Origin of the sequence: Chromatocurvus halotolerans, from assembly GCF_004340525.1 — a bacterium.
Taxonomy (GTDB): Bacteria; Pseudomonadota; Gammaproteobacteria; order Pseudomonadales; family Halieaceae; genus Chromatocurvus; species Chromatocurvus halotolerans.
Genome location: NZ_SLWX01000004.1, coordinates 169,585 through 284,927, shown reverse-complemented (window position 1 = coordinate 284,927; position 115,343 = coordinate 169,585). Strand labels below are relative to the sequence as shown.

Sequence of the window (115,343 nt, the reverse complement as noted above, 5' to 3'; positions counted from 1 at the left end):
CCTGCTGCAGCCGCTCATCCACGACCCGGCTGCGCTGACCATAGCCGCTGCCGTTGAGACACTGGATCAGCTCCCGTCGCTGGCGTCACAGCTGGTTGAGCTGCAGCAGGCGGAGGAGGTCGATGATGATAACCATGACAATGCCGAAAGGATCTACTGGGCGCGGGCCTTTGCGCGCCAGGCCTCCACCCTGGCGGAGGAATTTGCGCAGCTGTTGCCCGACTCCCGTGAGTGGGACGGCATTCCATGCCTTGGTGAGCTGGCCCGCGTCGGTGTGGGCGACACACTCGCCCTGCAGCAGCTTCAGTACATCGATGAGCTTACCCAACGCTGTCGTGAGCTGGCGGTCATGGATTTTTCCTTTCTCTACGTCAGCGCACGCGGGCTGCTGGCCATCGGTTTCGACGTCGACGAGCGGCGTCTCGATCCGGGCTGCTACGACCTGCTGGCATCCGAGGCACGACTGGCCAGTTTTCTGCTGATTGCCCAGGGCCAGGTGCCACAGAAGCACTGGTTCTCGCTGGGTCGTCTGCTGACACGGCATGAAGGGGTTGTCAGCCTGATTTCCTGGAGCGGCTCGATGTTCGAGTACCTGATGCCGCAGCTGATCATGCCGGGCTATCCATCCACACTGCTCGACCAGACCTGCAGAGCGGCGGTGGCACGCCAGATTGAATATGGCCGTCAGCGCGCGGTGCCCTGGGGAATTTCGGAGTCCTGCTATAACGCCACTGACATCAATCAGGTCTACCAGTACCGGGCGTTCGGCGTTCCCGGTCTCGGGTTCAAGCGCGGCCTCGGCGATGACCTGGTGATCGCACCCTACGCCAGCGCGCTGGCGCTGACGGTAATGCCGCGGGAGGCCTGCCGCAACCTGCAGGTCCTGGCTGGCGAGGGGTTCCTGGGTACTTACGGCTTTTACGAGGCCATTGACTACACCCCGTCGCGCCTGCCGCCCGGCAAGCCCCACGCTATCGTGCGTGCCTTCATGGCGCACCACCAGGGCATGAGCCTGCTCGCGCTTGCGCACGTGCTCCTGGATCAGCCCATGCAGCGCCGTTTCCTGTCCGATCCCGTTCTCCGGGCCACCGAATCACTGCTGCAGGAGCGGGTGCCCAGAAAAGGCGCCACCCTGCATCCGCATGCGGCGGAAGTGACGGCGGCGGCGCGCCCGCCGGGTGTCGACGCCGGTTCGATCATGCGCGTGTTCAGCACGCCGCACACGCGGATTCCCGAGGTGCACCTGCTCTCCAACGGTCGCTACCATGTCATGGTGACCCAGGCTGGCGGTGGCTACAGTCGCTGGCGCGACCTCGCTGTCGCCCGCTGGCGCGAGGATGCCGCCAGCGACAACTGGGGGACCTTCATCTACCTGCGGGATCGCGAGAGCGGGCGCTACTGGTCTTCCACCCATCAGCCGACACTGAGTCCCGCCGACGACTACAAGGCCATATTCGTCCAGGGGCGTGCCGAGTACCGGCGCTGTGATCAGGCGATAGAAACCTACACTGAAGTCAGCGTGTCGCCGGAGGATGATGTGGAAATTCGACGGGTCAAGCTGACCAACCAGTCGTCCAGCCGTCGCCGCATTGAAGTGACCAGTTATTCCGAAGTGGTGCTGGCGCCGCTGCAGGCGGACCTCGCGCACCGCGCCTTCAGCAATCTCTTCGTGCAGACGGAAATTCTGTTTGATCGACAGGCGATTCTCTGCACGCGGCGGCCGCGCTCCGCCGATGAAGACACCTGCTGGATGTTTCACCTGCTGGCCGCGCCCGGCACTGCTGTGGGTGAAGCGTCTTACGAGACGGACCGCGCGCGTTTTCTCGGGCGCGGCCGCACGGTGGCCAACCCGGTGGTGCTCGAGAACGATCCGCGCCGGTCGGCCCTGTCAAATACCCAGGGGTCCGTGCTCGACCCCATTGTGGCGATTCGCCGCACACTGACCCTGGGTCCCGACGAGTCAGGCACGCTGCAGATTATCTCGGGTGCCGCGGCGTCGCGGGAGGCGGCGCTGGCGTTGATCGAGAAATACTGTGACCGGCATTTTGTCGAACGCGCTTTCGAGATGGCCTGGTTCCAGAGCCAGGAAGTCCTGCGCCACCTCAATGCCACCGAAGCCGATGCCCAGACTTTCGGGCGCCTGGCCAGCTCGGTGATCTACAGCAGTCCTGCGCGCCGGGCGGCGCCGGCCATTGTCGCGCGCAACCAGCTGGGGCAGTCCGGGCTCTGGCGCTTCGGCATTTCGGGCGATCTGCCGATGGTTCTGATCCACATCGGCGATATCAGCCGTCTTGATCGGGTCCGTCAGGCGCTGCAGGCACATGCCTACTGGCGCATGAAGGGTCTGGCATCGGATCTTGTGATTCTCAACGAGGATTTCTCCGGTTACCGGGCGGTGCTCCAGGATCTGATCATGGGGCTGATCAACGCCGGACCCGAAGCACACATGATCGATCAGCCGGGGGGAGTGTTCCTGCGCCGGGCGGAAGAGCTGTCCGAGGAGGACCGCGTTCTCTTTCAGGCAGTCGCGCGTGTCGTCATCAGTGATACCGCGGGCCCCCTGGTCGAGCAGCTGGAGCGGCGTATCTCGACGGAGCGGCGCTCGGACCAGCTGCAGCCGCTGCGACAGGCGGTGCCGGAACCCATTGTGGCGCTGTCGCCGCGCGAGCGAATTTTCGATAACGGTATCGGCGGTTTCACGCCCGACGGTCACGAGTACGTCATCATGCTTGAGCCGGGTCAGACCACTCCAGCGCCATGGGTCAACGTGATTGCCAGCCCGCATATCGGTACGGTGGTGAGCGACAGCGGCAGTGCCTACAGCTGGGTGGAAAACGCACACGAGTTCCGCCTGAGCACCTGGCACAACGATCCGGTCAGCGACAGCAGTGGCGAGACGCTGTACCTGCGCGATGAGGAAACCGCAGCATTCTGGTCGCCGACACCGCTGCCTGCCCCCGGCCGCTCGGGCTACGTGTGTCGACACGGTTTCGGTTACAGCGTGTTCGAGCACACCAGCGCCGGTATTGCCTCGGAACTGCACACCTACGTTGCCATGGACGCGCCGGTGAAGTTGGTGGTGGTCAAACTGCGCAACCAGTCGAAACGCACGCGCAAGCTGTCACTGACGGGCTACTGGGAGCTGGTGATGGGCGAATGGCGACATTCGAACCTGATGCACATCGTTACCGAGACGGATGCGGACACCGGCGCCCTGCTGGCGCGCAACGCCTATGGGCGCGAATCTGCCGGCCGGGTGGTATTTGCCCATGTCAGTGAGCGCGAGCGATCGGTGAGTGGCAGCAGGACCGAATTCATTGGCCGCAATGGTTCGCTGGCGAGGCCGGCTGCGATGTCCCGCAAGCGCCTGTCCGGGAGAACCGGCGCTGGCCCTGATCCCTGTGCCGCCCTGCAGGCCCGCATTGAGCTGGCCCCGGGGCAGGAACGGGAGATCGTGTTTGTGTTTGGCGCTGCACGCGATGCGGGAGAAGCACGGCACTTTATCCAGCGTTTTGGCGGGCGCGCGGGCGCCAGGCAGGCGCTGGAAGCGGTTTGGGAGCACTGGAATCGCACCCTGGGGGCGGTGAACGTGGAGACGCCCGATGCCGCATTGAATGTGCTCGCCAATGGTTGGCTGGTTTACCAGACGCTTTCCTGCAGACTCTGGGGTCGCAGCGGTTATTACCAGTCCGGCGGTGCCTACGGTTTCCGCGATCAGCTCCAGGACACCATGGCGCTGGTGCATGCCACCCCCTGGCTCGCGCGCGAGCAGCTGATCCGCTGTGCCGGGCGACAGTTCAGCAAAGGTGATGTGCAGCACTGGTGGCACCCACCGGGTGGCCAGGGTGTACGCACACAGTTTTCCGACGATTACCTGTGGCTGCCCTACGCCACCTGCCGTTACGTGCGTGCGACGGGCGATACCGGGGTGCTCGATGAGACGGTGCACTTCCTGTCGGGCCGCGAACTTCACGACGATGAAGAGGCCTACTACGATCAGCCGCAGGAGTCCTCCGAGTCTGCGAGCCTTTACGAGCACTGTGCACGCGCCATCAGGCACGGTCTGCGCTTCGGTGCCCACCAGCTGCCGCTGATGGGCTGCGGCGACTGGAACGACGGCATGAACAACGTCGGTAGGGAAGGCCGCGGTGAAAGCGTCTGGCTGGCATGGTTCCTGTACGAGAACCTTGTCCTGTTCGCCGCACTGGCACGCGCCAGGGGGGATGTCGACTTCGCAGAGCTGTGCTCCGCCCAGGCGGTTCTGCTGCGCAGCAACATCGAGGCCCAGGCCTGGGATGGTGAGTGGTATCGCCGCGCGTATTTCGATGACGGCACGCCCCTCGGATCCTCCGATAACGCCGAGTGCCAGATCGATTCCATCAGCCAGAGCTGGGCCGTCATTTCCGGGGGCGGCGATCCGCAGCGCGCCAGTCAGGCGATGATGGCGGTAGATACGCATCTCGTGCGTCGCGATTCGCAGATCATCCAGCTCCTGGACCCGCCCTTCGATACGTCCGACCTGGAGCCCGGCTACATCAAGGCCTACATTCCCGGGGTGCGCGAGAACGGTGGTCAGTACACCCATGCCGCTATCTGGACCAGCATGGCCTTCGCGATGATGGACGATACCGAGCGCGCCTGGGAACTCTTCGCCATGCTCAACCCGGTCAATAAAGGCAGCACACCCGCGGCGATGGCGCGTTACCGGGTCGAGCCCTATGTGATGTGTGCGGACGTCTATGGCGTCGCGCCGCACGTTGGCCGTGGCGGCTGGACCTGGTACACCGGCGCGGCGGGCTGGATGTACCGCCTGACGATCGAGACCCTGCTGGGGCTCGACCGGGACGGTGACCGCCTGCGCGTGACACCGCGCGTTCCGGCAGACTGGGACGCCTACCGGGTTCACTACCGTTTTCACGATACCCTCTACCACCTGTGCTTCCAGCGCGTGGCCGACACCGCGTTCCCCGGCAGCGGTGTGCGGGTGGACGGTGCCGAGTGCCCCGACCGCTGCATACCGCTGGTGAATGATCACGCGGAGCACCATGTGGAGATTGACCTGTCCCGGTAGCGCGTCCTGGCTGCTCCTGTCAGGGCTGTCTGTGGGGCATCGTCCACTATGTGCGGTAACGTACATGGTATTGAATCAGCTGTGGTCTACACTCTTAGTCAACGTCGAAAGCAGAGCGCGCACGGATGAAGACAGCACACCCGCCAACGGTCAGTGCCATTCGTCCCGAAGACAATCATCTGTTGGCCGCACTCGCGCCGTGCACCCTCGCCCGGCTGCTTCCCCGCCTGAAGTTCGCGCACCTGTCCCTCGGGCAGGTGCTGTACGAGCCCGACGTCGAGATGCGGCAGGTGTATTTCCCGACAGACTGCATCGTCTCGCTGCTGTATGTCATGCAGGATGGCGCCTCGGCAGAGATCGCCGTTGTCGGCAATGAGGGCGTGCTGGGTGTATCCCTGTTCATGGGGGGAGAAAGTACGCCGAGTCGAGCCGTTGTGCAGAGCGCAGGCGGTGCTTTCAGCCTGCCGCGCCTTGCCGTGAAGGAAGAGTTCAATCGCCACGGCGAACTGATGCACCTCATGCTGCGCTACACACAGTCATTGATTACCCAGATGGCGCAAACGGCGGTCTGCAACCGGCACCATACAGTAGACCAGCAGCTGTGCCGCTGGCTGTTGATGTCGATTGACCGACTGTCGTGCAATCGGCTGTTGATGACCCAGGAGCTGATTGCCAATATGCTGGGCGTCAGGCGCGAGGGCGTGACAGAGGCGGCGGGAAAGCTGCAGAAACTCGGAGTTATCACCTACAAGCGCGGCAAGATCGAGGTGCTCGATCGCGGCCGGCTGGAAGTGCTGAGCTGCGAGTGCTATGCCGTTGTAAAACGGGAAACCGACCGGCTGTTGAACAGGAAACCACGACAGCATTAAATTCACCGTCTACTGACAGTTTGTACCCCGGAGGCTGAATGTACCCCGATTCGTCTTTATCCGATCAGAAAGCGCGGTTCCTGCGACAGCATGCCGAAAACCATCTGCGTTCGGGATCCGCGCCGACCAGTGGCGGCCCGCTGGACGGGGACGCCCTGGCGCTGCTTTACGACATGGCCCGTGATCCCGCCCGCAGCAGTGACGCCCTCCGGCTGCTGCAGGAGCTGCAGGTGTACCAGGTGGAGCTCGACCTGCAGTGGGCGCAGCTCGAGGCCAACGAGCGCGAGATGAGCCGCGACCTGGATCACTACCGTGCGCTGTTCGCCCTGACGCCTTCGGTCTGTCTGCTGGTGAGTGCGGATGGCTATGTCCAGGATGCCAACGCAGCGGCGGCGAGTCTGCTGGGCGTCCGGCAGCACGAGCTCCCGGGGCGCCGGCTGCTCGATTTTCTCACGCCGGAGAGTCACCCGGCCTTTGACAGGCTGCTCGGGCAGCTCCAGGCCGAAGAGCCGGTGGAGGGCTGCGAGGTGTGGCTCACAGGCAGTCGCGATGATCCTGCGATGGCGCAGCTGTCCGTGAGCGTCTCCCCTGGCGACAATGCCGTGCTGCTGCTGGTCCCGGGTGGTGAATCCGGCAAGGCCCGCGATCATTCCCGCCAGTCAGACTGAGGGCGCCGGGCCGGTCACCCGGATCGTCGGCCTCGGGGCTTCGGCGGGCGGGCTGGCGGCGCTGGAAAGCTTCCTTGCGGCGGTGCAGCCACACAGCGGTCTGGCCTATGTCGTGGTGCAGCACCTCGACCCCACGCAGAAGACCCTGCTGGCGGAATTGCTGCAGCGCGTGACGTCCATGCGGGTGCGCGAGGCCGAGCAGGGAATGCGTATCGAACCGGACTCGGTGTTCGTCATACCGCCGGGCACCGAGCTGCGCGTGGCCGACGGTCGCCTGAACCTGTCAACGCCGGATGAGCCCCGAGGGATGCGGCTGCCGATCAATGTCCTGTTCTCGTCGCTGGCGAGTGTCCAGGGCGAGCGTGCCATCGCCGTGCTGCTGTCCGGTATGGGGTCGGACGGGACGCCCGGCCTGCAGGCGATCAAGGCGGTGGGCGGCCTGACCCTCGTACAGGACCCGGAAACGGCGCAGTTTGACGCGATGCCGCGCAGCGCTATCGATGCCGGCTGCGCCGATATCGTCGCTGCACCGGAGGCACTGCCGGCTCGACTCATGGACTGTGTCAGTGAAGAATCGGACCCTTCATCCGAAGCCCCGCCAGCGGCGCCGCCGACGGCGCCCATGCAGCAGATCGTGAGCCTGCTGCAGCAGCAGACGCGACACGATTTCTCGCTCTACAAGCCGAGCACCCTGCATCGCCGGGTCGGACGGCGCATGGCCATTCACGGTTTTGCCTCCATGCAGCGCTATGCCGCCTACCTGGCGAAAAACCGGTCCGAGATCGATCTGCTGTTCAGGGAGCTGCTGATTGGCGTAACGGAGTTCTTCCGTGACCCCGAGGCCTGGAAGTCCCTGGGTCAGAGTGTCCTGCCCGCGCTGCTGTCCGCGCGTGCCAGCGAGGGCAGCCTGCGGGTGTGGTGCATCGGTTGTTCGACCGGCGAGGAGCCCTATTCCCTGGCCATGCTGTTTCAGGAAACCCTGCAGCATCTGCCCCGGGCGCAGGACGTCAGCCTTCAGGTCTTTGCCTCCGACCTCAACCCGGAGGCGATTGCCACGGCGCGGCGCGGTTATTTTCCGAAGACCATCCGCGACCAGGTCTCCCCGGGCAGGCTGGCGCGCTTTTTCACCGAGACTGAAAACGGCTACCGGGTTCATGAAAGCCTGCGCGACCGGGTGCTGTTCGCCCGGCACGATGTGATCCTGGATCCACCTTTCACCCGTCTCGACCTGATTATCTGCCGGAACCTGCTGATTTATTTCGATCAGGCGCTGCAGCGCAAGCTCCTGCCCCTGTTTCACTACTGCCTGCGCGACGCCGGCGTGCTCATGCTGGGCAGTTCTGAGACAATCGGTCGCGCCGGCCACCTGTTTGCGGCCATTGATTCCAGGCAGCGCCTGTACCGGCGCTACGGCAGGCGCTCGCTGTCGGGTCCTGAAATGCTGCTGCACTCGCTGCCACCCCTATCCCGGCAGCGCAAGGACAATGATGTGACTCCCAGAACGGTTTCCAGTCCAGGCGACGACACGCTGCAGGCAGCGGCAGACCATGTGCTGCTGCAGGTTTACGCGCCGGCGGCGGTCGTGCTCAACGCTGGCGGCGATATCGTCTATATCAGCGGGCGCACGGGCAAGTACCTGGAGCCCGCTGCCGGCAAGGCCAACTGGAACATCCACGCCATGGCACGGGAACACCTGCGTGCGCCTATAGCGGCTGCGCTCGGGGTGGCGGCAAGTCGCAATGAGCCGGTGCAGCTGCGAGGCCTGCAGGTGGAAACGCCGACGGGCCTGCAGCCGGTGGATGTTACCGTGCAGGCGCTGCAGACCCCCGCCGCCCTGGCGGGCATGACGATGGTGGTGTTCCGCGAGGGCGCCCGCGAGTCCGGCGGGCCCGGGGAAGACCACGCTGTGCCGGAAACGGCACATGAGGCAGAAGTACAGCAGTATCGGGATGAAATACTCGCGCTGCGCGATGACGCGCGCGCCACGCGGGAACAGCTGCAGTCATCCAACGAAGAACTGCAGTCCACCAATGAAGAGCTGCAGTCCGCGAACGAAGAGCTGACCACGTCCAAGGAAGAAATGCAGTCGATGAACGAGGAGCTGCAGACCATAAACAGTGAGCTGCAGTCCAAGCTGGACGATCTAGCGCTGGCGCAGAGTGACATGAAGAATGTCCTCAACAGCATTGAAATTGCGGTGCTGTTCCTCGACCGTCAGCTGCATGTCAGGCGCTATACCGACCGTGCGGCGAAGCTCATCAGCCTGCGGGAAGGTGATATCGGCAGGCCGCTCGGTGAGCTGTCGTCGATCCTCGATTACCCGGGGCTGGACGAGGATGCCCTGGCGACCCTGCGGACCCTGCAGGTGTCGGAAAAGCAGGTGCTGACGAGTGACGAGCGCTGGTTCACGGTGCGCATCATGCCCTATCACAGACTCGACGACGTGATCGATGGCGTCGTGATCATCATGCTCGACATCACTGATACCAAACGGCTGGAAAAGTCCCTGCGCGGGGGAGCGGACCCCTCAGCCTGAGCGGTCAGGCATCGAGCAGCATGTGGACGTGCTCGATGCCATCCTCGAGGTACAGATCTCCCGCCACCCGAAAGCCAAGCGCAGCATAGAAGTGCTGCAGATGCGCCTGGGCGCCGATGCGTATCGGACTGTCGGGCCAGCGCTCGCGGTTGTGTTCGATGCCCCGCTGCACCAGCCGCGAGCCGAGTCTTTCCCGGCGCGCCGCCGGCGCTACGATGATGCGGCCGATCGAGCTCTCAGCGAAGGCGCTACCTGGCGGCAGGCAGCGCTGGTAGGCGATGGGCTCACCATCGCGCAGGAGAAACAGGTGGTCCCCGCACTGGTCGAGATTGTCCAGGTCCTGGTAGACGCAGTTCTGCTCGACCACGAAGACCGCCTGGCGCAGCCGCAGGATGGCGTACAGCAGTGCGGGCGACAGGGACATGAAATCACAAGTCATCCAGGTGTCGGTTGTGTCCTGCATATCCCGCTTCCTGAGGGCTGATGCGCCGGCATCCTAGCGGGATACGTCGCGGAAAACCAGCGGTAGGCTGCCCGGAGGCGGCGCGGTTTCAGTTCTCGCGCTCTGCAGAACTTGTTATGATCCGGCTCCAGCCATGCGCGGCGCCGGGTCCGGATGCATCAGACAGATTCACCTCCGGCAAGGACTGGCGATGACAGGATTCAACCCTTATGTTGGCAAGCGTAGAGTTACCTGCGGACTTCAAGCTGCTGAACCGTCAGTTCAGGGATCTTGTGCAGGCGCTGCTCGACGAAATGGAACTCTATCCCGATCGGGTGGAGGTCACGCCGACCCGTGCCGGGAACTTCCGCCACTTTGACGGCGGCAGGTTCTTCCGCGTGGACAGCGGCACTATCACCGTGCGCTACCGCCACCGCAATGTCTGTCTGCTCGAGGAGGGCGACATGCTGCTTCCCGATATCGCGGGTTCCGCGGATCCGGACGCCGCGGTGTCCTACGGCAGCGAGGCGGGCGCCAGCCTGGCAAGTTACCCGGCGCTGGAGTTCATGCAGCAGGTGTTTGCCAACTCCGCGACCACCAAGCTCTGGACGCGGCTTCTGGTAACCTATTCCGGCATGATGCTGCGCCTGGCGGCCGCCGCCACGGCGGTGGACGTGGTGACCACGCCGGGGTTCGAGGTTTTCGAGCCGGGCGATATCATCATCGCCCAGGGCGACCGGGCCCACTTCGTCTTCAACATGACGTCCGGGGTTGCCGATGTTCTGGTGGACGGTGTGCAGGTCGGGCGCATCAGCGCCGGCGAGATCTTCGGCGCCATGGCCGCCCTGACCCACGCCGATCGCAGCGCTACGGTGCGTGCGCGCACCGCCTGCTCGGTGGTCAAGGTGCCCACCAACCAGTTTGCGGAACTGATCCGCAGCAATCCCGGTACTATCCAGAGTCTGCTCTCGGACATGGCCAACTCCATTGTCAGCCTGAATGAGCAGATTGTCAGATTGCAGGGCGGCGATGCCCGAAAGTAGCGCGTGATCATCTGCAGCGTCACTTCACCAAGAGAGTCCTGAATGTCTGAAACACCAGCCACAGATGCCGACGGCGTCGAACAGATCGCCCTGCGGGACTATGCAGAGAAGGCCTACCTGGATTATTCCATGTACGTCATTCTGGATAGGGCCCTGCCGCACATCGGCGATGGCCTGAAGCCGGTCCAGCGCCGCATTGTCTACGCCATGAGCGAACTGGGCCTGAAGGCCGGCGCCAAATTCAAGAAGTCGGCGCGCACCGTGGGCGACGTGATCGGCAAGTTCCATCCCCACGGCGACAGCGCTGCCTACGAGGCCATGGTGCTGATGGCCCAGAGCTTCAGCTACCGCTACCCGCTGGTGGACGGCCAGGGCAACTGGGGCTCCGCGGATGACCCGAAGTCCTTCGCGGCGATGCGCTATACCGAGTCCCGTCTCGCGGCCTATGCGGAGGCCCTGCTGGGTGAGCTCGGGCAGGGCACGGTGGACTGGGTGCCGAACTTCGACGGCACGCTGGACGAGCCGGCGCTGCTGCCGGCGCAGGTGCCCAACGTGCTGCTCAATGGCACCACCGGTATCGCCGTCGGCATGGCGACCGACATTCCGCCGCACAACCTGCGCGAAGTGATTGCCGCGGCGGTGCACCTGCTGGATTCACCCAGGGCCACGGTGGACGCGCTCTGTGAGCACATGCTGGCGCCGGACTACCCGACCGAGGCGGAAATTATCACGCCGCTGGCGGATATCCGCGCAATCTATGCCACCGGCCGCGGCAGCCTGCGCATGCGCGCCCTGTGGGAGCGCGAAAACGGCGATATCGTGGTCACCGCCCTGCCTTACCAGACCTCCGGCGCCCGGGTGCTGGAGCAGATTGCCCAGCAGATGCAGGCGCGCAAGCTGCCCATGGTGGCTGATCTGCGCGACGAATCCGATCATGAGAGTCCGACGCGGCTGGTCATTGTGCCGCGCTCGAACCGGGTGGATGGCGATGCGCTGATGAGCCATCTGTTCGCCTCTACCGACCTCGAGCGCAGCTACCGCGTCAATCTGAACATGATCGGCACCGACGGCCGCCCCGCGGTCAAGCCTCTGGACGTGATTCTGCGCGAGTGGCTCGCGTTCCGTACCGAGACGGTGCGCCGGCGTCTGCAGCATCGCCTGGAACGGGTGCTCAGCCGGCTGCATCTGCTGGAAGGCTACCTCGTTGCCTACCTGAATATCGATGAGGTCATTCACATCATCCGCACCGAGGACAAGCCGAAGCCCGCCCTGGTGCAGCGTTTCGGCATCACCGAAGTGCAGGCCGAGGCGATTCTCGAACTGAAGCTGCGCAATCTGGCGAAGCTCGAGGAAATGAAGATCCGCACCGAGCAGAATGAGCTTGAGGCAGAGCGCGAGAAGCTCGACAAGCTGCTCGGCAGTGAAGCCCGGCTGAAAACGCTGATCCGCAAGGAACTGCTCGCCGTCGCCGAGCAGTACGGCGATGATCGCCGCTCGCCGGTGGTGCAGCGCGAGGAGGCGCGCGCGTTCAGCGAGGTTGAGCTGATGAGCGCCGACCCGATCACCGTGGTAGTGTCGGAGAAAGGCTGGATCCGGGCTGCCAAGGGCCACGACATTGACCCTGCTGGTCTCAGCTACAAGTCCGGCGATGGCTTCAAGCTGGAGGCCCGCGGGCGCAGCAACCAGCCCGCCGTGCTTCTGGATTCCACCGGGCGCGCCTACACCATTGCCACTCACAACCTGCCGTCTGCCCGCGGTCAGGGTGAACCCCTGACCGGGCGAATCAGCCCGCCGTCCGGGGCCGTATTCAACGGACTGCTCATGGGCGACACCGACCGGCGTTACCTCCTTGCCAGCGATGGCGGCTACGGTTTTGTCACCACGCTGGGCGACCTGCAGGCGAAGAACCGGGCCGGCAAGGCCGCGCTAACCCTGCCACGGGGGGCTCACGTACTGCCGCCGGCGGTCATTGAGAGCGATGCGACCTGGGTGGCGGCTGCCTCTAACGAGGGGCGTCTGCTGGTGTTCCCGCTGCAGGAGCTGCCGGTGCTCGCCCGCGGCAAGGGCAACAAGATCATGAGTATTCCCGGCGCGCGTGTGGAGAAGCGCGAGGAGTACCTGGTGGGCGTGGTCGCGCTGCGCGATGACGATGCCCTGGTCATTCACGCCGGCAAACGCCATCTGACACTGAAAGGCACTGAGCTGGCGCACTACCGTGGCGAGCGCGGTCGCCGCGGCAACAAGCTGCCGCGGGGCTTCCAGCGCACCGATCGTATCGCGCTGGCGACCCGGGGCTAGTGGCCTACTGATCCTGACGGGCGGGCCGGCGGCGCAGGCGGTTCAGCAGCAGCTCGCGCTGGCGTTCCAGCAATGCGGCGTGCGGGCTGGCGAAGGACACCAGCGTGCCGAAGTGGTCGCCATCACCCTTTCTCACCCGCACATTGCCGGTCAATTCCGGGGCGTCGGCGAGCGATGGCGCCAGCAGAATGTGTTCGACATCGTCAAGGCAGGCACTGCGCAGCTCATCCATGATTGACTGCATGTAAAGGCCGGGATAGATATCCGAGCTGTCACCGGGTCCCAGTTCGCTGTTGCCGATCGCCATGCCGATGGAGAACGACAGCGACCCGCTCTTTTCCAGTTCCCGCGACACGCTGCGTATCAGCCAGGCGCAGGAGGCTGCGCGCACCAGTGCACTGCCGCGGCCTTCCTCGTCGCCAAAACAGAGGATCAGTCCGAACGGACGCGCCACCTGAAGCGTGCCGGCGTAGCAGGCGGCAGCCGCGTACACAATGCGGTGAAGGCGATCGGTGTAGCGGTGCAGGTTGCGCTCGTTCAGCGTGTCGATATAGCCCGCGAGACTCCCCAGGTGCAGATACAGCACTGCGGTATTGCGGTAGTGATCCTCGCGTGAGGGGGCCGCGGCGGTATGTGCGCGCAGCAATTCCATGGGCAGCGCCGCGGCGCGCTCCTCCAGCAGGGCAATCTCGCCCTGAGGTGGCGGGGCGGTCGCCGCTGAAGCATCCAGAGCCAGCCGCCCGCTGACGCCCATCAGGCGCTGGACCAGACGCTGTGCCGGGTAGCGCGCGAGCAGAAACACCAGAAGGCTAAGCATGACCGCCAGTGCGCTAAGGCTGAGCAGATAGCGCTGTCGGCTCTCGCTGGCACGCGCACCATCCAGTGTGACCACCGCCTGGCCGGCGACGTCGCTGCCCACCCGGATCGGGCTGCGGTACTCCTGCGGTTCCAGTACCGCGCTGCCGGCCTGTCCCAGCACGCCACCCTCGACATCGAACACGCCCACCTTCCCCGCACGCGAGCTGCCCTGGAAGTTCTGCAGCGTCGCCGCGAGGCTCAGCAGGTCGCCGGTTTCCAGTGCGCCGCTGACCTGCTGCGCCAGATGTCCCGCCAGGGCGTTGCCGAAAACATCCTGCTGGGCCTCCTGCAGATGTCGGCTGGAGAGCGCGGCGAGCGTCACCAGGGCGAGGCCCACGGCGAGGCTGCAGAGGGCGGCGATCAGCGGCAGGTTCACGCCGAGACTCGATTGCTGGAGGCGGTATTTCACGGTTGAAACCAGGGCCGGATGTGACAGCGCGCAGTATACCCCGCATGGCGCTTCAGGTAAGCGGCTGTGCCGCACACCCCGTCCGGTTCCCTGCACTGCCGCCGCGCGCTACCATGCACCGCGTCACGCCCGGCCACAGGACAACCCCGTGTCATCGCCAGCCAGCCGCTCGAGGGATCTGCGAAGCGCAGATAGCCTCGTCATTACACTGATCGGTACAGGCCTGCAGGCCGATGCCCTGCGCGCGGTGGCTGAAGCGGTGGCAGACGGGGGCTGGTGTCAGCAGGAAGAGCGCTGGCTGTCCCTGCCCGGTGCGGCCCGCGGCTGCGTGGAATGGCGCGTCTGCCCTGATGACACCGCTGATGCGGACCCTGCTGCCGCCGATCTGCGCGACCGCCTGCGCGGGCAGTCATCCGCGCTCGGTGTGGATATTGCCCTGCAGGTGGATGACCTGCTGCGCTGCCACCGGCGCCTTATCGTGTTCGATATGGATTCGACCCTGGTCGAGGCGGAGGTCATTGACGAGCTGGCCCGCGCGGCGGGCAGCTGGGAACAGGTGAGCGGCATCACCGAGCGCGCCATGCGCGGTGAGCTCGAGTTTGCCGACAGCTTCCGCGAACGCCTTGCGACGCTGCGCGGTCTGTCCGAGCACCATCTACCGACCATTGCCGACGGTCTCGTGATCTCGCCCGGCGCCGCGACGCTGGTGGCAACCCTGAAGGCGGCGGGCTATCGCAGCGCGATTGTCTCCGGCGGTTTCGAGTTCTTTGCCCGGCGTCTGGCGACGGCGCTGGGTATCGATGACGTCTTCGCGAACACGCTGGCCATTGTCGATGGCAGGGTCACCGGTGAGGCACAGGGGCGAATCATCGACGGCCAGCGCAAGGCGGAGCTGCTGCGGACGATAGCGGGGTCCCTTCAGCTGTCGAACGAACAGGTGATTGCGGTGGGTGACGGCGCCAATGACCTGCCGATGCTCGGAATTGCGGGGCTGGGCGTTGCCTACCGGGCGAAACCCGTGGTGCGTGCTGCGGCGGACCAGGCGATCACCCACTCGGGTCTCGACAGCATTCTCTTTCTGCTCGGGATTCCCGAGCGACACTGGTGCACAGCCGCGTCCGCTTCAGATATCTGACCAGATCGACTCGAAGCTGGAGGCGCTCAGCGCGTCCCGGCCGCTGGAGTCGACGTCTTCATCGAGCTGTCGCAGGTAGTCAAAATCAAACTGGCTGAACGCCGCTGTGGACCCCACCTGCCGCTTCAGCTTGATGAGATAGGACTCGTCCTTGCGCGCAAGAATGATTTTCTGGTTTTCCCGGAACACCAGGCGCGGTACCAGCAGAGTGTGCGGCTGGCCGACCAGTGCAATTTCCGGCAGCAGAATGACCCGCAGGGGCCTGGAGTATTCCCCGTCGGGCATCCGCACCTGCGCCGCATAGGCGGTACCGCGGGGGCTCAGCAGCTCAAGGCCAAGCAGGGTTGGCGATTCCCTGACCTGGCTGATCCAGCGAATCACCGCGATCGACCATTCCGTGCCGCCGTGCTCGCGCTCGTGCAGGCAGACGACGTCGCCGATCTGGATCCCCGCGGGCAGGTCGTTCCACTCAATGCAGTAGCCACCGGGGCTGACGTTCGCCGATTCCACCGTGTAGACAATGTGCTTGCGCGGCTCGTAGGTGGCCTCCTCGTCGTTGAGCTGGGCGAGCGTGTGTGCGTCCACATCTATCGCCTGTTCGGCCTCGCTGTCAGCGATGTCGGCGTCTGCCACTGCATCTTCCTCGGGGTTCACGCGTTGCCAGGCATCGGCTTTTGACAGACGGCGGAGGAAGGGGTTATCCGCCTGTCGGGTTTCCTCACTCTCAAGGTGATCGTCGCCGTGGAGTACCTGGTCGAGGGTTCTTTCGCCGGCCACATAGAAGTGCACGCCGGTCAGGCCGGTAGCGATCCACAGTCGGTGCCGCGAGCGCTGCCGGGCGAAGTTGCGCTGGCTCACCTCGCCCAGGGCGCGTCGCAGGTGGTTCAGGAGATTCGCGTCGAGGCGGGTTTCCCGGTTCAGCGCGATACTGGTGATGCCTTCTTTCTTGTGCCGCTGCTTCAGGCGCTGCAGCTGCTCAACCAGAGCGTCGGTATTGATATGCCGCAGAGCCGTACTCGGGCGCTCGACAATCAGCTTGCTGTATACCGGCGGTCGGTCGCTATCGAGATCCACGGTGAACAGGCCGCTGCCAACGCCGGGATCCTCGATGCGAATGAGATCGCGCCACTGCTGCAGCGCGCTGAAGACCGCCATGATGTCGCGCTGCCGAAGCTGGTTGGTCTTGCAGCAGCCGAGCAGAAGGGCCGGCAGGTATTCGCCAACAATCGAGGTGTCGGTGTCCCGCAGCGGGTCGTGAACCGGCAGCCGTACCAGCTGCTGGCGCTCACCCATGGCATAGAGCTGGTGCAGTGTCGACCAGCTGTGCACGGGAGGCGGCTGGTAAAGCAGGTGGCCGCGCAGGAGTTCACGGCCCTGCAGCGTGATGGCTCTCTGTAGCGACTCGCAGGCCAGTTTTGCCGGATTGGTTTCGGTGACGATGCTCTGCCTGGCGATGGTATGCACGGCGCACAGGGCATAGCCGGCGGCGCCCAGCTCGTACAGGTCCCTGACCAGCTCGGCGCGCTGCTGGCCCTCTTCGGATAAGGTCAGGGGCTGCCCGAGGAAGGCGTGGGTCAGTGTGGTCGCCGTCTGGTTGAGCACCGGTCGCAGGGCTTCGAGGATGAGAAAGCGCTGTGCGGGTGGCACCACGGATCGATTCAGCGCGGACAGCGCCGCTCGCAGGTCCGAGCCGCTTTTCAGTGCATTGCCCGCGGGCAGCGTCTGCGCCCAGCTGTCTGCCGCCTCCGCCTTCAGCGCGAAATGGGGGAAGGTATCCAGATCCTGGAGTGGCAGCTTCAGGGTGTTGTTGGAGTAGTCGGCCATGCGTGCCAGTCTCCTGCCAGGGTAGACATCAATTTTGCTCGAGAGTATCCCATTCTTGCCCCCAGGGGTAATGTCGATAACTGACTTTTGCGAACCAGTTACGCTATGATGCGGCCGCGTCAAACCCAGGGGACATACCATGGCCAATTACTCAACCAACGAATTCCGCTCCGGCCTCAAGGTCATGCTCGACGGCGATCCGTGCAGCATCCTCGACAACGAGTTCGTCAAGCCGGGCAAAGGCCAGGCCTTCAACCGCGTACGCCTGCGCAATCTGAAGACCGGCCGCGTATGGGAGCGAACCTTCAAGTCCGGCGAGAGTCTGGAGGGGGCCGACGTTATGGACGTGACGATGGAGTACCTGTACACCGACGGGGAGTTCTGGTTTTTCATGGAGCCGAATACCTTCGAGCAGCACCAGGCCGACGAAGCCGCGGTCGGCGAGGCGCGACAGTGGCTGAAAGAGCAGGAGCCGGTGGAGGTGACGCTGTATAACGGCACGCCTTTGTCGGTATCGGCGCCTAACTTCGTTGAACTGGAGATAATCGAGACGGACCCCGGTCTCAAGGGCGATACTGCACAGGGCGGCAGCAAGCCGGCCAAGCTGACCACGGGAGCCGTGGTGAAGGTCCCGCTGTTCATTTCCCAGGGCGAGGTGATCCGCGTCGATACCCGTAGCGGCGAGTACGTGGCGCGCGCCTCCAAATCCTGATCGGTGAATGACTGGCGCCCGTCGGCCGACCTCGATGTTCTCAGGCAGCGCGCGTCGCTGCTGGCGGCGGTCAGGGCCTTCTTCGATCGGCGCGGCGTCTGGGAAGTGGATACGCCGCTGCTGGCGGCACACACGGTCACCGATCCCGCTCTGGAACCCCTGATCGTCCAGCACTGCGGCGGATCTGAACGTCCGCGCTACCTGCAGACCTCACCGGAATACGCGATGAAGCGACTGCTGGCGGCCGGCAGTGGCGCCATCTACCAGATTGCTCATGCGTTTCGCGATGACGAGCAGGGACGCTGGCATAACCCCGAGTTCACCCTGCTGGAATGGTATCGCCCGGGCCTTGATCTCGATGGCCTGATGACGGAGGTTGCCGATCTGGTGCTGCCGCTGCTGGGGCGGCAGCGCTCACAGCGCTTTCGATACCGGGACCTCTTCCGCGAGACGCTGTCGCTCGATCCCTTTACGGCCACGGACGCCGATCTGGCAGCGGCGGCGCGGCGCTGTGTCGACACCGGCGGCATGACCGGCGGACGTGACCTGTGGCTTGATCTGCTGATGACCCACGCGATTGAGCCGGTGCTGGCAGAGCAGGGCGTGGTGTTCATTCACGACTACCCCGCCAGCCAGGCGGCGCTGGCGCGCTGCCGGTGGCTTGACGGCGTTGAGGTGGCGGCGCGTTTCGAGCTCTACATTGACGGTGTGGAGCTGGCCAACGGTTTTCATGAGCTGGCCGATGCCGGCGAGCAGTCGCGCCGCTTTGCCGCAGACAACCGTGTGCGCCGGGAGCGGGGACTGCCTGAGCGTGAAACCGATGGCTACCTCCTGGCGGCGCTGGAAGCGGGCCTGCCGGACTGCAGTGGCGTCGCCCTGGGGCTGGACCGCCTGCTGATGGTGATGTGCGGGGCGCCGCAGCTGTCCGCGGTGATGCCCTTCGACTGGCAGCGCAGCTGACGGGTCAGTCCCCCACCAGGTCGAGTACGGCCGGGGCATAGCCGTCAACGAACGCCGCGGGCATGCGCCGGGGGCGGCCACTGCTGATTTCAATACAGACGAAGGTCATCCGCGCCCGCAGCAGCGTGGCCTTGTCGGCGCGGCGGATCACCTGAAAGCGGCGGTGCATGGTCAGCCGCCCGTCCCACCCGGTGATCCACGTGGCGATACTCAGATCGTCACCGAGGCGCGAGGCCTGCAGGTAATCGAATTCACTGCGGGTGATTGCCATGGCGCGATCCAGGCGCCGATAGGCCGACATATCCAGTCCCATGGATGACGAGTGAGCCCAGGCTGCCGCTTCACACCATTTCACGTACACCGTGTTGTTGGTGTGCTCGAGTTCGTCGATATCCGCCGCCGCGACCCGGCGCTGCAGGATGAAGGGTGATGGAAAGTCCCAGTGCGGCGACAGCGGCATTTCAGGCCTCAACGGGGGTACTGCTGCTCGTGGTGCCGCTCTGGTACTGCGCTTCCAGAGGCCGCTGGGCGAAGTTCAGGTAGCCATAGAGCATCGCCAGCAGCGGGCAGGCCAGATTGAAAAAGGCGAACGGGGCATAGCTGAAGGTCGCGACACCGAGGGTGGCCGCCATGTACGCGCCGCAGGAGTTCCACGGTATCAGTGCCGAGGTGAGGGTGGCGGAATCCTCCAGCGTGCGCGACAGGTTCAGCGGCGACAGGCCGCGCGCGATGTAGGCATCCCGGTACATGCGCCCGGGCAGTGCCACCGAGAGAAACTGGTCTGCCGTGAGGATGTTGGCGCTGAAGCAGGTCACAACGGTACGCATGACCAGTGAGCCCGTGGAGCGCACGCCGCGCAGCGCCAGCGCCAGGCCAAGGCGGATGATGCCGGTGCGCTCGAGGATTCCGCCGAAGCCGAGGCCGCAGATGATCAGCCAGACCGTGTTCAGCATGCTGCTCATGCCGCCCTTGCTGAGCAGCTTGTCGAGATCTTCGTTGCCGCTGTTCGAGATGTAGCCGTCGGTAAGGCTGATCCAGATACCCTTGGTGAGCGCAAAGCCGGTGGCCAGGTCGGCGTCGCCGGCCAGTGCAATGGCGCGCCCGGGCTGGAACAGTAGCGCAAAGATGCCCCCGGCAACCGCGCTGATGATAATGGCAGGATAAGCGGGAAAGCGGCGGTAGATGAGATAGAGCATGAGCAGCATGGGCAGCAGCAGGTGCAGGCCGATGTTGAATTCCCGGGCAAGGCCCTGCTGCAGGCTGAGAATCTTGTCTGGCGTGGCGCCGCCGGCGCTGCCCATCATGGCGAAAATCAGCAGCGCAATCGCGAATCCCGGTACCGTGGTCCACAGCATGTGACGGATATGCTCAAACAGATCCACATTGGTTGATGCCGCGGCGAGATTGGTAGTATCGGACATCGGCGACAGCTTGTCGCCGAAATAGGCCCCGGACACGATAGCGCCGCCGGTGATCGCCGGCGACAGTTCGAAGGTGGCGGCAATGCCCATGAGTCCGATGCCCAGCGTGCCGGCGACGGTCCAGGAGCTGCCGGTGGAAAGCGCGACAATGGCGCAGATCACGGCACTGGCCGCGTAGAAAAGCGAGGGGTTGAGTATCTGGACACCGTAGTAGATCAGCGTCGGCACGGTGCCGGCCAGGATCCAGGTGCCGATCAGCATGCCCACCGCAAGCAGGATCAGCGTCGGGCCGAGACCGAGGCCAATGCCGTCGATAATGCCTTCCTGCAGTTCGCTCCAGCGCAGCCCCGTGTAACTGCCCACGATTGCTGCCACACCGGTGCACAGGACCAGGGCGATCTGGTTGGGGCCGTAGGAGGCATCCGCACCGAAGAGATAGGCCGAACAGCCCAGCATGATCACCAGGACCAGGACGGGGGTCAGGGCAAGCCAGGGTGTCAGGCGCGGATTATCGTGTGAGTGCTCAGTCAACGTCTCAGCCTGGAAAGAAGTTGGTAGGACCTGCGAGAGTGCAGAATGCCGTAAAATGCACGCGCGGTACAGCGGTCAGGATCGGCCGGGCGGGTCCTCGGGTCTGACACCCGCTAGCACCTCGCGTAAAATCATGCGATTTACGTTTAACCGGGGTAACTTCATCGCAACACCACCGCCCCGTCAGGAGGTCCTCGCTGAACGCTGATCGCAGGGCATTGCTGCTCGGACTTGCCGCCGTGACGCTCTGGTCCACGGCGGCCACCGCGTTCAAGCTGGCGCTGGCGCACCTGCACGTGCTGCAGCTGCTGGCGATCAGCGTGACTGTGTCCCTGGCCTGCCTGCTCGGCGTGGTGGCGCGCCAGGGCCGTTTGCAATGGCTGGTCGAGTACCTGCGGCAGGCGCCGCTGTACTTTCTGTGCATGGGCCTGTTGAGCCCTCTGGTCTACTACCTGATACTGCTGCATGCCTATACGCTGTTGCCCGCCCAGCAGGCGCAGACCATCAATTACACCTGGGCCATCACGCTGGCTCTGCTGGCGGTGCCCGTGCTCGGCCATCGCCTCACCCCCAGGGACTGGGCCGCCGTTGCCCTCGGCTATGCGGGCGTGGTCATTATCGCGACCGAGGGCCAGCTGCTTGCCCTGCGGTTCAGCAGCCTCGAGGGTGTGCTTTACGCGCTGGCGAGCACACTGGTATGGGCGGTCTTCTGGCTCGCGGGGACGCGCAGCCGGCGCGATCCGGTGGTATCCCTGGCGCTGTATTTCCTCGTCGCACTGGTGCCCGTGTGGGTCGCCTGTGTCACGTTGGCGGGTCTGCCGCGCAGTCTTTCAGGGCTGGCACCGGCGGTTTATGTCGGCATGTTCGAGATGGGTTTCACCTATGTTCTGTGGTCCACCGCCCTGCGCCTGTCCAGCAGCGTGTCGCGGGTCGGCAACCTGATTTTCCTATCCCCCATGCTGTCCCTGGTTTTCATTGCCAGTATTCTGAAAGAGCCGATTCACCCGGCCACGCTGGTCGGTCTCGCGTTCATACTGCCGGGGATCATGCTGCAGCAGGGATCTGCCGCAGCAGGCGAAGACCTGCATAATGCCTGAGGCGGCGATAGCAGGCGCAGGCCCGGCGCTGCCGCCGCTGTATTACCTGCACAATTTCGAGGCGCTGTGGCGCGTCGTGGATGCCCGTTATGCGGATCTCCTGTTGCCGGAGGAGCTGGCGCAAATGCGCCGTTTTGAGGCATTGCCCAGGGCCGCCCGCTGCCTGTTCGTGCGCCTCGTGCTGCGTGTCGGCCCGGTTTTTCGCGTCGGCAGGCTGCATTACCCGGAAATCGGCGACATCGACAGCGCACTGGCGCCACTTATCGACAGTGATCTTGCGAGTGACTGCGCCGCGCTGGATATCGACACGCTGGGTAGCCTCTTCACCCGCGCCGAGATACAGCGCTGCCATGCCGTGGAACTGGGCGAAGGGCAGCGACCGAACAAGCCCACGCTGCTGATGGCGGTGGCCGGACTGGAGGAGAGCGATGCCGCCCGCGCGCAGCGCCTGTGCGCCGCGCTGGACGAGCGTCTGATCCGGATCGAGGGCGGCGATACCGTCAGGCTGCTGCAGCTGCTGTTTTTCGGCAACTCCCGCCAGAGTCTGGTGGATTTCGTACTGAGTGACCTCGGTGTGGCCAGCTACTGGCCCTATGCGCTGTCAAAAGCGCAGCGGGTTTTTTCCAGCCGGGGCGCGGTAGACGTCTATCGACAGGCCGATGCCCTGGCCGAGCGACATGCACTGTGGCAGGACGGTCGCGACCGCGACACCCTGCGCACGCTGGCTGCGGATGCGCTGGGGCTGGCGAGCGACTCCGACAGCGTTGTCCGGCGAATTCACCGGCTGCGCAACCGGATTGCCCGCGACTGCGAGCGCGCGGGGCTGCCGGACACCGCCCTGGAGCTCTATGTCCACAGCGAGCAGCACCCCGCCAGAGAGCGGCGCCTGCGAGTGCTCGAGGCGCAGGGGGCGACAGATGAGGCGCTGGCGTTTGCCGGCCGCGTTCTGGTCCAGCCCTGGTGCGAGGATGAGCAGGCGGCGGTCACCACCATTCGCCAGCGGCTGCTGCGGCGGATCCATGGAACCCGCGCCCTGCGGCGCCGTGACCGCTTCAGCACGCGAGAAATGCGCCTGCCGCCGGGGACAGGACGGGTCGAGCGCCGGGCGGCGGAGGCGCTGCAGGCCGAGGGCTGGCTCTCGGTCCGGCACGTCGAGAACGCCCTGTTCAATGGCCTGTTCGGCCTGGCGTTCTGGGATGAGGTGTTTGCTGCAGTGCCGGGCGCGTTCCACCATCCTTTCCAGGCCGGTCCCGCCGACATGTTCCGGAGTGACTTCCAGTTGCGCCGCCGTCCCGCGCTGGAGCGCCGCCTGCAGCAGCTTGCGGCCTGTGACCTTGAGGCGGAGCTGCTGCGGATGGTCTCACGCTGCGCCGGCTATCAATGCCGCTGGATCGACTGGCGCGTGATAACGCCGGCGCTGGTGCAGGACGCCGTGCGCTGTATTCCCTTCCGCCATCTGGTGGCTGTCTGGCGCCGACTGCTGTTTGATCCGCGGGAGAACCGCCGTGGCCAGCCGGACCTTGTGCTGCTGGGTGGCCGCGCCGGGGAATACCAGCTGTGGGAGGTCAAGGGTCCGGGTGATGCGCTGCAGCCCCACCAGCGCCGCTGGCTCAATTACCTGTGTGACATCGGCGCGCCCGCCGGTGTGTTGAAGGTGGTGTGGGGCGATGCCTGAGATTCGCGTCAGCGTGCGTGAGCTGGCCGCGTTCTGCCACCGCGCGGGTGATCTCGATGCCCGTTTCGGGCCGGGTCCGACGGCGGCAGAGGGCATCCGCGGCCACCGCGAACTGGCCGCGGCCCGCGGCGACGGCTACCTGGCGGAGTACGCGCTGGAGACCACCTATCACCGCGGCGACCTGACCCTGCATCTGCGCGGTCGCGCCGATGGTTATCTGCCCTCGCTGCCAATGATCGAGGAGATCAAGACCTGCCGTATCGATCCGGCCCGCCTGCCCGCTGAGCTGTCGCGTCTGCACCTTGCCCAGGCCCGGCTGTATGCGGCCATGCTGGCCGCCGCCGAAGGACTGGATGAGGTGCAGGTGCGTCTCACCTGGTATGACCTGACCCGGCGCGAGGAGCACCCGCTGGACCAGACCTACAGCGCCGCCGAGCTGGCGGAATTTCTGCAGCGCTCCTGTGAGCGCTACGCCTGCTGGATGGCGGCCCGTCTGCAGCATGCCGCCGCGCGCGATGCTTCGATCCGCGTGCTGGCCTTTCCCTTCCGCGAGTACCGGCAGGGCCAGCGCGACGTGGCCGAACTGGTTTACAAGTGCGTTCACGGCGGTGGCCAGCTCATGCTGGAAGCGCCCACCGGGCTTGGCAAGACAGCAGCGGTGCTGTACCCGGCGATCAAGGGGCTGGCCCACGACTGCCACGATGTTGTGGTGTTCTGCACTGCCAAGCACAGCGGGCGCGATGCCGCACAGGACACCCTCGGGCGCTTCGCCGCGGATGGTCTGATTGCCACGACGCTGACCCTGACGGCGAAAGAACGCATCTGCTTTTCCCCGGGGCACGCCTGCCGGGCGGATGATTGTTCCTACGCCCGCGGCTATTACGACAAGCTGCCCGCCGCGCGCGAGGATGCGCTGCAAAGACGCACCCTGACACAGGCCGATGTTGAGGCGCTTGCCCGTGAGCACGCGCTATGTCCCTACCAGCTTGGGCTTGATCTGTTGCCCTGGGTGGATATCGCGATTGCCGATCAGCATCACGTCTTCAGTCTGCATGCGGCAGTGGCGGCGCTGGCCATGCACTGTGCATCCCGTTGGACGGTGCTTGTGGATGAAGCGCACAACCTGCCGGCGCGGGCCCGCGGCATGTACAGCGCATCGCTGTCCGGCGATGTTGCTGCTGCGCACCGGGTCCTGCGCGGTGCGCCCCGGCGGGCGGTAGCTGCCCTTGACACGGCACTGCAGACGCTGTTTCTGGCGCATGTCAGGCCGCACGAGGACTACGCGGTGCTGCCACAGCCTCCGGCAGCGGTGCTGGCCAGCATGCAGACCGTCATCGCGGCAATTGCGGAGCAGCTGGCCCGGCCGGGGGCGCCGCCGCGGCCGCATCCCGACGTTCAGGCGCTGTACTTCGCTCTGCTGCACTTTGTGCGACTGTCGGATCTCGCTGCGGATGACTTCTGCTGCGAGCTGCTTGCGCAGGACGGAAATCGTCTGCGCCTCAATTGTATCGACCCGGCGCGCATGCTGGCCCAGCGCCACGCGGCGCTGCATGCGGTGGTCGTCTTTTCCGCCACGCTGTCTCCGGACGGCTGGATGCGGGCCGTGCTGGGTCTTGATGAGCGCGCGGTATTTCGCCGCTGTGCCTCGCCCTTCCAGCCACACCAGCTGCGAGTGACCATCGAGCCGCAGATCGATACGCGCCTGCCGCAGCGGGAGCGCTCGCGACCGCGGCTGCTGGCCAGGCTGGTGCAGTGGCTGGAGACACAGCCGGGGAACTGCCTGGTTTTCTTTCCGTCGCACCGCTATCTGCAGGACTGCGTTGAGGCATTGCGGCCTCTGCTGCAGGGCCGCCAGCTCTGGGTGCAGCCGGTGCCGGGCGCTGCGGCTCCGCCCGGGGAACTGCGCGAGCTTCTGCGCACACAGCGCAATGTCTGTGCGCTGTGTCTGCTCGGCGGCAGCTACAGTGAGGGCATTGATCTGCCGGGTGACCAGCTGCGCTCAGTGGTGCTGGTCGGGCCGGGTCTGCCGCAGCCGGATCGTGACAACCGGCTGCAGCGGGATTACTTCCAGCGGCGGCACGGTGACGGCTTTCGCTACGCCTCGCTGTACCCGGCCATGCAGCGGGTGAACCAGTCCCTGGGTCGTGTCGTCAGGGGCGATGCCGATTGCGGTGCGGCGCTGCTGATCGACGGGCGCTATGCGCGGCCGGAATACCGTGCCCTGCTGTCAGGGCACTGGGAGTATCGGGCGCCGGGGGACTGACGCGGGATCAGCCCGCGACGGGGGGACGATAGCCGGGTTTGGCGAAGGACAGCTGAACAGTGCCGATAATGCGCTCCCGGAACCCGCCCTCGCAGTAGCACAGGTAGAATTCCCACATGCGAATGAAGCGGTCGTCAAAGCCCATCTCGCGTACCGTTTCCAGTTCCCGCAGGAAACGCTGTCGCCAGTGCGCGAGGGTGATGGCGTAGTCGCGGGTGATGTCGCGCAGGTGCACCATCTGCATGTCCGTGTCCCGGGCAAGATGGTCGGCAATTACCGCTAGCGATGGCAGGCAGCCACCGGGGAAAATGTAGCGCTTGATGTAGTCGACGCTGCGACGAGCGCGGTCGTAGCGCTGGTCGCTGATGGTAATGGCCTGAATGACCATCTTGCCGGTGTCCTTGAGCAGGCGGCTGCAGCAGTTGAAGTAGCTGCTGTAGAAATCGTGTCCCACGGCTTCGATCATTTCGATCGATACCAGTTTGTCGAAGCGGCCCTGCAGGTTGCGATAGTCCTCGCACAGAACCGTGATGCGGTCTTCGAGTCCCAGCTCGCGGACGCGCTGTGAGGCGTGCTCGAACTGCTCACGGGAAATGGTGGTAGTGGTGACGCGACAGCCATAGCGCTGCGCGGCGTGGATGGCCATGCCACCCCAGCCGGTGCCGATTTCCATCAGATGATCGTCCGGCGTTAGCTCCAGCTGCTGGCAGATGGCGTCCAGCTTGTCGGTTGCCGCCTGCTCCAGGCTGGCATCCTCGCGCTCGAATACCGCCGCCGAATACATCATTGTGGGATCGAGGAAGAGCTGGAAAAAGTCGTTGCCGAGATCGTAATGCGCTGAAATGTTGCGCCTGGAGCCTTCGTGGGTGTTGCGGTTGAACTTGTGGGCAAGCCGCAGTCCGAGGCGCGTGTACCAGTGCTGGCGGGCTTCCATGGCTTCCATCATGCCCAGGTTGGCGCTGAACAGCCGGGTGACCTCGGTCAGGTCCGTGGCAGACCAGTCCCCTTCGATGTAGGCCTCGCCGGAGGCAATGGTGCCGCCTGTCAGAACCTTGCGGTAGACGTCCCGGTTGTGAACAACGACTTCGGCATGTGGCTCCCCCTCCCGGGCCGGGTCCCCGAACTGCCAGGTGTCACCGCTGTCGTGCAGGGTCAGACTGCCGGTGCCGATATTGTCGAGGACGCGAAACAGCATGCGTCTTGCCAGATCGCCGCTGAACAGGCTGCGAGCCTGCGGCAGCAGGCGGATTCTGCTGACACTGATATCGTTCATCTTATACTCCAGAAGATCCTGTTTTCGGATGTGGGTAGAGGGGCATGCGCTTGATAAAAAGCTTGAGTGCCTGCCAGTAAATGGCGGCCGCCACCTTTGCGGTCATCAGCGGGTAGCGCAGTAGCATGCGGTTGAGATTGCCCGCCGTCAGGGGTTCCGCGCGCAGTGAAAGGGTAGCGTCGAACACGGTGCCCTCTTCCGTGCTGTTGGCGAGATGAATGGCCAGCCGCTCGCCGGGGGTGTTGCTGCGCCACTGATAGCGCATGTTCATGGGGTTGAAAGGCGACACGTGGAAGTTCTTGTCGAAGTCGCTGCGCAGCGTGGCGCTGTCGTTGCTGGCCTGCATGACATAGCTGTGGCGTTCGTTCCAGGGAGTATTCGTGACTTCCGCCACCAGGTACTCCAGCGTGATCCCGTCATCGGCATAGCAGTAATAGCAGCATAGCGGGTTCATCTGCAGGCCGAAGTAGCGCAGATTGGCCAGCAGGTAGATGGGCCCCGTGTGCTGTCTGCCGGTCTCCTCCAGAATGCGTCGCCGCACTTCCGTCTGCAGGTCGATGGTCGGGTCTCCCAGAAAGTCGGCACGCCGGAAGCGGCCCAGCGCAGGACGCCGGGCGGACCAGAGCAGCATGTCATCGAACAGTTCCGGCAGCTCGTCGAGTCGCAGAAAGGGCATGAACACCCGATAGCTGAAGCGGTGTGGCCGCGGCAGGTGCCGCCGATGGCGCAGCAGTCCGGTATACAGGCGGGAGGTCATGGTGTCAGTGCGCCCCCGCATCCGCCAGGGTCCTGGCAACCCGCAGCGCACTGACCACGCCGTCCTCGTGGAAGCCGTTGCCCCAGTAGGCGCCGCAGTACCAGGTGCGCCTTGTACCGTTGATATCCTGCCAGCGTTGCTGCGCGGCGATACCTTCCCGGGAGAACACGGGGTGATCGTAGCGGAAGCGTCCAAGGATCTTGTTCGGGTTGATGGCGCTGCTGTGGTTGAGAGTCACGCAGAAGGTTTCCGGCGCTGTCAGGCCCTGCAGTATGTTCATGTTGTAGGTGACGATCGCGCGGCCCTCGTCGACGCCGAGGCGATAATTCCAGCTTGACCAGGTGATTTTTCGGGTCGGCAGCAGGCGTGTGTCCGTGTGCAGGACCACATCGTTGGACTGGTAAGGCAGCGCCCCAAGGATGTCGCGCTCATCCTGTGACGCATCGCCAAGCATGGCCAGCGCCTGATCCGAGTGTGTGGCGATAACCACCTGATCGAAGGTTCTGGGCTCGCCATTCGCAAAGTGCAGCGTCACGGCGTCCTCGCCGCGCTGGATGGCGGTGACCGCGCATCCGGTATGGATGCGTTTTTCGAAACGCTGGCACAGCGGTCGCAGGTATTCCCGCGATCCGCCCTCGATCACGCGCCACTGCGGCCGGTTGGTGATCGACAGCAGACCGTGGTTGCGGAAAAAACGCAGGAAGAACGCCAGCGGAAACGCCTCGATGGCCTGCCAGTCCGATGACCAGATTGCCGAGGCCATGGGCACCAGATAGTCGTGGCGGAAACTGCTGCTGTAACCGTTCTCGTTCAGGTAGTCGCCGAGGGTGGCGTCGTCGGCGACGGCGCCGGATTCGAGGTCGCGAACGGCGGCGCGGTTGAACTTCAGGATATCCCTGACCATGGCCAGGAAGCGGGGCGAGACGAGGTTGCGCTTCTGGGCGAACAGTGCCGGCAGTCCGCTGCCCGCGTATTCCAGCCCGCGCTCACGATCGTGCACACTGAACCCCATGGTGGTGGGCTTGCTGCTGACGCCCAGCTCTTCCATGAGGGCAATGAACTCCGGATAGGTCCAGTCGTTGAAAACGATGAAGCCAGTGTCGATGGCATAGCGGCGCGTGCCGAGCTCAACGTCGACTGTTGCGGTATGGCCGCCGACCTGTCGGTTCGCTTCGAAGACGTGTACCCGGTGCCCCTGGCTCAGGTAGTGAGCGCATGCTAACCCCGAAATGCCAGAGCCAATGACGGCAATATCCAATGCTGATGCTCTCCCGGGTTGCTGTTGGCAGTGTGTCATGCAAGTGAGCAAACACAGTCTGGGTTACGTTCACGGCGATCTGCTGGATCAGACCGCGCGCCCGTCTGATCCGGTCTGGCCTGTGCGGCGTAAGGATAACGTGTCAATATGCAGGAGTGCACCAATAATGCAGGTCGTGGGGGAGAAACAGAACGTGTGGACGGCACCGACCGGACGACGCACTGACGAGTGGAGCGAGTGCCTGACGCAGATTGCGGAGCACGAGGATCGCGCTGCCTTCACCCGGCTGTTCCGGCATTTCGCCCCCCTGATCAAGGCGTTTGCGCTGTCGGGATCGACCATGTCGGCAACCCATGCCGATGAGCTCGTCCAGGAAGTCATGCTCAAGGTGTGGCAGAAGGCCGGTGCGTTCAACCCCGAAAAAGCCGCCGCGAGCACCTGGGTGTACACCATTGCCCGGAACTGTCGCACCGACATGTTCCGGCGTCTGCAGAAATTTGACACGCCGCTGGCGGCTGAGGACTTCACGCCGGAGCAGGATGGCGAAGAGCCGTTTGCCCAGCTGCAGTCCAAACGCAGTGGCGAGCGTATAAGAGAAATGATGGCAGATTTGCCGGCTGACCAGACGCAGATACTGGCCAAGGTGTACATGGAGGGGAAATCCCACGCCGAGGCTGCAGCCGAGCTTGACCTGCCACTTGGAACCGTCAAGTCGCGCGTGCGACTGGCTATCCAGAAGCTGCAGGTTCAATTCGAGAGGGTATAGGCAAATGGCGACTTTTCACCCCCAGCTGGAGCTGCTCACCGAGCACGCGGCGGGATCACTCTCGGTAGCGCAGTCCGCCTGCGTTGCTGCTCACCTCAACTACTGCGCCGAATGCCGGCACAGCGTTGTTCAGCTGCAGAATATCGGCACGGCGCTGTTTGAATCGGCCGATCCCGTGCCGGTCGGCGACGTCCTGCTCAATCGTGTGCTGGCGCGGCTCGATGAAGAGGCGCCGCTGCATCACAGCAGTCCGGCCGATCAGGCGGGCAGTAACGCCACGCCGGCACTCCTTCAGCGATTGATGCAGGGCGACTTTTCCGACCTGCCCTGGCGCAAGGTGACAGATGCTCTGCGCATTACCCGACTGCAGACCGGCGACCCCAACTACGAGTTCGCGCTCTACCACATCAAGGCCGGCGGGGTGATTCCCGATCATGGTCACCGCGGCAGCGAAATGACGTTGATCCTCGAGGGCGGGTTCAGCGATGATCGCGGCACCTACCATCCCGGTGATTTCACGTATCGTCGGCAGGAAGACGAGCACGCGCCACAGGCCCTGGCGGATCAGGACTGTATCTGTCTGGCGGTACTCGATGCCCCCCTGCGCTTCACCGGCTGGAAATACCGCTGGATGAACCCCTTCCTGCGCCTGCACGCGGGCTGAAGCCGCCCTCGCCGCGAGCCCGTTGTCCGGTCAGGCGGCGGGCAGGCAGGACACGTCGGCGGCAGGTCCGCTTATACCGTTCACTCTCCCTGTGATAAAGTCGCGTCAGCCAGCGGTTGGCTCTGTATCAGCCGGCCTGGCATTGCAGGCGTTATCAGTGGGAGCCGGCGACCTCTTCCAGAGGGCGCAGCAAACAATACCAGAAGAGACGGGGTAACAACTCACATGCTTTTAGGAATTCCGAAGGAGACACATCCGGGCGAGAATCGCACTGCAGTCACCCCCGAAACAGCCAAGAAGCTGTGCCGGCTCGGCGCTGACCTGCAGATTGAAGCCGGTGCCGGAGAAGGGGCCGGATTCCAGGATGCCGAGTACAGCGACGCCGGCGCCACTGTCGTCAGCGACCGCGAGGCACTGATTTCCTCCGCCGATATGCTGCTGCGCATCCGCAAGCCGGCGCTGGAGGAAATTGCCAGCATGAAGAAAGGCTGTATCCACATCAGCTATCTCGACCCGTTCAACGAGCACGAGCTGATCGCACGCTTCAGGGAGCAGGGTGTCACGGCGATAAGCATGGAAATGATTCCACGGACGACGCGCAGTCAGAAAATGGATGCGCTGAGTTCCCAGGCAAACCTGTCGGGTTATGTCATGGTGGTGCTGGCCGCCATGAACCTGCCGCGAATCTTTCCGATGATGATGACCCCGGCAGGTACGCTGAAGCCGGCCAAGATCTTCGTTATCGGTGCCGGGGTGGCGGGTCTGCAGGCCATTGCCACGGCGAAGCGACTGGGAGGCCGGGTGACGGCCTTCGACACGCGCCCGGTGGTTGCAGAGCAGGTACGATCACTGGGCGGGACCTTTCTCGAGATCGACCTCGGCGAAACCGGTGAGGCCGCGGGCGGTTACGCGAAGGAGCTGACCCCGGAGCAGATTGACAAGCAGCGCGAGGCACAGAAAGCCGTGATCGCGGAATCGGATGTGGTGATCACCACGGCCCAGGTCTTCGGGCGCAAGCCGCCGGTCATCGTCACCCGCGATATGGTGGAGGGCATGCAGCCCGGATCGGTCGTGGTGGACATGGCCGCCGAGACGGGGGGTAACGTCGAAGGTTCGGTGCCGAACGAGATCGTCCAGGTGAACGGCGTAACGGTGATCGGCTACGGCAATCTGCCGAATTTTGTCTGTCGCGATGCCAGCCATATGTACGCCAGCAATCTGTTCAACCTGGTCGATGACTGCTGGGACGAGGAAGCCAAGGCTTTCAGCATAGATCTGGAGCACGACATCCAGTCCGGCTGCGTCATTACCCACGCCGGAGAGGTGGTGAACGAAACCATAGCGAAACTGCAGGCGGGAGGGGACTGACATGGAAGCTGTATTTCTCACATTTATCCTGATGTTATCGATTTTTGTCGGCTTTGAGCTGATCAACAAGGTGCCTGCCACGCTGCATACGCCGCTGATGTCCGGCGCCAACGCCATCTCCGGTATCACGGTCGTGGGCGCTATCAGCCTCGCCGGCACCGGGCAGCAGGATCTCGCCAACTGGATGGGCGCGGGGGCCGTGGCGCTTGCCTCCATCAACGTTATCGGAGGCTACATGGTGACTGACCGCATGCTGGCCATGTTCAAGAAGAGGGGAGGCTGAACATGGAATCTTCGCAACTCGGTATTCAGATTGCCTACGTCGTTGCGGCGGCGCTGTTCATTTTTGGCCTGAAGCTACTAGGCTCTGCGGGCACGGCGCGCCGCGGTAACACCCTGTCCGCGATCGGCATGCTGATCGCCATTGTCGCTGCCCTAACCGATCAGGGCATTGTCGACTACCGCTTTATCCTCGGCGGCTTCGTGATCGGTGGCCTGATTGGCGCCACGGCCTCCCGCCTGGTGCAGATGACCGCCATGCCCGAAATGGTGGCGCTGTTCAATGGCTTCGGCGGTATGGCCAGTCTCCTCGTGGGCGCGGCGGCGATCAGCGGTGCGGTGGGCACCTTCACCCTGATAACGGTTGTGCTGTCCATCCTGATCGGCGGCGTGACCTTCACCGGCTCGCTCATTGCCTACGGCAAACTCAGCGAGACGATCGGCAGCGGTGCCGTCACTTTCAAGGGGCAGCAGATCGTCAACTCCCTGATTGTTATCGGCATTGTCGCCAGCGCCATCATGTTCTGCCTGACACCCTCCGATCCGGTGTGGCTGTATACGGTCATTGGCCTGTCGCTGCTGTTCGGCATCATGCTGGTCATTCCGATCGGCGGTGCGGACATGCCCGTGGTCATCTCCCTGCTGAACTCCTACTCGGGTCTTGCGGCCTGTGCGGCGGGTTTTGCGGTGAACAACAATATCCTGATCGTCGCCGGCTCGCTGGTGGGTGCCTCGGGCATTATTCTCACGCAGATCATGTGCAAGGCGATGAACCGCTCCCTCAGCAATGTCCTGTTCAGTGGCTTCACCGCTGTCAGTGACGAGACGGTGGAGATCGAGGGCGAGGTCAAACCCATCTCGGTGGAGGATGCCTTCTACGTTCTTGAAGCGGCAACCAATGTCGCCATCATCCCGGGATACGGCATGGCGGTCGCCCAGGCCCAGCACGTGGTCAAGGAACTGTGTGAGCTGCTCGAGGAAAATGGCTGCGAGGTCAACTTCGGTATCCATCCTGTGGCAGGGCGCATGCCCGGGCACATGAACGTGCTGCTGGCCGAGGCAGATGTGCCGTATGACCAGCTGCTGGAGATGGACGAGATCAATCCGCGCATGGAAACCGTGGATGTTGCGATCGTCATCGGCGCCAATGACGTGGTAAATCCGGCGGCACGTGAGGTGGCGTCGTCCCCGATCTATGGCATGCCGGTGATCAACGTCGATTCCGCACGCACGGTATTCGTGCTCAAGCGCTCCATGGCATCCGGCTTTGCCGGTATCGAGAATCCGCTGTTCTTCAAGGAGAATACCCGGATGCTGTTCGGTGACGCCAAGGAAACCATCGGCGGCCTGATCCGCGAGTTCAGCTGACAGGCGTCGCCCGGGCATGACGGCACACGATTCAGCGTCCGCCGCTGGCGACGCGCCCCTGCTGAAGGCGCTGCGCGCAGAGCACCGCCATATTGGCGCAATCATGGGCCTGCTCACGCAACAGCTCAACGCAGTCGAGCGCGGCGATCTGGTCGATCCCCACGTGCTTTACGAGATCATGGATTACATGGTCATGTGGCCTGATCGCTTCCACCATCCCCGGGAAGATCTGATCTACGATCACGTAGCCGATCTTGACCCCGATGCCGCGATCGACATGCGCGAGCTGCAGCGTGAGCACGAACAGATGGCCCGCCTCGGGCGCAAGCTGCTGCTCGCCATCGAGGGCTGGCGCTCCGGTGAGACGGCCGGCAGCGACATGGTGGCTCTCGGGCGCGAGTATATCCGACGCTCCCATGAACACATGAACCTGGAAGAGGAAGAGGTTTTTCCGCTGCTGAATGCCGTGCTTGGCCCCGGTGACTGGCGCGAGCTGGCGGCGGATGACAGCCTGCATCCGGCGTCGGATCCGGTGTTCGGTCGCCGCGTCCAGCGCGAGTTCCGCCAGCTGGCGAGAAAGCTGCGCCGGCGCCTTCGGCGCGGCGTGGAGCGCGGGGCCGTCACTGAATGGGTGGGTGTCGAGGCAGCGCTGGAGTCCTTCGAGGTGCTGTCAATGGCGTGGCAGAACGGCCGCGTCTCAACGCTGGACCACCTCTCCTCGGCGACCCGCGAATCTCTCTACTTCGTGCTTGACCAGCCCCTGCGCGCACCGCTGCTCTGTGCCGTCAACAACACCCGGCTGGGTCTGGGCTGGCTGCAGGACATGAGTGAAATCTACCGCGACACTTTCCGCGACCTGGGGCGCGTGGAGCAGGAGCGTCGAGACCGGCTGCGTCTGCTCAGGCGGTCCGCGCCGGTGGGCTGGCGACGTCCATCTCCCTGAACTGCAGGCTCGCGAGTCTGGCGTAAAGCGGATTCGACGCCAGCAGTTCCGCATGTGTCCCGGTGGCAATGACCTTGCCGCCGTCCACCACGGCAATGGTATCGGCGTGCAGTATGGTCGACAGCCGATGCGCAATGATGATGGATGTCCTGCCCCGCATGAGCTCCCGCAGTGCCTGCTGCACCTGGTGTTCGCTTTCCGCATCGAGAGCGCTGGTCGCCTCGTCCAGTAGCAGTAGCCGGGGGTCGCGCAGGATTGCACGGGCCAGGGCGATGCGCTGGCGCTGCCCTCCCGACAGACGCACTCCGCGGTCGCCCAGATCGCTGTCGTAGCCGTTCGGAAGCTGCGTGATGAAGTCGTGGGCCTGGGCGCGCCGCGCCGCTGCCTCTATCTCGTTATCGCTGGCCGCCGGTTTGCCGTAGGCAATGTTGTAGCGCACGCTGCCGGTGAACAGGGCCGGCTGCTGTGGCACCAGGGCAATCTGTGAGCGCAACGCCTGCAGGCTGAGTTCGCGAATATCCCTGCCATCCAGCATGATGCTGCCGCTGTCCGGATCGTAGAAACGCTGCAGCAGCTCGAAAACCGTGCTCTTGCCCGCGCCAGAGGGGCCCACCAGCGCCAGGCTGCGGCCGGCCGCCGCTTCCAGCGTAAAGCCGTCAAGCGCCGGGTTATCGGGCCTCGAGGGATAGTGGAATACCAGGTCTTTCAGGGTCATGCTGGCGGGTTCCCCGGCTTTCGCCTGCACCTGGCCGCTGCCGTCCGTTACGGCGCTCTGCTCTCCTGACAGCTCCAGCAGGCGTTCCGCGGCACCCGCTGCGCGCTGCACTTCGCTCCAGACCTCCGACAGGGTGGCGAAGCCACTGCCGACCATGATGGCGTAAAAGCCGAATGCGGCCAGTTCACCGCCGCTCATGTTGCCCGCAATGACATCGCTGCCGCCCGCCCACAGCATCACCGCCATGCCGCTGAACAGCAGGATGATGGCACCGCCGATCAGCAGGGAGCGCTGGCGGATGCGGCGCCGGGCGATGGCAAAGGCCTGCTCCACTTCGCCGGTGAAGGCCTCGCTTTCGAAATTCTCGCGGTTGTAGCTCTGCACTACCTTGATGTTCTGGATGATTTCGCCGGCATAGCTGCCGACGTTGGCAATGCTGTCCTGGCTGGCCGTGGACAGGCGACGTACGCGGCGACCGAAGATGATGATCGGCAGCAGGACCAGCGGTACGCTGGCGACAATGATCAGGCTGAGCTTGAGGTTGGTGAGAAACATGAGCACCAGGGCCCCGGTCAGTGTGAGGCCGCTGCGCAGGGCCATGCTCAGGGATGAGCCAATGATCGTCTGCAGCAGCGTGGTGTCGGTGGTCAGCCGGGACATGATCTCGCCGGCGCGATTGGCTTCAAAGAAGCCCGGATGCAGGTGCACCACATTGTCGAACACCGCCTTGCGCAGATCGGCGCTGACCCGCTCGCCAAGCCAGGAAACCAGGTAGAAGCGCGTGAACGTGCCAACTGCGATGACCGCGCTGATGGCGAGCATGACGAGTACGGCAAAGCGCAGATCCTCAACCGTGCCACCGGTCAGGCCGCGATCAATCAGTATCTGGATGCCGCGGCCGAGAGACAGCGTGGCGCCCGCGGTGAGCAGCAGCGCCGCGGAGGCGCCGGCCACCCGCCAGCCATAGGGGCGCAGATAGCCCGCAACGGTAAGCAGTGGAGCGAGTTTGCGGGTTTTGGGCCGGGTTGCCATGGCTCAGTCCACGCTGTCGTCGGCGGCTTTCTCGTCCCGGCGCCGGATCAGCATGCGGCCGCAGACGATGCCGATTTCGAACAGCAGCCACATGGGCAGCGCCAGCAGAGACTGCGAGATGATGTCCGGCGGCGTGAGCAGCATGCCGAGGACAAAACAGCCGACAATGATGTAAGGCCGTTTTTTCGCCAGGTCCTCCGGCGTGGTGATGCCGGCCCAGATCATGATCACCGCGGCAATCGGAATCTCGAAGGCCAGACCGAAGGCAAAAAAGAGCTTCAGCACAAAGTCGAGGTAGCGGTTGATGTCGGTCATGATGGCGACATCTTCTGGTCCTACGCTGGTAAAAAACGCGAAAATCAGCGGAAAAACCACGAAATAGGCGAAAGCCGCGCCGGCATAGAAAAGTGCGATGCTGGACACCAGCAACGGGATTGCCAGGCGCTTCTCGTGCCGGTACATGCCGGGGGCGATGAAGCTCCAGGCCTGGTAGAGCACATAGGGCACGGCGATGAAAATTGCCGCAAACAGGGTCAGCTTGAATGGCGTCAGGAAGGGTGAGGCTACCTCGGTGGCGATCATGCTCGCGCCGGGCGGCAGAATGGAGCGCAGCGGTTCCGAGACAAAGGCGTAGATGTCATTGGCAAACGGGAACAGGACAATGAAGACTATCAGTACCGCCAGAATGGCGCGCAGCAGACGATCCCGCAGTTCCTTCAGGTGTGCGACCAGCGGCAGCGCCGGATCGCTGGATGAGTCGCTCATGGTGTGGTCTTGTCCGCCTTTTCCCGGTCGTCGCTGTCTGTGGGCGTGGCGGCTGGCCCACTCGTGTCGTCGGTCGGTGCTTTCTCGTCTGCCTCTCCGGAAAGCCCCCTACGCAGATCCTCTGTCTGCTGCTTAACCTGTTCCCCGGTCCGTCGCAGTTCCTGCATGACCTCGTCGTTGTGCAGTTCCTGCTGGACCTCGCGCTTGATGTCGTTGAAGCCCCGCCGCAGCCGGCCGAGCCAGACGCTGGCAGTACGTATGGCCCCGGGCAGGCGTTCGGGGCCAATCACCAGCAGGCCGACCACGCTGATGATCACCAGTTCGGCAAAGCCGATGTCAAACATGGCCGCTAGGGTTTCCGCTCGCCGTCATCGCTGTCGACGGTGGCATTGTCACTGCGCGTGCCATCGTGACTGTGCTCGCGTTTCAGCGGCGCCGACTCATCCCGCTGCAGGGAAGCCGAGCTTCGGCTGCTGTCCTCCGCGGCGTCCTCATCGGAGTCGGCCTTGTCGTCATCGTCCTGCATGCTCTTCTTGAAGCCCTTGATGGCGCTGCCAAGATCGCCGCCGAGGGTGCGCAGTCGTTTGGTGCCGAAAAGCATGATCACGATCGCCAGAACAATCAACAACTGCCATACGCTGATACCGCCAATACCCATGGTGTCTTCCTCTGTCAGTGTGCGTCTGAGCGCGACGCTTTTTCGGCGTGGCCGGACAGCCCTAGCCGCTGTTGCAAGCATTCCATCACCGCTCCGGCGTCGGTGTCCAGATGCGAAAGCATGACCATGCAGTGGAACCACAGGTCCGCCACCTCAGCAACCAGTGCAGAGCGATCCGCGTCCGCCGCCGTGTCCTTGGCGGCGATGATGACTTCTGTCGCCTCTTCGCCGACTTTTTCAAGAATGCGATTGAGACCCGCCGCGTGCAGGCTGGCGACGTAGCTGTCGTCAGGTTCTGCCTGTCTGCGTGCCGCGATGAGGCGGGTCAGTTCGTCGAGTATGCTGTCGGTGGTCATCGCCTGTCCTTCCCGTGGTGCTGCTGTCATCTGGCCAGTCACTCCTGCGGGCCGCCGTTACCGCCATGGCCCTGAGACTCGCCGTACATGTCCTTCGGGTCGCGCAGCACGGCATCTGTCTCGACCCAGCGATTACCGTCAAGGCGACGATAGAAGCAGTGCCGGCGACCGGTGTGGCAGGCGATGCCGCCGATCTGCTCGACCTTCAGCAACAGCGCGTCGCCGTCGCAGTCGATCCGCAGTTCCTTCAGGCGCTGCACGTTGCCCGAGTTCTCGCCCTTGCGCCAGAGTGCGCCCCGCGATCGCGACCAGTACACCGCGCGCTGCTCCGCCGTTGTGCACTGCAGCGCCTCGCGATTCATCCAGGCCAGCATGAGTACCTCGCCGCTCTGCCAGTCCTGCGCGATAGCGGCCACCAGCCCCTGCTCGTTCCACTGAATACTGTCTGTCTCGATGTCTGTTGCTGACGGCATTCGCACTACCTGCTGGCCATCCCTGCGGGGTGGCGGATTATGGCACACGCGGTGCGTAACTTCAGTCTTCCTGCGCGCGTGGCCAGAGCAGCACGACGGCGAGCGCAATCAGGAACCAGCCCGCCGGTGTCAGCGTCGACAGCAGGGGCTGAACTGACGGCACGGTGAGTAAAGCGCCGCCGGCACAGGCCACGCCGGCGACCTGCCGCCGCTGGCGACGGGCTGCCAGACGCTGTTGCTGTCGTCGCATCGCGCCATCACTGGAACGCCGGTTCGCGGCCGGGACCTGCCTGTTGCCCAGCAGCTGCTCAAACACGGCGTCCGGCACCTGAGGCAGCCTCTCGAGCCATGACGGCACATGATACTGCAGTCGCTTCACCATCTGCTGCGGCGAGTAGCGCTCGCGCAGCCAGTTTTCCAGAAAGGGCTGGGCGGTGTCCCAGAGGTTCAGCTGTGGGTACAGCTGCCTGCCCAGGCCTTCGATGTTGAGCAGGGTTTTCTGCAGCAGAATCAGGGACGGCTGCACCTCCATGTCGAAACGGCGCGCCGTGCTGAACAGGTAGACCAGCAGCTGTCCGAAGGAGATCTCGCTGATCGGTTTCTCGAAAATCGGTTCGCACACCGCGCGCATCGCGGCTTCGAAGTCCTCGACGCGGGTTTCCGGCGGCACCCAGCCGCACTCCACGTGCAGGCGTGCAACCTCGTGGTAATCGCGCTGGAAAATGCCCAGCAGGTTGCGGGCAAGGTAGTACTGATCTGCCTCGCTGAGACTGCCGATAATGGCGCAGTCAATCGCAATATAGCGTGGATCCGCCGGGTCGTCGGCATTGATGAAGATGTTGCCCGGGTGCATGTCCGCATGAAAAAAGCTGTCGCGGAACACCTGGGTAAAGAAGATCTCGACGCCGCGCTCGGCAAGCAGCTTCAGGTTGGTGCCGCGCTGCCGCAGGGTATCGAGGTCGGTGACAGGGATGCCATGGATGCGCTCCATGACGTAGACGTTGCGGCGCGTGTAGGCCCAGTGCACCTCCGGCACGTAGACCAGCCTGCCGTCGGCAAAGTTCCGCCGCAGCTGCGACGCGTTGGCCGCCTCGCGACCGAGGTCGAGCTCGTCCAGAATGACCTGCTCGTAGTCTGCCACCAGGGCGACGGGGCGCAGGCGCCAGCCGTCGCGCAGGAAGCGTTCCGCAAGACGTGCCAGCAGAAACAGCAGGGCGATATCCTGGCGGATGACCGGCTCGATATCCGGGCGAAGTACCTTGATCACGACTTCGCGCCCGTCCTGCAGCTGTGCTGCGTGCACCTGTGCCACCGAGGCCGACGCCATGGGAGTGGCGTCGAAGCGCGCGAACAGCCGGTCCACGGGCTCACCGAGGGCCTTTTCAATGATGTCCCGGGACTGGGGCGCCGGAAATGCCGGCACCTGGTCCTGCAGCCGGGCCAGTTCGTCGGCGATATCCTCGGGCATCAGGTCGCGGCGTGTCGACAGCATCTGCCCGAACTTGATGAATACCGGGCCGAGCTCTTCGAGGGCCTGCCGCAAGCGCCGGGCGCGTTGCGCCTCCGCGCGGGCGCCGAGCCGGAACGGATTCAGGTGCAGGGCGAGGCGGACCCCCCGGGGGACCCGGTCAGCGTCAATAATGTCGTCAAGGCGGTGGCGGCCGACGACCTTGAGGATGCGGCCGAGTCTGAGCAGGCGCGACATCAGCCGGGTTCGCTGTTGCGCGATGCCGGGCCGTTGGCTGCAGTGGTGGGCTGCGCCGCCAGCAGGCGGTCCGCGCGGGCGCGGGCGCGCTGCAGCCGACTCTGCAGGCGGTCTGCCTGCTGAGTCAGCTTCTGAATGTCGGAGTAGAAATCCTCGACTTCGGCGCGCGGCGGCGTCAGCCGCGCTTCTTCGTGGATGAATTCATCCAGCTGCCGGGTGAGACTGCTGCCGGCGTACCGGCCCCAGCGGAACAGGCCGCGCAGTATCTCTGCCAGCTGATGCCCGGCGACGTCGCCAAGGGTGTCCACCAGCGGGGCTTCCCAGTCGACATCCAGCCCGGCGACGACGCCCTGCAGGGCGATCAGCGGTGCGCTGCTGCCCTTGAGCTCAAGCCCACCGTTGATCAAGGTCGCCGTGGGGTCTGCGGCATTGGCCAGCTCGGCAAAATCGCTACTGCTGCCGCGCACCCGGGTTGCCAGCGGGCCCTCGTGGTAACCCAGCAGGCGGATGGCCCCGGTACGGGTTGGCTGGACATAGACGGAAAAGGCCGGCGCCGTGCACTCGATACCGATGACCACCTCATCGAGCGCCGCCAGCTCGCGACGGCTGTGCGGCGACAGGTCGAGCGCGGTGTTGGCAGCGCGCTCCAGGGCGGCGAGGACGGCGCTGTGCAGGGCAGGGTCGAGCGCCATGTCAGGCCTTGATGCCACGATGCACGGCAACCACGCCGCCGGTCATGTTGTGGTACTCACAGCGGCTGAATCCCGCCTCCTCCATCATGCCGCGCAGGGTTTCCTGGTCCGGGTGCATACGGATGGACTCCGCAAGGTACTTGTAGCTGTCGGCATCCCGCGCAATGAGGCGGCCCATCAGTGGCAGTATGCTGAAGGAATAGGCGTCGTAGGCCTTGCCCAGCAGCGGGTTGGTCGGCTTGGAGAATTCCAGCACCAGCAGGCGCCCGCCGGGCTTGAGCACGCGCAGCATGGCCCGCAGCGCCAGGTCCTTGTCGGTGACGTTGCGCAGGCCGAAGGCGATGGTAATGCAGTCGAAGCTGTCATCGGGAAATGGCAGGTACTGTGCGTCGGCCTGCACGAACTCCAGATTGGCCTGCACGCCCGTATCGAGCAGCCGGTCGCGTCCGACCCGCAGCATCGAGGCATTGATGTCCGCGAGTACCACGCGGCCACCGTCGCCGACCAGCTGGCTGAACTTTTCCGCCAGATCGCCGGTGCCGCCGGCGATGTCGAGCACCGAATTGCCGCTGCGCACGCCGCTGAGCTCTATTGTGAAGCGCTTCCACAGGCGATGGATGCCTGCCGACATCAGGTCGTTCATGAGATCGTAGCGTGTCGCGACCGAGTCGAAGACATCGCCAACCATGCCCGCCTTGGCGTCTTTATCGACTTCACGGTAACCGAAATGTGTTGTTTCCCTGTCACTCATTGCGCTGTCTGCCATGCCTGCTGGAGCGATATTGTAGCGCGATGCCGCGCAGGGGTCAGTGTCACAGGCGCGGTGGCCGGCGTTTCAGGGCTGAAACTGTATGACCTGGGTATCCGGGTCGCGGCTGGCGCCGGCGGCCTGCAGGCGATCGAGGTAGTCCTGCCACCAGCGCTCGCGGTTGAGGCAGAGCTCGCGCAGGTAGCCCCAGGGGTAGATCCCGGTGTCGTGACCGTCGTCAAACACCAGCTGCAGTGCGTAGTGGCCCACCGGGATGACGGATTCCAGAACCACACTCTTCTTGCCGGTCTGCAGGGTTTCCTGGCCCCGGCCGTGGCCGCGCACCTCGGCGGAGGGGGAATGGACCCGCAGGTATTCCCAGTCCAGCTGGCAGGGCGCCTCCCCCGGGTAGGTCAGCTCCAGTACCCGGGACTGTTTGCGGAGTTTCACGCCCGTGGGGCGGATGGTGTCGTTGGCCATGGCCTGCTCCGGTTGGGTCTATAGAATGAAGCGCGACAGATCGTCGTCGAGGCTGAGTTCCCCGAGCTGGCTGTCGACATAGGCGGCATCCACCACGAGCTTCGGTGTCTCCGTAGTGCTGTCCGCTGCCGCGTAGGAGGCTTCCTCCAGCAGCCGCTCCATGACGGTGTGCAGGCGCCGCGCGCCGATATTCTCCGTGTTCTCGTTCAGCTGCCAGGCGATTTCCGCCAGTCGCGTCAGTCCGTCGTCGGTGAACTCCACCGTCAGGCCCTCGGTCGCGAGCAGCGCCTGGTACTGTCGTGTCAGGGAGGCATCCGGCTCGGAGAGAATGCGCTTGAAGTCCTCCGGCGTCAGCGCGGAAAGCTCCACGCGGATGGGCAGGCGGCCCTGCAGTTCGGGAATGAGGTCCGAGGGCTTGGACAGGTGGAAGGCGCCGGAGGCAATGAACAGGATGTGATCGGTCTTGATCATGCCGTACTTCGTGCTCACGGTGGAGCCCTCGATCAGCGGCAGCAGGTCGCGCTGCACGCCCTCGCGGGACACATCGGCACCGGCCGTCTCGCCGCGCTTGGCCACCTTGTCCAGCTCGTCGAGAAAAACGATGCCATTCTGCTCCGCCGCTTCTATCGCCGTCTGCTTGAGTTCCTCTTCGTTCACCATGCGCGCCGCCTGCTCCTCGCAGAGCGCTTCAAAGGCGGCTTTTACCGGCAGCTTGCGTGTTTTCGACTGCTGCCGGGACAGGTTGGAGAACATGCTTTGCAGCTGGTTGGTCATCTCCTCCATGCCTGGGGGCGCCACGATATCCATCGAACCCGCGGGGTTGCTGAGTTCCACCTCGATTTCCTTGTCGTCCAGCTGGCCCTCGCGAAGTTTCTTGCGCAGCAGCTGGCGCGTGCCGGCGCCCTGCTCGCCGTCGCCGTTGCGGGCCGGGGGCAGCAGAATGTCCAGAATGCGCTCCTCCGCCGCTTCCTCTGCCCGGGCGCGCACCCGCTGCACCTCCTGCTCGCGATACATTTTCACCGACGTCTCTACCAGGTCGCGGATAATGGACTCGACATCGCGGCCGACATAGCCCACTTCCGTGAACTTGGTGGCTTCCACCTTGATAAAGGGCGCGTTTGCCAGTCGCGCAAGGCGGCGGGCGATTTCGGTCTTGCCGACGCCGGTGGGTCCGATCATGAGAATGTTCTTGGGCGTGATCTCGGCGCGCAGGTCTTCCGCCACCTGCATGCGCCGCCAGCGGTTGCGCAGGGCGATGGCGACGGCCCGCTTGGCCTCGGACTGGCCGATGATGTGCTTGTCCAGGGCATGGACAATCTCGCGTGGGGTCATGTTTGACATATCAGTCCTGATAATCCAGTTGTTCGATGGTCTGGTTGTGATTGGTATAGATGCAGATGTCACCGGCGATATTCAGGCCTTTCTCCACGACATCCCGGGCGCTCAGCTCGGTATTGTCGAGCAGTGCGCGGGCGGCGGCCTGAGCAAAGGAGCCACCGGAACCGATGGCGATGAGGTTGTCCTCGGGCTCGATGACATCGCCATTGCCGCTGATCACCAGCGAGGTGGTCCGGTCGGCCACCGCCAGCAGGGCTTCCAGCTGGCGCAGCGAGCGCTCGGTGCGCCAGGCCTTGGCCAGCTCCACCGCGGCGCGCACCAGCTGTCCCTGATGCTTTTCCAGGTGATTTTCGAACAGCTCGAACAGGGTGAAGGCGTCCGCCGTCCCGCCGGCGAAGCCGGCGATGACCTGCTCCTTGTAGAGACGGCGGACCTTGCGCGCATTGCCCTTCATGATGGTGTTGCCCATGGATACCTGGCCGTCGCCGCCGATAACAACGCTGTTTCCCCGGCGAACGCATAGGATGGTAGTGCCTCGAAACTGTTCCACGTGCTGCCTCCTTCAGGTCAAGGTAAGGGTTATGGGTCCTCGACCCGGTGAATTCAAGCGCCAACTGCCGCTCTGCCGGCGGCATGGTCCATTCGCCCGGCGGGCCTTTAATGAGGTGGCTGCGAGGTGCGCGAGTCCGGCGCGCTCAGGGTGCGCTGCGTTTCAGCAGCAGGGTGTCGATGCTCTGCTGCGCGGTGAGGCTGCGCGCCGCAGCCATCTTTGAGCGCGAGTCGAAGGGTCCCATGATGACGCGGAACCAGCGGCCGTTGCTGCCGCTCGTTTCCTCCACGCGGGGCTCCAGGCCCAGCAGCAGCAGCTCGGCGCGGCGACGGTCCGCATCCTCCGCATGCCGGAACGAGCCGGCCTGCAGCAGGTAGGTGGACCCATCGGGTTGATCACGGCTGCCGGGCAGGTCGCCGGGAGCCACCTCAACCTCAATACGCTGCTGCGGCAGCATCTCGAAAAAATCGAAGCGCGGCTGCTGTTCAGCGCTGCCGGAGGGAACGGCATTGACCAGGTCATTGCCGTCGGCCGCAGGCTCCGACGGTGGCAGCGTCACCAGATAGAACATGAAGCTGAGAAACATGCCACTGGCGACACCGCCGGCATACCAGCGCAGGACCCGGGACATGCTGTCCGTGGTATCGCCATTGCCGCGGCTGGCGCCCTGACGGCGCTGCCCGCTGCGTGACTTTGCGGTGCCGCTCGCAGCCATGCTACATCGACTCCGGTGCGGAAACGCCAAGCAGATTCAGGCCGTTGCTGATCACCTGGCGCACGGATTCACTCAGTGCGACCCGGGCCGAGCGCAGTTCGGCGTCCTCGACGAGCACCTTGTGTGCATTATAGAAAGTGTGGAAGTGGCCGGCGAGGTCGCGCAGGTAATTTGCCACGGCGTGGGGCTCTGCTGCCTGTGCTGCCTTCTCCACGACCTCCGGGTATTCAGCGAGACTTTTCAGCAGCGCCTTTTCCTCGGCGCTCTGCAGCCGTGCGAGGTGCGACCGGCAGGATGCTGCGTCCCAGGAGATGCCCTGCTCGGCCAGTCTGCGGTGTACGCTGCACACCCGGGCGTGGGCGTACTGCAGGTAGTACACGGGGTTGTCGTTGCTGCGCGACAGTGCCAGGTCGATATCAAAGGTCAGCTGTGAGCTGGGCGCCCTGGCGACCAGGAAGTAGCGCGTGGCGTCACGGCCCACCTCCTCTATCAGGTCGCGCAGCGTGAGGTAGCTGCCCGCGCGTTTCGACAGCTTGACCTCCTCGCCGTCGCGCATGACGGTCACCATCTGATGCAGCACGTAGTCGGGCCAGCCCTTGGGGATGCCCTGCTCCAGCGCCTGCAGACCCGCGCGCACGCGGGTAACGGTGCTGTGGTGGTCGGCGCCCTGCTCGTTGATGACGCGCACGAAACCGCGGCGCCACTTGTTCAGGTGGTAGGCGACATCCGGCAGAAAGTAGGTGTAGCCGCCATCGCGCTTGCGCATGACGCGGTCCTTGTCATCGCCGAAATCGGTAGTGCGCAGCCACAGCGCACCGTCTTCCTCGTAAGTCTTGCCGCCCTGCACCAGCATGTCGACCGTGGCCTCCACTTCACCCGAGCTGTACAGTGATGACTCAAGGAAGTAGTGGTCAAAATCCACGGCAAACTCGCGCAGGTCCAGGTCCTGTTCGTGGCGCAGGTAGGCCACGGCGAAGCGACGGATGGCGTCGAGGTCATCGGGGTTGCCGCTGGCCTCTACCTGCTGGTCCTTGGCGCTCACGCTGTCGCCGCGCAGGTAGGCCTTCGCGAGCTCGGCGATATAGTCGCCGCGGTAGCCGTCGGCGGGCCAGTCTTCATTGCCGGGCTCGATGCCCCGGCAGCGTGCCTGCACCGACAGCGCCAGATTGTTGATCTGCTGGCCGGCGTCGTTATAGTAGAATTCGCGCGATACCTCCCAGCCAGTGGCCGCGAGCAGACGGCACAGGCTGTCGCCGATGGCGGCACCGCGACCGTGGCCCACGTGCAGCGGGCCCGTGGGGTTGGCGGAGACAAACTCCACCTGCACCTTGCGGCCCTGGCCGCTGTCGCTCTCACCAAAGCGGGCCCCCCGGGAGAGAATGTCTCCAATCACGGCAACGCTGCTGTCCGTCGACAGGAAAAAATTGATGAAGCCTGGACCGGCAATCTCGGTGCGGGCAATCAGTTCGCTTTTCGGGAGGTGCTCGCAGAGCAGCTCGGCCAGCTGCCGTGGCGGCATCTTTGCCTGCTTTGCCAGTGCCAGCGCGACGTTGGTGGCGAGATCGCCGTGGGCCGGGTCGCGGGTGCGCTCGACCTGCACGGCCGCGGACGTCCCGGCCTCCAGCTGGCCCTGTTGAATAAGGCGGTCCAGCCCCTGTTGAATCAGCAGGGACACGTGTTCTTTCATAGCGGGTTGACCTGATCTGCAAGGCGAATGAGAACTGCGGCCATTATCCCTGTTCGTCGCGGTGATGGCCAGATAGCGCGTGGTGTGGCGGCTGACTAGAGCGTGTCCAGCGGGTCGATATCAATAAACCAGTGCAGCCCCGCGGGCGCTTTCAATGCCTCTGTGGCGGCCACCAGGGTCGCGGCAGAGGCCGCCGCGCTGGCACGGTCCGTGCTCAGGCAGATGAGCTGGCTGCGGTGCTTGCCGGCGCGGCGCGGCATCGCGGACGGCAGGGGGCCGATCAACTGCGAGGCGGCGTCAATCCGCGGCGCCGCGTGTCTGCGCACGTCCTGAAGGAAGGTTTCGCCCTCTCCCTCGGCGCGTGCGTCGGTGCGCAGAAGCGCGATATGTCCCGCGGGCGGCAGGCCGCGTTCCTGGCGCTGCAGGAGCAGATCTGCGGCGATCTCGGCATAGGGCCGGGTGAGCAGCGCCTGCATCAGCGGGTGATCGGGGTAGTGTGTCTGCAGAAGCATCTCGCCGGGCAGGTCACCGCGTCCGGCACGGCCGGCGACCTGGGTCAGCAGCTGGGCCAGGCGTTCCTCGCCGCGAAAATCCGCACTGAACAGAAGGGCGTCGCTGTCGATCACGCCCACCAGACCGACGCCGGGAAAGTGGTGTCCCTTGGTCAGCATCTGGGTGCCCAGAAGTATGCAGGGATCGCCGCGGTGGATATCGCTGACCAGCGTCGCCATATCCGCATGCCCCGTGACGCTGTCGCTGTCCACGCGATATACCGGCCAGCGGTCGAAATGCTGCTGCAGAAAGTCCTCTGCCTGCTCTGTGCCGAGGCCATTGGCGATCAGTGAGGTGCTGCCACATTGCGGGCAGGCCTCCGGGAGACGACGCCGTGCGCTGCAGTGGTGACAGCGCAGCTGGCGCCGGCGGCGATGCACCGTCATGCGCGCATCGCAGTGCTCACAGTCGGCAATCCAGCCGCAGTCGTGGCACTGCAGCGAGGCGGCGAAACCTCGGCGGTTGAGGAATAGCAGCACCTGGCGTCCCTCTGCAAGCGCCTGACCCGTGTGCTCGAGCAGGACCGGCGACAGACCAGCGGTGAGTGGCTGACGGCGGACATCAATAGCGCTCAATCGAGGCATTGCCCGACCGCCGGCACGCTGCTCAAGACGGTGGTGCCGGTAGCGGTCACGCAGCGCGTTGAACGTGCTTTCCAGCGAGGGCGTGGCGCTGCCCAGCACAACGGGGCAGGCCTCCAGCTGTGCGCGCTTGACGGCGACGTCCCGGGCGGAATAGCGAAACCCGTCCTGCTGTTTATAGGAGGCATCGTGCTCTTCATCGACAATGATGATGCCGAGGCGCGGGCAGGAGGCAAACACGGCGGAGCGTGTGCCCAGAATGATGGCCGCATCGCCGCGTCGCGCCCGATCCCAGGACTGGCTGCGCTCGGCATCGGTCAGGCCCGAGTGCAGCAGGGCGATGGGCGTATCGAAACGTTCGCGAAAACGCGCCACGGTCTGTGGCGTGAGCCCGATTTCCGGAACCAGCACCAGTGCCTGGCGGCCCTGTTGCAGGCAGTGGCTGATGGCGCGCAGATACACCTCGGTCTTGCCGCTCCCGGTGACACCCTCGAGCAGGTGGCAGTGGAAGCTGCCCGCGTCGGCGATGATCTGCCTGACCGCGCTTGCCTGCGCGTCGCCCAGTCGCGGCCCGTCTGCGCCCGCGGCCGGCGGCAGTTGGAGCGCCGACTCACAGCGTTCCACCAGGCCTTTCTTTTCCAGTTCACGCAGTACGGGGCTTGTCATGCCCTGCGATTTGAGTGCGCTGGCCTCGACCGCATGTCCGCCCGACAGAGCGCGCAGCGCTGCCTGCTGGCGCGGTGCCCGGGCCAGCGCTTCCTCACCCAGGCCCTGGCCGCGCGCGGTGAGCCGCCAGGCATCCTGCAGCGGTGCCCGGCCCTCGCGAAGGCGCTTGCTGAGCGCGGCGGTAAAGACCTCGCCCGGCGGGTGCAGGTAATACCCGGACGCCCATCGACACAGGTCGAAAACGGCGGGCGAGAGCAGTGGTACGGTGTCCAGGATCGCGTCTGCAGATTTCAGCCGGGAAAGTGGCACCTCGCTCCGGGTTGCCGTGGCGATCAGCACGCCGACCACGGATCGCCGTCCGAAGGGGACCCTGACGCGGATTCCCGACGGTAGCGACAGCGCGGTGTCAGGATCCTCGTCTGCCGGGGGCAGATAGTCGAACAGGCGGCGCAGGGGGGAGGGAACGGCAATGCGCAGGTAGGTCGGCATCAGACATGATCACACGGCATGGCTGGCCAGTCTAACAAATGCCTGGCCCCGGGCCTTGCGCAGTACGGCACTTCTGGTACTATGCGCGCCTATTTTTGCCAAGCACAGCGCTGCTGTGCCTGTCATCCCTGGATACGGTGCCCGGCAGGGATCGGGTTGCGGTGTCCCTCAGCAGGAGCAGGACCATCATGAAGAACGAGATTCACCCCAAGTACGAGGCGGTCACCGCGACATGCAGCTGCGGTAACGTGATCAAGACCCGCTCGACCTTTACCGAGGATTTCACGATCGACGTGTGCTCGGAATGTCACCCTTTCTTTACCGGCAAGCAGAAGATCGTTGACAGCGGCGGCCGCGTGGATCGCTTCAACAAGCGTTTCGGCAACCGTGGCAGCAAGCGCTAGGGTTTTCGCACGACGCTGGCGGGTCCGGTAGATCCGGCCTGCCACTCAGAAAATATCGTTGATCAGGTCGTCGGTGCCGGTCTTGCCCGGTGTCAGCGTTCCATCAGCGTAATCCGTTGGCACATTCTCGGCACGAAAATATTCAAACAGCGCATTTTCCTGCGCGGACCCTGCCAGCAGTCCCGTCTCGGGATCAATTCTCACACTGGTAATACCGTTGGGTATCGGCAGGCTTTGCTCCGGCCGGTCCCGCAGCGCCTCGCGCATGAAGGAAATCCAGATCGGTAGTGCCGCCGTGCCACCGAACTCCCGGCGACCCAGCGGGGTGTAGCCGTCAAAGCCTACCCAGCTGGTGGCAACCACGTCCCGGTTGTAACCCGAGAACCAGGCATCCATCGGTCCGTTGGTGGTGCCGGTTTTCCCGGCAATATCGCCACGCTTCAGCACCAGGGCCCGGCGTCCCGTACCCGCTTTGATCACGTCCTGCAGGATGTCATTGATCAGAAAATTTACCCGTTCCTCCATGACTCTGGGCGCCGGCGGCAGTGGCTGCGCCCCGACGCCGCTGTCCGCGATCCCGCGCGCTGAGGTTGGCAGCGCCGCCGCGTCGCCGCGCCGCTGCAAGCCATTCCCGGCCGTATCGTCACCGGAGTCAGCGGCGCAATCGCGGCATACAGTGGCAGGTCGGGCCTCGAACAGCAGGTTGCCGTCACTGTCCTCGATCCTGCTGATGATGTGGGGTTCCACAGCATAGCCGCCGTTGGCCAGAATGGCGTAGCCGCGCGCGACGTTCAGCGGTGACATGGACTGGGTGCCCAGCGCCAGCGAGAGGTTGCGGGGAAAATCCGCAGTATCGAAGCCGAGTTGTTGCGCATAGTCGATGACCGTTCCCACTCCCATCTGCTGCAGCAGACGAATGGACACCAGGTTCCGCGACTGTGTCAGCGCCCAGCGCAGCCGGGTGGGTCCGTAGAATTTGCCGCCGTCGTTTTCGGGCCGCCAGATGCCTTCCAGCGAGGTATCTTCAAGCACGATCGGGGCGTCATTGATGATGCTGGCCGGCGTGTAGCCCGCGGCGAGCGCTGCGCTGTAGATGAAGGGCTTGAAGTTCGAGCCGGGCTGACGCTGGGCCTGGGTCGCACGATTGAACTTGCTCTGTTCGAAGCCGAAGCCTCCCACCAGACTGAGAATGGCGCCATTGTCCGGTTTCAGTGCGATCAGCGCGGCCTGCGCCGCCGGGATCTGGGCCAGATGCCATGCTTCGCCCTGCGGACGGTTGACGCGCACGACATCACCGCGGGTCACCACGTCCGCAGGACTGCCGGGCGCGCGACCGCGGGCGTTTTCGTTAAGATAGGGGTTTGCCTGGCGCAGGCCGTTTTCCCAGAGCAGCTCATGTTCGCTGCCATCGGCAATGACAAAGCGCGCGCCTGCATCATCCACGCGGGTGATCACGGCGGGCGTGAGGCCTCCGACCACGGGGATTTCCGCGAGGGTTGCCAGCCAGGCTGGGGGTGCCACGCTGGCAGTGGCTTCGGAAGGTTGCGTCAGTGGGCGTGGATCCGCCAGCCGCTGTTCCGGCCCACGGTAGCCGTGCCGCTGATCGTAGGTGATCAGGCCGGTCTCCAGGGACGACTGCGCGGCGCTCTGCAGGCGCGAGTCGAGGGTGGTGTATACCTGGTAACCGTCGTTGTAGATGCCAATACCGTAGCGCTCGAGCATCTCGCGGCGCACCATTTCCGCGGCATGCTGGGCGTCCAGTGTGATCCTGGCGCCGTGGTGACGTACCTCCACCGGCTCAACCAGCGCCGCCTGGTAGGCCATCTCGTCGACATAACCGAGCAGATGCATGCGCCCGAGTATCCAGTCGCGTCTTTCCCGGGCGTTGTCCGGCGAGCTTAGTGGGTTGTTGCGAGATGGGGCTTTCGGGATACCGGCGAGCATCGCATGCTGTGCCAGACTGAGTTCCTGCAGGCTTTTGCCGTAGTAGGTCTGGGCCGCCGCCTCGAAGCCGTAGGCGCGGTGCCCGAGAAACACCCGGTTCACATAAAGTTCGAAGATCTCCTGCTTGCTGAGCCGGCGCTCTATCTCTATCGCCAGCAGTATCTCGTTGAATTTGCGCGTAAAAGTGCGGTCCAGGCTGAGAAAGTAGTTGCGCGCCACCTGCATGGTCAGCGTGCTTCCGCCGGAGCCCTTGGCGCCGGTCAGCATGAGTTCTGACACGGCCCGCCCGAGGCCCATCAGGTCGATGCCACTGTGCCGGAAGAAGCCGTCGTCCTCCGCGGCCAGCAGCGCCTTGACAAAGGTATCGGGTATCTCGCTGTAATCCAGTGGGTTGCGCTTCTGTTCGCCGAACTGGCCGATCAGATCACCGCTCGCGGTATATACCCGCATGGGCGTCTGTAGCTGGACATCGCGCAGCGTTTCCACATCCGGCAATTTCGGACTCAGGTACAGGTAGACGCCGGCCAGTAACCAGACGGCGGCGAGACTGCCAAGCAATGTGAGGCGCAGTAGCCAGCGCAGGAATTTCAAGAGACCTCCGGAGATGTGTATCGGGCGGGACAGGTCGCGCGGGAAGCTCGCTGTCGGGGTTTGGTAATTATAGGCTTTTTTTGCCTTTTCGTTGCATTGCGGGCTATCTTATAGCTTAATATTGAAGTATAAGAAGATAAAGTAAAGCTAAGTCTGTGAATCATATAGGAAAACGACTTGCTTGGATTGCTAGGAAAGAGAAAGCAGACTCAGCTTCTGGGGATGGATATCAGCTCCACCACGGTCAAGCTGCTCGAGCTTAGCCGAACGGGGGACAAGTATCGCGTGGAAAGTTACGCGGTCAGCTCGCTCCCGCAGGATGCTGTGGTGGAAAAAGCCATCAACGATGTCGATGGTGTGGCCAATGCCATCCGCAGTGTTGTCGCGCAGTCACGCAGCAAAGTCAAGACCGTTGCCGCCGCCGTGGCGGGTTCTGCCGTGATCACGAAGCTGGTGGACATGCCGGCCGGGCTGAGCGATGACGAGATGGAAACCCAGCTCACGCTGGAGGCCGATCAGTACATTCCCTATCCGCTGGAGGAAGTGGCTCTCGACTTCGAAATTCAGGGCGCCTCGCGTGATCGCGACGGCATGGTCGAGGTTCTTCTCGCCGCCTGTCGTCGGGAAACCATTGATGCGCGCGTGGAGGCCATCGAGGGCGCGGGGCTGGAGGCAAAGGTCATGGACGTCGAGGCCTATGCGGTCGAGCGCGCGTACGGCCTGATTCGGGAGCATCTCGACCTCGAGGAGAGTGCGGTGGTTGCCATGGTCGACATCGGCGCCACGATGACGACGCTCAGCGTATTGAGCAACGGCCAGACCATTTACACCCGCGAGCAGCTGTTCGGTGGCAAGCAGCTGACCGACGAGATCATGCGCCGATACGGTCTGCCGCTGGAAGAGGCCGGTCTCGCCAAAAAGCAGGGCGGTCTTCCGGATGACTACGAGGAAGAGCTGCTGAACCCTTTCAGGGATGCGGTCGTGCAGCAGGTCACACGCTCGCTGCAGCTGTTTTTCTCCTCAAGCCAATACAACGATGTCGACTACATCATCATGGCGGGTGGCGTGGCCTACATGGAGGGACTTTCCGACCTGGTACAGGATCGCCTGGGTACACCCACCGTGGTTGCCAATCCCTTTGCCCAGATGAGCCTGTCACCGCGGGTCAACGCGGTGGCGCTGGGCAGTGATGCGCCGGCCATGATGATTGCCTGCGGCCTTGCGCTGCGGAGTTTTGACTGATGGCGCACATCAACCTGCTGCCCTGGCGCGAGGCGCGCCGTGAAGAGCTCAAGCGACAGTTTCTGAGTATTCTGGGGCTGGTAGTGGTGGCGGCCATCATGCTGGTGGTGCTGGCCGATCGCGTGGTGAACGGTCAGATTGACGACCAGAGGGCGCGCAACGATTATCTGTCGCAGAACATCAGGGTGCTGGATGCCCAGGTGGCGGAAATCAAGGATCTGCAGCGCAAGCGCAATCAGCTCATTGACCGGATGCGCGTGATCCAGGAGCTGCAGGGCAATCGCCCGGTCATTGTCCGCGTGCTCGATCAGCTGGTGCGTACGGTTCCCGACGGCGTCTTCTACACGAAAGTAGAGGCGAAGGAGAAAACCCTGTCCATCACGGGCGTCGCCGAGTCTAATAACCGGGTGTCCAGCCTCATGCGCCGGCTGGACGCTTCCGACTGGCTGCAGGACCCCAACCTGGATTCCGTGCGCGCCGCGACCATGTACGGCGACCAGGCCGCTACCTTCGACCTGAAGGTGATGGTGAGCCTGCCGCAGGACAGTGAGGGCGAGGAATAGCGCATGGCAATGGAAGACTCGCTGCGGGCACTCCGGGAATTCGATCTCAACGATCTCAGTGTCGACAACCTCGGCACCCTGCCGATGGTGCTCAAGGTCATTATCGGTGTGCTGCTGTTTGCTGCGGTGCTGGCGGGCGGCTACTACTTCCATGTGGAAGACCTGCGCCTGCAGTTTGACCGCGAGGTTGCCAGAGAGAGCACGCTGAAGCAGGAATATGAAAAGAAGGCCTTTCAGGTCGCCAACCTCGAGGCCTACCGGCGGCAGATGGTCGAGATGGAGGAGTCGTTCGGTGCCCTCATCAGCCAGTTGCCCAGCGACACGGAAGTCCCCGGCCTGCTCGAGGATATCACCAACAAGGGCCTTCTCAATGGCCTGAATATCGCGTCGATCAACCTGCAGCCCGAGGTCAGCCGCGAGTTTTACGTGGAACTGCCCATCGCCATCGAGGCCGCGGGGTCCTATCACGATCTGGGGGCATTCATCAGCGGCATGGCAGGCTTGCCGCGGATCGTCACGCTGCACGACTTTACCATCAGCGGCAGCGGGGACAACGCCAGCGATCTCAAGCTGTCGATCACCGCCAAGACCTATCGCTACAAGGATGGAGACAGTTGAGCATGGGCCGCTGTGCAAGGACAGTGACACTGGTCTGCCTGATGGCGGCGCTGTCTGCCTGCAGCGACAGCGATATGTCTGACCTCGACCGTTTCATGGACGAAAAGAATGCCCGGCCCGGCGGAGTGATTGCCCCGATTCCGACCTTCAAGGCCTACGAGGCTTTCGCCTACAGCGCCACGCGCATGCGCAGCCCCTTTGATCGGCCGATCGAGGTGCGGGAAATCGCACAGCTGCAGTCAGTCAGCACAATCAGGCCGGACGATAACCGGGCCAAGGAGTTTCTTGAGCAGTATACTTTTGACTCGCTGGCCATGGTCGGCACGCTGGCGCGTGACGGGCGCGAGTGGGCGCTGGTGCGCGATCCCGACGGGGGGATTCATCGCGTGACCCAGGGCAACTACCTGGGGCGCAACCACGGCAAAATTGTGGAGCTCGAGGACACCTACATTGCCGTGGTGGAGATCGTCACGGATGGCACGGCCGACGGCTGGGTAGAACGCCCGAGAACCATAGAACTGAGCGGCCTCTAGGCCGTGCTCGGGTATGGCGGGACCATGGGCAACAGCGATAATACACGGGGAGCAGGCAACATGACGTCCGCAAGGCAACAACGAAGATTCGGTCGCCTGCTGTTGGGGATGGCAGCCGCTTTCTGCTCTCTGGCGGCCCAGGCGGTTACCAGTGTCACGGATATCGAGTTCAGCTCGCGGCCCGGTGGCAAATTCGAGCTGCGCCTGGGGTTTGATCAGGCGCCACCCACGGACCTGAAATCCTACACCATCGAAAAACCGGCCCGCATTGCCATCGATTTTCCCGACACCGCAAGCCGGCTGGATCGCAAGCGCTACAGCCTCTCCTACGGCAACGCCACCGGTGCCATGGTGCTTGAGGCGGGTGACCGCACGCGCCTGGTAATCAACCTGGTGAAGCTGGCTCCCTACGAAACGCGTGTGGAGGGCAACAGCCTGTTCGTCACTGTGGGCGAGGATTCCCAGGGCAATTATTTCAAGCCCGGCAGCGATCCGAATCGTGTGCAGACCCGTGTGGAGGAGGTCCTGTCCGTCAAATCCACCATCCGCGATCTGCAGTTTCAGCGGGGAACCGAAGGCGAGGGTCGGCTGGTCCTGGAGCTGTCCGATCCCTCGGTGGATGTGAACGTCTTCAGCGAACGCGGCGACGTGAAGATCGAGTTCATTGATACCGATATCCCGGAGCGCCTGCTGCGCAACTACAACGTGGTCGATTTTGCGACGCCGGTGCAGTCGGTCTCGGTGAACTCGACCGAACGCGGCACCACCATGACGCTGAAAACGTCGGGTGAGTTCGACTACCTCGCCTATCAGGCCGACAATGAGTACGTGGTCAGCGTCAAGCCGCTGAGCAAGGAAGAGCAGGATGCGAGGCGCAACGAATTCGACTTTGTCGGCGAGCGGATATCGCTCAACTTCCAGGACATCGAAGTGCGCGCCGTGCTCCAGCTCATTGCCGATTTCACCGAGCTTAATCTCGTCGCCAGTGATACGGTTTCCGGGCGCATTACCCTGCGCCTGAAGAACGTGCCCTGGGATCAGGCGCTGGAGCTGGTGCTCAAGACCAAGGGCCTGGACAAGCGCCAGGTGGGCAACGTGTTGATGGTGGCCCCGGCCGCGGAAATCGCCGAGCGGGAGCGGCAGGAGATCGAGGCCAACAAGCAGATCGCGGAGCTGGCGCCGCTGCGCTCCGAGTTCATCCGCATCCGCTACGCCAAGGCGAGCGAGGTGGTCAATCTGTTCAACGCCGGATCGGAGGACGGCGGCACGCTGATCTCCTCCCGCGGCTCGGTGATCGTCGATCAACGCACCAACTCCCTTATCCTGACGGAAACCTCCGACAAGCTTGAGGAAATACGCCTGCTTATCGACCAGGTGGATATTCCCATCCGCCAGGTAATGATCGAGGCGCGCATTGTCATCGCCCAGTCCGATCTCGAGAAAGAACTGGGCATCAACTGGGGTGGTGGGTATCTGAATCCCGATGCCGACGGCAACATTCTGTCTGTGTCCGGCAACACCGCCAACGTAGTCGGGCTCAATAACTCGGTGATCAACGGCACGCAGCCCGACCTGAGCTATCCCGGCGCCCTGCTGGTCGACCTGGGAGTCAGTGACGCCGCAAGCGGCTTCGCGGTGGGCTTTACCTCCAACGACCTCTTTCTGACCGCCGAGCTGTCGGCGCTCGAATCCGCCGGCAAGAGTGAGGTGGTGTCCCAGCCCAAGGTGATTACCGGCGACAAGCAGAAAGCGAATATCAAGTCGGGCACCGAGATTCCCTTCCAGCAGGCAGCGGCCAGCGGCGCCACCGCGGTGCAGTTCAAGGAGGCGGTGCTGTCTCTGGATGTCACCCCGAATATCACCCCGGACGATCGCATCCTGCTGGACCTTGTGATCAACCAGGATTCCGTCGGCGACCTCGTGCCGAGCGGCCAGGGCGGCCTGATTCCCGCCATTGATACCACGGAACTGACCACGCAGGTGCTGGTCGGCAATGGTGAAACGGTGGTGCTGGGCGGCGTGTTCCGCACAGAGCTGCTCGAGACTCGCCGCAAGGTGCCGTTCTTCGGCGACATCCCCTACGTGGGCGCGCTCTTTCGCAACGAGTCCACCCAGCGCACCAAGACCGAGACGCTGATCTTCATCACGCCGCGCATCCTTGCCGACGCCCTGCTGGATTAGGGCGTGGCAGTGCGGCGCGTTTTTCTGGTCGGCCCCATGGGTGCTGGCAAGACCACGATCGGCAAGTTCCTGGCACAGGGGCTGGGTCTCGGTTTCGCGGATACCGACGCCGAGGTGGAGCGACGCACCGGTGCCGATATTCCGTGGATCTTCGATGTTGAGGGCGAGGAAGGATTCCGCGACCGCGAAGCGCAGGTGGTGCAGGAGATGACTACCTGGGAGGACACGGTACTGGCGACCGGCGGTGGCGTCGTTGTCCGGGAGGCAAACCGGCAGTTTCTGGCGGAGCGCGGCTTCGTGGTCTATCTGCATGCCACGCTGGAGGAACAGGTTCGACGCACGCGCAAGACCAGCAACCGGCCCCTGCTGCACGGCAATGATCCCGAGGGCACCCTTCGGGATCTGATGGCCGTGCGCGATCCGCTGTACCGGGAAATCGCCGATCATGTGATTGACACGGACGACAGCAGCCCCAAGACTGTTGCCCAACGACTGTTGAAGGAACTGCGTGACGCATAAAGGCCGGCCGTAACCGCAGGCCGGACGCATCGCCCACACCATGCCCGCCACACTCATGCACACGCTGCGCGTCGATCTCGGTGATCGCAGCTATCCCATTTTCATCGGACGCGATCTGCTCGCTGATGCCGCCTGCCTGCGTCCCTGCATTGCCGGTCGCCAGGTTGTCATTATCAGCAACACGACGGTGGCGCCGCTGTACATGGACCGCCTCCGGCAGTCACTTGGCAGCGATCTGGCCGTGACCGAGGTCATTCTTCCCGATGGCGAGGCTTACAAGACGCTGGCAACCGTGCAGCAGATCTTCGACCGCGTACTGGCGGCCGGCCACGATCGCACGACCACCTTCATTGCGCTGGGTGGTGGCGTGGTAGGTGACATGGCCGGCTTTGCGGCGGCCTGTTACCAGCGCGGCGTGGTCTTCATACAGGTGCCGACCACCCTGCTGTCCCAGGTCGATTCCTCGGTGGGCGGCAAGACGGGCGTCAATCACCCGCTGGGGAAGAACATGATCGGCGCGTTCCACCAGCCGCGGGCGGTGCTAATCGATACCCAGGTGCTGCAGTCCCTGCCGGCGCGCGAGTTCGCCGCCGGCCTGGCAGAGGTGATCAAGTACGGGCTGATCCGCGACATCGGCTTTTACGCCTGGCTACAGGAAGAACTGCCCCGGCTGCTGGCGCGGGAAGAGGCGGTTCTCGCCGAGGCGATCGAACGCAGCTGTGCGATCAAAGCGGATGTCGTGGCCGCCGATGAGCGGGAGGGCGGTGTGCGCGCCATACTCAATCTGGGCCATACCTTCGGCCATGCGATAGAGGCGGCCCAGGGCTATGGCAACTGGCTGCACGGCGAAGCCGTGGCCGTTGGCATGCTGCTCGCCATGCGCCTGTCGGCGCGGCGCGGCTGGGTGGCCGACGACGAGGTGGAGACACTGGCTGCCTGGCTGGCAAGGGCCGGGCTGCCGCTGCGGCCACCAGCCGACATGTCGGCGGCCACCTTTGTACAGCATATGGCCCGGGACAAGAAAGCGGTGGATGGTCGCATGCGTCTAGTTCTGCTGCGGCCACTCGGACAGGCGCTTGTCGTTGACGACGCCGACGCCCGGGAAATCACCGACCTGCTCGGGGCGGTCGCCCGGGGCGCCTGAGCTGGGAGCCTGCGCGGTTTGTTCCGGCATCGGCAACTGTGTAAAATTACCGGCCCCCCGACGTCATGGCCATCTGCCCTAACAGTGGGTGTGCCGCGGTAACCCGCTGAATCAATTATCACTTTTGGACTTTCTATGAGCGCAGGCCTGTACAGCCCTGACGAGTTTCGCGACAACTGCGGATTTGGCCTGATTGCCCATACGGCGGGCGACGCCAGTCACCGCCTGTTGCAGGTGGCCATTGAATCGCTCACCTGCATGACGCATCGGGGCGGCATTGCCGCGGACGGGAAAACTGGCGACGGTTGTGGGCTGTTACTGCAGATGCCCCAGAGTTTCCTGCGCGCCGTGGCGCAGGAAAGCCTCGGTACGCCACTGCCGAACGCCTTCGCCGTGGGCCAGGTCTTCCTCAGCGCCGAGACGCCGCGCGCGGAGTCACAGCGCGCCAGAACGCAGAAGGCGATCGAGGATCAGGGTCTGCGCGTCGTGGGCTGGCGCGTGGTGCCGACCGACAGCAGTGTGTGCGGCGAGATCGCGCTTGCCTCCCTGCCACGCATCGAGCAGGTCTTTGTGGACACCGCCGATCTCAGCGATGCGCAGGTGGCGACGGCGCTTTTCATTGCCCGCCGCAAGGCGGAGATCGCCAACGAAGGCGACCGCGATTTCTACCTGTGCAGCCTGTCGGCCCGGGTCATCGCCTACAAGGGGCTGGTGATGCCGGTCGACCTGCCGCGCTTCTACCGGGATCTCGGCGACGAGCGCCTGACCACGGCGATCTGCGTCTTTCACCAGCGCTTCTCCACCAATACCATGCCGCGCTGGCCACTGGCGCAGCCATTCCGGCTGCTGGCCCACAACGGTGAGATCAATACCATCGAGGGCAATCGCAACTGGGCACAGGCGCGTGCCGCCCTGTTCGAAACTGAATCCCTGCCCAACATCAGCGAGATAACGCCGCTGGTCAATCGCACCGGCTCCGACTCCTCCAGTCTGGACAACATGCTGGATGTGCTGCTGACCGGGGGGGTGGACATGGCGCGGGCGCTGCGCATGCTCATACCCCCGGCGTGGCAGAACAAGGAGGATATCGATCCGGACCTGAAGGCCTTTTTTGAGTACCACTCCATGCACATGGAGCCCTGGGATGGGCCAGCCGGCATCGTTCTCACCGACGGGCGCTACGCCGCCTGTCTTCTGGATCGCAATGGGCTGCGACCGGCGCGCTGGGTGCGAACCAAGGATGGTTTTATCACGCTCGCCTCCGAAGTGGGTACCCATGATTATCGCAGCGAGGACGTGATCGCCAAGGGTCGCGTGGGTCCCGGCGAGATCCTCATGGTCGACACCCAGACCGGCGAAGTGCTGCAGAGTGATGAAATCGACAACCGCCTCAAGAGCAGCAAGCCTTACAAGCGCTGGCTGAAGGAGAACGCAGAGCGGGTGGTTGGCAGTTTCGATGGTGAAGTGGCGCCCGGCATCGACGCGGCGCGCCTCGATCCGTACATGAAAATGTTCCAGGTCAGCTACGAGGAGCGCGACCAGGTGCTGCGGCCCCTGGCCGAGTCCGGCAACGAGGCGGTGGGTTCCATGGGCGACGACACCCCCATGGCCGTGCTGTCGCGCCAGGCGCGGTCGCTGTACGACTATTTCCGCCAGAAGTTCGCCCAGGTCACCAACCCGGCTATCGACCCCCTGCGCGAGGCGATTGTCATGTCGCTGGAAACCGTGCTCGGCGTGGAGAAGAACATTTTCGAGCAGGGCCCGGAGCACGCCGACCGCGTCATTCTGTCCTCGCCGGTACTGTCCCAGGGCAAGTTCAATACCCTCATCAACCTGCAGCGACCGGGCTTTCTCGCCTGCGACATCGACTGCAGCTATGCACCCTCCGAGCAGTCCCTGCGTGAGGCGATTGCCGCACTGGTGGCGGAGGCCGAGTCTCAGATACGCGCGGGCTTCACCATACTGGTGCTGACGGACCGCAATATCGAGGGCGGCCGCCTGCCGATACACAGCCTGCTGGCGACAGGCGCCGTGCACCATCACCTGATCGGTTGTGGCCTGCGCTGCAACGCCAATATCGTCGTCGAATCTGCCAGCGCGAGGGATTCACACCAGATCGCCTGTCTGCTGGGGTTTGGCGCCACTGCGGTATATCCCTACCTGGCCTACAGCGTGCTCGAAGATCTGCTGCGCGTCGGCGAATTGCTGGGCGAGCCGGGTGCCTGCTACAAGAATTACCGTCGCGGCGTGAACAAGGGCCTGCTGAAAATCATGTCCAAGATGGGCATATCCGCGGTCAGCTCCTATCGTGGCGCACAGCTGTTCGAGGCGGTGGGGCTGGGCAGCGAGGTGGTGAACACGGCTTTTTGCGGCGTGACCTCCCGCATCGAGGGTGCCGGCTTTGACGAACTTGAGGCGGACCAGAAGCGCCTGGCGCGGGATGCCTGGAGCCAGCGCAAGTTCATCCAGCAGGGGGGGCTGCTGAAATACGTTCACGGGCAGGAGTACCACGCCTTCAATCCCGATGTCGTGACAACGCTGCAGCAGGCGGTCGCCACCGGCGATTACGCCGTCTATCAGCGCTACGCGACCCTGGTCAATGAGCGCCCGGTGGCGACGCTGCGCGATCTGCTGCGTCCGCGCCTGGCCGGGACGGCGCTGCCTCTGGACGCGGTAGAGCCGATCGAGAAGATCTTTCAGCGCTTTGATTCCGCCGGCATGTCACTGGGGGCCCTGAGCCCCGAGGCCCATGAATCGCTGGCGGCGGCGATGAACCGCATCGGCGCGCGCTCCAACTCCGGTGAGGGTGGTGAGGATCCCGAGCGATTCGGGACTGAGCGTGTTTCCAAGATCAAGCAGATCGCCTCTGGCCGCTTCGGTGTCACGCCGCACTATCTGGTCAACGCCGAGGTGCTGCAGATCAAGGTGGCCCAGGGAGCAAAACCCGGTGAGGGCGGTCAGCTCCCGGGCGGCAAGGTGAATGAGCTGATCGCCCGCCTGCGCTATTCGGTGCCCGGCGTCACCCTGATTTCACCGCCGCCGCACCACGATATCTACTCCATTGAGGATCTGGCGCAGCTGATTTTCGACCTCAAGCAGGTCAATCCCGAGGCACTGGTGTCGGTGAAGCTGGTGTCCGAGCCCGGGGTTGGTACGGTAGCCGCCGGCGTTGCCAAGGCCTACGCCGACCTGATCACCATCAGCGGCTACGATGGCGGCACGGCTGCCAGCCCGCTGACGTCCATCCGCTACGCGGGGTCGCCCTGGGAGCTGGGGCTGGCCGAGGTACAGCAGACCCTGCGCGGCAACCGCCTGCGCGGCAATATCCGTCTGCAGACCGACGGCGGTATGAAAACCGGTCTCGACGTCATCAAGGCGGCGATACTCGGCGCCGAAAGCTTCGGCTTCGGCACTGCCCCCATGGTGGCCCTGGGCTGCAAGTACCTGCGCATCTGCCACCTCAACAACTGCGCCACCGGCGTCGCTACCCAGAACGAGCGCCTGCGCGACGACCACTTCAACGGCACAGTGGAGATGGTGGTGAATTTCTTCACCTTTGTCGCCACCGAAACCCGGGAGTGGCTGTCGCGGCTGGGGGTTGCGTCGCTGGAAGAGCTGATCGGGCGCACCGACCTGCTGGAGCGGCTGCCGGGTGAAACGGACAAGCAGGCGCGGCTTGATCTCAGTCCCCTGCTGCACAAGGATGCCGACAGCGAGGGCCAGCCGCAGTTCTGCGAGGTGGCCAGGAACGTGCCCTTCGATCGCGGTGACAAGGCCGAGGCCATGGTCGCGGCCACCCTGCCGGCCATCGAGGCCCTCAGCGGCGGCGAGTTCACCTTCCACCTGACCAACTGCGATCGCTCGATAGGTGCGCGACTCTCGGGCGAAATCGCCCGCCGGCATGGCAATACCGGCATGGAGAACGCGCCAATCACGCTGCGCCTGACGGGCACTGCCGGTCAGAGTTTCGGCGTCTGGAACGCCGGCGGTCTGCACATGTATCTCGAGGGCGACTGCAACGATTATGTCGGCAAGGGCATGGCCGGCGGCAAGCTGGTGGTCTATCCACCCCGCGACAGCGAGTTCCGCTCGCAGGAAGCGTCCATTGTCGGCAATACCTGCCTCTACGGCGCGACTGGCGGTAAACTGTTCGCGGCCGGTACGGCCGGCGAGCGCTTCGGCGTGCGCAACTCCGGCGCCCATGCGGTGGTCGAGGGTGCCGGTGATCACTGCTGTGAATACATGACCGGTGGCTGTATCACGGTGCTCGGTGAAACCGGCGTAAATTTCGGCGCCGGCATGACCGGTGGTTTCGCCTACGTGCTCGACCAGGACCGACGCTTTATCGATCGTTACAACAGCGAGCTGGTGGAGATACACCGCGTGAGTTCCGAGAACATGGAGGCGCATCGCACCCACCTGCGGGGCATCCTTGCGGAATACGTCGACGAGACCGATTCAGCCTGGGGCGCCGAGGTGAGCGACAACTTCGAGGATTACGTGGGCAAGTTCTGGCTGGTCAAGCCCAAGGCCGCCGATCTCAATCAGCTCCTGACCCGTCTGCGCGATACCGACTGAGCGCGGCGGCAGCGGGAGCGAATCAATGAGGACAGCGCTATGAGTGGACGCGTCAGCAACAACTTCCAGTTTATCGACGTTGGCCGGAACGACCCGAAAAAGAAGAACATGCGTGCTCGCAAGAGCCAGTACGTCGAGATCTACGATCCCTTTACCAAGGCCCAGGTGGAGGAGCAGTCGGAGCGCTGCATCGAGTGCGGTAATCCCTACTGCGAGTGGAAATGCCCGGTGCACAACTTCATCCCCAACTGGCTGAAGCTGGTCGCCGAAGGCAATCTGTTCGAGGCTGCCGAGCTCAGCCACCAGACCAATACCCTGCCCGAGGTCTGTGGTCGGGTGTGTCCGCAGGATCGCCTCTGCGAGGGTGCCTGCACCCTGAACGACGGCTTCGGCGCGGTCACGATCGGTTCCAGCGAGAAGTACATCACCGATACCGCGCTGGCCATGGGCTGGCGCCCGGATCTTTCCGGTGTGGTCGCCACGGGGAAGAAGGTGGCCATCATCGGCGCGGGCCCGGCAGGGCTTGGCTGTGCCGACGTCCTGACCCGCGCCGGGGTCAAGGCGGTGGTGTTCGATCGCTACCCGGAAATCGGCGGCCTGCTGACCTTCGGCATTCCCGAGTTCAAGCTGGAAAAGCTGGTGATGCAGCGGCGCCGTGAGATTTTTGAGGAGATGGGTATCGAGTTCCACCTGAATACCGAGGTCGGCCGCGACATCGCCATTGACGACATTATGGAGGACTATGACGCCGTGTTCCTGGGCATGGGCACCTACAAGGCGATGCAGGGCAATCTGCCGGGCGAGGACCTGCCCGGTGTGCACAAGGCCCTGTCCTTCCTTATCGGCAACGTCAATCACAATATGGGCTTCAACCAGCCGGACGGCGACTACGTGAACCTGCGCGACAAGCGCGTGATCGTGCTCGGCGGTGGTGATACGGCGATGGATTGTGTGCGCACCGCCGTCCGTCAGCGCGCCCGACAGGTGGTGTGCGCCTATCGCCGCGACGAGGAGAACATGCCCGGATCCCGGCGCGAGGTGAAAAATGCCCGCGAAGAGGGCGTCGAGTTCCTGTTCAATCGCCAGCCGACCGAGATCGTCAATTATTTTGGCGAAGCCGGCGGCGTGAAGCTGGTCAGGACGGAGCTGGGCGAGCCGGATGCGGACGGTCGGCGTCGACCCCAGGCGGTACCCGGCAGTGAAGAAGTGATTGACGCCGATGCCGTTATTGTTGCATTTGGTTTTCAGCCCAGTCCGGCGGCGTGGTTCAGCGACATCAATGTCAGCACCAACGACTGGGACGGCGTGGTCGCCGAGGAGCACCAGGAGTTCCGGTTCCAGACCAGCAATCCGAAAGTGTTCGCCGGCGGTGATATGGTGAGGGGCTCTGACCTGGTGGTCACCGCCATCTGGGAGGGTCGCCAGGCGGCCGAGGGCATTCTCGATTTTCTTGAGGTATAGGGATTTACATGACTGAACTGAAAAACGACCGTTTCCTGCGCGCGCTCCTGCGCCAGAGCGTTGACCGTACGCCCATCTGGATGATGCGGCAGGCGGGGCGCTACCTGCCCGAGTACCGGGCGACTCGCGAACAGGCGGGTTCCTTCCTGGATCTGTGCAAGAACGCCGAGCTCGCCTGCGAGGTCACGCTGCAGCCGTTGCGCCGCTATCCCATGGATGCCGCGATCCTGTTTTCTGACATTCTCACCATACCCGACGCCCTGGGTCTGGGGCTGTATTTCGAAACCGGCGAAGGCCCGCGCTTTCGCAAGACGGTGCGCAGCGAAGAAGACCTCGCCGCACTGAACACGATCAAGGCCGAGGATGACCTCGATTACGTCATGAATGCGGTGCGCACGATACGGCGCGAACTCAACGGTTCCGTGCCGCTGATCGGCTTTTCCGGCAGCCCCTGGACGCTGGCCACCTACATGGTAGAGGGCGGCGGCTCGAAGGACCATGCGCGGGTCAAGGCCATGGCCTACGACCAGCCTGAGCTCATGCACAACCTGCTGTCACTGCTGGCGGATGCGGTCGCGGATTACCTGTGTGCGCAGATCGATGCCGGCGCCCAGGCCGTGCAGATCTTCGATACCTGGGGGGGCGCGCTGAGTGCTGCGGCCTACAAGGAGTTCTCGCTCAAGTACATGCAGCGCATTATTTCGCGCCTGCCCAGTGAGGTCGATGGTCGCCGGGTGCCGGCTGTGGTGTTTACCAAAGGCGGCGGACAGTGGCTGCCCGCCATCGCCGACTGTGGCGCCCAGGCCGTCGGCATCGACTGGACCACCGATATCGCCAGTGCCCGTGCCGCGGTGGGTGACCGGGTTGCCCTGCAGGGCAATATGGATCCGTCCATGCTGTTTGCCTCGCCGGCGCGCATACGCGAGGAGGTAGCGAGCATTCTGGAGGGTTACGGTCACGGCCCCGGCCACGTGTTCAACCTCGGTCACGGTATCACGCCGGGCGTCAACCCGGATCACGTGACGGCGTTTGTCGACGCGGTTCAGGAGCTGTCGCCGCAGTATCACGTCGACGACTGAGGCGGGGCTCTGCACTGACCGGCAGCCCCGGGCTGCCGGTATTCTTCCTATTCGCAGATAAACCCGTGGTCCATCATCAGGGCCGGCTGGTCACACTCGGGCCGGCCGACGATTTTCGCCGGCACACCCGCCGCGGTGGTATGCGGCGGCACCGGCTGCAGCACGACGCTGCCGGCGCCGATCTTGGCGCCCTCGCCAATACAGATGTTCCCCAGAATCTTCGCGCCGGCGCTGATCAGGACGCCGTCGCTGATTTTCGGGTGCCGGTCGCCCTCTTCCTTGCCGGTACCGCCGAGGGTTACCGACTGCAGGATGGATACGTTGTTGCCCACTACCGTGGTCTCGCCGATCACCAGTCCCGTGGCGTGATCCAGCATGATGCCGCGACCGAGGCGTGCGGCGGGATGGATATCCACGGCAAACTTCGAACTCATGCGGTTCTGGAAGAACAGCGCCAGCGACCGGCGTCCCTGCTTCCACAGCCAGTGCGATACCCGGTGAACCTCCAGCGCATGGAAGCCCTTGTAGTAGAGAAAGGGCACATAGAGTTCACTGCAGGCCGAGTCGCGGTCGAGGACGGCGAGAAGGTCGGCGCGCACGGCCTGGAGAATGTCCGGGTCGCTGCGAAAGGCGTCGAGCATGACGTCGCGCAGCAGCAGGGAAGATAGCGTGGGGCTGTCCAGCTGATTGGCAAGGTGGAAGCTGAGCGCCTGCTCCAGGTGCCGATGATTGAGTATGGTGGCGTGCAGGTAGCTCGCGAGGATGGGCTCCTCCGCCGCATGGGAGGCGGTTTCTTCAAGAATACGCTGCCAGACGGGATCGTTGTTCTGTTCGGGCATGGGCCGACCTCCTGCTAGGCCGCGACTGTAACCCATTAGCCGTGACAGGTCACTTGAGCCGTGCAGCGCCACAGCGTGTGGCCGCTGTCGCGGTACTTGCGCTCGAACAGGCTCAGCGGCTCACCGTCGTCGACCACGGCGACCACGGCGACCGCCGGCCGCTGGCCGGCGATGGCGAGTGCCACGCCGAACTCCTCGGCATAGACCCGCCAGTTGCAGCGCAGCTCCAGTCGGCCGCCGAGCTTCAACAGCAGGGGAAATCCGGGGTGGCCCTGCACACGCCGTTTGAGCTGCGCCGGCTTTGGCCAGGGGTTGGGGTAAAGCAGGTAGTGGGCCTGCAGCTGCACGCCCTGATCTGCCAGCCAGGCCCACACCTCTTCGCACTGCGCCCGCAGCAGCCGGTAATTGTCGCCGTCGCGCTCGCCGTGACGGGACAGGCGGGCAGCGGACTTGTCGACGCCGATCACCGTGCAGTCCGGGTGGTCCCGCGCCAGCAGCCGGGTGCTGTGACCGGTGCCGCAGAACGAGTCCAGCACCAGGGGGCTGTCCTGCGCCAGTGCGTTGGCCAGGGAGTCGCGCACCTCTGATGTCAGGCTGTGCGGCGGACGCTGCCAGCGGCTTTCAAGATGGCGCCTCACCAGCCGCGGCAGGTCCTGGTGCACCTGCTGCTGACGACTGCTGACCGGACGCGAGTTGGCCTGCATGGGGTGGGCTTCCTGCGCTGCGACATGGAGACGCGCGGCGTCGGGCTTGTTGCCGCGCTCGCGACGGGGGATCATAGCGGCATGCGAGACGACCTGCGACCTTACTGGGTCAAGAAAACCCACCTGCGCCTGCGAAAGGCCTACAGTGACTACTTCCTGCGACCGGAGTGCGCCTCGCTGGGGGCCCATGCCACCTTCATGAAGCCCTGGTACGTCACGATTTCCGGGCCCAACATTCATATCGGAGAGTGCTTTACCGCGATTGCCGAGCCGATGCATCGGGTGGAAATCGGGGTCTGGGGGCGCGAACCCGGAGCGGGTCGCGTGCAGATCGGCGACTGTGTGCTGATGAGCCCCGGGAGTCGTATCAGCGCCAGCGACGAGATCGAGATCGGTGATGGCAGCATGCTGGCCAACGGCAGCTATATCACCGACTCCGACTGGCACGGCATTTACGATCGCACCGCGCGCGACGACCGGGTGACGCCGGTCCGACTCGGCCGCAATGTCTGGCTTGGCGACCACGCAACAGTGCTCAAGGGCGTCACCATTGGCGACAACGCGGTAATCGGCGCGCGTTCCGTGGTCGCCCGCGATGTCCCGGCCAACGTTATCGTTGCCGGCAACCCGGCACGGGTGGTCCGGGAGCTGGATCCGGAGCGGGCCCTGCGAACGCGTATGGACTACTTTGCCGACCCCCAGGGCATGGCGGCATTTTTTGATGCGGTGGACCGCGAGGTGCTGGCCCAGAACTCCCTGCTGCGCTGGCTTGTCTCGGTGGTCTATCCGCGATCGCGGATGCGCTGACCTGCGCCGTCAGAGCAGCTGCAGCGGCGGCTCGTCCAGTGCGCCAAGCTGTTCGCGCAGCTCCAGCACGTGATCGGCCCAGTAGCGCTCGGTATTGAACCAGGGAAAACTCCGCGGAAACGCCGGATCGTCCCAGCGCCGCGCCAGCCACGCCGCGTAGCGAACAATGCGCATGGTGCGCAGGGCCTCGAGCCAGCGCAGCTGCCTAGGCTCGAAATTGCCGAACTCGTCGTAGCCGGCAACAATCTCCGCCAGCTGCAGCTGGCGTTCGTGGCGCTCGCCGCTGAGCATCATCCACAGGTCCTGGATGGCGGGTGCCATGCAGCAGTCGTCCAGGTCGACAATGTGCGCACAGTCATCCCGCCAGAGAATATTGCCCACGTGGCAGTCGCCGTGGGTCCGAATGAGATCTTCGGGCCTGACGTCCTCCCACAGCGGCAGAATGCGATCGATCAGGTCGCGGGTCAGGGTGGCATAGGCATCGCGAAGATAGTCCGGGATGAAGCGCTCCAGCAGGTAGTCGCGGTTTTCGACCAGCATGTCCTGGGGGTGCATGACCGGTCGGTGCTGGAAGGCGGTGGCAGCGCCGACCCGGTGAATGCGGCCGATGGTGCGCCCCAGCACCAGCAGGTTGTCGAGGTTATCCAGCTCGGGGGGATAGCCACCGCGCCTGGGAAACAGCGCAAACAGAAAGCCCTCGAATTCATGCAGGGTTTCGCCGTCGTCGTTGGCAATCGGCGCGACCACCGAGATATCGGCGTCCGCGAGTTCCCGGGAGAAGCGGTGCTCTTCCTCGATCTGTTCACGTCGCCAGCGCTCGGGGCGGTAGAACTTGGCGATGACCGGCGTGGCGTCCTCGATGCCGACCTGGTAGACGCGGTTTTCGTAGCTGTTAAGGGCCAGCAGGCGGGCATCGCTGTAGAAGCCTGCGGATTCCACGGCCTGGATAATCGCATCCGGCGTCAATGCGTCATAGGGATGGCTGTTCATGCGAAAACCTGCGTTGTCGAGAGAGTTACCCGATGCCCGGGATGGGCCCCGGGGTGCGCGCCAGGCACCAGACATCAACTGCGCGGGCTCCGCCGGCGCGCAGCAATCTGGACGCCGCATCGGCAGTCGCCCCGGTTGTGCATACATCATCAACTAACGCGACGTGGAGATTGTCACAGCTCCCATTGAGAGTAAAGGCGCCGCTGGCATTCTCGCCGCGTCCGCTGGCGCCGAGGCCCGCCTGAACCCGCGCCGCGCGCTGACGCGTCAACAGCCCCGGCCGCAGCTGCCTGGCCTGCAGTCGGGGGTGACGCGTGACCAGGTGGCGCGCCAGAAGCTCCGCCTGGTTGAATCCGCGCAGCAGCTGGCGGCGCCAGTGCAGCGGCACCGGCACCAGCAGGTCGGGCAGCGGGCCGGGGCAGGCCCGGGACAGCCACAGGTCGCCAAGCAGCGGCGTCAGCCGATGGTCACCGGCATATTTCCAGCGGCCGATCATCTGCGCCAGCGCGGTGTCATACAGAAACGGTGCTACCACGCGGTCGAAGTCGAAACTGGCTTCCTGGCAGGCAATGCACAGGCCCTCGCCCGAGTGCGGGTCACGCAGGGGCAGAGCGCAGCAGGCACAGGGGTGGTGATTGTGTGTCAGCGACCGCTCGCAGTAGCGGCAGAGGGCAATGTCGCGTTCCACCACCTGCAGGCAGAGCTGACAGGTTGGCGGAAACAGGCCGTTGAGAAGGGCGCGGCCCAGCATGTCAACCATTCTCTGTATCAAAGGTTGACATGGTCGCCGCCGCGGTTAGTATCCCGCGTGCTTTCATCGGAGGATCACACATGACCGTCGCCACGAACACTGACCCTGCCACCGGCATCGCTGCCAGCGCTCCGCCGTCGACGCGACATGACTGGACCCGCCACGAGATTCAGGCCTTGTTCGAGCATCCTTTTATGGACCTGCTGTTTGCGGCGCAATCGGTACATCGCACCTATTTTGACCCCAATGCCGTGCAGGTGAGCACGCTGCTTTCCATCAAAACCGGAGCCTGCCCCGAGGATTGCGCCTACTGCCCGCAGAGCAAGCGCTTTGACACGGGGCTGGAGATCGAGCCACTGATGGATGTTGATGCCGTGCTCGCGGAGGCGGCAGCCGCAAAGGCGGCCGGTGCGAGCCGCTTCTGCATGGGTGCCGCCTGGCGCTCACCCAAGGATCGGGACCTGCCGCAGCTGGTGGCCATGATCGAGGGCGTGAAGGCGCTGGGGCTGGAGAGCTGCATGACGCTGGGCATGCTCACGCAGCCCCAGGCAGAGCGTCTCGCACAGGCGGGTCTGGACTACTACAACCACAACCTCGACACCTCGCCCGAGCACTACGGCGAGGTCATCACCACACGCACTTATCAGGATCGCCTGGACACCCTGGCCAGCGTGCGTGAAGCCGGCATGAAGGTCTGCTGCGGCGGCATTGTCGGCATGGGCGAGACGCAGCGCGATCGTGTCGGTCTGCTGCAGGAGCTGGCGAATCTCCCGGTGCATCCGGAAAGCGTGCCTATCAACCTGCTGGTGCGCGTGGCGGGGACGCCGCTTGGCGATGAGGACGATCTCGATCCGCTTGCGTTTGTGCGCACGGTGGCTGTGGCCCGCATTCTCATGCCGGCGTCCTGTGTGCGCCTGTCGGCAGGCCGCGAGGGCATGAGCGACGAGCTGCAGGCGCTGGCTTTCCTGGCGGGCGCCAACTCCATCTTCTATGGGGAGCGCCTGCTGACCACGCCCAACCCCGCCTCGAACGCAGACATGGCGCTCCTCGAGCGCCTTGGCATGCGCGCGGCGTCGCCGGACAGCCTGCCGGCCTCTGCACGGGGCGCCCGGTTCTACGAAGCCTAGCGCGTCAGCCAGCGCTTACTCTGCACGCTCTCCCGCTGGCATCAGCCGGGATGACCCGCCATGCCTTGCCGTGTACGGTTTTTGCGCTATACTTTGCGCCAATGTAAACGCTGAACACATGCCGTCGCATCCAGCGACCGCAGGAGACAACCATGCCCCAGTACAAAGCCCCCCAGCGCGATATGCAGTTCGTGCTCAATGACGTTCTCGACAGCGATGCGGTGTACGCCGGTCTGCGCGGTTACGAGGAGGCGACCTCCGACCTGATGACGGCAATCATCGAGGAGGGTGCGAAATTTGCCGAAAACGTCCTGTCTCCGCTCAATCAGTCGGGCGATGAGGAGGGCTGTCGCTGGTCCGAGGCCGGCGTGAAAACCCCGGCCGGATTCCCCGAGGCCTATCGCCAGTTTGTCGACAATGGCTGGCCGGCCCTGTCGGCAGAGCCCGAGTTCGGCGGCCAGGGCATGCCGAACCTGCTCGGCATCGCCGTCAACGAGATGATCGGCACCGCCAACTGGTCCTGGCTGATGTATCCCGGGCTTTCGCACGGCTGCATCAAGACCCTGGAGGCTCACGGCAGCGATGAACAGAAGGCACGCTATCTGCCGAAGCTGGTCGCCGGTGAGTGGACGGGCACCATGTGTCTTACCGAGTCCCAGTGTGGCTCCGATCTCGGTCTGCTGCGCACGAAGGCCGAGCCGCAGGCGGACGGCAGCTATGCCATTACCGGCACCAAGATCTTCATTTCCGCCGGCGATCACGACATGGCGGAGAACATCGTGCACATTGTGCTCGCACGGCTGCCCGACGCCCCCGAGGGCACCAAGGGTATTTCGCTCTTCGTGGTCCCGAAATTCAACGTCGATGAGGATGGCGTGGCCGGCGAGCGCAACGCCGTGCGCTGTGCCTCGATCGAGAAGAAGATGGGGATCAAGGCCTCCGCGACCTGCGTCATGAACTTCGATGGCGCCCGCGGCTACCTCATCGGTGAGCCCCATCGCGGCCTCAACCTCATGTTCACTTTTATGAACACGGCGCGCATCGGTACTGCCATTCAGGGTCTGGCGCATGCGGAGCTGTCCTATCAGGGCGCACTCGAGTATGCGCGAGAGCGCCTCGCCATGCGCAGTCTCACAGGGCCGAAGAATCCCGAGGGTCCTGCCGACCCCATCATCGTGCACCCCGATGTGCGCCGCATGCTGCTCACGCAGAAAGCCTTCGCCGAGGGCAGCCGCGCGATGCTGTATTACCTCGCACAGCTGGGCGACATCGTCGACCGGTCCGACGATGTCGAGCGCGTCAAGGCGGCGGATGATCTCATGGCGCTGCTGACGCCGATTGCCAAGGCCTTCGTCACGGAGGTCGGCCTGGAGGCCGCCAACCACGGTGTGCAGATCTACGGCGGTCATGGCTTTATCCGCGAATGGGGCATGGAGCAGATTGTTCGCGACGCCCGCATTGCAACGCTCTATGAAGGCACCACGGGCATCCAGGCGCTGGATCTGATCGGCCGCAAGGTGCTCGGGTCCGGCGGCAAGCTGCTGATGGGCTTCACCCAGCTGGTCGACGACTTCTGCCAGGCCAACGCCGACGACGCGGATGCCCGCTACATCACGCCGCTTGCCGCCTACAAGGACGAGTGGCTGGAAATGTCACTGCAGATCGGCGAGAAGGCGATGCAGAACCCCGACGAGGCCGGTGCCGCCGCTGTCGATTACCTGATGTACAGCGGCTACGTGACCCTGGCCTATTTCTGGGCGCGCATGGCCGTGGTGGCGCGGGCGAAAATTGCGGCGGGCGAGGATGATACCGCCTTCTACGACGCCAAGCTGATGACCGCGAGTTTCTACTTCGACCGGCTTCTGCCCAGGGCACAGGCGCATCGCCAGGCACTCCTGTCCGGTGCCGGCAACCTTATGGACATGCCCGAGGCCCTGTTCGCGGTCTAGATCCTGGCGCCGCGGGTGCTGGGTGCGTCAGCCCAGCGCCCGCGAACAGATGGCTCGCGTGTCGAGTGGCTCGCCCAGCGCTTCCAGCGCCAGGTACAGGGTGATCAGGTAAAAGCCGACAAACACGAAGTCGCTGTGCAGCTTGTAATCGTGGGCGACGAAAAACCGGAACAGGTCATCGAAGGATTCGCGGAACTCCTCGATGCGGAAATGCTGCGCGCGCTGATCCATCCCGAAATGCGTCCTCAGCAGACCCTTGAGTTCCTCGGAGGCTGCGTCATCCAGCTCGGGCCGCAGCATGCCCATCTGTCGCAGCGCGGCCTCAAACGCTGCGTCATCGGCATTGTAGAAGGACCGGTACAGGGCCAGCATGCCGCTGCGAAACTCGGGGCGCAGTTGAATCCATAGCCCGTTGGGCTGGTACAGCAGTGCGTTGCCCTCTGCGGCGAAGCGCGAGGGGCGCAGGTCCAGGAAGAGGCCGTCATCGACAAGCCACTGCCCGAAGTAGAACGCCAGCAGGGCATTGCCCAGCTGTTTGCGCTGACGCGACGTGCTCACCTCAGCCAGCGGAACGCCCTGGTCCAGATCGCGCACCAGGGTGATGCCCTTGCCCGCCGCCTCGCCGGTGACCCGGCTGAGCGTCGAGACACCGCGCCCCGTCACCAGTTGCAGGCTCATGGCGCGCATGGCGGCCAGCAGCGGCCGCCACTCCACCGCATCCCAGCCGCTCGCGGGCACGAAACTGGCCAGCTCCCGGAGTTCCGCCGGAATAAATCCTGGCAGCTTCATTCCCCGCGCGCTCGATGGTGGTTGTGATCCATCGCGGGGCTGGCCTGGGTACCGATATCGGCATCGGCATCGGCATCGGCATCGGCATCGGCATCGGCTTCTGCTCTGCGCGCAATGGCATGGCTCCAGCCACGGAACAGAAACAGGTGTGCCGGCACCAGCACATACCAGTAAGCGAGGCCCCAGATCCCCCGGGGGTGCCAGTAGGCCGTAATCGTGATGCGGGTCTGCCCGTGCCCGATGGGCTCGAGATTGAACTCAAGGATGCCGGAGCCCGGGGCCTTCAGGCCGAAATTCAGCGCCAGGTGCTCCTCGGGACGAATGCCGATCACGGTCCAGTAGTCGATCATGTCCCCCAGGCGCAGGTGGTCCGGGTCGCGGCGGCCGCGGGTGAATCCGGGGCCGCCAATGCACCAGTCCATGAACTCGCGCAGGGTCCAGAGCCAGTTCATGTAGTAGTAGCGATTCCTGCCGCCGATGCGCGACACGTGCCGCCACACCGCCTCGGGCGAGGCGTTGGCAACGGCGCTACCGCTGGCTTTCTTGGCGTAGAAGGCGGTGTCGTGCCGGAAGCCGCGCCGGGCGAAGGCGCCTTCGTTCCAGCGCGCCGCCACCGCATGACCGCGCTCGGCGGCGAACGCCGCGGCGATCGCCTCGCGCACGCTGAGCAGCCGCTGGGGAACGAGCCGGCGCAGCACCGCATCGTCCGCCTCGAAATCGTGGCGCAGACCGGTGATCAGGGCGCGGGCCACGGACGCCGGCACGGCAGTCGTGAGCCCAAGCCAATAGGAGGACAGGCGCGGCGTGAGCACCGGGACCGGGAGTATGCGCGGCGCGCGCTTGCCCGCAACCTCGGCCACCCAGCGCATCATCTGGTCATAACTGACCTGCTCGGGCCCGGCGGCATCCAGAACGGCGCCGGCGGTCTCGTCTATCGCCGCCACTTCGATCAGGTAGTGCAGCAGGTTTTCCAGGGCGATCGGCGGGGATTTCGCGCGCACCCAGCGCGGCGTGATCATCACCGGCAGGTTGAGCGCCAGATCGCGCATGACCTCGAAGGCCGCGGAGCCGGCGCCTATAATGATGCCGGCCCGGACTTCGGTGACGGGAACGCTGCCTGCCCGCAGCACTTCTCCGGTCTCCCTGCGCGAGGTGATATGCGCGCCGCTGGCCGCATCCGGCACCAGGCCGCCGAGGTAGACAATACGCTTCACGCCGGCCCTGGCCGCGGCATCCGCGAAGTTTGCCGCCGCCTCAAGGTCCAGTGCCGCGAAATGCCGTCCGGCCGCCATTGAGTGGACCAGATAGTAGGCGGTCTCCACGCCTGCCAGCGCCTCTTCGAGGCTGTCCGGCTCCAGCGCATCTGCCTGCACCAGTTCCACGCGGTCCCACTCTCGGGCGAGCAGGACATCGGCACTGCGCGCCGCCGCTCTCACCGGGATCTCGCGTTCGCGCAGGCTGGCAACGAGGTTGCTGCCGACATAGCCGCTGGCGCCGAATACCAGGGTGAGTCCGCGTGTGGCTTGAGGATGCAAAATGGCTCTCCCGTCAGATTGTCGTGTGAATGATAACGCACCGTGTCGTCCGCTGACGGCCCGGGCGCTGCTGGCGAATACACGTGACACGACGCCGCGCGGTGCGGACAATAGCAGACAATTGTCCATGGGAGGCTGGAATGAGTGATTCAACCGAGCGCGATGATGAGTACACGCCGCGCCTGAAGCCCGAAGACCAGAAAAAAGTGGATGAATTTGTCAAGCGCGGGGTGAACTCGGTGGAGCGCAAGCCCTTCAAGCCGATTCGCCTGCTGATTCTGCTGGTGGTGGTTGTGGCGGCACTCAGTCTGTTCAGTCAGGTGCTGGCGCGCTGGGCGGGTGTGTACTGAGCGTCACGTCAGTCAAACGCACCAACCCGCTGGATCGCTTTGCCCGGGATCTTCCCCCGGGCCGTCTGGAGTGGATCGGACTGCGCAACGCCCGTCGTGAACCCATGACGGTCGTCAAGAGCGCGCGGGCCATTGTCGATCGTGGCCTTGAGGGGGATCACCGGGTAGAAAAGACGCCCGGCTCGGGGCGGCAGGTGACGGTTATATCCCGGGAATTCATCGACCAGACGGCGCACTTCCTGGGACGGGACGATATTGATCCCACGTTGCTGCGCCGGAATCTCGTGGTCTCGGGCATCAATCTGCATGCCCTGCGCCACCAGCGCTTTGACATCGGTGAGGTCACGCTGGAAGCCAACGCGCTCTGCCACCCCTGCTCACGCATGGAATCCGCCCTGGGTCGCGGTGGCGTAGCAGCCATGCTGGGCCACGGCGGTCTGTGCTGTCGTGTATTGCGCGGCGGCGAACTGCGGACAGGTGATGAGGTGCGTGTCCTTAGCGAAGGCACCACGGCGGACCTTTTCGATGCCTGACCTTTTTACGGCCGCCCGCTAGTGGCGGTGTCCCGCCTGCCCGAGTGGCCCCGCGCCCACGGTGACGCCCTGTTTGCCGCCGCCCTGCGCACGCTGCCCCAGGACTTTCAGGTCACGGAGCAGCTAGGCTGGGAATTCAGCGGCGACGGCGAGCACGATTACCTGTGGGTGGAAAAGATTGGCGCCAACACGGAGTGGATGTCGCGGCAGCTGGCGGCGCACGCCGGCGTAGCGGCCAAAGACGTTGGCTATGCGGGATTAAAAGATCGCCATGCCATCACATGGCAGTGGTTCAGCGTGCCGCGCTGGCACGCGCCGGACTGGAACGCCTTCAGCGCCGAGGGCGTGCGGATCGTTGATGTCCAGCGACACCTGCGGAAGCTGCGCCGCGGCGCGCACCGGGCCAATGCCTTTCGGATTCTGCTGCGCTGCGATGGGCCGGTGGATGCCGCCGCCCTGGAGGCGCGCCTGGCGGTGATTCGCGAGCAGGGCGTACCCAACTACTACGGCGAGCAGCGCTTCGGGCGCCAGGGCAGTAACCTGCAGCTGGCGGATGCCTGGGCGGCGGGCAAGCGTCTGCCCCGGCCGAAGCGCAGCCTGGCGATTTCCACCGTGCGATCCTTTGTGTTCAACCAGGCGCTGGCGAAGCGAGTTCGCGAGGGCACCTGGAATCAGCTGGTCGCGGGTGATTTTGCGAACCTTGACGGCACGGGCAGCGTGTTCGAGGTTGCCGAGGTCGATGACACGGTACGTCAGCGCTGCGCGGGGATGGATGTGCACCCCGCCATCGTCCTGGCCGGAGATGGCTCCGGGATCGAGCCCGTCGCCTGGCAGCTGGCGCTGGAACGGGCGCGGGTTGAGTCGGGGCAGCGGAGTTTGCGGTTGCCGGTACGGGAGCTGAGCCGTGAACTGACGGATGAGGGCGTGTCGCTGTGCTTTACGCTGGATCGGGGGGCGTTTGCGACGTCGGTGTTGCGGGAGGTGTGTGAAACAAGGGTCATGCACCCTGCGTCAGAGATTCGCGGCGACCACTGAGAAGATTCGACAAGGTCTGAAATAAAGTTTGCGATAGATTGAATCAGGCAGCTCTGGTGGAGCATTCCCGACTCCGGCGTACCGGCGCGAAGCGCCCTTGCCGCCTTGAAGTGTCGAGGGGAGCGCGAGCGAGGTTGTTAGAGCCGGGCTGCGACTCCCGGAAGAACAAGAATCTTAGATTCGGCGACCGCGCGCGGCCCTGATTCAAGGTGAGGAAAGCGGCTTTGTGGAGTACAGCCTGCAGTAATTTATGGATAGCCTAGACTAACACGGGTAACGAATCCGAATTTTGGTTGCAGCAGATGCTGGCGTCCGCTTCAGCACCCCTTAACGCAGCGCAAAAGGACGCGAACTTGCGAGCGTCCCAGTCGCCGCAGGCGGCGATTGATGCGCCTGATTATGCGGCTGACTCATGCTCAACATCCCAACCTGGAAATACCAATACGGCTGGATGACACCGCAGCGCTTTGGCGAGTACTTTTGCGCGATCCACGCCAAGGCGAACACGGTCGTTCTCAATGGCAGAAATTGTTGATTGTGGTATACCGGTCGCAGCTGCCAGATCATTCTGGCTCATCTCCTGAAGTTCACGCAATATACGAACTGAACCGCCTGATGATACATCAATTCTTTTAGTAGCTTTACGATAATCGCTCATTCTCTACCTCCGGTAATCATGGGGAGTAACTCGCTCAACCTCTACCAGCACCTGATTTTTTTGAATCTTGTAAATCACTCTATATTGGATACTCAAGCGAGAGGACCGAAAACCTTTCCAGTTTCCGGACAACGCTTCGTCTTTGAAGCCCTTGATCAGTTTCAATCCCTGCGGGCCAGAGATTCTCACAATATCTTTCCATTTTTCATAGCGTTGCTGGACCTCAGCTGGCGCCGCCGCCAAGGCTTTATCGATACGCCTGTGTTCGAGGATCTCCCACATACTAAATTTAGTATATATACCATTTATGGTATGTCAAGGGCTTGCTCTGAGCCTGGAAAGAGGCCGCATAATGCTGCCGCAACGGGCCTACAAACCGCGACGCGGTTTATAGGTCCAAGCGGTGCCAAGTCACCTCTCAGATAATGGTCTCCCTCGCTCTTCAATGAGCTGGCGATTCCCGGACCCTGTTTCGACCCGCTCTTTTTGCTTCATATAGCGCCCTGTCTGCCCGTTGAATCAGGGAAGACGGATTTTCGTCGTCCGCTGGATCGAAGGTGGCGGTACCCAGGCTGATGGTGACGACGGGGCCAGCGCTGGAGTAGGCATGCCTGATCGCAAGTTCTTCGACGCAGGCCCGCATTTTTTCCGCCAGGTTTCCCGCACCTGCGGCGTCCGTATTGGGCAGCAGAGCCACGAATTCCTCCCCCCCGAACCGGCATACCCGGTCAGCAGGACGTTTTGCCGTGTTGATCAAGGCCGCAGATACCTCCCTCAGGCAGTGGTCCCCCTCACCGTGGCCGTAGTGATCGTTGAAGGGTTTGAAGTGGTCCACATCCATCATGATGACAGACAGCGGCTGGCCTTCGCGCAGGCTATGCCTGATCCCGGCATCCAGCTCCTCGTCGAACAGGCGTCGGTTGGGAATGCCGGTCAGGCCGTCGAGCATGGCATGTTGCTCGAGCAGGTCTGTCTTGCGCTTGAGCTGGAGATGCGTGTTGACCCGTGCACGCACGATGGCTGGTGAGAACGGCTTGGTGATGTAATCCACGGCCCCAAGTTTCAACCCGCGCTCTTCGTCGCTGATGGCATCGAGGGCCGTGACGAAGATTATGGCGATCGCACTGGTAGCCGGGTTTTCCTTGAGACGCCGGCAAACCTCATAGCCGTCCAGCCCGGGCATCTGGATATCGAGCAATATCAGGTCCGGCTGCGACTGAACGGTGCCCTGCGCGACTGCCAGGGCCCTCTCGCCGCTGTTGGCAACCTGGATGCGGTAGTCGTCTTTTAACAGGTTTCCCAGCGCCCGCACGTTGGTGGATTCGTCGTCAACGACCAGGATAGTCGTTTTTGGCTCTGCCGAGTTCATGGGATACGGTCCAGCGTTGATATTGTCATCGCGTCGAGTGTCTGCAGGGCCTGCTCAAACTCGAACTGGGCCACCTGTGCTTCAAGTTCACTGCAGTTGTGGTTGTGACTGCGTAGCCAGGCCAGCGCCTCCTGCAAGACGGCATCCTCTACCAGCTCGCTGTTTTCCAGGAGGCGCCGCAGCTCCGGCACCGCCCCTGCCGAGCCCGTCTGTGAAGGTGTCTGCTCTTCAGCAGACGCCAGCGCCCGGAGCGCCTGTTCGCTGTCTTCCAGCGCCTGCTCCAGGGCCTCAATCCGGGTTTCTTCCACGGCTTGCCCCTGTTTGAGAGCCTCATCGATGTCCCCCGCCAGGCTCTGCAGACTCACCGCGGCGAGAGTGCCGGCTACCCCGCGGAGGGCATGCGCGAGGTGCCCCGCGGCCTGCGTATTTCCAGATCGTAAATGGCTGCCAAGCTGGGCGTAGTCGGTTTGCAGTTTTCGGTGCAGGTCCAGCAGAAGGCTGACATATAGCGCCTCGTTACCCGCGAGTCTTTCGAGTCCCTTATCAAGGTCGAAGCCGGGCAGGTGCGCTGGCAGCACATCAGCTGTTCCCCGTCCTTTACTGGAGTCAGCATGGCGGCCAGCACTCTGTGCCTGCGGTGCCCGCGACCGGCGGCGCGCGGTCCCCACGGTTGCCAGCTGCTCAAGTAACACCGCGTAAAGTTCCAGGGTGTCGATAGGCTTGCCCAGATGGGCATCCATTCCCGCCGCTTTCGCGCGTTCCCGGTCGTCATCCATCACCGCGGCTGACAGTGCGACAACGGGACCGCTATAGCCGGTTTGGCGCAGTATCCGTGTGGCCTCAAAGCCATCCATCACGGGCATCTGCAGATCCATAAAAATGAGATCGGGGGTCCGTTCGCTGACAGCCTCAACCGCCTCGAGGCCATTGTTGACCGTGCGCACGCGGGCGCCGGTAGACTCCAGCAGCAGCTGGGCCACCTCCTGGTTGATTTCATTGTCCTCCACCAGTAGCAGCTCGTGGCCGGCCAGGTCGGGCGGTTTGCTGGCAGTTAGCATGGGCTGAGTATGCGCTGGCTTCCCGCGCGTTTCGGCGCGGATCAATGCATCGTAAAGGCTGGAAGCGTCGACGGGCTTGGGCAGGAACTCGATGGCCACGCCGTCGGGTAATGTGACCTCGTCTTTCTGATAAGCGCTCACCATCAGCAGTGGCGGCCGCACTTGCCGCAGCTGGCCACTGCAGCGCATGCGTTCGAGCTTTTCACAGGTTTCGGCGCCGTTCATTCCGCCCGGCATCAGCCAGTCAATCAGGATGAAGTCGAAGGGCCTGTTTTCTTTTTCGGCAGTCATGACGGATGCAATGGCGTTCTCACCGCAGTCAGCCTCATGGGTGGAGCAGCCGTAGTGGTGCAGCAACTGGCGGATGGCCGCCCGGCTGTCCGGCTGATCGTCGACAATCAGTGTGCGGCGCCCCTGCAGCCTCACGCAGTCTCTCGACGATCCGGCCCCGGGCGCGACATCCATATCCAGGGTGAAGTAGAACCGGCTTCCTTCGCCGGGCCGCGAGCTTACCCGCAATTCTCCTCCCATGGCTTCCACCAGTCGCCGGCTGATGACCAGCCCCAGTCCGGATCCACCGTAGCGACGGGTGGTCGAACTATCAGCCTGGCTGAACGCCTTGAACAGTCTGGATTGTGCGTCTTCGCTGATGCCAATACCGGTGTCGCGAACGCTGAAGCGCAGCCTCGCGTTGCCATCGGACACAGGTCGGACGCTATGGATGCCAAGCTCGACGAGTCCGCCCTCCTCGGTAAACTTGAAGGCATTACTGAGAAGATTTGTCAGCACCTGGGACAGGCGCAGGGAATCCCCGACCAGACAGGCGGGAAGGTCGGGCTGAATGTTGTAGATGAATTCCAGCTTTGCGGCGTTGGCGGTACCGCCAAACATCACGGCCACCTGGTCAACCGTATCATGCAGGTCAAAGGCGCGGGACTCCAGCTCCAGGCGTCCTGCCTCGATTTTTGAAAAGTCGAGGATGTCGTTGAGAATGCCAAGCAGCATCCGCGATGCGTTGTGGATCTTGTTCAGATAATCAAACTGTTTTTCATCCAGGCGCGTTTGCTGTAGAAGCTGGCTCAGTCCGATAATCGCGTTCATCGGCGTCCGGATTTCGTGGCTCATGTTGGCCAGGAAGTCGCTTTTGGCCTGGTTGGCCCGTTCCGCGGATCGCAACGCGTCCTCTGAAAGCTGCTGCGCTTGTTTGATTTCTGTCAGATCATCATAAACCGCAACCACCTCTCCGGACGAGAGCCGGAAAATACGGTTTTCCCGCCAACCCAGAATGCGCTCGTCTCTGTATTCGGCAACGGGAAGCTTTTCTGCCTCGCCGGTGAGTGCCACCCTTTGCAGGGCCTGCAGCAGCCCCATTTCACTGGCAGCTGGAAAACAGTCGGTAAGGCGTCGTCCCAGGACCGTATCACGTTCGAGGCGGTCAATCTGGGCAGCTGCAGGATTGTAGTCGATGAAGATAAAATCCGAGCCGTCGTCGGTGGGGCGATAAACGGCGACGCCACTCCCTGTTTGCTCGAAGATACCGCCGAAACGTTCTTTGGCAACGCGCACGGCCTCGTAGGCGGCACGCTGCTCGGAGATATCCTGGATAATGGACCAGATGACTTTGCGACCTTCTGCTGATGTCGTCTTGAAACCATGCAGCAGAACCGGGTAGCGCGAGCCGTCCTTGCGGATGTACTCCTTTTCGAATGGGCCGTAGTGCCCCGTCCGCTCCAGGGACAAGAGCGCGTTCTGTTCTTCCGCCAGGTAGCTCTCGGGCGTCACTTGCCAGTAGCTCAGGGTCTTGAATTCTTCTCGCGTGTAGCCGGTAGGTGCGATGACGGCGTTATTGAACTCAAGAAACTCCCCCGTGGCGTAGTCATTCATGGCAATACCCACCGGTGACAGCTCGAACAGCCCCCTGAATTTTGCCTCTTCTGCGGCGAGTCGGCTGCGATTGTCCTCATCCGCGGTGATATCCTGATTGATACCGACCACGCGCACCGCTGCCCCCGCACTGTCGCGGATGACTGTGCCCTGGCCGCCCAGCGTGCGCAGGGCACCATCATCAGCGCGACGTATCAGCAGCTTGGTCTCAAACTCAGTGCCCGACATGAGGGCTGCCTGGAACCGGCTCACGGTCTGGTAGCGGGACTCTCCCACCAACTGACGCTCGAAATCTTCAAAGCGGTTGCCAAAATTGGCCGGATCCGCCCCAAAAAGACGGAACATACCCTCGTCCCACTCAAGATGGCCACTGCTCACGTCATAGTCCCAGATGCCGAGGCCGGCGGATTCCGTAGCCAGGGCCAGGCGTTCCGTCAGAATCTGCCGCTCTCTCTCCGCCTCTTTTTCTGCGGTCACGTCCTGAATCATTCCGAATAAACGGGAGATTTCGCCTTGCGACAGGATTGGCGAGCCAGAGGCACGCACCCAGCGGTGGTTGCCCCTGGCGGTGATAAACCTGCAGATGACATCAAACGGAGTCCCATCGGTGATGGCCCTGGCGACAGCTGCGTTGATAACAGGCTGATCTTCAGGATGATAGAACGCGGTACCGTTCACGCGGTTGTGATCAAAGTCTTTTTCGACTTCATGAATCGCATATACCTGATCGGTCCAGGATGTCTCCCCGGTCGCGATATCAAGTTCCCAGGCACCAATGTTCGATACCTGTTGTGCGTAATTGAGCAGCGTCGTCGTTTTTTCGAGGTCAATGACATTCTGCCGTGTCTGTTCGACGGCCTTGGTCAGCTTGTTTTCCGCCGCCTTGAATTCGGTGACATCCTTGTGCACACCGAGCATTCTCAGCGGCTTGCCGTTGCTGTCGCGAATCGCTTTCCCGTGGCAGCGGATCCAGACGGTGCTGCCATCCCGGTGTCGGTATCTTATGGTCTGGTCAAACGGATAGTTCCCGTTCTCCAGATGCCGGTTGAAGTTTTCGGTGGTGGCAGCAAGATCGCTTTCATTGACGATCCCCTGCCAGGCGTCCGGTGAATCCGGCATTTCGTCGGGGTCATACCCCAGCACGCGCCAGAAACGCGCATTCATCCATTCGTTTTCCGGGTGTTCCAGATCCCAGTACCACAGGCCATCAAGGCAGGTGTCCTGAATGAAGTCAAAGAGGTCGTCATCTTTCCTGATTTGCTCATACAGCTCGGTTTTCAGGTAATTGTCGTGTTTCATTGAAAAATGACCCGCATGGTTTTCTTATCGAACACCTCAGTCAGGATTTTACCATTCATGCTCGTGTTCGTACGGTTGCTGTTCTGGCCGGAGCAGGATCGGCGATCGAGCCTGCTGCCTGGCAGCAGGCTCTGCACAGAGCACGCCTGGAGCCGCGCTCGATTTTGTACTCTCTGGCATATACCGCGTCAGGCAGGACTCTGGAAGACGAAGTCACGTCTCCGCGGAGACGTTTTTGGGTTATAAACGCCACCAGGAATGGAGCCGCTAAGATATAAGCCACGCAAAACTCCTGAGGTCGGATTCCTTGATCGATGCGCCTGACTTGTCGTGAACTCCATTACTCGACTCCTTGGTGGCAGCGCTCAATAACGCCGCCAGCCCGCGCGGTTTTGTATTGAAGGCGCAGCCGAGACGGAAAAGCCGTCGCTGTGTCTGGCCTTGTTAACAGTTACTGCCACTCCAGCTTGAGATCCTTATGCGATTGAGCACAATCACGAAGATACAAATTAATTAGACTCTGATAAGGAAGGCCTTTTTCCTCAGCAAGATTCTTGAAGTATTCGATGGTATCTTCGTCCAGCCGAATCGTGACTTGTTTTTTTAGCTTCTTGGCGTATGGATTCTTGACTGAAGTCGAAAAATCGTAGTGATCACGCATGTCGGTATCCCTCATAAACCTTTCTCTCTCGCTTATCAGCCCTGCGCGCCGAAACAATCGGTATAGTCTCTCCCGACCTTACGCAGTGACAAACAACCAACAGGCGAGAGTGAATACTGGTGCCTAGCAAAATGAACCGATCTTCCTCATCTGAATGATTGGGATCCGCGATTAGCGGTGTGGATGAAGTACTGCCAACGTTTAAGCTAGTGGCGGTGTAACCGCCAACTGCCCTTACTGTTTTATTGCAGCGTACGTACAGCCAACCCGGCAACCACGATGCCGGAGCGAATGCGGAGGCTTCCGCCCTCCAAGTGCTGCAGGAACGAAACTGCCTGCTATGTCGGCAGTGTTGAACCCGAGGGTGTCCGACCTTGATGCGAAGTGACGTTTCCGCGCTTTCAGGTTATATAGGGCGCGAGGAACAAAGGCATTGGGATATTAGCCAGTCCGGGTCCTGGAGACCGACCGGATGGGCCTTGTACAGCTCGCAGATGGTTTTTGCGGCATGCGGTCAGTGGCGTTTCGTGATGATTTCGGCAAGGGGCGGAGCTGGCGGGGCGTCGGCGCCGCCCCGGGTCAGGCGTGTCTCAACCGCATTTCGAATCCGCACAGTTCAAACACGTCATGCACCCATCCATCAGCACTACGGCCTTGGTATGGCACTTCATGCACAGGCTGGCGCTGGGAGGGAAATCGGACTCGGTCTGCTCCTCCTCAGCGCCCTGTGGCTTTTTTACATCGGCTCCACCCATTTCCCGGCGCTTCTGTTCGAGAAAGTCCTGCTGGTGCCGGTCGAGTTTGCTCTCGATCAGGCCGATGTGCTTCATGTGATCCTCGATGGCGTAGCCGATCTCGGCCACGATCGAGGGCATGAATACGCCACCCTTCTTGAAGTAGCCGCCGCGGGGGTCGAATACCGCTTTCAGTTCCTCCACCAGGAAGGTCGCATCCCCGCCCTTGCGGAAAATCGCCGAGATCAGCCGCGTCAGCGCAACCACCCACTGGAAGTGCTCCATGTTCTTGGAGTTGATGAACACCTCGAATGGCCGCCGCAGTTCGTGCTCGGTGCCCTCATTGAGAATGACATCGTTCACGGTGATATACAGCGCATGCTCCGACATCGGTGTTTTCACCTTGTAGGTGGACCCCACCAGGCGCTCTGGGCGCTGGAAGGACTCGTGCATGTGCACGACATCACCTTCTTCGTTGGCCGGCGCGGCGGTATCCACCACCGCAGCCGGATCTTCCTTCTCGAGAACCTTGTAACTGACGATCTTGCCGTCGATCTTGACTGCCATGTGTCTCTCCCCGGCCTTCAGAATTTGCCGTAGTAGCCTTCTTTCAACGCGTCGAACAGGTTGGCGGCGGAGTGCATCTCGCCGTCGTATTCGACTTCCTCATTGCCGTTCACTTCCACCGTGGAGCCGTCTTCCAGCGTGAACTGGTAGCGGGTGTTCTCCAGGTCGGATTCCTTCACCAGTACCCCCTGGAAGGCTTCCGGGTTGAAGCGGAAGGTGGTGCAGCCTTTCAGTCCCTTCTCGTGGGCGTACAGGTAGATGTTCTTGAAGTCCTCGAACGGGTAGTCCGTGGGCACGTTGGCGGTCTTGGAGATGGAGGAGTCCACCCATTTCTGTGCCGCTGCCTGGATATCCACGTGCTGCTTGGGCGTGACATCGTCCGCCACCGAGAAATAATCCGGCAGCTGCTCTGCCGCGTCCTCGGTGTAGGGCATGGCCCGGGGGTTGATGCGCTCGCGATAGGCGAGCAGCTCGAAGGAGAACACATCCACCTTTTCCTTGCTCTTGCGGCCCTCGCGAATGACGTTGCGCGAATAGTGATGCGCAAAGCTGGGCTCGATGCCGTTGCTGGCGTTGTTGGCCAGCGACAGGGAAATCGTGCCGGTGGGCGCGATGGATGAGTGGTGGGTGAAGCGCGCGCCCTCGGCGGCAAGCTCTTCCACCAGTTCCGGCGCCACCTCGGCAACGCGCTGCATGTAGCGGCTGTAGCGCGCGTGCAGTACCTTGCCGGGCAGCTTGTCACCGGCCTTGATGCCGTCGGCAACCATTTCCGGGCGCAGTTCCAGCATGGCGGGAGTGACTTCGAAGGTGTCGTCCATGATCGGCGCGGCACCCTTTTCCCGCGACAGTTCCAGCGCCTGCTGCCAGCCGGTGATGGCCATCTCCCGGGAGACTTCCTCGGTGAACTCCACCGACTCGTCATCGCCGTAGCGCATGCCGAGCATGGTCAGCGTGGAGCCCAGGCCCAGAAAGCCCATGCCGTGGCGTCGCTTGTAAGTGATCTCGTGGCGCTGCTCGGGCAGCGGCAGGCCGTTGATCTCTACCACGTTGTCGAGCATGCGGGTGAATACCGCAACCACCTCGCGATAGCGATCCCAGTCAAAGCGCGCCTTGTCGGTGAACGGGTCCAGCACCAGCTTGGTCAGGTTGATGGAGCCCAGCAGGCAGCTGCCGTAGGGGGGCAGGGGCTGCTCACCGCAGTTGTGCGCATGCAGGCCGTTGGCGTCAAAGGTGTTGATGCCGGGAACCTGCACGTCGAACACGTCCTCAACGCCATCGGCCTGGACGCCGGCAACGGTGGCGACAAAACGCTCGCGGCTGAGCTGTCGGGGGTAGCCCGCCAGGGCCTGCTCCAGAAGGTCCTGCTTGGCCGTGTCGGCAAAGCCCACGGACTCGGCATAGGTGGCGATATTGTCGCCGGATATCACCAGTTCGTGCGTTTCCGCTGCGGCAGGGTTCGCCGAGCCGTCGTGACCGCCTGACAGCTGCGCCTCGCCCTCGGGCTGGCGCTCCTCCCGGTGCAGCGTGGAGTTGATTCCCAGGCGCAAAAGCATGCGCTGTGCGGCTTTCAGCGTGGTAAGACTGGACTGCGACAGGCGGATGCTGACACCCTGCTTGCGATTGCCCTGGACAAAGCCTTCGCTGCCAACAAAGCCATCACCGCCCACAAAACCCCTGGCGTCGAACAGGCCGCGCAGCAGGCCGCGGTGGAAATCGCTGGAGCTGCGCTCTGCCTTCTGTGTAATGTGCTGGCGCTCGGGCGCCATGCCGAGCTCTGCTGCGAGCTCGCGCAATGCGCCGGTCGCCAGGCTGTAGTCGTGACTGCCGCCGACTTTCTGCCAGCCGGCAAGGTCGGAGTGTTGGGGCAGGCGTTGCGCTGCGGCCAGCGCCGCCGCCATGATCCCGTCGGTCCCGTCGCTGGTGCCGCTGTCGTTGACGGCTGCAGCCTGTGTCCGGACTGACAGCACGGCCTTGTCTTCCTGCAGCGTGCCATCGCCAATCAGCAGGCCCGTGAGATAGCCCTCGTCAAATCCGTAGCGACCCGCCCAGGTGGCGGCATCCCGGTGATTGTTCAGCAATACCTGGTCACCGGCGCGCAGCTGGCCTGCCTCACACCATTCCGTTTCCAGACGCCAGCGGGTGAGCGTGGAAACGCGACGAACGCGGTGATCGCTCGTCAGCCGCAGGGCGTGTCCTTCACGGGTCTGCAGGCGAACCACGTCCTTGGTGGCGGTGCGGAAAAAGCCCTCGGCACCGCTGGCGTGATCCTCGCCATCGACCCGCGCCTGGAAAGGCTGGCCGACCAGGTCAGCGACCTGCTGCGGCCCCTCGGCAGTCTGCACCCAGATATCAGCGGTTACGCAGGGGTTGGTGGCGCGGATGCTCTCCTGCCACCAGTTGTTGTTCATTTCATTGACCTTGTCGATCAGGATGAATCCCGGCTCGGCGAAGTCGTAGGTGGAGGCCATGATCATGTCCCACAGGCGCTGCGCCGGGACCGTCTTGTACACGCGGCAGGCGACATCGCCGGTGTCGTTGCACAGGTAATCCTTCTTTACGGGGAACGGGCGCCAGACCACCTGGGTCGGATCGTTCAGGTCGAAGCCGGATTCCGTGGCCTCCTTCTCCGTCATCGGGAAGCTCAGTGGCCAGTCGGTACCGGCCTTCACCGCCTCGATGAACTCGGTGGTGATCAGCAGGCTGAGGTTGAACTGGCGCAGGCGGCCGTTCTCGCGCTTGGCGCGGATGAAGTCGAGTACGTCCGGATGGTTGATGTCGAAGGTTGCCATCTGCGCGCCGCGGCGGCCGCCGGCGGAGGACACCGTGAAACACATCTTGTCGTAGATATCCATGAACGACAGCGGGCCGGAGGTATACGCACCTGCCCCGCTGACGTAGGCACCCCGGGGGCGCAGCGTGGAGAACTCGTAGCCGATGCCGCAGCCCGCCTTCAGGGTCATGCCGGCCTCGTGGTTCTTGTTCAGGATATCGTCCATGGAATCGACAATGGAGCCGGAAACCGTGCAGTTGATGGTGGAGGTGGCGGGCTTGTAGGCCTGGGCGCCGGCATTGGAGATAATGCGGCCGGCGGGCAGGGCGCCGTTCTGCAGTGCCCAGACAAAGCGCTGGTACCACTGCTTGCGCTTGTCGTCGCTGTCCTCGGCGTCAGCCAGTGCACGGGCGACGCGCTTGTAGGTGTCGATGATTTCCCTGTCGACAGGCGAGCCTGCGCGATCCTTGAGTCGGTACTTCTTGTCCCAGATGTCCAGCGATGCCGGCTGCAGATCGATGTCCAGTCCGGCCGTCAGGGCCTGTACGGCTTCTCCCATTGGGCTGTGCCTCCACGGTAGCGATGATTGTTGCGAGGACGTAGTCTGCGGCAAGGTCAGGGGTGACCGCAATAGCTAGACACCGTATTTAGAGAAAATATTCCATGTCAATACTATATATAGTGCTTAAGGCTTTTGCTGGCGTCTTTAGACCGATCCAGACTATGCGCGCAAATTCGTCGATTCTGGCGTTTGCGGGGCGCCTCCTGCGGGCAAATGTCGCCTTCCTGGGCATTCTGTTTGACCGCACCACAAGCGCGCGTAAACTCGGACGCCTGAAAGACACAGATCGGGGGGGGCCGGCGCATGCGTGGAGCAGTCGCTTACGAAATCAAAAATGGTGATGCCTACCGGGAGGCGATGACCACGCTTAACAGGCGCTCACAGCCACCGGCCGTGCTGCGAAGAATCATGAATGCCTTCGAGGCTTACCGTGCGGCGAGAAAGATAGGCTGGTCACGCCCCTGGAACAAGTACGGCATACGAACCTTCCAGAGCTATCGACTGGACTGCCGCAACGATGGAGATATGGCAGGCTACGCGCGCGCTGTGCTCGCCGCGCCGGTTTTTGCCTTTGACGCCGAGGTTCAGACATTCATCGACGAGCTGTTGTCAGATCAGCCGGCGGCGCGAGACCGCCTGATGGGTTTTCTCTTCTTCCATGAGGCTGAGGCCGAAAGCGGCCTGCGCGAGGGCGTCATACTGAGCTTCGGCCGTGTCAATGCGAAGCGGCGCCATCGCGACAGACTGGACATCGTTTTCGAGGCCGACGTCACGGGCGACACCGTGTCTGCGCCGCAGCGGGTGACCGTGTATGTGGACCCGTATCGGGGCAAGGGACCGCCACTGTACGAGGCCACCGTGCCAATCGCCGATGTGGCCCCGGCGCCGGAAATCTTCGATGCGCTGAAGGCCTGTTACCGGGATTGGGGGCGTGATGATCCGCGACTTTGGGATCACTGGACGTCTCAATACATCGACTATTTTGCCCCCCGGGAGCGCGTCGCTGCGCAGACCCATTTTCCCGAAACCGCGTTCGAGTCGGCCTGGCGCGATACGCTGGCTCGGCGCTGAGCCCAGATGTCGACTTCCAATGTCATTGGTCGGGGTGTTCGCGTTGCCAGAATCGGCATGGCGGCCCGTAATCTCAGAAAGGCCGACGATCAGGAGACTCGTGAAAAGGCGCGTCGTGCCCTGGCAACGATGTTCGCTGATTCCCGTGGTGTGACCATGAAGTTCGGTCAGCTGATGGCCGCCGGCGAAAACGGCGAAGCCTTCAGGGATCTGGTGCAGAGTATCGAGCCGCTGCCCCTGGCCGAGATGCTGCCCGTCATCGAGGCGGAGCTTGGTCAACCCATCGAGCAGGTTTTCGCGGAGATTCATGAATCCGGGCACGCGGCCTCGCTCGGGCAGGTGCATCGCGCGAAACTGCTGGACGGCACTGATGTTGCGGTGAAGGTTCAATACCCTTTTATTGCCGGAGCCATTGATGCCGAAATGCGCCTGTTTGGCCTGATGCCCGGCGTTGGCCCTGTGCGCAAATGGGGCTTCGACCTCGAGGGCTACAAACGGGCGCTGAAAGCGAACATGGCGCGGGAGCTGGATTACCGGAATGAAGCAGAGCGCCAGACACGGTTCCGGGAAGCGGTGCGCGTGCCGGGCCTCGTGGTGCCTCGGGTCTTTACCGAGCTGACCACAGCGCGGGTGCTGACGCAGGCCTGGGAGAGCGGCGTACCGCTGTCGCAGGCGGCTGGCTGGCCCCAGCAGGCACGATCCGGGATCGCACGGATCCTGCTCGGTACACTGCTCGCCAGCATGATCGGGGTTGGCGAGGTTCACGGCGACCCACATGCTGGCAACTATGCGTTTCGCAAGCGGGCTGATGGTTCCCCCGAGGTGGTGCTCATGGATTTTGGCTGCACGGTGCCGGTCGCCAGAGCCGAGCGGCTGGCCCTGCTGAGGACCATTATCGCGGTGCGCGAGGGTGAGGACCTGAACGCGCTCAACGCCTTCGCCGCGATGGGATTTGACGCCGGGAAGCTGGCGCTGATTTCGGGTGCTCTCGGCACCCTGGCTCACATCCTGTTCTCGCCCTTCAAGCAGGACCAGAAGTTCTTTATCCAGCACTGGAACTTCAAGGCGCGCTTCGAGAGTCTGCTCGGTGAAAATCGCTGGTGGTTCCGGGCGTCGGGTCCACCGTCGCACATTTTATTGCTGCGCAGTTTTTTTGGGCTGACCCAGCAGATTCACGAGCTTCGGACCGGCCTGTCCTGGTGGGAAGTGATGCAGGAAGTCCTACCCCCGGCGCTGATTGCCGAGGCTCGGGACATGGCGATTCCGGCAGTCAGCCCCGAAACCGCTGCCATGGCCCGGCAGATTATTTCCTCGGTGCGACTCGCGGATCATCTGCGGGTGAAAGTGTCGCAGGGCCATGAGACTGTTGTGGATCTGTCCATGCCCGCAGAAGCCGTGCTGCGGCTGGAAGAGCTCATCCCGGAAGAGACGCTGGTCTATCTGCGGGAATCCAGCGACTGGGATCTGCCGGCCATCATGGAAGATATCCGGGCCCGTGGCGTCTCTCCCCGCGAAATCATGAGCTTTGAAAAAGGGCCAAAGCACTATCGTATCTGGCTGAGCTGAAACAGCTCTTCTCTGGCATGCGTCGCCGTCTCACTGCCCTGTCTGGGTGAACCCGCGTCGGAGACCGACGCCTGGCGCAGTGTCGTACTTACGGTGCGCTGATCAGCCGCCAAAGGCTGGCCAGCGCCGCTTTGCTGTCCCCCCGGTGGGTGCGGTAATCCGCATGATCCCCGGGGCCCGCTGCCGGGTCGAGCTGGATGCTCCAGAGGGCTTTCATCTCGTTTGGCAGCAGCGAGTAGCGTATGTCGATAATACGGTTTGGGTTGTCGGGGTCCTGGGTGATATAGCCCATGCTGAACCAGCGGAAACGCTCGATGTCTCTCGCCTGCTGCGACTGCGGGTCCAGCCAGGGGAGATCGCGGTCAATATCGAGCACCGGCAGGCTTTCTCCGGGGTAGATTCGGGGATTGGGGCCCGTGCGAACCGCGTCTACGTAAAAGCGCTCTTCCGTTCGGTAGACGATTTTCCACACCAGGATGTTGCCAAAGCTGGGTTTCGCATCCAGCTCCAGCGGTGTGTGACCGCGTGTGATGGCGATCGCCGCGCCGAGGTCGCGGGCAACGTCGCGCTGCCAGATGCCCAGGCACAGGTAGGCGAGACCCCAGATCATGGCGAGGCGTGCCCAGGCCGGCCGCTTGCGCAGCGTGCCGGTGATGAGAAAGGCGAGAATGGGCAGGCTGAACAGCGGATCGATGATGGAGATGGTGTTCCAGGCAATACGCACATCTGAAAACGGCCAGAACAGCAACGTGCCGTAGGTGGTACAGGCGTCCAGCAGGCCGTGAGTCGCGTAGCCCAGGGTGCAGAATATCCAGGTGGATTTGAATGCCAGCCCCTGGCGACGTGCCAGCAGGGGATGCAGCAGCAGCGCACAGATCAGTCCACCCAGCGGGATGAATATCAGCGAGTGGGTGAACTGGCGGTGATACTCGAGGAACAGCAGCGGATCATTATCGGAGCGGATCAGGACGTCAAGATCCGGTGTCATGCCGGCGAGAAAGCCGAGCAGGCCGGCAATCGCCACGGTTTTCCGACGCGCGACCGACTGCGGCAGGGCGGCGCCGGCGAGGCCCTGGGTGATTGGATCCAAATGGTTGACCTTTAAACGACAATGGCTGACAACGCTGTCGAATAATAGCAGAAGTGGTCGTTGGCGGTCCGCGACGGCTTTGGTATGATTCGCGGCTCAGCAAGCCTGTCACTCGGTGTGTAGCGCAGCCTGGTAGCGCACTTCCTTCGGGAGGAAGGGGTCGGAGGTTCGAATCCTCTCACACCGACCATCATCACGTGCTTTCTCGGCACATTGGGGCTCTACCCCATACTAGGGGGAGTCTCTGTCGCCGTAATTATTTTCTTTCAGACTCGTCTACGCTCTAATTTTCTGCAGCAATGACGTTGGAAAGTTCCTGTGACTGTGCTCTGATCGTTCGATCAGGCACATGAGGAGGTGGCGGGTGACTGGCTTACAGGTTCAGCTGTTTACTTCCGCGGACGGGCAGGCAGAGCTTGAGGTAGCTCTGGAGGAGGAAACTGTCTGGTTGACTCAATCGCAGATGTGCATCCTCTTTGGCCGCGAGCGTTCGGTAGTCACAAAACACATTCGTAATATTTTCAAAGAAGGTGAGCTTGATCGCGGGTCAGTATGTGCAAAATTTGCACATACTGCAGAGGATGGCAAAATCTACCAGGTCGACCACTTCAACCTCGATGTCATCATCTCCGTAGGCTACCGCGTGAAGTCCCCACGCGGGGTGCAGTTCCGTCAGTGGGCAACGCGCGTTCTCAAGGACCACCTGGTCCAGGGCTATACGCTGAATCAACGTCGACTGGCCGAACGCGGCATCGAGTTCGAGCAGGCGGTAGACCTTCTCAGACGCACCCTGACCAGTCAGGGGCTGGTTTCCGCAGAAGGCGAAGCAGTGGCCAGCGTCATCAGTGATTACGCCCGCTCCTGGAGCCTGCTGCAGGGCTACGATGAGCAGCATCTGGCCGAGGTCGGCCTCAAACAACCCGACATGCGCGTGCTGTCGCTGGAAGAGGCGTCAGCTGGAATCGCGGAACTCAAGCAGACTCTCATCGCCAAAGGCGAGGCGACGGAGCTGTTCGGTCAGGTACGCGGGGATGGGCTCGCCTCGGCGCTGGCGACTATTGAACAGGGGTTTGGCGACGAGTTGTTTTATCCCAATATCGCCAGCCGCGCTGCGCATCTGCTCTATTTCGTGATCAAGAACCACCCTCTGGCCGATGGCAACAAGCGCTGCGGTTCATTTCTGTTTTTGTGGTACCTGCGGCGGAATCAGGCGCTGCTGGCCAAGCCGGTAGAACAGTTGATCAACGACAACACCCTGGTGGCCCTGGCCCTGCTGGTGGCGGAGAGCCTGCCGGATCAGAAAGCCCTGATGATCCGATTGATCGAGCATTTCATCCTGCTCAAGGACCCGGCAGGTGGCAAAGACTAAACCATGACCTAAGACCAACTGTAGTAGCAGTGCCTGGACTGGTTTCTCTATTTTACCGCGTCACCACGAGCCCCCAGCTTATTACTGAACCGTATCCGTACCCGGTGCCCACCCCTGTAGCATCGCTACAATCCCTTCGGCTACTTCCGGCATCGTTTCCAGAGGCAGGTCGTACCGACTCGCCGCGGTCAGCAGTGCGCTGGCAAGCAAGTAGTCAGTAGCCACCTGATCATTAATTCCGTAGCGACGCGAAAGCCGGTCAACCTTGTGATTCAGACTCACATAGAGAGCCTGGCCAAGCTCGTCCTGCTGTTCTTTCGATAACGTCGTCACGTCCGATAGTGGTTTTTTCAAGGTTTTTCTCCGCTTGCTGTGCTCTTGCATAGAGTAGCTCTGTCATTGAAGTAGGCCTATGCTGGCGGCTCGTTCAGGCCACTTGATTCCAAAAAGGGTCACAAACCATGAACCAGGGTACAACCTGGATGTCGCTGTGAGATTTTTCATGACGCTGGAAGCCAGCTCGGCATCGTCTCCCGCTGAACGGTCACCGTTCTTTGCCAGAACTGCCATCGCGATGGCGGCCATCGTACTTCTCAGCTTCCCGCTGACCTATTACCTGCCGGTCGCCACCGGCTCCCGCCAATTTCAGGCCTTGCTGCATATTCATGCGGCCACGTGTTTTGCGTGGATCGGGCTTTATGCCTGGCAGGTGCATTTGATGGCCGGGGGGCGCCTCGCGCGTCACCGCGAACTCGGCCTGGCCGGCTTCGCGCTCACCGGTATTCTTATCCCGCTGGGTTACTGGACGGCACAGCGCTCGGCTGCTATTCGTATGGCCGAGGGAATGGAGCGTCCCTACGAGTTCACCTGGTACAATTTTGCCGATATCAGCATCTTCTCGTTGTTGATGATCGCCTCAATACTGCTGGTGAGCCGGCATAAGGAATGGCACCGTCGGCTGACCTATGTGGCTGCGCTGGCTCTTGTCGCACCCGCGGCGACGCGCTGGACGTTGAAAGTGCCGGGCGTTGACCCCTTCATCCTCGATATGACCGCTTATCTGGTGATCTATCCATTCCTGATAGCGCTCGCCCTGTTCGACCGGCGCAGTCTTGGCCGGTTTCACCCTGCGACGCTGACGTGTGTAGCGTTGCTGGTGCCGCTGCATCTAAGCAGCGCGTTTATTGCCCGCTCTGACTGGTGGAATAATCTTGCGCCCCCTCTGATTGGGCCGCTTTGAAGGGTCTCCGGGTTCGCCCATGGCTGAGATGCTGGCCTGTATGGAGAAAAGGGTCGGGGCAGGCGGAGATCTGGTATGCAGTATTCCTGGGTTTATTTGTTGTTGGTTTAAGGGCTTTTATTAACGACAAAGCTGGTGCGTGTTCCTGCATTAACAACAAACGTCTTTGACGTTAACGAATCTGCATATCGTTAAGCACAACTACTTTTGTCTCTCAGGCATTAACGTCTATGCTGCTTGTATATTATTTTCTTAAGAATATTAATGACAAAGTCGCGTGGATAGCTGAATGTATCGCAAACCTGAACTCGACTTTGGCTCGGCAGCCTACTACCACCTGGGTAAGTTCCCGCCGCAACAGCTGGAGTATCAGCGGCTGCTGCCTGGGATGCTGGCTGCGACTGACGCGCTGGCACGATATGACCAGATGCTAAAGGGAATGCACAACAGTGAACTGTTCCTCGCGCCGCTTCGCGGCCAGGAGGCAGTGATCTCGTCGCGCATGGAAGGCACGATCAGCACGCTGGACGAGATTCTCCAGCTTGAAGCGGAGTTTGGGGAGGACGATGAGGGCGCAGCCGCTGAGTATCGGTCTGACGTTATCGAAACCATACTCTACCGACGGGCATTGAATACGGCTCAGTTTTCAATCGAACGTGGACAGCCATTGTCGGAATCCCTCATCAAGAGTGTGCACCGACAGCTGCTATCACTTGGCCGAGGGGCGGCCAAGTCTCCTGGTTTGTACAGGCGCGAGCAGAACTATATTGGCGCTAGAGGGAGTCGCGTGGTGAGTTTTGTCCCGGTGGCGCCTGAGCACCTGGCTGCGGGCATGGAAAAGCTATTCGAGTTAATGGCTGACAACGACCTGCCGGTGTTACTTCGTGCAGCCCTCGCACACGCGGAATTTGAAGCACTTCACCCGTTTGAGGATGGAAATGGGCGGGTGAGTCGCATGCTGATCACTCTCATGCTTTGGCAGAGTGGAGCTTTTTCAGCCCCTCACTTCTACATAAGCCGATTCTTTGAGGACAATAAAGATCAATATCTCAATGCTTTGAGAGACGTCTCAGCAAACGACGACTGGGAGGGGTGGTGTCTGTTCTTCCTTGCTGCGGTGGAGCAGCAGGCGATCGCCAACCTTGATGTCGCAAACACTATCCGGCAATTCTACGACGACATGAAACAGCAGTTCACCGAACTTCTCGCCTCGAAATATGCCGTTGCAGCCCTGGATTATCTCTTCACATCGCCCGTATTCAGCAACAGTCGGTTTACGAAAACCGCCGGCATTCCCGAGCAGACGGCGGCCCGGTTCAGCCGGGTGCTATTACAGGAGGGCTTGCTGCAGGTTGTCCGCGAGGCCTCCGGTAGACGCGCCGCGACCTACCGCTTTGAGCCGCTGATGCAACTCGTCAGGGTTTAACCCTGCCCCTAATCCGGAGCCCCGCTGATCCGCCTGTATCGGCAAATATGACAGGGAGGACGAGCTGAATGCGTCACGTAACCGCGAGGCCGGCCGGACTGCGAGGGTTTCCGCATCAACTCACCGCGGCTCCAGCTGCACTTCAACTACCGAGCGCTACCGGCCGGTGCTGCGTTTGATCACTCTTGAAGGGAAGCCTCACGAATTGCACGAAACTCCGTGCCGGGTTTCCACTCGGGTTTGACAGGATCATTGGCTACGCGATACCCGAGGCGCAGGAAGAACCGGGCGTCCTCCACCAGCCCCTCCAGGTTCCAGTTGTCGCGCACGGTATCCGACGGCTTGTGATAGTCCTCGGCGGTGTAACGTTCCCGCATCTCTACACCCCAGCCCTCAGGCCGGTCGATAAACTCGACGCCTGCATTGGGAAACAGGGCCGGCACACCGAATTTCGCAAGGCTGAAGTGATCCGAGCGGTAAAAGTAGCCTTTTTCCGGCTCGGGGTCTGGCTTCAGGGTACGACCGGTCTCAGCCGCGACCGCATCGGCCACGTCATCCAGGGTGGAGTTGCCAAGGCCCACGATGACCAGGTCGGTTGTCGGCCCCAGCACGTTCATGCCGTCGAGATTGATTACGGCGAGGGTGTCTGCCAGGGGATACAGGGGATTTTCACCGTAGTGGCGTGAGCCCAGCAGGCCCTGCTCTTCCGCGGTTACCGCGATGAACAGCAGCGAGCGCGCCGGCGCCTCGGGCATGGCGGCAAAGCCCTGGGCGACTTCCAGCACGCCGGCGGTGCCCGAGGCATTGTCGACCGCGCCGTTGTAGATCACCGTTTCACCGTCCACTTCCCGCGTTCCCACATGATCCCAGTGCGCCATGTAGGCCACGTATTCATCCTTCAAGGCCGGGTCACTGCCGGGAAGCCGCGCTACCACGTTGTAGGAATCCACCTCGCGCAGGCTGTTGTCCAGGGTGAGTTGTGCGTTGACGCCAAGGGGCACCGGGCGGAAGTCGCGCTGCAGTGCGGCGGCCTTGAGAGCATTCAGATCCTGCCCCGCCAGATCGAACACGGCTTCGGCCTGCTCGACTGTCAGCCAGCCCTCGACCGCGGCGTTGTCCATGTTGCGGTCCTGGGTGACCAGATCGAAGCGTTCCCGGGGACCGCTGCCGCCAATCACCTCCCAGGGGTAGCCGGCCGGACCGGTCTCGTGAATGATCATGACGCCTGCTGCCCCGAGCTCCGCCGCCTTTTCGAACTTGTAGGTCCAGCGGCCGTAGTAGGTCATGGCCGGGCCGCCGAACATGTCTTCATCCGCCAGTGGGGGGTCGTTGATGAGCACGACGATAACCTTGTCGCGCACGTCGACATCCTTGAAGTCATCCCAGTCGAATTCTGGTGCCTGCACCCCGTAGCCGGCGAATACCAGCTCGGCGTCGACGCTGACGGTATCGGTCACGCGGGAGGTCCAGGCCACGTAGTCATCGCCATAGGAAGGTGTCAGCTGGCTGTCTTCATGGGACAGGGTCAGCTGCATGGATGGGTCTGCGGTGATGCCGACCAGGGGCACTTTCTGCAGGTAGCTGCCGTCGGGATTGCCCGGCTCCAGTCCCATGGCGCGGAATTCCTCGACGAGGTAGTTCAGCGTCAGTTCCTCGCCCTGCGTGCCGGGCTGGCGACCACCGAATTCGTCCGATGCCAGTGTGTTGATGCGGGTCAGCGCGCGGTCGGCGGAGAGGGCGGCCAGTCCGACATCCAGCGCTCTCTGGTCGGCGCCCGCCTCAACGCCCGCCGCTGGCGGCATGGCCTGACTGGCCGTTTCGTCCCGCGACTCCCCGCCGCAGGCGCTGAGCAAAACGGCACACAGAGCCAGTCCCGCAACCCCAGGGCCCGCTGGGGGGCGACTGTTGAAAGACCTTGTCATCATCGTGGTGTCCCTGCAAAAGCTGGATGGAACCGGTAAGTTAACGGAGACGGGCGCAAATGTCCTCGCTGATCATGAACGACAGCAAAAAATCAGTCAGGCGCGGCATCCTCGCCCCCTGGCGGATCGGGTGCGATCTCCATTCGATTCCTGCCGGCTTTCTTGGCCCGGTAAAGCGCCAGGTCGGCCCGGTGCAGTGCGGCCTCGATGGTTGAATCATCAGGATCCACCATCGCAATGCCGCCGCTGACGGTAAATCGGATCTCCCGGTCCTGGAACGTAACAACCGCAGCGCTGGTCAGCGCCCGCAGGCGCTCTGCGGCCACCTGCGCAGCGCTCAGCGGGCTGTCCGGCATGAGCAGGGCAAACTCCTCACCGCCGATGCGCGCCAGTAGGTCGACGCTGCGCAATTCACTCATCCAGAGTTGGCAGGTTGTCGTCAGCACGGCATCTCCCGCGCCATGCCCGTGCACATCGTTGATCCTCTTGAAGTGATCGAGGTCCAGCATCAGCATGGCCAGCGGTTTCCGGTAGCGTTGCGCGCGCCGCAGCTCCTCGCCCGCGCGTTCGAAGAACTGGTTTCTGTTCATTACCCCGGTCAGGGAGTCGTGCATGGCGAGATGGCGCAGCGCGGCCTCATCGGACTTGCGTGCGGTGATATCGCGGAAAAACCACACCCGGCCCAGATACTCGCCACTGTCATCGCGCAGCCCGACGGAGTGTCGCTCCAGGGTTCGCTGATCCTTGAGCTCGATCTCGCAGTGGTCGCTCAACTGCGGGTTCGCATACAGCTCACGAATCCTGCGGATGAATCCTTCGCTATCCGCCACCTTTTCCGCCGCCTCGGGAAGAATCCCGCTGTCCCTCTCTGCACCGCCTTTCCGGGCGCTCGATGAGGCCATTTGTTCCCCGGATATCCGCCAGATCTCGAGGAAGCGCCGGTTGAAGGAGGCAACCCGGCCCTGGCCGTCGACGACCAGTATGCCGTCCGGCGACGCTTCCTGGATGGCCCGGAGCAGCGAGCGATCGAATGTCGCGCTATCTGGCATCTGGTTGTCTCCGGAGCGTTAGTAATCGCTTGTTCATGGGGACGATCCCCCGATACGTTTCGTGACTATCCTGACAGGCTTAGCATCCAGGCAGGAGGCTGACAAGGCGGTACCGCACCCATTCCGACGGTACCTCGGACCACCAGCGGGACAACGGTCTGTTGCGGGCGTCTAGCTGCCAGGCCGCTCCTCGCGGGCCTCCCGGGGTGGGCACTATTGCGGCAGGTTTTCCGTGAGAAAGCGTGACAGATTGCCGCCCATGACCTTGCGGATGGTCGACTCTGCCATGCCTGCCTGCAGCAGGGTATCTGTCAGCACAGCAAGCTCGGAAACGTCGAAAGGCACGGTCGTCGCGCCATCGTAGTCCGACCCCAGGGCAATGTGATCCTCGCCCACCAGCGCAACACCGTAACGAATAGCGGCGGCGATACCCGCGGGAGATACGTCGCAGACGGCAGCATCCCAGAAGCCGACCCCGATAAGACCGCCAGCGGCGGCGATCTCGCGCATGAGCGCGTCGTCAATGTTCCGCGGCGTCGGGCAATGGCCCTGAAACCCTGTATGGCTGACGACCAGTGGCCGCGTCGTCAGGGCCAGTACATCGCGCACGCTCTGGGGTGAGGAATGTGCCACGTCGATGATAGCTCCGCGCTCTTCAAGGCGTTGGACGACCGCTTTGCCGAAATCCGAAAGCCCCTCACCGCCCGTGCCGTGAAGCGAGCCGCCCAGCGCATTGTCAAAGAAGTGGTGCAGTCCGAACATGCGGAAGCCAGCGCCGTAGAGACGATCGATGCTGGCGAGGTCGCCGTTGAGGGCATGGGCGCCCTCGATCCCGAGAAGGGCGCCCACGGTCTGTGCGCCGGCGTCGCGTTGTTCAAGCAGCCTGGCTACGTCGGCGGAACCGCGCAGCAGCATCAGGGTTTCGGGTTCGGCGTCGGCGATGGCCGCAATCCTCCCGCCCTGGTAGAGGGCGCGTTCCGTGAGGCTGCCCCAGGTTTGTGGCGGCCAGCGCTGGGCCAGTGCCAGCAAGGTGATGTTGTCCCTGGCATCGGTGCTGTTGCTTTCATAGTTCAGGCCGGCTGGCGTACGGGTCACGGACGTGAAGACCTGCAGCGCGACGTTGCCCGCGCGCAGGCGCGGCAGGTCCACGTGTCCGCGTTCGCTGCGCTCTGTGAGGTCCCGGCGCCAGAGGGTGCTGTCGGTGTGCAGGTCACCGACGGTCAGGTCAGCGTGCAGAGCTGCGCCCTCCGGCGTAATCGGCGTCGGCGCGTGGGGCAGCACACGGTTCATGCTGTTCTCGACCATGCGCGGCGCGAGTGCGAAAAACAGGCCGACGGCAAGCACGAGGATGAGCAGGGGCAGGCGAAGTTTTCTCATGGCGGCATCAACAACGGACAAATTAATGCCAGTCTACACGCTAGATGAATCCCCTGCGTCGGACAATGAACCGTCGTCTCGGTGCAGGCGTAAAGTGCTCAAACCCCAAGAGTGCATCGTCATGCTCCGCTTTTGCCCTGTCTCGCTGATTCTGTCTGCGCTGTTATTGACTCTGGCTCTGGTGCCGGTCTCCCGGGCCCAGCCCCCCGAGAGCAGCAAGGCGGCGGCCGCTGGCGTGCCAGAGCAGCGCGGTGCAGGTCCCACCGGGTGGCAGACGGAGCTTGGCATTGGTGTGATTGTAAATCCGGAGTCGGTTGGAGGGGCCGATTACCGGCTGTTTCCGGTGCCCTATTTTGATTTTCGCTATCTCGACGACAAGGGCACCCGCTTTTTCGCCAATATCCCACAGGGAATCGGCGGTTATCTGCATCGCAATCGCGATTTCACCAGCGGTCGCTTTTTCAACATTGCGGCATCCATCGCCCCCGGCTTCAACGTCCGCAATGACGACATACCCGGGCTGAAGGAAGTCAACATTGCCACAGAGGCGCGGCTGTCCGTCGAAACCGGCGGTCGTCAGTGGACGGCCAACGCGACGCTGGCACAGGACATCGGCAGCGGACACGAGGGGATGTACCTGGATCTCAGTGCGGCGCGCCGTGGACGGGTGGGGAGCGCGGGGGGCTTCTACGCGGTAGGTCCGGTGCTGCGCCTGGGCGACAGCAGCTACAAGGACAGCCTGTTCGCGATCACCCCGGCGGAGTCCGTGTCCTCGGGTCTGCCGCAGTACACGGCGGGAGCGGGACTGGAACGCCTGGGTCTGCAGGGGCTGTTGACCCTGCCGGTGGGACAGTCGCGCTGGCGCTGGACCGGCATCGCCCGCGCCTCGCGGCTGATCGACAACGCGGCAGACAGCCCGGTGGTGGAGGACAAGACGCAGCTGTTTGTTCTCATGTCGATCACGCGGCGCTTCTGAGCGTTCTGCGCCACGTCTATGAAAACGCGGCGCCGCTTCCCGCCCACACCTGCCTGAAAAGTGTACCTGTGAAGACAGTCACGGCTGTCTTCCTCTGGCAAGTCACGTAAAGTCCACCGCTGATACCTGTGACTGAGGCCACCGCTTCACGCGTCGGTGCTGTCTCTGTCGGACAAAGGAAACGCACCGAGTGACCGACCCTGCCCCATCACCCCACGACGGCCTGATCGTCCTGCAGAGCAACCGCACCGAGGACCTGCTCGAGCTGGCCCTCGGATGGCTCAATCGCCACCCGCTACATCCGCTCGACCGCACGGTGTTCCTGGTGCAGAGCAACGGCATCGCCCAGTGGCTGAAAATCTCCTTCGGCGAGCGGCAGGGCCGGCCCGGTCGCGGCATCTGCCTGGGCACCGATGTCATGCTGCCGGCCCGCTTTCAGTGGGAGGTCTACCGCAGTGTGATCGAGGCCGTTGAGGGGCCAGGAGTGGTGCCGGCAACCTCCCCCTACGACAAGACGCGGCTGCGCTGGCGGCTGCTGGCGCTGCTGCCAAAGGCACTGGGTGATCCGCGGTTCGCGCCGCTGGCGCACTATCTACGCGAGGACGATGAGCAGCGCAGGCACTACCAGCTTGCGGAACGACTGGCGGACCTGTTCGATCAGTACCAGGTGTACCGGGCCGACTGGCTGAACGCCTGGGAGGCCGGGCGCGATGTCCTGAGCCTGCCCGGCAACCGCGAAATCCCGGTCCCCGCAGAGCAGTGCTGGCAGCCGGCGCTGTGGCGAATGCTCGGCGATACCCTGGGAGCGGAGTTGGCGAGTACTCACCGCGGTGCTGTGCATCGCCGCTTCCTGGCCGGTGCTGCGCGGCTGGAAAAGCGCCCGCCCCGCCTGCCGCCGCGGGTTGTGGTGTTCGGCATTTCCTCATTGCCGCAGCAGGTGCTGGAGGTGCTCACGGCGCTGTCTGGCGTCAGCGAGGTGGTTCTCTGTCTGCTGAATCCCTGCCAGCATTTCTGGGGAGAGATTATCGAGACCCGTGAGGTGCTGCGGTATTACCACCGACAGCAGCGCCGTCGCGGCATGCCCGAGAACCTGCACCTCAATCCGGAGTCGCTGCATCTGCACGCGCATCCGCTGCTGGCCGCCTGGGGCAAGCAGGGGCGCGATTACCTGCAGCTTCTGGCGGAATATGACAGCACCGACGTCCAGGCGATGGCGAGCCTGCAGCAGCCGGTCGACTGGTTTCAGCCGCCGTCCACAGACTTTCTGCTGGGCCAGCTGCAGGACGATATCCTGGAGCTGCGTCCGCTGGCGGAAACCCGCGACACCTGGCCGGCGGTGGATACAGAGCGGGATCTCTCGATACGCTTCCATCGTTGCCATAGCCCCCAGCGCGAACTGGAGGTGCTGCACGATCAACTGCTGGCGGCCTTTGCGGACAGCGCCTCGCTGCAGCCCCGGGACATCATGGTCATGGTGCCGGACATCAACGATTACGCGCCCTCGATTGATGCGGTCTTTGGTCAGTTCGGCCGGGAGGATGCACGCCACGTGCCCTACCACGTGGCGGATCAGCAGCAGCGCCATCGGCAGCCCATGCTGGTGGCGCTGGAAACGCTGCTGTCGCTGCCGACGCTGCGTTTTCGCGCCAGTGAGATTCTCGACCTGCTGGATATTCCGCCACTGCGCCAGCGCTTCGGCCTTGGAGAGAGCGACCTGCCGGTGCTGCAGCGCTGGATACGCGGCGCCAACGTGCGCTGGGGCCTTGACGCCGACCAGCGCAGCGAGCTGGATCTGCCACGACATGACGATCTGCACAGCTGGCGCTTCGGGCTGGCGCGGATGCTCATGGGCTACGCTGTCGGGGAAGCCGCCGAAAACGGCGATGACTGGGCGGCCATCGTGCCCTACGACGAGGTGGCGGGACTGGATGCGGCGCTTGTCGGTCCACTGTATCGGCTGATTCTCGTCCTCGATGAACTGCGCCAGCGACTGCAGCAGCCCCAGAGCGCTGCGGACTGGGGCGACACGCTCCGGGACATGCTGGAGATGACCCTCGAGCCGGTGTCCGCGGCGGAGCAGGGCATGCTGGCACAGATCAGGAGCGCCCTCGATGCCTGGCAGTCGGAAATCGAGGAGGCGGGGGTGCTCGAGCCCCTGTCACTGGCGGTGGTGCGCGAGAGCTGGCTCGAGCGCATCGATGAACCGCAGCTGTCGCGAAGCTTCCTGATGGGTCGCGTCACCTTTGCCACCCTCATGCCCATGCGGGCCATTCCCTTTCGCCAAATCTATCTGCTCGGGATGAACGATGGTGCCTATCCGCGCCGCACGGACGCCGTGGATTTCGACCTTATGGCATTGCGCGAGCACTACCGCGCCGGCGACCGCTCGCGGCGCGACGACGACCGCTACCTGTTCCTCGAGGCGCTGCTGTCCGCCCGGGAGCGGCTCAGCATCAGCTGGTGCGGGCGCAGCGTGAAGGACAACAGCGAGCAGCCGCCCAGCGTGCTGGTCGGGCAGCTGCGCGATCACCTCGACAAGGGCTGGCGGCTGGCGCCAGGGCGGCCGGCCGGCGAGCTGCTGCCGGCAATCACTACCGAGCACCCGTTGCAGCCCTTCGGTGACGGTTATTTCCGCGCAGATTCCGCGCTGTTTACCTACGCCAGGGAATGGCAGGGGCTGCGCAGTGAGGACTCGACGCAGGCAGGTCCGGAGCCGGAAAGCACGGCCCTCCCGCCCTGGTGGCCGGAGGTGGACGTGACACTCGCCCAGCTGTCGGGTTTCCTGCGTGACCCGGTCACGGCGCTGTTCCAGCAGCGGCTTTCCACCCATGTGCGCGACGACGATATTCTGGCGCAGGATGAGGAGCCCTTTGCCTTTGAGGGGCTGGACAAATGGCAGCAGCTCGATGCCCTGCTGCAGCCGCTGGGGCAGCGGCTGGCCCAGGGCGAGGACGTGGATATGCCGGATCTGCTCGCGCGGCGGGTGGAGCAGCGTCAGCGTGCCGGGGACTACCCGCCCGTCCCGGTTGGCCCCGCGGTTCGCAGAACACTGCTTCAGCCGCTACCCGTCGCACTGGAGAGCTATCGCGACTGCCTCGCCGCCTATCCCGGGCATCTGCCGCTGACGCCCCTCGTTCGTCATGAGCTTACCCTGCCCTGGGAGGGCGCCGAGCGCTGCCTGGTGCTGGAAGACACCCTGGGCGACCTGCATGTCTCCGCGGATCGGGAAACCGTTGCCCGCATTGTGTTGCTGACCAGCTCCATCAACCGCGGCCGGGACCGGCACTGGATGCAGATTCTCAAGCAGTGGCCGGCCCACCTTGCCCTGCAGCTGCTGTACCCGGGCGCCGCGACACACCTGATTTCTTCTGGCGGTACGCTGGTGCTGCGCGGCATGCCGGAAGCACAGGCCGCGGAGCGACTGGATCGGCTGATGGGCCGCTGGCTGCAGGGAATGCAGCGGCCTGCGCCGACGCACCCCGAACTTGCGTTCGCTGCGCTGGGGCAATTCCCCGACCCTGGGCCGGACGGCTGGCATGTCGATTCCCTGCTGGCTGACAGTCGCCTGCGAGCGTCCTGGGACAAGAGCTACGAGCAGCTGTGCGAGCGCACGCCGCTGCTGGTGAGGGAGTACCCGACCCTCGAGGCGCTGGTGCAGGCGCCGGGGTTCGTCGCCGCCAGCCTGGAGCTTTACGCCGATGTCTGCGCCTGGGTGGGTGTCGTGCAGGAGGAAGACCAATGATGTCGTCACCCGAGCGAGCCATTGCTCTGGATCTGCCGCTGACGGGCAGTCAGCTCATCGAGGCCAGTGCCGGTACCGGCAAGACCTTCACCATCGCGCTGTTGTACGTGCGACTGGTGCTGGGCCACGGGCAGTCCGACAGCGACGCCTCGCCCCACGGCGATGGCTTCAGCAGACCGCTGGTGCCGCCGGAGATTCTGGTCGTGACTTTCACTGAGGCGGCCAGTCTGGAGCTGCGCGACCGCATTCGCGAGCGTCTGGTGCAGGCAACCGAGGCCTTTCGGGCAGAGGACGGGAACGACGGCCTGGTCGACAGGGACCCATTGCTGGCCGGGCTGCGCGCCGACTATGCCCGGGAGGCCTGGCCACGCTGTGCCCGCAGCCTGCAGCTGGCGGCGGAGTGGATGGACGACGCCGCTATTTCGACCATCCACAGCTGGACCCAGCGTATGCTCAAGGAGCACGCCTTCGACAGCGGCAAGCTGTTCCGCCAGGAGATCGTCACGGACCTGAACGGACCGACCCTGGAAGCCGTCACCGACTACTGGCGCAGCCGGGTCTATCCCCTCAGTGAACCCCTCGCTGCCGTCATGGTGGGGTTGTTTGGCTCGCCTCAGGGGCTGCATTCGCAGCTGCGCCGGCTGCTGCAGCGCGAGGAAGCCACGCTGGTCTCCGCCGGCGAGCCGCTTGCCGCCGGAGACCTCGACAGTCTCCTGGCCCGCGCGGCACTCAGCCGTGAGGCGCTGCGTGTTGCAGAGGCAGACGCCCGTGACGCCTACCGTCAGGCCGCGGATGAGATTCACCGCACCCTGCATGATCTGCGCGGCGTCATGAATGGCACGACCTTCAGGGGAGTGAACCGTGATGAGACCTTTGCGGGCTGGCTGGCCGAGCTCTCCGAGTGGGGCGCCGGGCAGCACGCGCTGGAGGAGTCGCCTTTTGTGCAGAAGCTGGCGCGGGAGCGTTTCAGGCTGAAAAAAGGGGGCGTGCTGCCAGCGCTGGCGCTGTTCGACGCGCTGCAGACCTGGCACGAGCAACAGGCCGCAGGGGAGCTGGCCCAGCGTGAGCTGCAGCCCGCCGTTCTCGCCGAGGCCAGGGACTGGGTAGGCCAGCGCCTGGCGGCGCAGCTGGAGGCGCGGGCGCAGATGGGCTTTGACGGCATGATCCGCGGGCTGGCCGGCGCTCTCGACAGTGACGCGGGCGAGGCGCTGGCGCGGCGCATCCGTACGCAGTTTCCCGTGGCCATGATCGATGAGTTCCAGGACACGGACCCGGCGCAGTACCGGATTTTCCAGCGTATCTACGGTATTGGCAGCGCCGCGCCGGACGCGGCTCTGATCCTCATCGGCGACCCCAAGCAGGCGATCTACGGCTTCCGCGGTGGCGATATTCACACCTACCTCGCGGCGCGGGAGGCCACCCGGGGCTGCCATCACACCCTGGGCAGGAATTTCCGCTCCAGTGCAGGGGCAGTGCGTGCCGTCAATCAGCTGTTCCTCCAGGCGGAGAGCGCGTACCCGCGGGCAGCCTTCCGCTTTGCCGAGCCTGATAACCCGGACGGGAATCCGCTGCCCTTTCATCCCGTGGATGCCAACGGCCGCGACGAGCAACTGCTGCTCGACGGAGAGCCCGCTCCCGCCATGACCGGCTGGTTGCTGGCCGGCGACGGTGATCTTGCCTGCTTCAACAAGCAGGCTTACCTGCGCGAGGCTGCCCGCCACTGTGCCAACCGCATTGCCGGCTGGCTAAACCAGGCGCAGGCACGGAGGAGCGGATTCCTGGCGCGGGATGGGGACGGCGTCACGCCCCTGAAGGCAGGGGACATTGCCGTCCTGGTGCGCGATCGCAAGGAGGCGAAGGCCATTCGCGAGGCTCTCGCCGCCCGCGGGCTGGCCAGTGTCTATCTGTCTGATCGGGATAGCGTCTTCGCAACCCCGGAGGCCCGGGATCTGCACCACTGGCTTCGGGCCATGGCCAGCCCCGAGGATCCCGCGCTGCTGCGGGTCGCGCTTGCCACCGCCACGCTGGGACGCTCTCTCGGCTGGCTGGATGCGCTGCAGCGGGATGAGATGGCCTTTGAAGACACACAGGCGCGCTTCATCCATTATCGTCAGCTCTGGCAGCGTCGCGGCGTACTGCCGGCACTGCGTCGGCTGCTGCATGATTTTCATGTGCCCGAGTCCCTGCTGGGTCGCGAGCAGGGGGAGCGAGCGCTGACCAACCTGCTGCATCTCGCCGAGTGGGCCCAGCAGTCCAGCGACAGTCTCGATGGTGACCATGCGCTTATCCGCCTGCTCGCCGGGCACATTGCCGAGCCGGGCGCTGACGAGCAGGTGCTGCGCCTGGAAAGCGATGCCGAGCTGATTCAGGTGGTGACCATCTTCAAGTCCAAGGGGCTGGAGTATCCGGTCGTGGCTCTCCCCTTCCTGTGCACTTACCGTGAGGTCGACGCGCGCTATGGCAGTCCGCTGTACCATGTCGATCATCGTCCGTTCCTCGAACTTGCGGCGAAAAAGGAACTGGCCCCCGAGGGTTTTCAGCGAGCGGACGATGAGCGCCTGTCTGAGGAGGTGCGCCTGCTGTATGTGGCGCTGACCCGCGCCCGGCATGCCACTTTTATCGGATTGGCACCGCTGGCGGTGGGCCCGAGCAGAACGGCAACCCTGCACAAGTCGGCGCTGGGCTATCTGCTGGCGGGCGGCGAGAAGATCCCCGATCTGCAGAGTCTGCGTGCCTGCTGGCTTGCCCAGGCTGAACACTGTGCGGATATTCACCTGGAGGAGGGCGGCAGTACCGACACGGTGCATGAGACCGGCGCAGCGCCGCCTGTCGGCAAGGCGGCCCGGCTGCCGGGGCATACCTCCTTCAAGCCCTGGTGGATTGCCAGCTACTCGGCGCTGCGCTACCTGGGGCTGGAACGTGCGCCGGAGACCGCCGATGCCGAGGTTCGCGACGACGAGCGTGAGACGCCGCTGTCTCCGCGAGGGCAGGACGAGCCACAGACCCCCGCGCCGGGCTCGCTGCATGCCTTTCCCCGCGGCCCCGAGCCCGGTACTTTTCTGCACGGTGTGCTGGAGGATCTGGCGGATCGCGGCTTCGATCGCGCCCTGGAAGACGGGCCTCTCCTCGCGCAGATAGCTGAGCGCCTTCGCAAGCGCGGCTGGGACGCGCATGCCCAGGCCCTGCATCACGGCATGCAGGCATGGCTGACCACGCCGCTGGCACCGTCAGGGGAAAACGGGCCGACGCTCGCGCATCTGTCCCGCTACCGCGCCGAGCCTGACTTCTGGTTTGCCACGACAGATGCCACAACGCCGGCCGTGGACAGACTGCTGCAGGCGCAGCTGTTCTCCGGCGCGCCACGACCGCCGCTTGGCGAGCAGCGGCTCAATGGCCTGATGAAGGGCTTTATCGATCTGCTGGCGGAACACGAGGGTCGCTTCTACGTTATCGACTGGAAGTCCACCTGGCTGGGCGTCGACGACAGCGCCTATCATGCGGAAGCCATGCAGACTGCCTTGCTGGATAAGCGTTACGACCTGCAGCTGGCGATTTACCTGATTGCCCTGCATCGCCATCTGCGGCATTCCCTGGGCGAGTCCTACGACTATGATCGGCATGTCGGCGGCGCCATGCTGGTGTTCCTGCGGGGGATTGATGCGCCCTCACGGGGCGTGGTCACGATCAAGCCGTCACTGGCAGTCATACAGGCGCTGGACGACTGCCTCGCGGGCGCCGGGTCCTGCACGGCGGCGGGGGAATGTACGGCATGAGTGACCGGAAAACGCTGCGGGATTCTGAACACCTGCTGGAAGACCCCGAGGCGCTTCTCCTGCTGGTGTTCGCCTGGGCGGAGGCGGGCTGGGTCCGCGATCTGGATGCTGCCCTGGCGCATCGCCTGTTCGCGCTGGCGCCAGACGGGGATGCTGCCTGTCTGCTGGCAGCCGTCATGGTCAGTTTCCAGGCCGGGCAGGGACATTTGCTGCTGGACCTCGATCACGCGCGCCGGCAACCCCGCGAGCTGATCGCCGTGACTGTCGGCCACAGCTCCGCAAAGGAAGATCCGCCGCCTCCCGATGCGTTGCTGAGCCTCATGCCCGCGTCCTGGGAGTCGCGACTGCGGGACTGGACCGCGGTGGGTGAGGGCGAGGGCAGTGAACCGCTGGTGCTCGACAATCACCGGCTCTACCTGCGTCGCTACTGGCGGCATGAGGCGCAGGTATCGCAGGCGCTGGCGGCGCGTTTCGCGGCTTCGACAGAGGTCCACGCGGAGACACTGCGCGCGGTGCTCGACCGCCTGTTTCCGCTCACGGACCCCAGAGCCGAACCCGCTCGCTGGCAGAAACTGGCCTGCGCCCTGGGTGCGCGCTCCGCCTTTACCGTTATCACCGGCGGCCCGGGCACGGGCAAGACCACCACGGTCATCCGGCTGCTTGCGCTGCTGCAGGTGCTCGCCCTCGAGAGCGGCGAGGCGCCCCTGCGCATCCGGCTTGCGGCCCCCACCGGCAAGGCAGCGGCGCGCCTGAATGAGGCGATCAGTGGCCAGGTGGGTCAGCTGGCGGAACTCGATCTGCCGCGGACGAAGCAGGTGCGCGAGTCCATTCCGTCCGATGTCACTACCCTGCATCGCTTGCTGGGGGCGCGGCCGGATACCCGTCACTTCAAGCACCACCGGTTCAACCCCCTGTCGGTGGATGTGGTCGTGGTGGATGAGGCCTCGATGATCGACATCGAGATGATGTCAGCGCTGCTCGCGGCTTTACCGGCGCGTGCCCGACTGGTGCTGCTCGGCGACAAGGATCAGCTGGCCTCTGTCGAGGCGGGCGCGGTCCTCGGGAGTCTCTGCGCCCGGGCGGAGGCCGCGCATTACCGTCCAGAGCTGGCGCGCTGGCTACAGGCTGCCAGCGGCTGGGCGGTCGGGCCCGAGTGGCAGGACAGCGAGGGCCTCCCGCTGGATCAGGCGGTGGCAATGCTGCGCCACTCGTTCCGCTTTGATGACCGCAGCGGTATTGGCGAGCTGGCCCGTGCGGTAAACGTCGGTGACAGCGCCCGGGCAATGGCGGTGCTGGCGGATGAGGGCTTTGCCGATGTGCAGCGACTGGCCCTCGACGGCGAGCGACTGGCCGCTCTGGCAATCCATGGACGGCGGCATGACGCCGCCGGTGGCTACAGCCATTACCTGGGCGTTATTCGGGGGCAGTCATCCTCTACGCGTCCGGCCGCGCAGGCGGTGCGAGACGACTGGGACCGCTGGGCGCTCTCGGTGCTCGAGGCCCACGCTGGATTCCAGCTGCTGACACCCCTGCGCAGCGGGCCTCATGGCGTTGCGGCCCTGAATACGCGGATTGAGCGGGAGCTGGAGCAGGAGGGCCTTATCGCCAGGACTGCGGTCGACAGTCACTGGTACGAGGGGCGCCCGGTTCTGGTCACCGGAAACGACTACGGTCTTGGACTGATGAACGGCGATGTGGGCATCGCGCTGCAGGCACCGGTGGAGTTCGGCGCCCCCGGACGCGGCCTGACGCTCAGGGTTGCCTTCTCCTCGGGCGACGGCCGTGTGCGCTGGGTCCTGCCCAGCCGACTCCAGCGCATCGAGACGGTATTCGCGATGACCGTGCACAAGTCGCAGGGGTCTGAGTTTGCGCACACCGCGCTGGTGATGCCGGAATTGCTGTCGCCGGTGCTGACCCGGGAGCTGGTCTACACCGCGGTGACGCGGGCGAAAAACCACTTTACGCTGCTGTGTGGCAGCAATGATGTCTTCGCGCAGGCGGTGGAACGGCGCGTGGCGCGGCAGAGCCAGCTGACCCCGGCGGGGACTTACGCCTAATCGAAATCGGGCAGCGCCGGCGTTACCACCCGGTGTCCGGCTTCCTGCCATGCGTCAATGCCGCCGGCGATAAACTGGACGTGGGCGTAACCCATGCTTTTCATGGCCGCTCCGGCCAGCGCCGAACGGCCGCTGTTCTTGCAGTAAAGCACAACCTTGAGGCCACGATCCTCGAAATCCGGATCATTGCTCAACTTGAATTCCAGCAGGCCCCGGGGAATGTTGATGGCACCCGACAGATGCCCGGCGTGAAACTCATCCGGCTCGCGCACGTCGATCAGGAGGTCAGCCTCCCGGATGGCGCTGTCACACTGCTCCAGCGAGGTTTCGGGGACCTGTGATTTGGCCTCGGCAACCAGGTCATGGACGGTTTTCATGGGTCTGCCTCCTTTCACTCCCTGTCGGGAATCTGCACACGCAAAAACAGCGTCTCGACGCGGTACACTGGCGCTGACGATGTACCATCACGGCGGCAGCTTAGCGGGCACGGCGGTTTGTAGCCAGCCCCTGGCGCGGTTTTCTGGATTACCGGATAGCGAGGTCACTGATGATTTTTCGACAGCTGTTTGACAGTACGTCCTCCACGTACACTTACCTGCTGGCCGATGAAGAGGCGCTGGAGGCCCTGCTGATTGATCCCGTGTTTGCCCAGGTGCAGCGCGATCTGGCATTGATTGACGAGCTCGGGCTGCGCCTGCGGCTGGTCATCGATACCCACGCCCATGCGGACCACGTTACCGCCGCCTGGGTGCTGCGCAGGGAGACGGGCTGCGATATCGCCTCCGCCAGAGCGATCGATGCCAGTAACGTCACGCTGCCTCTCGACGACGGCCAGATCTGTGGCGTTGAGGGCGTGCAATTGCGCTGTATTGCCACGCCGGGCCATACCGATGGCTGCATGAGTTTTGTCACCGCTGATGAAAGCCGGGTGTTCACCGGGGATACCCTGCTGATTCGGGGCTGCGGGCGCAGCGACTTCCAGCAGGGCAGCGCCAGCCGGCTGTATGCCTCGATTACCGAGAGACTGTTCAGCCTGCCCGACAGCTGCCGGGTCTACCCAGCGCACGATTACCAGGGGCGCAACGTCAGCTCGATTGGTGAAGAGAAACACTTCAATGCCAGGGTCGGCGCCGGCGCTAACGAGACCGATTTTGTGGAATACATGAACGCCATGAAGCTGCCGCATCCCAAGCTGATCGATGAGGCAGTGCCCGCCAACCTGCGCAGCGGCGCCCCGGAGGACGGTGAGCTGCCGAATCGGCCCGACTGGGGAGATATTCGCCTTACCTACTCGGGAGTGCCGGAGATCGACGAGGAGTGGCTTGAGCTGCACCTCGACAGTGTAACTGTCCTCGATGTCCGCCTTCCCGATGAGGTCCGTGACTGTCCCCTCGCGCAGACACTGGTTGATGTGCACATTCCCCTGGCGGAGCTGCGGGACCGACTGAACGACGTGCCGACAGGCAAGCCCGTTGTTGCCCTGTGTCGCTCCGGACGGCGCTCTTCGCTGGCGGTCTCGATTCTGCGTGACGCCGGTTACGAACAGGTTGCCAGCCTCAGTCGCGGTCTGCGCGCCATGCTTCAGGATGGGTAGAAATTGACCGGTGGTGTCAGGTCCGAATCGGACCTGACACCATAAGGGAGGGCTTCATCGATGGCAGATCTCGGGAAATTGCATCAATACGCCCGTAGCATGCGCAGGGATGCCTGGTGCGAGGCATTCGTGCAGTTTGCGGCCAGCGGAGAGAATCCGCTCGGACTGCCGGCCTTTCCCACGGAGGATATCCAGCGACTTACCAATAGCCAGGCCAATGCCGAGACCATGCGCGGTGCCGCCGACTTTTATCGGATTTTCGACGAAACGCTGATGGCGCACCCCGGCACCACAGGGCGTCTGCTGGATTTTGGTGCGGGGTGGGGTCGGATCACGCGCCTGCTGCTGCGCTCGCTGCCCCCCGAGGCCATCACGGCCGTGGATGTGGATGACCGTCTCGTCGACGCCGGTGCTACGCAGCTCCCCGGCATCGAGTTTCTGCGCATGGAAAGCGGCGACAGGCTGCCATTTGCAGACGCCAGTTTCGCTGTCGTGATTGCCAATTCCGTGTTTTCACACCTGTCCGAGGCCGCGCATCATTTCTATGTTTCCGAGATTGCGCGAATTCTCAGCCCCGGCGGTCTTTTCGTCGGCACGACCCTCTCTCTGCGGACCTACCGCACCTGGCTGGAGCAGGCCGCCTATCGGGACTGGATTACCGGATTGCTCGGGGAACCCGATGCGGTGCTGGCGTCGCTGGCGAACCGGGAGTTTGTCTATGCGAGGTCCGGACGCTGGACGGACTACGGAATTGCGCTCTTGCCGGAAGGTTATGTGCAGGAGCGCTGGCGTCCGCATTTTTCCCTGATTGCGACCCGTGACGATTACAAGCAGGACGTCAACGTGGCACGGACGCCGGCCCAGTGAGGCGGCCCGGAGGTCGCCGCTCGCTATTCCTGTATTGATCCCGATGATCCGGGCGCGACGGGTGTAGGATCAGGCTTTTTTGGTCTGTCCCGATCCGGGTCATCGCGCCCGCAAGTGAGCGTCAGTCAGTGGATGTCACTTGAAGTGTGACTTGAAATAATTGATGGAGTTGCCGAGGGCCTTCCAGGCGTGTTCGGCATCGTCCTTGATTTCCTGCCATCGCTCCTCGCCGGCCGAGCGCGCATCGTCGATGCGTTTCTGTGCGGTTCGCCGCTCTTCGCGCAGATCGTTCAGGCGCTTTTCGTATTCCTTGCGCGCCTCGCCCTCAAGCTCGTCGGCCCGCTTTTCGATTCTGTCCATGTGAGCATCGATGTCATCCAGCTGGCTCTTGAGCTTTTCGATGAATTCCTTGCGGCTGCTGTCACTCATGTCGATTACCTCTCTGCTTGTGGTGTTGTTGGCCGGCGGTATCAGGCTGCCTCCGGCGGTGGGCTGTCCTCCAGAAGTTGCCGGTGCACACGCACGGCCGTGGCCTTGGGCCGTATTGTGCCGCCGCGCGCTTCAAGCTGGGCGCGCGTGAATGCTGCACCGAACAGCAATATCAGGGAGGAATAGTTCACCCATAATAGTAATACCACCAGGGAGCCGGCGGCGCCATAGGTGGATGCGGTGGCCGTATTTGCGAGATACAGGGCGATCAGCGATCGACCCAGGGTAAACAGGGCCGCGGTGATCGCGCCGCCGATGAGCACGTCCTTCCAGCCAAGAATGACATCGGGGAGAATGCGGAACATGGCGGCGAACAGCAGCGTGATGACGCCGAAGGACAGCGCCAGTTCAAGACCGATCAGCAGAAATCCCGGTACCGGGAGCCACTGTTCAGCGAAGGTCATTACCGCACGCAGGGCAACGCTCATCAGAAGCGACACCAGCAGGATGAAGCCAATCGCAAGGACAATGGTCAGCGACAGTACGCGGCTGCGAATGTACATCAGCGCACTGTTGCGCGACGGCCGCGCAGCGACATCCCATATCGCATTGAGGGACTGCTGCATCTGGGCAAAGACGGTGGTGGCGCCGAGAATGATCGCCGCGATTCCGATCAGGCTGGGAATCAGACCGCTCTGATCGATCTGCGAGTTGACGACTGCAGTCTGCACTATCCCCGCTGCCTCGGGACCGATGGTGTCCTGCAGCTGATCCATGATCTGACCTTCCGCGGCCTTTTCGCCGAGCACCAGGCCCACGACAGTGACCGCAACGATCATGACGGGTGCGATGGAGAATACAGTGAAGAAGGCGAGCGCCGCGGCGTAGATGAACGCCTGGCTTTCCAGCCAGTGTTGCCCGGCGCGGCCGAAGACCCTGAGCCAGAAACGGAAGAGGCCGACGGTGTCGGCAAATATGCTGCCCATGGGCGGAGTATAACGCAGCTGGCGCCGGGTTCATCCCCCCCCAGCGTGGGTCAATGGCACCAGGACAGGGGTAAGTCCACGCGGCGCTCGCGGCCGCCGCCGAGGCGCTCAAGGCGATAGCATCCGCTCACAGTGCCTGCTCTTCCGCGGGCGCGCCCTCCATCAAAGGTGTCATGCAGTGAGTGAGTGATTGCTGACCCGATCAGCGCGCCGCCGATGATGCCCGTGTAATCGGGGCGGTAGCGGTAGCCGTGGTTGATGCGCACGCCTCTGCCGCGGTGATGCCGCCAG

93 protein-coding genes, 1 tRNA gene and 1 pseudogene (2 of these 95 only partly in view) are annotated in these 115,343 nt (G+C 63.5%); 48 read left to right on the top strand and 47 right to left on the bottom strand.

Annotation, left to right across the window (positions count from 1 at the left end; all coding sequences use genetic code 11):
- From EV688_RS06940 to EV688_RS06925, 4 genes are all read left to right on the top strand, one after another.
- Positions 1-5,071, top strand: partial view of a glycoside hydrolase family 94 protein gene (locus EV688_RS06940; protein ID WP_205686494.1) — the 3' portion only. 3,449 nt of this gene lie to the left of the window's left edge; 5,071 of the gene's 8,520 nt are visible here — the last part of the coding sequence; the start codon falls outside the window, past its left edge; its stop codon occupies positions 5,069-5,071.
- Positions 5,072-5,196: 125 nt separating this feature from the next.
- Positions 5,197-5,940, top strand: a complete 744-nt coding sequence (locus EV688_RS06935; protein ID WP_117315168.1) for a Crp/Fnr family transcriptional regulator — start codon at positions 5,197-5,199, stop codon at positions 5,938-5,940.
- A gap of 38 nt (positions 5,941-5,978) precedes the next feature.
- Positions 5,979-6,608 carry a PAS domain-containing protein gene (locus EV688_RS06930; protein ID WP_117315166.1) on the top strand — a complete coding sequence of 210 codons (630 nt, stop codon included), beginning with the start codon at positions 5,979-5,981 and terminating at the stop codon, positions 6,606-6,608.
- A complete protein-coding gene (locus EV688_RS06925; RefSeq protein WP_205686493.1) occupies positions 6,565-9,144 on the top strand; it encodes a chemotaxis protein CheB in 2,580 nt (859 codons plus the stop codon). Before EV688_RS06930 ends, EV688_RS06925 begins: the two co-directional genes overlap by 44 nt.
- Positions 9,145-9,148: 4 nt before the next feature.
- Here EV688_RS06925 and EV688_RS06920 read toward each other — a convergent pair whose 3' ends face one another.
- Positions 9,149-9,607: a GNAT family N-acetyltransferase gene (locus tag EV688_RS06920; RefSeq protein ID WP_240624228.1), complete on the bottom strand. Its 459-nt coding sequence runs from the start codon at positions 9,605-9,607 to the stop codon at positions 9,149-9,151.
- A 209-nt stretch (positions 9,608-9,816) separates the two neighbouring features.
- On the opposite strand from EV688_RS06920, the gene EV688_RS06915 reads away from it, so the two are divergent.
- Together EV688_RS06915 and parC are read left to right on the top strand one after the other, a co-directional pair.
- A complete protein-coding gene (locus EV688_RS06915) occupies positions 9,817-10,629 on the top strand; it encodes a Crp/Fnr family transcriptional regulator (protein ID WP_117315162.1) in 813 nt (270 codons plus the stop codon).
- Between the two features lie 42 nt (positions 10,630-10,671).
- The gene (parC, locus tag EV688_RS06910) at positions 10,672-12,927 is read left to right on the top strand and encodes a DNA topoisomerase IV subunit A (RefSeq protein ID WP_117315160.1); all 2,256 of its coding nucleotides are present in this window, start codon (positions 10,672-10,674) and stop codon (positions 12,925-12,927) included.
- Between the two features lie 4 nt (positions 12,928-12,931).
- Here parC and EV688_RS06905 read toward each other — a convergent pair whose 3' ends face one another.
- Complete coding sequence (locus EV688_RS06905) at positions 12,932-14,194, bottom strand: hypothetical protein (protein WP_162883774.1); 1,263 nt, start codon at positions 14,192-14,194, stop codon at positions 12,932-12,934.
- A 148-nt stretch (positions 14,195-14,342) separates the two neighbouring features.
- On the opposite strand from EV688_RS06905, the gene serB reads away from it, so the two are divergent.
- Positions 14,343-15,329 carry a phosphoserine phosphatase SerB gene (gene serB / locus EV688_RS06900; protein ID WP_240624227.1) on the top strand — a complete coding sequence of 329 codons (987 nt, stop codon included), beginning with the start codon at positions 14,343-14,345 and terminating at the stop codon, positions 15,327-15,329.
- Here the strand turns inward: serB and EV688_RS06895 are convergent.
- Entirely contained in the window at positions 15,318-17,153 is a 1,836-nt protein-coding gene (locus EV688_RS06895) for a GTPase (protein ID WP_117315156.1), read from the bottom strand. The two genes, serB and EV688_RS06895, sit on opposite strands and share 12 nt — an antisense overlap.
- Before the next feature lie 139 nt (positions 17,154-17,292).
- Between EV688_RS06895 and efp the strand changes: the two genes are divergently transcribed.
- Together efp and epmA are read left to right on the top strand one after the other, a co-directional pair.
- Positions 17,293-17,865: an elongation factor P gene (efp, locus tag EV688_RS06890; protein ID WP_117315154.1), complete on the top strand. Its 573-nt coding sequence runs from the start codon at positions 17,293-17,295 to the stop codon at positions 17,863-17,865.
- Positions 17,866-17,868: 3 nt separating this feature from the next.
- The gene (epmA, locus tag EV688_RS06885) at positions 17,869-18,825 is read left to right on the top strand and encodes an EF-P lysine aminoacylase EpmA (protein ID WP_117315152.1); all 957 of its coding nucleotides are present in this window, start codon (positions 17,869-17,871) and stop codon (positions 18,823-18,825) included.
- Positions 18,826-18,829: 4 nt separating this feature from the next.
- Here epmA and EV688_RS06880 read toward each other — a convergent pair whose 3' ends face one another.
- Positions 18,830-19,285 (bottom strand): acyl-CoA thioesterase, encoded by a 456-nt coding sequence (locus tag EV688_RS06880; protein WP_117315150.1) that lies wholly within the window; start codon positions 19,283-19,285, stop codon positions 18,830-18,832.
- 1 nt (position 19,286) lies between these two features.
- Complete coding sequence (gene nhaC / locus EV688_RS06875) at positions 19,287-20,777, bottom strand: Na+/H+ antiporter NhaC (RefSeq protein ID WP_117315148.1); 1,491 nt, start codon at positions 20,775-20,777, stop codon at positions 19,287-19,289.
- A gap of 218 nt (positions 20,778-20,995) precedes the next feature.
- Here nhaC and EV688_RS06870 point away from each other — a divergent pair, with 218 nt between their 5' ends.
- Genes EV688_RS06870 through EV688_RS06860 form a run of 3 tightly spaced genes read left to right on the top strand, consistent with a single transcriptional unit; the run spans position 20,996 to position 25,812 of the window.
- Positions 20,996-21,874, top strand: a complete 879-nt coding sequence (locus EV688_RS06870; protein WP_276309848.1) for a DMT family transporter — start codon at positions 20,996-20,998, stop codon at positions 21,872-21,874.
- Positions 21,867-23,549, top strand: coding sequence for a VRR-NUC domain-containing protein (locus tag EV688_RS06865; protein WP_117315145.1), 1,683 nt, complete (start codon positions 21,867-21,869; stop codon positions 23,547-23,549). The genes EV688_RS06870 and EV688_RS06865 overlap by 8 nt, the downstream gene beginning before the upstream one ends.
- Positions 23,542-25,812, top strand: coding sequence for an ATP-dependent DNA helicase (locus tag EV688_RS06860; RefSeq protein ID WP_117315143.1), 2,271 nt, complete (start codon positions 23,542-23,544; stop codon positions 25,810-25,812). Before EV688_RS06865 ends, EV688_RS06860 begins: the two co-directional genes overlap by 8 nt.
- Positions 25,813-25,819: 7 nt before the next feature.
- Here the strand turns inward: EV688_RS06860 and EV688_RS06855 are convergent, their stop codons facing one another.
- The 3 genes from EV688_RS06855 to EV688_RS06845 are packed head-to-tail and all read right to left on the bottom strand — an operon-like array spanning position 25,820 to position 29,100.
- Positions 25,820-27,085: an SAM-dependent methyltransferase gene (locus tag EV688_RS06855; RefSeq protein ID WP_117315141.1), complete on the bottom strand. Its 1,266-nt coding sequence runs from the start codon at positions 27,083-27,085 to the stop codon at positions 25,820-25,822.
- Position 27,086: 1 nt separating this feature from the next.
- On the bottom strand, positions 27,087-27,842 hold the full coding sequence (locus EV688_RS06850) for a DUF1365 domain-containing protein (RefSeq protein ID WP_117315262.1): 756 nt from the start codon (positions 27,840-27,842) through the stop codon (positions 27,087-27,089).
- A 4-nt stretch (positions 27,843-27,846) separates the two neighbouring features.
- A complete protein-coding gene (locus EV688_RS06845; protein WP_117315139.1) occupies positions 27,847-29,100 on the bottom strand; it encodes an NAD(P)/FAD-dependent oxidoreductase in 1,254 nt (417 codons plus the stop codon).
- Between the two features lie 166 nt (positions 29,101-29,266).
- Here EV688_RS06845 and EV688_RS06840 point away from each other — a divergent pair, with 166 nt between their 5' ends.
- The 6 genes from EV688_RS06840 (at position 29,267) to EV688_RS06815 (ending at position 34,488) form a co-directional block, all read left to right on the top strand.
- Complete coding sequence (locus EV688_RS06840) at positions 29,267-29,866, top strand: sigma-70 family RNA polymerase sigma factor (protein WP_117315137.1); 600 nt, start codon at positions 29,267-29,269, stop codon at positions 29,864-29,866.
- 4 nt (positions 29,867-29,870) lie between these two features.
- Complete coding sequence (locus tag EV688_RS06835) at positions 29,871-30,530, top strand: ChrR family anti-sigma-E factor (RefSeq protein ID WP_117315135.1); 660 nt, start codon at positions 29,871-29,873, stop codon at positions 30,528-30,530.
- 225 nt (positions 30,531-30,755) lie between these two features.
- Positions 30,756-31,898 carry a Re/Si-specific NAD(P)(+) transhydrogenase subunit alpha gene (locus tag EV688_RS06830; RefSeq protein WP_117315133.1) on the top strand — a complete coding sequence of 381 codons (1,143 nt, stop codon included), beginning with the start codon at positions 30,756-30,758 and terminating at the stop codon, positions 31,896-31,898.
- A gap of 1 nt (position 31,899) precedes the next feature.
- On the top strand, positions 31,900-32,181 hold the full coding sequence (locus EV688_RS06825) for an NAD(P) transhydrogenase subunit alpha part 2 (protein ID WP_117315131.1): 282 nt from the start codon (positions 31,900-31,902) through the stop codon (positions 32,179-32,181).
- Between the two features lie 2 nt (positions 32,182-32,183).
- Entirely contained in the window at positions 32,184-33,545 is a 1,362-nt protein-coding gene (locus EV688_RS06820; RefSeq protein WP_117315130.1) for an NAD(P)(+) transhydrogenase (Re/Si-specific) subunit beta, read from the top strand.
- Between the two features lie 16 nt (positions 33,546-33,561).
- The gene (locus EV688_RS06815; protein ID WP_117315128.1) at positions 33,562-34,488 is read left to right on the top strand and encodes a hemerythrin domain-containing protein; all 927 of its coding nucleotides are present in this window, start codon (positions 33,562-33,564) and stop codon (positions 34,486-34,488) included.
- Here the strand turns inward: EV688_RS06815 and EV688_RS06810 are convergent.
- The 15 genes from EV688_RS06810 to EV688_RS06740 all read right to left on the bottom strand — a co-directional run bounded on the left by EV688_RS06810 (position 34,445) and on the right by EV688_RS06740 (position 48,690).
- A complete protein-coding gene (locus EV688_RS06810) occupies positions 34,445-36,235 on the bottom strand; it encodes an ABC transporter transmembrane domain-containing protein (RefSeq protein ID WP_117315126.1) in 1,791 nt (596 codons plus the stop codon). The genes EV688_RS06815 and EV688_RS06810 overlap by 44 nt on opposite strands.
- Before the next feature lie 3 nt (positions 36,236-36,238).
- Positions 36,239-37,000: a twin-arginine translocase subunit TatC gene (tatC, locus tag EV688_RS06805; RefSeq protein WP_117315124.1), complete on the bottom strand. Its 762-nt coding sequence runs from the start codon at positions 36,998-37,000 to the stop codon at positions 36,239-36,241.
- Positions 36,997-37,344 carry a Sec-independent protein translocase protein TatB gene (tatB, locus tag EV688_RS06800; protein ID WP_117315122.1) on the bottom strand — a complete coding sequence of 116 codons (348 nt, stop codon included), beginning with the start codon at positions 37,342-37,344 and terminating at the stop codon, positions 36,997-36,999. The genes tatC and tatB overlap by 4 nt, the downstream gene beginning before the upstream one ends.
- A gap of 5 nt (positions 37,345-37,349) precedes the next feature.
- The gene (gene tatA / locus EV688_RS06795; protein ID WP_117315121.1) at positions 37,350-37,658 is read right to left on the bottom strand and encodes a twin-arginine translocase TatA/TatE family subunit; all 309 of its coding nucleotides are present in this window, start codon (positions 37,656-37,658) and stop codon (positions 37,350-37,352) included.
- A gap of 14 nt (positions 37,659-37,672) precedes the next feature.
- The gene (locus EV688_RS06790; protein WP_240624225.1) at positions 37,673-38,044 is read right to left on the bottom strand and encodes a phosphoribosyl-ATP diphosphatase; all 372 of its coding nucleotides are present in this window, start codon (positions 38,042-38,044) and stop codon (positions 37,673-37,675) included.
- 8 nt (positions 38,045-38,052) lie between these two features.
- A complete protein-coding gene (gene hisI, locus EV688_RS06785; RefSeq protein WP_117315117.1) occupies positions 38,053-38,487 on the bottom strand; it encodes a phosphoribosyl-AMP cyclohydrolase in 435 nt (144 codons plus the stop codon).
- Positions 38,488-38,548: 61 nt separating this feature from the next.
- Entirely contained in the window at positions 38,549-40,192 is a 1,644-nt protein-coding gene (ubiB, locus tag EV688_RS06780) for a ubiquinone biosynthesis regulatory protein kinase UbiB (protein WP_117315115.1), read from the bottom strand.
- Positions 40,192-40,902 carry a ubiquinone biosynthesis accessory factor UbiJ gene (locus EV688_RS06775; RefSeq protein ID WP_240624224.1) on the bottom strand — a complete coding sequence of 237 codons (711 nt, stop codon included), beginning with the start codon at positions 40,900-40,902 and terminating at the stop codon, positions 40,192-40,194. The genes ubiB and EV688_RS06775 overlap by 1 nt, the downstream gene beginning before the upstream one ends.
- The gene (gene ubiE / locus EV688_RS06770) at positions 40,886-41,635 is read right to left on the bottom strand and encodes a bifunctional demethylmenaquinone methyltransferase/2-methoxy-6-polyprenyl-1,4-benzoquinol methylase UbiE (RefSeq protein WP_117315112.1); all 750 of its coding nucleotides are present in this window, start codon (positions 41,633-41,635) and stop codon (positions 40,886-40,888) included. Before ubiE ends, EV688_RS06775 begins: the two co-directional genes overlap by 17 nt.
- Before the next feature lie 84 nt (positions 41,636-41,719).
- The gene (locus EV688_RS06765) at positions 41,720-42,112 is read right to left on the bottom strand and encodes a gamma-butyrobetaine hydroxylase family protein (RefSeq protein WP_117315110.1); all 393 of its coding nucleotides are present in this window, start codon (positions 42,110-42,112) and stop codon (positions 41,720-41,722) included.
- Positions 42,113-42,130: 18 nt separating this feature from the next.
- The gene (gene hslU / locus EV688_RS06760; protein ID WP_117315108.1) at positions 42,131-43,453 is read right to left on the bottom strand and encodes an ATP-dependent protease ATPase subunit HslU; all 1,323 of its coding nucleotides are present in this window, start codon (positions 43,451-43,453) and stop codon (positions 42,131-42,133) included.
- A gap of 1 nt (position 43,454) precedes the next feature.
- On the bottom strand, positions 43,455-44,000 hold the full coding sequence (gene hslV, locus EV688_RS06755; protein WP_117315106.1) for an ATP-dependent protease subunit HslV: 546 nt from the start codon (positions 43,998-44,000) through the stop codon (positions 43,455-43,457).
- A gap of 145 nt (positions 44,001-44,145) precedes the next feature.
- A complete protein-coding gene (locus EV688_RS06750; RefSeq protein WP_240624223.1) occupies positions 44,146-44,715 on the bottom strand; it encodes an SPOR domain-containing protein in 570 nt (189 codons plus the stop codon).
- Between the two features lies 1 nt (position 44,716).
- Positions 44,717-46,402, bottom strand: a complete 1,686-nt coding sequence (gene argS, locus EV688_RS06745) for an arginine--tRNA ligase (RefSeq protein WP_117315104.1) — start codon at positions 46,400-46,402, stop codon at positions 44,717-44,719.
- A 95-nt stretch (positions 46,403-46,497) separates the two neighbouring features.
- Positions 46,498-48,690 carry a primosomal protein N' gene (locus EV688_RS06740; protein ID WP_117315102.1) on the bottom strand — a complete coding sequence of 731 codons (2,193 nt, stop codon included), beginning with the start codon at positions 48,688-48,690 and terminating at the stop codon, positions 46,498-46,500.
- Between the two features lie 188 nt (positions 48,691-48,878).
- Here EV688_RS06740 and rpmE point away from each other — a divergent pair, with 188 nt between their 5' ends.
- A complete protein-coding gene (gene rpmE, locus EV688_RS06735) occupies positions 48,879-49,094 on the top strand; it encodes a 50S ribosomal protein L31 (protein WP_117315101.1) in 216 nt (71 codons plus the stop codon).
- A 45-nt stretch (positions 49,095-49,139) separates the two neighbouring features.
- Here the strand turns inward: rpmE and EV688_RS06730 are convergent, their stop codons facing one another.
- On the bottom strand, positions 49,140-51,629 hold the full coding sequence (locus EV688_RS06730) for a penicillin-binding protein 1A (RefSeq protein WP_117315099.1): 2,490 nt from the start codon (positions 51,627-51,629) through the stop codon (positions 49,140-49,142).
- Between the two features lie 177 nt (positions 51,630-51,806).
- Between EV688_RS06730 and EV688_RS06725 the strand changes: the two genes are divergently transcribed.
- From EV688_RS06725 to hemE, 10 genes are all read left to right on the top strand, one after another.
- Positions 51,807-52,871, top strand: coding sequence for a pilus assembly protein PilM (locus EV688_RS06725; protein ID WP_117315097.1), 1,065 nt, complete (start codon positions 51,807-51,809; stop codon positions 52,869-52,871).
- The gene (locus EV688_RS06720) at positions 52,871-53,434 is read left to right on the top strand and encodes a PilN domain-containing protein (RefSeq protein ID WP_117315095.1); all 564 of its coding nucleotides are present in this window, start codon (positions 52,871-52,873) and stop codon (positions 53,432-53,434) included. The genes EV688_RS06725 and EV688_RS06720 overlap by 1 nt, the downstream gene beginning before the upstream one ends.
- Before the next feature lie 3 nt (positions 53,435-53,437).
- A complete protein-coding gene (locus tag EV688_RS06715; protein ID WP_117315093.1) occupies positions 53,438-54,052 on the top strand; it encodes a type IV pilus inner membrane component PilO in 615 nt (204 codons plus the stop codon).
- Between the two features lie 2 nt (positions 54,053-54,054).
- Entirely contained in the window at positions 54,055-54,585 is a 531-nt protein-coding gene (locus EV688_RS06710; RefSeq protein WP_117315091.1) for a pilus assembly protein PilP, read from the top strand.
- A 108-nt stretch (positions 54,586-54,693) separates the two neighbouring features.
- A complete protein-coding gene (locus tag EV688_RS06705) occupies positions 54,694-56,766 on the top strand; it encodes a type IV pilus secretin PilQ (protein WP_117315090.1) in 2,073 nt (690 codons plus the stop codon).
- A 3-nt stretch (positions 56,767-56,769) separates the two neighbouring features.
- Positions 56,770-57,285, top strand: coding sequence for a shikimate kinase AroK (gene aroK / locus EV688_RS06700; RefSeq protein WP_276309847.1), 516 nt, complete (start codon positions 56,770-56,772; stop codon positions 57,283-57,285).
- Positions 57,286-57,340: 55 nt separating this feature from the next.
- Positions 57,341-58,429: a 3-dehydroquinate synthase gene (gene aroB, locus EV688_RS06695; RefSeq protein ID WP_117315255.1), complete on the top strand. Its 1,089-nt coding sequence runs from the start codon at positions 57,341-57,343 to the stop codon at positions 58,427-58,429.
- Between the two features lie 135 nt (positions 58,430-58,564).
- The gene (gene gltB / locus EV688_RS06690; RefSeq protein ID WP_117315088.1) at positions 58,565-63,007 is read left to right on the top strand and encodes a glutamate synthase large subunit; all 4,443 of its coding nucleotides are present in this window, start codon (positions 58,565-58,567) and stop codon (positions 63,005-63,007) included.
- 39 nt (positions 63,008-63,046) lie between these two features.
- Positions 63,047-64,468 (top strand): FAD-dependent oxidoreductase, encoded by a 1,422-nt coding sequence (locus EV688_RS06685; RefSeq protein ID WP_117315086.1) that lies wholly within the window; start codon positions 63,047-63,049, stop codon positions 64,466-64,468.
- Positions 64,469-64,476: 8 nt separating this feature from the next.
- Positions 64,477-65,547 carry a uroporphyrinogen decarboxylase gene (gene hemE / locus EV688_RS06680; protein ID WP_117315084.1) on the top strand — a complete coding sequence of 357 codons (1,071 nt, stop codon included), beginning with the start codon at positions 64,477-64,479 and terminating at the stop codon, positions 65,545-65,547.
- A gap of 47 nt (positions 65,548-65,594) precedes the next feature.
- On the opposite strand, the gene cysE is transcribed toward hemE, so the two are convergent.
- Together cysE and trmB are read right to left on the bottom strand one after the other, a co-directional pair.
- Positions 65,595-66,386: a serine O-acetyltransferase gene (gene cysE, locus EV688_RS06675; protein ID WP_117315082.1), complete on the bottom strand. Its 792-nt coding sequence runs from the start codon at positions 66,384-66,386 to the stop codon at positions 65,595-65,597.
- A gap of 35 nt (positions 66,387-66,421) precedes the next feature.
- Complete coding sequence (gene trmB / locus EV688_RS06670; RefSeq protein WP_240624222.1) at positions 66,422-67,165, bottom strand: tRNA (guanine(46)-N(7))-methyltransferase TrmB; 744 nt, start codon at positions 67,163-67,165, stop codon at positions 66,422-66,424.
- 6 nt (positions 67,166-67,171) lie between these two features.
- Between trmB and EV688_RS06665 the strand changes: the two genes are divergently transcribed.
- The gene (locus EV688_RS06665) at positions 67,172-67,897 is read left to right on the top strand and encodes an acyltransferase (protein WP_117315253.1); all 726 of its coding nucleotides are present in this window, start codon (positions 67,172-67,174) and stop codon (positions 67,895-67,897) included.
- 9 nt (positions 67,898-67,906) lie between these two features.
- On the opposite strand, the gene EV688_RS06660 is transcribed toward EV688_RS06665, so the two are convergent.
- Together EV688_RS06660 and EV688_RS06655 are read right to left on the bottom strand one after the other, a co-directional pair.
- Positions 67,907-68,887: a serine/threonine protein kinase gene (locus EV688_RS06660; RefSeq protein WP_117315078.1), complete on the bottom strand. Its 981-nt coding sequence runs from the start codon at positions 68,885-68,887 to the stop codon at positions 67,907-67,909.
- Between the two features lie 25 nt (positions 68,888-68,912).
- The gene (locus EV688_RS06655) at positions 68,913-69,638 is read right to left on the bottom strand and encodes a ComF family protein (RefSeq protein WP_131917576.1); all 726 of its coding nucleotides are present in this window, start codon (positions 69,636-69,638) and stop codon (positions 68,913-68,915) included.
- Positions 69,639-69,718: 80 nt separating this feature from the next.
- Here EV688_RS06655 and bioB point away from each other — a divergent pair, with 80 nt between their 5' ends.
- Both bioB and EV688_RS06645 read left to right on the top strand, forming a co-directional pair.
- Positions 69,719-70,765: a biotin synthase BioB gene (bioB, locus tag EV688_RS06650; protein ID WP_117315074.1), complete on the top strand. Its 1,047-nt coding sequence runs from the start codon at positions 69,719-69,721 to the stop codon at positions 70,763-70,765.
- Between the two features lie 152 nt (positions 70,766-70,917).
- A complete protein-coding gene (locus tag EV688_RS06645) occupies positions 70,918-72,714 on the top strand; it encodes an acyl-CoA dehydrogenase C-terminal domain-containing protein (RefSeq protein ID WP_117315072.1) in 1,797 nt (598 codons plus the stop codon).
- Positions 72,715-72,741: 27 nt separating this feature from the next.
- Here the strand turns inward: EV688_RS06645 and EV688_RS06640 are convergent, their stop codons facing one another.
- The gene (locus EV688_RS06640) at positions 72,742-73,503 is read right to left on the bottom strand and encodes a hypothetical protein (protein WP_117315070.1); all 762 of its coding nucleotides are present in this window, start codon (positions 73,501-73,503) and stop codon (positions 72,742-72,744) included.
- Positions 73,500-75,038: a DUF2867 domain-containing protein gene (locus EV688_RS06635; protein WP_240624221.1), complete on the bottom strand. Its 1,539-nt coding sequence runs from the start codon at positions 75,036-75,038 to the stop codon at positions 73,500-73,502. The genes EV688_RS06640 and EV688_RS06635 overlap by 4 nt, the downstream gene beginning before the upstream one ends.
- A gap of 140 nt (positions 75,039-75,178) precedes the next feature.
- Here EV688_RS06635 and EV688_RS06630 point away from each other — a divergent pair, with 140 nt between their 5' ends.
- The 4 genes and pseudogenes from EV688_RS06630 to EV688_RS17875 form a co-directional block, all read left to right on the top strand.
- Entirely contained in the window at positions 75,179-75,388 is a 210-nt protein-coding gene (locus tag EV688_RS06630; RefSeq protein WP_117315066.1) for a DUF3094 family protein, read from the top strand.
- Positions 75,389-75,492: 104 nt separating this feature from the next.
- The gene (locus EV688_RS06625; RefSeq protein WP_117315064.1) at positions 75,493-75,921 is read left to right on the top strand and encodes an MOSC domain-containing protein; all 429 of its coding nucleotides are present in this window, start codon (positions 75,493-75,495) and stop codon (positions 75,919-75,921) included.
- Positions 75,922-75,942: 21 nt separating this feature from the next.
- A complete protein-coding gene (truD, locus tag EV688_RS06620; protein ID WP_205686492.1) occupies positions 75,943-76,956 on the top strand; it encodes a tRNA pseudouridine(13) synthase TruD in 1,014 nt (337 codons plus the stop codon).
- 118 nt (positions 76,957-77,074) lie between these two features.
- Positions 77,075-77,134: pseudogene (locus EV688_RS17875) on the top strand (type II toxin-antitoxin system ParD family antitoxin); the annotation flags it as partial.
- A 219-nt stretch (positions 77,135-77,353) separates the two neighbouring features.
- Here EV688_RS17875 and EV688_RS06610 read toward each other — a convergent pair.
- The 8 genes from EV688_RS06610 to EV688_RS06575 form a co-directional block, all read right to left on the bottom strand.
- On the bottom strand, positions 77,354-77,614 hold the full coding sequence (locus EV688_RS06610; RefSeq protein ID WP_117315062.1) for a helix-turn-helix domain-containing protein: 261 nt from the start codon (positions 77,612-77,614) through the stop codon (positions 77,354-77,356).
- 3 nt (positions 77,615-77,617) lie between these two features.
- Positions 77,618-77,896 (bottom strand): type II toxin-antitoxin system RelE/ParE family toxin, encoded by a 279-nt coding sequence (locus tag EV688_RS06605; protein ID WP_117315060.1) that lies wholly within the window; start codon positions 77,894-77,896, stop codon positions 77,618-77,620.
- Positions 77,897-78,056: 160 nt separating this feature from the next.
- On the bottom strand, positions 78,057-78,983 hold the full coding sequence (locus EV688_RS06600) for a diguanylate cyclase domain-containing protein (protein WP_117315058.1): 927 nt from the start codon (positions 78,981-78,983) through the stop codon (positions 78,057-78,059).
- Complete coding sequence (locus tag EV688_RS06595) at positions 78,980-83,224, bottom strand: PAS domain-containing hybrid sensor histidine kinase/response regulator (protein WP_117315056.1); 4,245 nt, start codon at positions 83,222-83,224, stop codon at positions 78,980-78,982. Before EV688_RS06595 ends, EV688_RS06600 begins: the two co-directional genes overlap by 4 nt.
- A gap of 451 nt (positions 83,225-83,675) precedes the next feature.
- Positions 83,676-83,942, bottom strand: a complete 267-nt coding sequence (locus EV688_RS06590; protein ID WP_276309845.1) for a CopG family antitoxin — start codon at positions 83,940-83,942, stop codon at positions 83,676-83,678.
- The gene (locus EV688_RS17870) at positions 83,878-84,159 is read right to left on the bottom strand and encodes a BrnT family toxin (RefSeq protein WP_205686491.1); all 282 of its coding nucleotides are present in this window, start codon (positions 84,157-84,159) and stop codon (positions 83,878-83,880) included. The genes EV688_RS06590 and EV688_RS17870 overlap by 65 nt, the downstream gene beginning before the upstream one ends.
- Positions 84,160-84,475: 316 nt before the next feature.
- A complete protein-coding gene (locus EV688_RS06580) occupies positions 84,476-85,186 on the bottom strand; it encodes a TSCPD domain-containing protein (RefSeq protein ID WP_117315052.1) in 711 nt (236 codons plus the stop codon).
- Between the two features lie 17 nt (positions 85,187-85,203).
- Positions 85,204-88,569 (bottom strand): LAGLIDADG family homing endonuclease, encoded by a 3,366-nt coding sequence (locus EV688_RS06575; protein ID WP_420867043.1) that lies wholly within the window; start codon positions 88,567-88,569, stop codon positions 85,204-85,206.
- Positions 88,570-88,821: 252 nt separating this feature from the next.
- Between EV688_RS06575 and EV688_RS06570 the strand changes: the two genes are divergently transcribed.
- Positions 88,822-89,589 carry a hypothetical protein gene (locus EV688_RS06570; protein ID WP_117315048.1) on the top strand — a complete coding sequence of 256 codons (768 nt, stop codon included), beginning with the start codon at positions 88,822-88,824 and terminating at the stop codon, positions 89,587-89,589.
- 6 nt (positions 89,590-89,595) lie between these two features.
- Positions 89,596-91,155, top strand: a complete 1,560-nt coding sequence (locus tag EV688_RS06565) for an AarF/UbiB family protein (RefSeq protein WP_117315046.1) — start codon at positions 89,596-89,598, stop codon at positions 91,153-91,155.
- An 88-nt stretch (positions 91,156-91,243) separates the two neighbouring features.
- Here the strand turns inward: EV688_RS06565 and EV688_RS06560 are convergent, their stop codons facing one another.
- Positions 91,244-92,245 (bottom strand): metal-dependent hydrolase, encoded by a 1,002-nt coding sequence (locus tag EV688_RS06560; RefSeq protein ID WP_117315045.1) that lies wholly within the window; start codon positions 92,243-92,245, stop codon positions 91,244-91,246.
- A gap of 113 nt (positions 92,246-92,358) precedes the next feature.
- On the opposite strand from EV688_RS06560, the gene EV688_RS06555 reads away from it, so the two are divergent.
- Together EV688_RS06555 and EV688_RS06550 are read left to right on the top strand one after the other, a co-directional pair.
- Positions 92,359-92,435: transfer RNA gene (locus tag EV688_RS06555), tRNA-Pro, on the top strand.
- 258 nt (positions 92,436-92,693) lie between these two features.
- On the top strand, positions 92,694-93,614 hold the full coding sequence (locus EV688_RS06550) for a virulence RhuM family protein/type II toxin-antitoxin system death-on-curing family toxin (RefSeq protein ID WP_240624219.1): 921 nt from the start codon (positions 92,694-92,696) through the stop codon (positions 93,612-93,614).
- Between the two features lie 81 nt (positions 93,615-93,695).
- On the opposite strand, the gene EV688_RS06545 is transcribed toward EV688_RS06550, so the two are convergent.
- Positions 93,696-93,998 (bottom strand): hypothetical protein, encoded by a 303-nt coding sequence (locus EV688_RS06545; RefSeq protein ID WP_117315041.1) that lies wholly within the window; start codon positions 93,996-93,998, stop codon positions 93,696-93,698.
- A gap of 118 nt (positions 93,999-94,116) precedes the next feature.
- On the opposite strand from EV688_RS06545, the gene EV688_RS06540 reads away from it, so the two are divergent.
- Together EV688_RS06540 and EV688_RS06535 are read left to right on the top strand one after the other, a co-directional pair.
- The gene (locus tag EV688_RS06540) at positions 94,117-94,854 is read left to right on the top strand and encodes a hypothetical protein (protein WP_117315039.1); all 738 of its coding nucleotides are present in this window, start codon (positions 94,117-94,119) and stop codon (positions 94,852-94,854) included.
- 289 nt (positions 94,855-95,143) lie between these two features.
- Positions 95,144-96,280 carry a Fic family protein gene (locus EV688_RS06535; RefSeq protein WP_117315037.1) on the top strand — a complete coding sequence of 379 codons (1,137 nt, stop codon included), beginning with the start codon at positions 95,144-95,146 and terminating at the stop codon, positions 96,278-96,280.
- Positions 96,281-96,459: 179 nt separating this feature from the next.
- On the opposite strand, the gene EV688_RS06530 is transcribed toward EV688_RS06535, so the two are convergent.
- From EV688_RS06530 to EV688_RS06520, 3 genes are all read right to left on the bottom strand, one after another.
- The gene (locus EV688_RS06530; protein ID WP_205686489.1) at positions 96,460-98,205 is read right to left on the bottom strand and encodes a M28 family metallopeptidase; all 1,746 of its coding nucleotides are present in this window, start codon (positions 98,203-98,205) and stop codon (positions 96,460-96,462) included.
- Positions 98,206-98,294: 89 nt separating this feature from the next.
- Entirely contained in the window at positions 98,295-99,251 is a 957-nt protein-coding gene (locus EV688_RS06525) for a sensor domain-containing diguanylate cyclase (RefSeq protein WP_117315035.1), read from the bottom strand.
- A gap of 213 nt (positions 99,252-99,464) precedes the next feature.
- Positions 99,465-100,628 (bottom strand): dipeptidase, encoded by a 1,164-nt coding sequence (locus EV688_RS06520; protein ID WP_117315033.1) that lies wholly within the window; start codon positions 100,626-100,628, stop codon positions 99,465-99,467.
- 121 nt (positions 100,629-100,749) lie between these two features.
- Here EV688_RS06520 and EV688_RS06515 point away from each other — a divergent pair, with 121 nt between their 5' ends.
- The 4 genes from EV688_RS06515 to recD all read left to right on the top strand — a co-directional run bounded on the left by EV688_RS06515 (position 100,750) and on the right by recD (position 111,176).
- On the top strand, positions 100,750-101,604 hold the full coding sequence (locus tag EV688_RS06515; protein WP_117315032.1) for a MipA/OmpV family protein: 855 nt from the start codon (positions 100,750-100,752) through the stop codon (positions 101,602-101,604).
- A gap of 190 nt (positions 101,605-101,794) precedes the next feature.
- The gene (gene recC / locus EV688_RS06510; protein WP_117315030.1) at positions 101,795-105,346 is read left to right on the top strand and encodes an exodeoxyribonuclease V subunit gamma; all 3,552 of its coding nucleotides are present in this window, start codon (positions 101,795-101,797) and stop codon (positions 105,344-105,346) included.
- Complete coding sequence (recB, locus tag EV688_RS06505; RefSeq protein WP_205686488.1) at positions 105,343-109,119, top strand: exodeoxyribonuclease V subunit beta; 3,777 nt, start codon at positions 105,343-105,345, stop codon at positions 109,117-109,119. The genes recC and recB overlap by 4 nt, the downstream gene beginning before the upstream one ends.
- Positions 109,116-111,176, top strand: a complete 2,061-nt coding sequence (recD, locus tag EV688_RS06500) for an exodeoxyribonuclease V subunit alpha (protein ID WP_117315028.1) — start codon at positions 109,116-109,118, stop codon at positions 111,174-111,176. The genes recB and recD overlap by 4 nt, the downstream gene beginning before the upstream one ends.
- On the opposite strand, the gene EV688_RS06495 is transcribed toward recD, so the two are convergent.
- The gene (locus tag EV688_RS06495; protein ID WP_117315026.1) at positions 111,173-111,553 is read right to left on the bottom strand and encodes a rhodanese-like domain-containing protein; all 381 of its coding nucleotides are present in this window, start codon (positions 111,551-111,553) and stop codon (positions 111,173-111,175) included. The genes recD and EV688_RS06495 overlap by 4 nt on opposite strands.
- Before the next feature lie 170 nt (positions 111,554-111,723).
- Between EV688_RS06495 and EV688_RS06490 the strand changes: the two genes are divergently transcribed.
- Together EV688_RS06490 and EV688_RS06485 are read left to right on the top strand one after the other, a co-directional pair.
- The gene (locus EV688_RS06490) at positions 111,724-112,770 is read left to right on the top strand and encodes an MBL fold metallo-hydrolase (protein ID WP_117315024.1); all 1,047 of its coding nucleotides are present in this window, start codon (positions 111,724-111,726) and stop codon (positions 112,768-112,770) included.
- Between the two features lie 60 nt (positions 112,771-112,830).
- Positions 112,831-113,637: a class I SAM-dependent methyltransferase gene (locus EV688_RS06485; RefSeq protein WP_117315022.1), complete on the top strand. Its 807-nt coding sequence runs from the start codon at positions 112,831-112,833 to the stop codon at positions 113,635-113,637.
- A 135-nt stretch (positions 113,638-113,772) separates the two neighbouring features.
- Here the strand turns inward: EV688_RS06485 and EV688_RS06480 are convergent, their stop codons facing one another.
- The 3 genes in view from EV688_RS06480 to EV688_RS06470 are tightly spaced (at most 50 nt apart) and all read right to left on the bottom strand, a layout consistent with a single transcriptional unit that may run on beyond the window.
- On the bottom strand, positions 113,773-114,066 hold the full coding sequence (locus EV688_RS06480; protein ID WP_117315020.1) for a sll1863 family stress response protein: 294 nt from the start codon (positions 114,064-114,066) through the stop codon (positions 113,773-113,775).
- A 41-nt stretch (positions 114,067-114,107) separates the two neighbouring features.
- Positions 114,108-115,052 carry a YihY/virulence factor BrkB family protein gene (locus tag EV688_RS06475; protein ID WP_117315019.1) on the bottom strand — a complete coding sequence of 315 codons (945 nt, stop codon included), beginning with the start codon at positions 115,050-115,052 and terminating at the stop codon, positions 114,108-114,110.
- A gap of 50 nt (positions 115,053-115,102) precedes the next feature.
- On the bottom strand, positions 115,103-115,343 hold the 3' portion of the coding sequence (locus EV688_RS06470; RefSeq protein ID WP_117315017.1) for a hypothetical protein. 209 nt of this gene lie beyond the right edge of the window; the window shows 241 of its 450 coding nt (coding positions 210-450); its start codon lies off the right edge, out of view; its stop codon occupies positions 115,103-115,105.

What these genes read in the sequence shown, in the direction of transcription:
- EV688_RS06540 (WP_117315039.1), top strand. Translation starts at nt 94,117, where the DNA reads ATGACGCTGGAAGCCAGCTCGGCATCGTCTCCCGCTGAACGGTCACCG.
- EV688_RS06825 (WP_117315131.1), top strand. Translation starts at nt 31,900, where the DNA reads ATGGAAGCTGTATTTCTCACATTTATCCTGATGTTATCGATTTTTGTC.
- EV688_RS06625 (WP_117315064.1), top strand. Translation starts at nt 75,493, where the DNA reads ATGACGGTCGTCAAGAGCGCGCGGGCCATTGTCGATCGTGGCCTTGAG.
- hisI (WP_117315117.1), bottom strand. Translation starts at nt 38,487, where the DNA reads ATGCCGTCAGCAACAGACATCGAGACAGACAGTATTCAGTGGAACGAG.
- EV688_RS06485 (WP_117315022.1), top strand. Translation starts at nt 112,831, where the DNA reads ATGGCAGATCTCGGGAAATTGCATCAATACGCCCGTAGCATGCGCAGG.
- EV688_RS06490 (WP_117315024.1), top strand. Translation starts at nt 111,724, where the DNA reads ATGATTTTTCGACAGCTGTTTGACAGTACGTCCTCCACGTACACTTAC.
- EV688_RS06840 (WP_117315137.1), top strand. Translation starts at nt 29,267, where the DNA reads ATGCAGGTCGTGGGGGAGAAACAGAACGTGTGGACGGCACCGACCGGA.
- gltB (WP_117315088.1), top strand. Translation starts at nt 58,565, where the DNA reads ATGAGCGCAGGCCTGTACAGCCCTGACGAGTTTCGCGACAACTGCGGA.
- tatB (WP_117315122.1), bottom strand. Translation starts at nt 37,344, where the DNA reads ATGTTTGACATCGGCTTTGCCGAACTGGTGATCATCAGCGTGGTCGGC.
- EV688_RS06815 (WP_117315128.1), top strand. Translation starts at nt 33,562, where the DNA reads ATGACGGCACACGATTCAGCGTCCGCCGCTGGCGACGCGCCCCTGCTG.
- EV688_RS06830 (WP_117315133.1), top strand. Translation starts at nt 30,756, where the DNA reads ATGCTTTTAGGAATTCCGAAGGAGACACATCCGGGCGAGAATCGCACT.
- EV688_RS06475 (WP_117315019.1), bottom strand. Translation starts at nt 115,052, where the DNA reads ATGGGCAGCATATTTGCCGACACCGTCGGCCTCTTCCGTTTCTGGCTC.
- EV688_RS06790 (WP_240624225.1), bottom strand. Translation starts at nt 38,044, where the DNA reads ATGACAGCAGCACCACGGGAAGGACAGGCGATGACCACCGACAGCATA.
- EV688_RS06515 (WP_117315032.1), top strand. Translation starts at nt 100,750, where the DNA reads ATGCTCCGCTTTTGCCCTGTCTCGCTGATTCTGTCTGCGCTGTTATTG.
- EV688_RS06765 (WP_117315110.1), bottom strand. Translation starts at nt 42,112, where the DNA reads ATGGCCAACGACACCATCCGCCCCACGGGCGTGAAACTCCGCAAACAG.
- bioB (WP_117315074.1), top strand. Translation starts at nt 69,719, where the DNA reads ATGACCGTCGCCACGAACACTGACCCTGCCACCGGCATCGCTGCCAGC.
- EV688_RS06720 (WP_117315095.1), top strand. Translation starts at nt 52,871, where the DNA reads ATGGCGCACATCAACCTGCTGCCCTGGCGCGAGGCGCGCCGTGAAGAG.
- EV688_RS06665 (WP_117315253.1), top strand. Translation starts at nt 67,172, where the DNA reads ATGCGAGACGACCTGCGACCTTACTGGGTCAAGAAAACCCACCTGCGC.
- rpmE (WP_117315101.1), top strand. Translation starts at nt 48,879, where the DNA reads ATGAAGAACGAGATTCACCCCAAGTACGAGGCGGTCACCGCGACATGC.
- argS (WP_117315104.1), bottom strand. Translation starts at nt 46,402, where the DNA reads ATGAAAGAACACGTGTCCCTGCTGATTCAACAGGGGCTGGACCGCCTT.
- EV688_RS06660 (WP_117315078.1), bottom strand. Translation starts at nt 68,887, where the DNA reads ATGAACAGCCATCCCTATGACGCATTGACGCCGGATGCGATTATCCAG.
- parC (WP_117315160.1), top strand. Translation starts at nt 10,672, where the DNA reads ATGTCTGAAACACCAGCCACAGATGCCGACGGCGTCGAACAGATCGCC.
- EV688_RS06530 (WP_205686489.1), bottom strand. Translation starts at nt 98,205, where the DNA reads ATGATGACAAGGTCTTTCAACAGTCGCCCCCCAGCGGGCCCTGGGGTT.
- EV688_RS06750 (WP_240624223.1), bottom strand. Translation starts at nt 44,715, where the DNA reads ATGGCTGCGAGCGGCACCGCAAAGTCACGCAGCGGGCAGCGCCGTCAG.
- EV688_RS06915 (WP_117315162.1), top strand. Translation starts at nt 9,817, where the DNA reads ATGTTGGCAAGCGTAGAGTTACCTGCGGACTTCAAGCTGCTGAACCGT.
- EV688_RS06600 (WP_117315058.1), bottom strand. Translation starts at nt 78,983, where the DNA reads ATGAACTCGGCAGAGCCAAAAACGACTATCCTGGTCGTTGACGACGAA.
- EV688_RS06605 (WP_117315060.1), bottom strand. Translation starts at nt 77,896, where the DNA reads ATGTGGGAGATCCTCGAACACAGGCGTATCGATAAAGCCTTGGCGGCG.
- EV688_RS06685 (WP_117315086.1), top strand. Translation starts at nt 63,047, where the DNA reads ATGAGTGGACGCGTCAGCAACAACTTCCAGTTTATCGACGTTGGCCGG.
- EV688_RS06610 (WP_117315062.1), bottom strand. Translation starts at nt 77,614, where the DNA reads ATGAGCGATTATCGTAAAGCTACTAAAAGAATTGATGTATCATCAGGC.
- tatC (WP_117315124.1), bottom strand. Translation starts at nt 37,000, where the DNA reads ATGAGCGACTCATCCAGCGATCCGGCGCTGCCGCTGGTCGCACACCTG.
- EV688_RS06935 (WP_117315168.1), top strand. Translation starts at nt 5,197, where the DNA reads ATGAAGACAGCACACCCGCCAACGGTCAGTGCCATTCGTCCCGAAGAC.
- EV688_RS06895 (WP_117315156.1), bottom strand. Translation starts at nt 17,153, where the DNA reads ATGGCCGACTACTCCAACAACACCCTGAAGCTGCCACTCCAGGATCTG.
- EV688_RS06630 (WP_117315066.1), top strand. Translation starts at nt 75,179, where the DNA reads ATGAGTGATTCAACCGAGCGCGATGATGAGTACACGCCGCGCCTGAAG.
- EV688_RS06520 (WP_117315033.1), bottom strand. Translation starts at nt 100,628, where the DNA reads ATGAGAAAACTTCGCCTGCCCCTGCTCATCCTCGTGCTTGCCGTCGGC.
- aroB (WP_117315255.1), top strand. Translation starts at nt 57,341, where the DNA reads ATGCACACGCTGCGCGTCGATCTCGGTGATCGCAGCTATCCCATTTTC.
- EV688_RS06595 (WP_117315056.1), bottom strand. Translation starts at nt 83,224, where the DNA reads ATGAAACACGACAATTACCTGAAAACCGAGCTGTATGAGCAAATCAGG.
- EV688_RS06545 (WP_117315041.1), bottom strand. Translation starts at nt 93,998, where the DNA reads ATGCAAGAGCACAGCAAGCGGAGAAAAACCTTGAAAAAACCACTATCG.
- EV688_RS06495 (WP_117315026.1), bottom strand. Translation starts at nt 111,553, where the DNA reads ATGAAAACCGTCCATGACCTGGTTGCCGAGGCCAAATCACAGGTCCCC.
- EV688_RS06570 (WP_117315048.1), top strand. Translation starts at nt 88,822, where the DNA reads ATGCGTGGAGCAGTCGCTTACGAAATCAAAAATGGTGATGCCTACCGG.
- efp (WP_117315154.1), top strand. Translation starts at nt 17,293, where the DNA reads ATGGCCAATTACTCAACCAACGAATTCCGCTCCGGCCTCAAGGTCATG.
- EV688_RS06715 (WP_117315093.1), top strand. Translation starts at nt 53,438, where the DNA reads ATGGCAATGGAAGACTCGCTGCGGGCACTCCGGGAATTCGATCTCAAC.
- recB (WP_205686488.1), top strand. Translation starts at nt 105,343, where the DNA reads ATGATGTCGTCACCCGAGCGAGCCATTGCTCTGGATCTGCCGCTGACG.
- EV688_RS06565 (WP_117315046.1), top strand. Translation starts at nt 89,596, where the DNA reads ATGTCGACTTCCAATGTCATTGGTCGGGGTGTTCGCGTTGCCAGAATC.
- EV688_RS06740 (WP_117315102.1), bottom strand. Translation starts at nt 48,690, where the DNA reads ATGCCGACCTACCTGCGCATTGCCGTTCCCTCCCCCCTGCGCCGCCTG.
- EV688_RS06640 (WP_117315070.1), bottom strand. Translation starts at nt 73,503, where the DNA reads ATGAAGCTGCCAGGATTTATTCCGGCGGAACTCCGGGAGCTGGCCAGT.
- hslU (WP_117315108.1), bottom strand. Translation starts at nt 43,453, where the DNA reads ATGTCAAACATGACCCCACGCGAGATTGTCCATGCCCTGGACAAGCAC.
- hemE (WP_117315084.1), top strand. Translation starts at nt 64,477, where the DNA reads ATGACTGAACTGAAAAACGACCGTTTCCTGCGCGCGCTCCTGCGCCAG.
- EV688_RS06535 (WP_117315037.1), top strand. Translation starts at nt 95,144, where the DNA reads ATGTATCGCAAACCTGAACTCGACTTTGGCTCGGCAGCCTACTACCAC.
- tatA (WP_117315121.1), bottom strand. Translation starts at nt 37,658, where the DNA reads ATGGGTATTGGCGGTATCAGCGTATGGCAGTTGTTGATTGTTCTGGCG.
- EV688_RS06810 (WP_117315126.1), bottom strand. Translation starts at nt 36,235, where the DNA reads ATGGCAACCCGGCCCAAAACCCGCAAACTCGCTCCACTGCTTACCGTT.
- cysE (WP_117315082.1), bottom strand. Translation starts at nt 66,386, where the DNA reads ATGCCCGAACAGAACAACGATCCCGTCTGGCAGCGTATTCTTGAAGAA.
- EV688_RS06480 (WP_117315020.1), bottom strand. Translation starts at nt 114,066, where the DNA reads ATGAGTGACAGCAGCCGCAAGGAATTCATCGAAAAGCTCAAGAGCCAG.
- EV688_RS06705 (WP_117315090.1), top strand. Translation starts at nt 54,694, where the DNA reads ATGGCAGCCGCTTTCTGCTCTCTGGCGGCCCAGGCGGTTACCAGTGTC.
- recD (WP_117315028.1), top strand. Translation starts at nt 109,116, where the DNA reads ATGAGTGACCGGAAAACGCTGCGGGATTCTGAACACCTGCTGGAAGAC.
- EV688_RS06820 (WP_117315130.1), top strand. Translation starts at nt 32,184, where the DNA reads ATGGAATCTTCGCAACTCGGTATTCAGATTGCCTACGTCGTTGCGGCG.
- EV688_RS06645 (WP_117315072.1), top strand. Translation starts at nt 70,918, where the DNA reads ATGCCCCAGTACAAAGCCCCCCAGCGCGATATGCAGTTCGTGCTCAAT.
- EV688_RS06930 (WP_117315166.1), top strand. Translation starts at nt 5,979, where the DNA reads ATGTACCCCGATTCGTCTTTATCCGATCAGAAAGCGCGGTTCCTGCGA.
- trmB (WP_240624222.1), bottom strand. Translation starts at nt 67,165, where the DNA reads ATGATCCCCCGTCGCGAGCGCGGCAACAAGCCCGACGCCGCGCGTCTC.
- EV688_RS06850 (WP_117315262.1), bottom strand. Translation starts at nt 27,842, where the DNA reads ATGACCTCCCGCCTGTATACCGGACTGCTGCGCCATCGGCGGCACCTG.
- EV688_RS06835 (WP_117315135.1), top strand. Translation starts at nt 29,871, where the DNA reads ATGGCGACTTTTCACCCCCAGCTGGAGCTGCTCACCGAGCACGCGGCG.
- EV688_RS06880 (WP_117315150.1), bottom strand. Translation starts at nt 19,285, where the DNA reads ATGCCGCTGTCGCCGCACTGGGACTTTCCATCACCCTTCATCCTGCAG.
- ubiB (WP_117315115.1), bottom strand. Translation starts at nt 40,192, where the DNA reads ATGTCGCGCCTGCTCAGACTCGGCCGCATCCTCAAGGTCGTCGGCCGC.
- EV688_RS06860 (WP_117315143.1), top strand. Translation starts at nt 23,542, where the DNA reads ATGCCTGAGATTCGCGTCAGCGTGCGTGAGCTGGCCGCGTTCTGCCAC.
- EV688_RS06865 (WP_117315145.1), top strand. Translation starts at nt 21,867, where the DNA reads ATGCCTGAGGCGGCGATAGCAGGCGCAGGCCCGGCGCTGCCGCCGCTG.
- EV688_RS06655 (WP_131917576.1), bottom strand. Translation starts at nt 69,638, where the DNA reads ATGCTGGGCCGCGCCCTTCTCAACGGCCTGTTTCCGCCAACCTGTCAG.
- EV688_RS06710 (WP_117315091.1), top strand. Translation starts at nt 54,055, where the DNA reads ATGGGCCGCTGTGCAAGGACAGTGACACTGGTCTGCCTGATGGCGGCG.
- EV688_RS06920 (WP_240624228.1), bottom strand. Translation starts at nt 9,607, where the DNA reads ATGCAGGACACAACCGACACCTGGATGACTTGTGATTTCATGTCCCTG.
- EV688_RS06580 (WP_117315052.1), bottom strand. Translation starts at nt 85,186, where the DNA reads ATGGCAGTCAAGATCGACGGCAAGATCGTCAGTTACAAGGTTCTCGAG.
- ubiE (WP_117315112.1), bottom strand. Translation starts at nt 41,635, where the DNA reads ATGAGTGACAGGGAAACAACACATTTCGGTTACCGTGAAGTCGATAAA.
- EV688_RS06855 (WP_117315141.1), bottom strand. Translation starts at nt 27,085, where the DNA reads ATGAACGATATCAGTGTCAGCAGAATCCGCCTGCTGCCGCAGGCTCGC.
- EV688_RS06525 (WP_117315035.1), bottom strand. Translation starts at nt 99,251, where the DNA reads ATGCCAGATAGCGCGACATTCGATCGCTCGCTGCTCCGGGCCATCCAG.